104 protein-coding genes, 1 tRNA gene and 1 pseudogene (2 of these 106 cut by a window edge) are annotated in these 111837 nt (G+C 68.4%); 54 read left to right on the top strand and 52 right to left on the bottom strand.

Annotation, left to right across the window (positions count from 1 at the left end):
* Positions 1 to 601 carry the 5' portion of an NAD kinase gene (locus tag AC4GY7_RS01545; protein ID WP_491111648.1) on the bottom strand. 179 nt of this gene lie to the left of the window's left edge, so 601 of the gene's 780 nt are visible here — the first part of the coding sequence; its start codon is at positions 599 to 601; its stop codon lies beyond the left edge, outside the window.
* Positions 598 to 1608, bottom strand: coding sequence for a GTP 3',8-cyclase MoaA (gene moaA, locus AC4GY7_RS01540; protein ID WP_491111647.1), 1011 nt, complete (start codon positions 1606 to 1608; stop codon positions 598 to 600). Before moaA ends, AC4GY7_RS01545 begins: the two co-directional genes overlap by 4 nt.
* Before the next feature lie 108 nt (positions 1609 to 1716).
* Between moaA and AC4GY7_RS01535 the strand changes: the two genes are divergently transcribed.
* A complete protein-coding gene (locus AC4GY7_RS01535; protein ID WP_491111646.1) occupies positions 1717 to 3372 on the top strand; it encodes an EAL domain-containing protein in 1656 nt (551 codons plus the stop codon).
* A complete protein-coding gene (locus AC4GY7_RS01530; protein ID WP_491111645.1) occupies positions 3366 to 3788 on the top strand; it encodes a YybH family protein in 423 nt (140 codons plus the stop codon). Before AC4GY7_RS01535 ends, AC4GY7_RS01530 begins: the two co-directional genes overlap by 7 nt.
* Before the next feature lie 12 nt (positions 3789 to 3800).
* Here the strand turns inward: AC4GY7_RS01530 and mfd are convergent, their stop codons facing one another.
* Positions 3801 to 7298 (bottom strand): transcription-repair coupling factor, encoded by a 3498-nt coding sequence (mfd, locus tag AC4GY7_RS01525; RefSeq protein ID WP_491111644.1) that lies wholly within the window; start codon positions 7296 to 7298, stop codon positions 3801 to 3803.
* Between the two features lie 109 nt (positions 7299 to 7407).
* A complete protein-coding gene (locus tag AC4GY7_RS01520) occupies positions 7408 to 7671 on the bottom strand; it encodes an FAD assembly factor SdhE (protein WP_491111643.1) in 264 nt (87 codons plus the stop codon).
* A 78-nt stretch (positions 7672 to 7749) separates the two neighbouring features.
* On the opposite strand from AC4GY7_RS01520, the gene recG reads away from it, so the two are divergent.
* Entirely contained in the window at positions 7750 to 9816 is a 2067-nt protein-coding gene (recG, locus tag AC4GY7_RS01515; RefSeq protein ID WP_491111642.1) for an ATP-dependent DNA helicase RecG, read from the top strand.
* Between the two features lie 255 nt (positions 9817 to 10071).
* Here recG and AC4GY7_RS01510 read toward each other — a convergent pair whose 3' ends face one another.
* Genes AC4GY7_RS01510 through serS form a run of 4 tightly spaced genes read right to left on the bottom strand, consistent with a single transcriptional unit; the run spans position 10072 to position 14098 of the window.
* Positions 10072 to 10422 (bottom strand): PilZ domain-containing protein, encoded by a 351-nt coding sequence (locus tag AC4GY7_RS01510; RefSeq protein ID WP_491111641.1) that lies wholly within the window; start codon positions 10420 to 10422, stop codon positions 10072 to 10074.
* A gap of 31 nt (positions 10423 to 10453) precedes the next feature.
* On the bottom strand, positions 10454 to 11683 hold the full coding sequence (gene tyrS, locus AC4GY7_RS01505; protein WP_491111640.1) for a tyrosine--tRNA ligase: 1230 nt from the start codon (positions 11681 to 11683) through the stop codon (positions 10454 to 10456).
* 22 nt (positions 11684 to 11705) lie between these two features.
* Positions 11706 to 12818 carry a peptidoglycan DD-metalloendopeptidase family protein gene (locus tag AC4GY7_RS01500; RefSeq protein ID WP_491111639.1) on the bottom strand — a complete coding sequence of 371 codons (1113 nt, stop codon included), beginning with the start codon at positions 12816 to 12818 and terminating at the stop codon, positions 11706 to 11708.
* A gap of 5 nt (positions 12819 to 12823) precedes the next feature.
* Positions 12824 to 14098: a serine--tRNA ligase gene (gene serS / locus AC4GY7_RS01495; protein WP_491111638.1), complete on the bottom strand. Its 1275-nt coding sequence runs from the start codon at positions 14096 to 14098 to the stop codon at positions 12824 to 12826.
* A 102-nt stretch (positions 14099 to 14200) separates the two neighbouring features.
* Between serS and AC4GY7_RS01490 the strand changes: the two genes are divergently transcribed.
* Complete coding sequence (locus AC4GY7_RS01490; RefSeq protein WP_491111637.1) at positions 14201 to 14710, top strand: host attachment family protein; 510 nt, start codon at positions 14201 to 14203, stop codon at positions 14708 to 14710.
* A gap of 69 nt (positions 14711 to 14779) precedes the next feature.
* On the opposite strand, the gene AC4GY7_RS01485 is transcribed toward AC4GY7_RS01490, so the two are convergent.
* On the bottom strand, positions 14780 to 15703 hold the full coding sequence (locus tag AC4GY7_RS01485; protein ID WP_491111636.1) for a hypothetical protein: 924 nt from the start codon (positions 15701 to 15703) through the stop codon (positions 14780 to 14782).
* Between the two features lie 390 nt (positions 15704 to 16093).
* Here AC4GY7_RS01485 and dksA point away from each other — a divergent pair, with 390 nt between their 5' ends.
* Positions 16094 to 16570, top strand: coding sequence for an RNA polymerase-binding protein DksA (dksA, locus tag AC4GY7_RS01480; RefSeq protein WP_491111635.1), 477 nt, complete (start codon positions 16094 to 16096; stop codon positions 16568 to 16570).
* 117 nt (positions 16571 to 16687) lie between these two features.
* On the top strand, positions 16688 to 17023 hold the full coding sequence (locus tag AC4GY7_RS01475; RefSeq protein WP_491111634.1) for a PilZ domain-containing protein: 336 nt from the start codon (positions 16688 to 16690) through the stop codon (positions 17021 to 17023).
* Between the two features lie 47 nt (positions 17024 to 17070).
* Here the strand turns inward: AC4GY7_RS01475 and AC4GY7_RS01470 are convergent, their stop codons facing one another.
* Positions 17071 to 17226, bottom strand: coding sequence for a YdcH family protein (locus AC4GY7_RS01470; protein ID WP_491111633.1), 156 nt, complete (start codon positions 17224 to 17226; stop codon positions 17071 to 17073).
* A 190-nt stretch (positions 17227 to 17416) separates the two neighbouring features.
* Between AC4GY7_RS01470 and AC4GY7_RS01465 the strand changes: the two genes are divergently transcribed.
* Positions 17417 to 17614, top strand: a complete 198-nt coding sequence (locus AC4GY7_RS01465; protein WP_491111632.1) for a YdcH family protein — start codon at positions 17417 to 17419, stop codon at positions 17612 to 17614.
* Between the two features lie 117 nt (positions 17615 to 17731).
* Entirely contained in the window at positions 17732 to 18190 is a 459-nt protein-coding gene (locus AC4GY7_RS01460; protein WP_491111631.1) for a DUF1465 family protein, read from the top strand.
* Between the two features lie 27 nt (positions 18191 to 18217).
* On the opposite strand, the gene AC4GY7_RS01455 is transcribed toward AC4GY7_RS01460, so the two are convergent.
* Positions 18218 to 19171, bottom strand: coding sequence for an NAD(P)H-dependent flavin oxidoreductase (locus AC4GY7_RS01455; protein WP_491111630.1), 954 nt, complete (start codon positions 19169 to 19171; stop codon positions 18218 to 18220).
* A 158-nt stretch (positions 19172 to 19329) separates the two neighbouring features.
* On the opposite strand from AC4GY7_RS01455, the gene AC4GY7_RS01450 reads away from it, so the two are divergent.
* The 12 genes from AC4GY7_RS01450 (at position 19330) to AC4GY7_RS01395 (ending at position 35985) form a co-directional block, all read left to right on the top strand.
* A complete protein-coding gene (locus tag AC4GY7_RS01450; protein ID WP_491111629.1) occupies positions 19330 to 21912 on the top strand; it encodes a M1 family metallopeptidase in 2583 nt (860 codons plus the stop codon).
* A 116-nt stretch (positions 21913 to 22028) separates the two neighbouring features.
* A complete protein-coding gene (gene smpB, locus AC4GY7_RS01445; protein ID WP_491111628.1) occupies positions 22029 to 22511 on the top strand; it encodes an SsrA-binding protein SmpB in 483 nt (160 codons plus the stop codon).
* Positions 22511 to 23089, top strand: a complete 579-nt coding sequence (locus tag AC4GY7_RS01440) for a DUF2062 domain-containing protein (RefSeq protein WP_491111627.1) — start codon at positions 22511 to 22513, stop codon at positions 23087 to 23089. Before smpB ends, AC4GY7_RS01440 begins: the two co-directional genes overlap by 1 nt.
* Positions 23090 to 23161: 72 nt before the next feature.
* Complete coding sequence (locus AC4GY7_RS01435) at positions 23162 to 25219, top strand: M13 family metallopeptidase (protein WP_491111626.1); 2058 nt, start codon at positions 23162 to 23164, stop codon at positions 25217 to 25219.
* Between the two features lie 69 nt (positions 25220 to 25288).
* Positions 25289 to 27307 carry a M13 family metallopeptidase gene (locus AC4GY7_RS01430; protein ID WP_491111625.1) on the top strand — a complete coding sequence of 673 codons (2019 nt, stop codon included), beginning with the start codon at positions 25289 to 25291 and terminating at the stop codon, positions 27305 to 27307.
* Positions 27308 to 27396: 89 nt separating this feature from the next.
* Positions 27397 to 29778, top strand: a complete 2382-nt coding sequence (locus tag AC4GY7_RS01425; protein ID WP_491111624.1) for a hybrid sensor histidine kinase/response regulator — start codon at positions 27397 to 27399, stop codon at positions 29776 to 29778.
* 74 nt (positions 29779 to 29852) lie between these two features.
* Complete coding sequence (locus AC4GY7_RS01420) at positions 29853 to 30203, top strand: response regulator (RefSeq protein WP_491111623.1); 351 nt, start codon at positions 29853 to 29855, stop codon at positions 30201 to 30203.
* 85 nt (positions 30204 to 30288) lie between these two features.
* Positions 30289 to 31260 carry a glycosidase gene (locus AC4GY7_RS01415; RefSeq protein ID WP_491111622.1) on the top strand — a complete coding sequence of 324 codons (972 nt, stop codon included), beginning with the start codon at positions 30289 to 30291 and terminating at the stop codon, positions 31258 to 31260.
* A 43-nt stretch (positions 31261 to 31303) separates the two neighbouring features.
* A complete protein-coding gene (gene ilvD, locus AC4GY7_RS01410; protein WP_491111621.1) occupies positions 31304 to 33022 on the top strand; it encodes a dihydroxy-acid dehydratase in 1719 nt (572 codons plus the stop codon).
* Complete coding sequence (locus tag AC4GY7_RS01405; RefSeq protein WP_491111620.1) at positions 33009 to 33413, top strand: hypothetical protein; 405 nt, start codon at positions 33009 to 33011, stop codon at positions 33411 to 33413. Before ilvD ends, AC4GY7_RS01405 begins: the two co-directional genes overlap by 14 nt.
* Complete coding sequence (locus tag AC4GY7_RS01400) at positions 33410 to 34801, top strand: NAD(P)H-hydrate dehydratase (RefSeq protein ID WP_491111619.1); 1392 nt, start codon at positions 33410 to 33412, stop codon at positions 34799 to 34801. The genes AC4GY7_RS01405 and AC4GY7_RS01400 overlap by 4 nt, the downstream gene beginning before the upstream one ends.
* Positions 34798 to 35985 carry a class I SAM-dependent RNA methyltransferase gene (locus tag AC4GY7_RS01395; RefSeq protein ID WP_491111618.1) on the top strand — a complete coding sequence of 396 codons (1188 nt, stop codon included), beginning with the start codon at positions 34798 to 34800 and terminating at the stop codon, positions 35983 to 35985. The genes AC4GY7_RS01400 and AC4GY7_RS01395 overlap by 4 nt, the downstream gene beginning before the upstream one ends.
* On the opposite strand, the pseudogene truA reads toward AC4GY7_RS01395, so the two are convergent.
* Positions 35966 to 36726 (bottom strand): annotated as a pseudogene (gene truA / locus AC4GY7_RS01390) (tRNA pseudouridine(38-40) synthase TruA); the annotation flags it as partial. The gene AC4GY7_RS01395 and the pseudogene truA overlap by 20 nt on opposite strands.
* A complete protein-coding gene (gene fmt / locus AC4GY7_RS01385) occupies positions 36723 to 37634 on the bottom strand; it encodes a methionyl-tRNA formyltransferase (protein ID WP_491111617.1) in 912 nt (303 codons plus the stop codon). The pseudogene truA and the gene fmt, both read right to left, overlap by 4 nt.
* Before the next feature lie 55 nt (positions 37635 to 37689).
* Between fmt and recR the strand changes: the two genes are divergently transcribed.
* From recR to AC4GY7_RS01365, 4 genes are all read left to right on the top strand, one after another.
* Positions 37690 to 38286 carry a recombination mediator RecR gene (recR, locus tag AC4GY7_RS01380; protein WP_491111616.1) on the top strand — a complete coding sequence of 199 codons (597 nt, stop codon included), beginning with the start codon at positions 37690 to 37692 and terminating at the stop codon, positions 38284 to 38286.
* A gap of 49 nt (positions 38287 to 38335) precedes the next feature.
* On the top strand, positions 38336 to 38854 hold the full coding sequence (gene def / locus AC4GY7_RS01375) for a peptide deformylase (protein WP_491111615.1): 519 nt from the start codon (positions 38336 to 38338) through the stop codon (positions 38852 to 38854).
* Between the two features lie 136 nt (positions 38855 to 38990).
* Complete coding sequence (locus AC4GY7_RS01370) at positions 38991 to 40436, top strand: DNA recombination protein RmuC (protein ID WP_491111614.1); 1446 nt, start codon at positions 38991 to 38993, stop codon at positions 40434 to 40436.
* A gap of 1 nt (position 40437) precedes the next feature.
* Positions 40438 to 41202 (top strand): AAA family ATPase, encoded by a 765-nt coding sequence (locus AC4GY7_RS01365; RefSeq protein WP_491111613.1) that lies wholly within the window; start codon positions 40438 to 40440, stop codon positions 41200 to 41202.
* Between the two features lie 19 nt (positions 41203 to 41221).
* On the opposite strand, the gene AC4GY7_RS01360 is transcribed toward AC4GY7_RS01365, so the two are convergent.
* The 7 genes from AC4GY7_RS01360 to AC4GY7_RS01330 all read right to left on the bottom strand — a co-directional run bounded on the left by AC4GY7_RS01360 (position 41222) and on the right by AC4GY7_RS01330 (position 46390).
* A complete protein-coding gene (locus AC4GY7_RS01360) occupies positions 41222 to 42019 on the bottom strand; it encodes a TrmH family RNA methyltransferase (RefSeq protein ID WP_491111612.1) in 798 nt (265 codons plus the stop codon).
* A 73-nt stretch (positions 42020 to 42092) separates the two neighbouring features.
* Complete coding sequence (locus AC4GY7_RS01355; protein ID WP_491111611.1) at positions 42093 to 42365, bottom strand: HPr family phosphocarrier protein; 273 nt, start codon at positions 42363 to 42365, stop codon at positions 42093 to 42095.
* Positions 42362 to 42769, bottom strand: coding sequence for a PTS sugar transporter subunit IIA (locus AC4GY7_RS01350; protein ID WP_491111610.1), 408 nt, complete (start codon positions 42767 to 42769; stop codon positions 42362 to 42364). The genes AC4GY7_RS01355 and AC4GY7_RS01350 overlap by 4 nt, the downstream gene beginning before the upstream one ends.
* Before the next feature lie 14 nt (positions 42770 to 42783).
* On the bottom strand, positions 42784 to 43689 hold the full coding sequence (gene rapZ, locus AC4GY7_RS01345; protein ID WP_491111609.1) for an RNase adapter RapZ: 906 nt from the start codon (positions 43687 to 43689) through the stop codon (positions 42784 to 42786).
* A complete protein-coding gene (locus AC4GY7_RS01340; RefSeq protein WP_491111608.1) occupies positions 43686 to 44120 on the bottom strand; it encodes an HPr kinase/phosphorylase in 435 nt (144 codons plus the stop codon). The genes rapZ and AC4GY7_RS01340 overlap by 4 nt, the downstream gene beginning before the upstream one ends.
* Before the next feature lie 19 nt (positions 44121 to 44139).
* The gene (locus AC4GY7_RS01335) at positions 44140 to 45714 is read right to left on the bottom strand and encodes a sensor histidine kinase (protein ID WP_491111607.1); all 1575 of its coding nucleotides are present in this window, start codon (positions 45712 to 45714) and stop codon (positions 44140 to 44142) included.
* Positions 45683 to 46390 carry a response regulator gene (locus AC4GY7_RS01330; RefSeq protein ID WP_491111606.1) on the bottom strand — a complete coding sequence of 236 codons (708 nt, stop codon included), beginning with the start codon at positions 46388 to 46390 and terminating at the stop codon, positions 45683 to 45685. Before AC4GY7_RS01330 ends, AC4GY7_RS01335 begins: the two co-directional genes overlap by 32 nt.
* A 172-nt stretch (positions 46391 to 46562) precedes the next feature.
* On the opposite strand from AC4GY7_RS01330, the gene AC4GY7_RS01325 reads away from it, so the two are divergent.
* Positions 46563 to 48182 (top strand): phosphoenolpyruvate carboxykinase, encoded by a 1620-nt coding sequence (locus AC4GY7_RS01325; protein ID WP_491111605.1) that lies wholly within the window; start codon positions 46563 to 46565, stop codon positions 48180 to 48182.
* Positions 48183 to 48348: 166 nt separating this feature from the next.
* Here the strand turns inward: AC4GY7_RS01325 and AC4GY7_RS01320 are convergent, their stop codons facing one another.
* Genes AC4GY7_RS01320 through AC4GY7_RS01310 form a run of 3 tightly spaced genes read right to left on the bottom strand, consistent with a single transcriptional unit; the run spans position 48349 to position 50302 of the window.
* Positions 48349 to 48789 (bottom strand): acyl-CoA thioesterase, encoded by a 441-nt coding sequence (locus AC4GY7_RS01320; RefSeq protein WP_491111604.1) that lies wholly within the window; start codon positions 48787 to 48789, stop codon positions 48349 to 48351.
* 60 nt (positions 48790 to 48849) lie between these two features.
* Positions 48850 to 49314: an NfeD family protein gene (locus AC4GY7_RS01315; protein WP_491111603.1), complete on the bottom strand. Its 465-nt coding sequence runs from the start codon at positions 49312 to 49314 to the stop codon at positions 48850 to 48852.
* Between the two features lie 10 nt (positions 49315 to 49324).
* Positions 49325 to 50302: an SPFH domain-containing protein gene (locus AC4GY7_RS01310; RefSeq protein ID WP_491111602.1), complete on the bottom strand. Its 978-nt coding sequence runs from the start codon at positions 50300 to 50302 to the stop codon at positions 49325 to 49327.
* Positions 50303 to 50373: 71 nt separating this feature from the next.
* Between AC4GY7_RS01310 and AC4GY7_RS01305 the strand changes: the two genes are divergently transcribed.
* The 4 genes from AC4GY7_RS01305 to AC4GY7_RS01290 all read left to right on the top strand — a co-directional run bounded on the left by AC4GY7_RS01305 (position 50374) and on the right by AC4GY7_RS01290 (position 54339).
* Positions 50374 to 51111, top strand: a complete 738-nt coding sequence (locus AC4GY7_RS01305; protein ID WP_491111601.1) for an ATP-grasp domain-containing protein — start codon at positions 50374 to 50376, stop codon at positions 51109 to 51111.
* A gap of 62 nt (positions 51112 to 51173) precedes the next feature.
* The gene (guaB, locus tag AC4GY7_RS01300; protein ID WP_491111600.1) at positions 51174 to 52631 is read left to right on the top strand and encodes an IMP dehydrogenase; all 1458 of its coding nucleotides are present in this window, start codon (positions 51174 to 51176) and stop codon (positions 52629 to 52631) included.
* A gap of 3 nt (positions 52632 to 52634) precedes the next feature.
* On the top strand, positions 52635 to 53807 hold the full coding sequence (locus tag AC4GY7_RS01295; RefSeq protein ID WP_491111599.1) for an RsmB/NOP family class I SAM-dependent RNA methyltransferase: 1173 nt from the start codon (positions 52635 to 52637) through the stop codon (positions 53805 to 53807).
* A 31-nt stretch (positions 53808 to 53838) separates the two neighbouring features.
* The gene (locus AC4GY7_RS01290) at positions 53839 to 54339 is read left to right on the top strand and encodes a tetratricopeptide repeat protein (RefSeq protein ID WP_491111598.1); all 501 of its coding nucleotides are present in this window, start codon (positions 53839 to 53841) and stop codon (positions 54337 to 54339) included.
* Between the two features lie 19 nt (positions 54340 to 54358).
* On the opposite strand, the gene rsmA is transcribed toward AC4GY7_RS01290, so the two are convergent.
* From rsmA to AC4GY7_RS01270, 4 genes are all read right to left on the bottom strand, one after another.
* On the bottom strand, positions 54359 to 55204 hold the full coding sequence (gene rsmA, locus AC4GY7_RS01285; RefSeq protein WP_491111597.1) for a 16S rRNA (adenine(1518)-N(6)/adenine(1519)-N(6))-dimethyltransferase RsmA: 846 nt from the start codon (positions 55202 to 55204) through the stop codon (positions 54359 to 54361).
* Positions 55201 to 56193: a 4-hydroxythreonine-4-phosphate dehydrogenase PdxA gene (gene pdxA, locus AC4GY7_RS01280; protein ID WP_491111596.1), complete on the bottom strand. Its 993-nt coding sequence runs from the start codon at positions 56191 to 56193 to the stop codon at positions 55201 to 55203. The genes rsmA and pdxA overlap by 4 nt, the downstream gene beginning before the upstream one ends.
* Before the next feature lies 1 nt (position 56194).
* Positions 56195 to 57556: a peptidylprolyl isomerase gene (locus tag AC4GY7_RS01275; protein WP_491111595.1), complete on the bottom strand. Its 1362-nt coding sequence runs from the start codon at positions 57554 to 57556 to the stop codon at positions 56195 to 56197.
* Between the two features lie 92 nt (positions 57557 to 57648).
* Positions 57649 to 59889 (bottom strand): LPS-assembly protein LptD, encoded by a 2241-nt coding sequence (locus tag AC4GY7_RS01270; protein ID WP_491111594.1) that lies wholly within the window; start codon positions 59887 to 59889, stop codon positions 57649 to 57651.
* Between the two features lie 160 nt (positions 59890 to 60049).
* On the opposite strand from AC4GY7_RS01270, the gene AC4GY7_RS01265 reads away from it, so the two are divergent.
* From AC4GY7_RS01265 to AC4GY7_RS01250, 4 genes are all read left to right on the top strand, one after another.
* A complete protein-coding gene (locus AC4GY7_RS01265; RefSeq protein ID WP_491111593.1) occupies positions 60050 to 61522 on the top strand; it encodes a leucyl aminopeptidase in 1473 nt (490 codons plus the stop codon).
* A gap of 34 nt (positions 61523 to 61556) precedes the next feature.
* The gene (locus AC4GY7_RS01260) at positions 61557 to 61997 is read left to right on the top strand and encodes a DNA polymerase III subunit chi (protein WP_491111592.1); all 441 of its coding nucleotides are present in this window, start codon (positions 61557 to 61559) and stop codon (positions 61995 to 61997) included.
* A 106-nt stretch (positions 61998 to 62103) separates the two neighbouring features.
* A complete protein-coding gene (ndk, locus tag AC4GY7_RS01255) occupies positions 62104 to 62526 on the top strand; it encodes a nucleoside-diphosphate kinase (RefSeq protein ID WP_491112069.1) in 423 nt (140 codons plus the stop codon).
* Complete coding sequence (locus AC4GY7_RS01250; protein ID WP_491111591.1) at positions 62519 to 63058, top strand: GNAT family N-acetyltransferase; 540 nt, start codon at positions 62519 to 62521, stop codon at positions 63056 to 63058. The genes ndk and AC4GY7_RS01250 overlap by 8 nt, the downstream gene beginning before the upstream one ends.
* A 6-nt stretch (positions 63059 to 63064) precedes the next feature.
* Here the strand turns inward: AC4GY7_RS01250 and AC4GY7_RS01245 are convergent, their stop codons facing one another.
* Positions 63065 to 63694, bottom strand: a complete 630-nt coding sequence (locus tag AC4GY7_RS01245) for a carbonic anhydrase (protein WP_491111590.1) — start codon at positions 63692 to 63694, stop codon at positions 63065 to 63067.
* 143 nt (positions 63695 to 63837) lie between these two features.
* Between AC4GY7_RS01245 and lipA the strand changes: the two genes are divergently transcribed.
* Positions 63838 to 64761: a lipoyl synthase gene (lipA, locus tag AC4GY7_RS01240; RefSeq protein WP_491111589.1), complete on the top strand. Its 924-nt coding sequence runs from the start codon at positions 63838 to 63840 to the stop codon at positions 64759 to 64761.
* A complete protein-coding gene (locus AC4GY7_RS01235; protein ID WP_491111588.1) occupies positions 64754 to 65212 on the top strand; it encodes a type II toxin-antitoxin system RatA family toxin in 459 nt (152 codons plus the stop codon). The genes lipA and AC4GY7_RS01235 overlap by 8 nt, the downstream gene beginning before the upstream one ends.
* Here AC4GY7_RS01235 and AC4GY7_RS01230 read toward each other — a convergent pair.
* The 3 genes from AC4GY7_RS01230 to AC4GY7_RS01220 are packed head-to-tail and all read right to left on the bottom strand — an operon-like array spanning position 65173 to position 67315.
* Entirely contained in the window at positions 65173 to 65676 is a 504-nt protein-coding gene (locus AC4GY7_RS01230; protein ID WP_491111587.1) for a CinA family protein, read from the bottom strand. The genes AC4GY7_RS01235 and AC4GY7_RS01230 overlap by 40 nt on opposite strands.
* On the bottom strand, positions 65673 to 66194 hold the full coding sequence (locus AC4GY7_RS01225; protein WP_491111586.1) for a hypothetical protein: 522 nt from the start codon (positions 66192 to 66194) through the stop codon (positions 65673 to 65675). Before AC4GY7_RS01225 ends, AC4GY7_RS01230 begins: the two co-directional genes overlap by 4 nt.
* Complete coding sequence (locus AC4GY7_RS01220) at positions 66191 to 67315, bottom strand: bifunctional 2-C-methyl-D-erythritol 4-phosphate cytidylyltransferase/2-C-methyl-D-erythritol 2,4-cyclodiphosphate synthase (protein WP_491111585.1); 1125 nt, start codon at positions 67313 to 67315, stop codon at positions 66191 to 66193. The genes AC4GY7_RS01225 and AC4GY7_RS01220 overlap by 4 nt, the downstream gene beginning before the upstream one ends.
* Positions 67316 to 67397: 82 nt before the next feature.
* On the opposite strand from AC4GY7_RS01220, the gene dusB reads away from it, so the two are divergent.
* From dusB to hflX, 7 genes are all read left to right on the top strand, one after another.
* Positions 67398 to 68408, top strand: coding sequence for a tRNA dihydrouridine synthase DusB (gene dusB / locus AC4GY7_RS01215; protein ID WP_491111584.1), 1011 nt, complete (start codon positions 67398 to 67400; stop codon positions 68406 to 68408).
* 8 nt (positions 68409 to 68416) lie between these two features.
* Positions 68417 to 69454 (top strand): two-component system sensor histidine kinase NtrB, encoded by a 1038-nt coding sequence (locus AC4GY7_RS01210; protein WP_491111583.1) that lies wholly within the window; start codon positions 68417 to 68419, stop codon positions 69452 to 69454.
* Entirely contained in the window at positions 69451 to 70869 is a 1419-nt protein-coding gene (gene ntrC / locus AC4GY7_RS01205) for a nitrogen regulation protein NR(I) (protein ID WP_491111582.1), read from the top strand. The genes AC4GY7_RS01210 and ntrC overlap by 4 nt, the downstream gene beginning before the upstream one ends.
* Before the next feature lie 92 nt (positions 70870 to 70961).
* Positions 70962 to 73187 (top strand): sensor histidine kinase, encoded by a 2226-nt coding sequence (locus AC4GY7_RS01200; RefSeq protein ID WP_491111581.1) that lies wholly within the window; start codon positions 70962 to 70964, stop codon positions 73185 to 73187.
* Positions 73188 to 73190: 3 nt separating this feature from the next.
* Entirely contained in the window at positions 73191 to 74567 is a 1377-nt protein-coding gene (gene ntrX / locus AC4GY7_RS01195; protein ID WP_491111580.1) for a nitrogen assimilation response regulator NtrX, read from the top strand.
* Positions 74568 to 74705: 138 nt separating this feature from the next.
* The gene (gene hfq / locus AC4GY7_RS01190) at positions 74706 to 75191 is read left to right on the top strand and encodes an RNA chaperone Hfq (RefSeq protein ID WP_491111579.1); all 486 of its coding nucleotides are present in this window, start codon (positions 74706 to 74708) and stop codon (positions 75189 to 75191) included.
* Positions 75192 to 75194: 3 nt separating this feature from the next.
* On the top strand, positions 75195 to 76481 hold the full coding sequence (gene hflX, locus AC4GY7_RS01185; protein WP_491111578.1) for a GTPase HflX: 1287 nt from the start codon (positions 75195 to 75197) through the stop codon (positions 76479 to 76481).
* Positions 76482 to 76496: 15 nt separating this feature from the next.
* On the opposite strand, the gene mazG is transcribed toward hflX, so the two are convergent.
* From mazG to AC4GY7_RS01145, 8 genes are all read right to left on the bottom strand, one after another.
* Positions 76497 to 77225, bottom strand: coding sequence for a nucleoside triphosphate pyrophosphohydrolase (gene mazG, locus AC4GY7_RS01180; RefSeq protein WP_491111577.1), 729 nt, complete (start codon positions 77223 to 77225; stop codon positions 76497 to 76499).
* 43 nt (positions 77226 to 77268) lie between these two features.
* The gene (locus AC4GY7_RS01175; protein ID WP_491111576.1) at positions 77269 to 77886 is read right to left on the bottom strand and encodes a retropepsin-like aspartic protease family protein; all 618 of its coding nucleotides are present in this window, start codon (positions 77884 to 77886) and stop codon (positions 77269 to 77271) included.
* Positions 77883 to 78647: an MBL fold metallo-hydrolase gene (locus AC4GY7_RS01170; protein WP_491111575.1), complete on the bottom strand. Its 765-nt coding sequence runs from the start codon at positions 78645 to 78647 to the stop codon at positions 77883 to 77885. Before AC4GY7_RS01170 ends, AC4GY7_RS01175 begins: the two co-directional genes overlap by 4 nt.
* On the bottom strand, positions 78644 to 79444 hold the full coding sequence (locus AC4GY7_RS01165; RefSeq protein ID WP_491111574.1) for a TatD family hydrolase: 801 nt from the start codon (positions 79442 to 79444) through the stop codon (positions 78644 to 78646). The genes AC4GY7_RS01170 and AC4GY7_RS01165 overlap by 4 nt, the downstream gene beginning before the upstream one ends.
* Positions 79444 to 80997 (bottom strand): methionine--tRNA ligase, encoded by a 1554-nt coding sequence (gene metG / locus AC4GY7_RS01160; RefSeq protein ID WP_491111573.1) that lies wholly within the window; start codon positions 80995 to 80997, stop codon positions 79444 to 79446. The genes AC4GY7_RS01165 and metG overlap by 1 nt, the downstream gene beginning before the upstream one ends.
* 40 nt (positions 80998 to 81037) lie before the next feature.
* Positions 81038 to 82012, bottom strand: coding sequence for a DNA polymerase III delta subunit-related protein (locus tag AC4GY7_RS01155; protein WP_491111572.1), 975 nt, complete (start codon positions 82010 to 82012; stop codon positions 81038 to 81040).
* A gap of 13 nt (positions 82013 to 82025) precedes the next feature.
* Complete coding sequence (locus AC4GY7_RS01150) at positions 82026 to 83192, bottom strand: D-alanyl-D-alanine carboxypeptidase family protein (protein ID WP_491111571.1); 1167 nt, start codon at positions 83190 to 83192, stop codon at positions 82026 to 82028.
* A 79-nt stretch (positions 83193 to 83271) separates the two neighbouring features.
* Positions 83272 to 84300, bottom strand: a complete 1029-nt coding sequence (locus AC4GY7_RS01145) for a lytic murein transglycosylase (RefSeq protein ID WP_491111570.1) — start codon at positions 84298 to 84300, stop codon at positions 83272 to 83274.
* Between the two features lie 113 nt (positions 84301 to 84413).
* On the opposite strand from AC4GY7_RS01145, the gene AC4GY7_RS01140 reads away from it, so the two are divergent.
* Positions 84414 to 84503: transfer RNA gene (locus AC4GY7_RS01140), tRNA-Ser, on the top strand.
* A 36-nt stretch (positions 84504 to 84539) separates the two neighbouring features.
* Here AC4GY7_RS01140 and AC4GY7_RS01135 read toward each other — a convergent pair.
* The 4 genes from AC4GY7_RS01135 to AC4GY7_RS01120 all read right to left on the bottom strand — a co-directional run bounded on the left by AC4GY7_RS01135 (position 84540) and on the right by AC4GY7_RS01120 (position 90049).
* Complete coding sequence (locus tag AC4GY7_RS01135; protein ID WP_491111569.1) at positions 84540 to 86684, bottom strand: prolyl oligopeptidase family serine peptidase; 2145 nt, start codon at positions 86682 to 86684, stop codon at positions 84540 to 84542.
* A 242-nt stretch (positions 86685 to 86926) separates the two neighbouring features.
* Entirely contained in the window at positions 86927 to 87454 is a 528-nt protein-coding gene (locus AC4GY7_RS01130) for a ferritin-like domain-containing protein (RefSeq protein ID WP_491111568.1), read from the bottom strand.
* Positions 87455 to 87537: 83 nt separating this feature from the next.
* Positions 87538 to 88914 (bottom strand): ArnT family glycosyltransferase, encoded by a 1377-nt coding sequence (locus tag AC4GY7_RS01125; RefSeq protein WP_491111567.1) that lies wholly within the window; start codon positions 88912 to 88914, stop codon positions 87538 to 87540.
* A 55-nt stretch (positions 88915 to 88969) separates the two neighbouring features.
* Positions 88970 to 90049, bottom strand: a complete 1080-nt coding sequence (locus AC4GY7_RS01120) for a PA0069 family radical SAM protein (protein ID WP_491111566.1) — start codon at positions 90047 to 90049, stop codon at positions 88970 to 88972.
* Positions 90050 to 90107: 58 nt separating this feature from the next.
* Here AC4GY7_RS01120 and AC4GY7_RS01115 point away from each other — a divergent pair, with 58 nt between their 5' ends.
* Positions 90108 to 90443, top strand: a complete 336-nt coding sequence (locus AC4GY7_RS01115) for a VOC family protein (protein WP_491112068.1) — start codon at positions 90108 to 90110, stop codon at positions 90441 to 90443.
* 5 nt (positions 90444 to 90448) lie between these two features.
* Here AC4GY7_RS01115 and moaB read toward each other — a convergent pair whose 3' ends face one another.
* Both moaB and dnaE read right to left on the bottom strand, forming a co-directional pair.
* Positions 90449 to 90976 (bottom strand): molybdenum cofactor biosynthesis protein B, encoded by a 528-nt coding sequence (moaB, locus tag AC4GY7_RS01110; protein ID WP_491111565.1) that lies wholly within the window; start codon positions 90974 to 90976, stop codon positions 90449 to 90451.
* Between the two features lie 4 nt (positions 90977 to 90980).
* Positions 90981 to 94478 carry a DNA polymerase III subunit alpha gene (gene dnaE / locus AC4GY7_RS01105; RefSeq protein ID WP_491111564.1) on the bottom strand — a complete coding sequence of 1166 codons (3498 nt, stop codon included), beginning with the start codon at positions 94476 to 94478 and terminating at the stop codon, positions 90981 to 90983.
* A gap of 97 nt (positions 94479 to 94575) precedes the next feature.
* Between dnaE and AC4GY7_RS01100 the strand changes: the two genes are divergently transcribed.
* Positions 94576 to 95157 (top strand): HdeD family acid-resistance protein, encoded by a 582-nt coding sequence (locus AC4GY7_RS01100; protein WP_491111563.1) that lies wholly within the window; start codon positions 94576 to 94578, stop codon positions 95155 to 95157.
* Positions 95158 to 95244: 87 nt separating this feature from the next.
* On the opposite strand, the gene AC4GY7_RS01095 is transcribed toward AC4GY7_RS01100, so the two are convergent.
* The 5 genes from AC4GY7_RS01095 to AC4GY7_RS01075 form a co-directional block, all read right to left on the bottom strand.
* Positions 95245 to 95724, bottom strand: a complete 480-nt coding sequence (locus AC4GY7_RS01095; protein ID WP_491111562.1) for a glutathione peroxidase — start codon at positions 95722 to 95724, stop codon at positions 95245 to 95247.
* A complete protein-coding gene (locus tag AC4GY7_RS01090; protein ID WP_491111561.1) occupies positions 95721 to 96311 on the bottom strand; it encodes a GNAT family N-acetyltransferase in 591 nt (196 codons plus the stop codon). Before AC4GY7_RS01090 ends, AC4GY7_RS01095 begins: the two co-directional genes overlap by 4 nt.
* A complete protein-coding gene (locus tag AC4GY7_RS01085; protein ID WP_491111560.1) occupies positions 96308 to 96979 on the bottom strand; it encodes an ABC transporter ATP-binding protein in 672 nt (223 codons plus the stop codon). Before AC4GY7_RS01085 ends, AC4GY7_RS01090 begins: the two co-directional genes overlap by 4 nt.
* Positions 96972 to 98216 carry a lipoprotein-releasing ABC transporter permease subunit gene (locus tag AC4GY7_RS01080; protein WP_491111559.1) on the bottom strand — a complete coding sequence of 415 codons (1245 nt, stop codon included), beginning with the start codon at positions 98214 to 98216 and terminating at the stop codon, positions 96972 to 96974. Before AC4GY7_RS01080 ends, AC4GY7_RS01085 begins: the two co-directional genes overlap by 8 nt.
* Positions 98217 to 98699: 483 nt before the next feature.
* Positions 98700 to 101174, bottom strand: coding sequence for a TonB-dependent receptor (locus tag AC4GY7_RS01075; RefSeq protein ID WP_491111558.1), 2475 nt, complete (start codon positions 101172 to 101174; stop codon positions 98700 to 98702).
* Between the two features lie 231 nt (positions 101175 to 101405).
* Between AC4GY7_RS01075 and AC4GY7_RS01070 the strand changes: the two genes are divergently transcribed.
* Positions 101406 to 101873: an Hsp20 family protein gene (locus AC4GY7_RS01070; RefSeq protein ID WP_491111557.1), complete on the top strand. Its 468-nt coding sequence runs from the start codon at positions 101406 to 101408 to the stop codon at positions 101871 to 101873.
* A gap of 175 nt (positions 101874 to 102048) precedes the next feature.
* On the opposite strand, the gene pyrG is transcribed toward AC4GY7_RS01070, so the two are convergent.
* Entirely contained in the window at positions 102049 to 103683 is a 1635-nt protein-coding gene (gene pyrG, locus AC4GY7_RS01065; RefSeq protein ID WP_491111556.1) for a CTP synthase, read from the bottom strand.
* Between the two features lie 88 nt (positions 103684 to 103771).
* Entirely contained in the window at positions 103772 to 104122 is a 351-nt protein-coding gene (secG, locus tag AC4GY7_RS01060) for a preprotein translocase subunit SecG (protein WP_491111555.1), read from the bottom strand.
* Positions 104123 to 104369: 247 nt separating this feature from the next.
* Here secG and AC4GY7_RS01055 point away from each other — a divergent pair, with 247 nt between their 5' ends.
* The 8 genes from AC4GY7_RS01055 to eda all read left to right on the top strand — a co-directional run.
* On the top strand, positions 104370 to 104690 hold the full coding sequence (locus tag AC4GY7_RS01055) for a MarR family transcriptional regulator (RefSeq protein ID WP_491111554.1): 321 nt from the start codon (positions 104370 to 104372) through the stop codon (positions 104688 to 104690).
* On the top strand, positions 104626 to 105018 hold the full coding sequence (locus AC4GY7_RS01050) for an SH3 domain-containing protein (protein ID WP_491111553.1): 393 nt from the start codon (positions 104626 to 104628) through the stop codon (positions 105016 to 105018). Before AC4GY7_RS01055 ends, AC4GY7_RS01050 begins: the two co-directional genes overlap by 65 nt.
* Positions 105015 to 105944 carry an N-acetyl-gamma-glutamyl-phosphate reductase gene (gene argC, locus AC4GY7_RS01045; protein ID WP_491111552.1) on the top strand — a complete coding sequence of 310 codons (930 nt, stop codon included), beginning with the start codon at positions 105015 to 105017 and terminating at the stop codon, positions 105942 to 105944. Before AC4GY7_RS01050 ends, argC begins: the two co-directional genes overlap by 4 nt.
* A gap of 15 nt (positions 105945 to 105959) precedes the next feature.
* Positions 105960 to 107423 carry a glucose-6-phosphate dehydrogenase gene (gene zwf / locus AC4GY7_RS01040; protein ID WP_491111551.1) on the top strand — a complete coding sequence of 488 codons (1464 nt, stop codon included), beginning with the start codon at positions 105960 to 105962 and terminating at the stop codon, positions 107421 to 107423.
* Between the two features lie 165 nt (positions 107424 to 107588).
* The gene (gene pgl, locus AC4GY7_RS01035; RefSeq protein WP_491111550.1) at positions 107589 to 108293 is read left to right on the top strand and encodes a 6-phosphogluconolactonase; all 705 of its coding nucleotides are present in this window, start codon (positions 107589 to 107591) and stop codon (positions 108291 to 108293) included.
* 106 nt (positions 108294 to 108399) lie between these two features.
* The gene (gene edd / locus AC4GY7_RS01030; protein WP_491111549.1) at positions 108400 to 110211 is read left to right on the top strand and encodes a phosphogluconate dehydratase; all 1812 of its coding nucleotides are present in this window, start codon (positions 108400 to 108402) and stop codon (positions 110209 to 110211) included.
* A gap of 106 nt (positions 110212 to 110317) precedes the next feature.
* Complete coding sequence (glk, locus tag AC4GY7_RS01025; RefSeq protein WP_491111548.1) at positions 110318 to 111283, top strand: glucokinase; 966 nt, start codon at positions 110318 to 110320, stop codon at positions 111281 to 111283.
* A gap of 13 nt (positions 111284 to 111296) precedes the next feature.
* Positions 111297 to 111837 carry the 5' portion of a bifunctional 4-hydroxy-2-oxoglutarate aldolase/2-dehydro-3-deoxy-phosphogluconate aldolase gene (eda, locus tag AC4GY7_RS01020; RefSeq protein WP_491111547.1) on the top strand. Its footprint extends 89 nt past the window's final position, so the window shows 541 of its 630 coding nt (coding positions 1-541); it begins with the start codon at positions 111297 to 111299; its stop codon lies off the right edge, out of view.

Here is a 111837-nt window from a genome sequence, read left to right as displayed (position 1 = left end):
TGCGCGCCTTGTCGGGCAGGATCGCACCACGCCAGCGGCGCGGGCGGAACGGGCTGATCGGGGTCAGCGCCAGCATGTTCGACCCCAGCGGCAGGATCGGCCCTTGCGCCGACAGATTGTAGGCGGTGGAGCCGGCGGGCGTCGCCACCAGGATGCCGTCGCAGGCGAGTTCGGGCAGGACGATGCGGTCGTTCACCGTCACTTCCAGTTTCGCGGTCTGCCGGGTTTCGCGCAGCAGCGACACTTCGTTGATCGCCGGCGCCTGATGCACCCGGCCGTCGACGCCGGTCACCGTGGCGATCAGCGGCGTGACCTTGAACGATTTCGCCCGCTCCAGCCGTTCGGCGATGCCATGGCGACGCCATTCGTTCATCATGAAGCCGACGGTGCCGAGATTCATGCCGAACACCGGGACGCCCGGCCGGCGACGATCGAGCAGGCCATGGAGCGTTTGCAGCATGAAGCCGTCGCCGCCGAGCGCGATGATGACGTCCGCCTCGGCGGGATCGACCCAGTCCGCCGCATCGGCCAGTTCGGCAGCGGCGGCTTGCGCGGGGGCAGTGGGCGAGGCGACCAGCGCCCGCCGCTCATACTGGCTCATCCGCCGGTGACGCTCATGTGCCGCGCCACCGCCGGTGCGGCGGCATCGATGCGGAAATCGTGGCGCGCGGGCTTGCGGGCGAGGCCGTGGTCGATCGCCGCGTCGAGACCGGCGATCCCGCCGTCGCGCAATGCCGCCTTCAGGTCGACCTGATCCTCATGCCCCAAGCACATGTAGAGGCGCCCCTCCGTCGTCAGGCGGACGCGGTTGCAGCCGTCGCAGAAATTGGCGGTGAGCGGAGAGATGAGGCCGAGCCGCGTATCCGTGCCCTCCACCCGCCAATAGCGCGCCGGTCCGCCGGTACGGTGCGTGTCGCGGTGCAGCGCGAAGCGTTCGCCGAGCCGGTCGAAGACGCGGGTGAGCGGCACGAACCGGTCGGTGCGATCCTCGTCGATCGCGCCGAGCGGCATGGTTTCGATCAGCGACAGGTCGTGGCCCTCGTCCACGCACCATTGCAGCATCGCCGGGATCTCGTCCTCGTTGAGGCCGGCGAGTGCCACCATGTTGATCTTCACCGCGACCCCGGCCGCCCGCGCGGCGGCGATGCCGCGCTGTACCTGATCGAGGTCGCCGTGGCGGGTGATGTAGCGGAAGCGTTCGGGATCGAGGCTGTCGAGGCTGACGTTGATCCGCCGGATGCCGGCCGCGGCGAGATCGGACGCATAGCGATCCAGCCGCGTCGCATTGGTGGTGAGCGTCAATTCGTCCAGCCCGGCGCCGACATGGCGCCCGAGCCGCCGGACGAGGTCGCCGACGTCGCGCCGCACCAGCGGCTCGCCGCCCGACAGCCGGATCTTGGTGACGCCGCGCGCGATGAAGCGTTCGGCGATGATCGCGATCTCGTCGAGGCTGAGCAGCTTGGCGCGCGGCAGGAAGGTCATCTGCTCGGCCATGCAGTAGCGGCAGCGCAGATCGCAGCGATCGGTCACCGAGATGCGAAGGTAGCGGATGACGCGACCCAGCGGGTCGACCAGCGGCTGATCGGAAGGGGGAAGGGCGCTGGTCATGACAGGGAGCTAAGGGCTGAACGACGCGGGGACAAGGCGGTTCCCGCAGCGCGCGGCGGCGAAGCGTCTCCATTGCCGGTTAACCGACGCTATTCTAGGCAGATGGCGATGGGGATCGACGCAGACCTTCCGGCCATATTCCTGATCTCCGCCGATCGTCGCGCGGCGCTGGCCGATGCACTGCGCGGTGAGGGGTGGAGCATCGTGACCGATACCGGCGGCAGCAACGTCGCCGCGCGCGCGCTGGCATCGGGCGCGGGATTGCTGCTGGTCGATGCACGCGATGCGGCCGCCTCGGGGCTACGCGAGGTGCAGGCGCTCGGCGGGCTGGTGGCGGCGACCGGCAGCGCGCTGCTGGTGCTGACCGACGATGCCGCACCGCTCGATACGATGCGGGCGGCGGGCGCGACGCATTTCCTCATTGATCGCGATGACGCGGCGGAATTGCGGCAGGCGCTGCTGTTCGCGGCAGGCGGCGCACTACGTGGCACGGGCGAGCGGCGCGGCCAGGGGTTCGGCATGCGGGCGGATGCCGCGCCGGTGCTCGCCTGGGTGGCGGAGCGGCTGGGGGCGGGGGCGCATGTCGGCGTGTTCATCATCGCGCTGTCGCGGCTCGATATCCTCAACGCCGCCCGCGGACGAGCCGCCGGCGACGCGCTGATCGCGGAGGCGCGCACCCATGTCGAGGTGGTCACCGCCGCCCTGCTCGGCCGCGCCGGGCTGGTGAGCGCATCGGCGGGCGGCGAGCTGGTGGTGGCGGCGGCGGCCGCACCGGAGACGCTGGCGCGACTCGCCGCAGCGCTGGATGCGGCACTCGCACGGCCGTTCGTGGCGGACGGCCGGCAGGCCGTGCTCGGCAGCCGCTGGGGGATGGCGGAAAGCGGGCCGGACGACGATGCACCGCGGCTGCTGCGGCGAGCGGGCGAGGCGCTGGTCGCGGCCAAGGCGAGCGACGGCGCGATGATCCGCGTCGCCGGCCCCGAAGGCGCGGCGCCGCTGGACGCGCTGGCGATCGACTTGCATCATGCCATCGAGCGCGACGAGATCGATCTGCTCTTCCAGCCGCAGGCGACGATCGGCGACGGACGCATCGTCGGGGTCGAGGCGCTGGCCCGCTGGCGGCATGGCCGGCTGGGGCCGCTCGGCGCGGGCGCGCTGTTCGCGGCGGCGGATCGTGCCGATCTGGGGGTGGCGCTGTCCGACCATATCCAGGCGCTGGTGCTGCGGCGGATCGCCGCCTGGCCGGAGCGGCTCGGCGGCCTGCGCGTGTCGCTCAACCTCACCGCCGGCGATCTCGGCCGGCCGGGCTTCGCCGCGCTGTTCCTCGATCGGGTCGCGGCGAGCGGCGTGCCGTTCCATCGGCTGACGGTGGAGATCACCGAGACGGGAGCGATCCGCGACCTCGATACCGCTGCGGCGGTGCTGGCCGCCCTGCGCGCGGCGGGCGTGCGCGTCGCGCTCGACGATTTCGGCACCGGCTATTCCAGTCTCGCCTATCTCACCGCACTGCCGCTCGATTACCTGAAGCTCGACAAGGCGCTGGCGGTCGGCATCGAGGGGGCGGCGCGGCATCGCGGCGTGGTGCGTGCGGTGATGACGCTGGCGCGGTCGCTCGGCCTGGCGGTGATCGCCGAGGGGATCGAGACGGAGGCGCAGCGCCTGCTGCTGGCGGGCGAGGGCTGTGCGCTCTATCAGGGCTATCTGCTCGCCGAGCCGCTGGACGATCGCGAGCTTGCCGCCTTGCTGGAGCGTGAGAAATGCTGATCCTGCCGATGCTGTTGCTGCCGACCCTGGCCGTGGCGCCGACCCCGCGCGATGCGGCGGTTGCTGCCGTGGACGCCGCGATGGCGGACAGCGCGGCGGGCTGGAATGCGGGCGATATGCGCCGCTTCCTCGCCATCTACGCCGACGATGCCGTGTTCGTGACCAAAGACGGTCTGGTGCGCGGCAAGGCGGCGATCGCCGCGCGCTACGACAAGAGCTACGGCCGCGATGCCGCCAGGCGGGGGCGGCTGTCGTTCCGGATGCTCGGCCAGCGCGCCATCGATCCGACGCACCGGATGCTGTGGGCGCGTTGGCGGCTCGACCATGCCGGCGGCAAGGTGGACAGCGGCATGACCTCGCTGCTGTTCGAGCGCCGGCAGGGCAGCTGGAAGATCGTGTCCGACCACAGCAGCTGATGCCGCGGCGGGCTACCCCGCCGCCTTGGCCAGCCCCTTCGACAATTGCAGGGCACCGTGCAGGCGCGACTTGGCGTCGGGCCAGGCGCGTTGCAGCACCAGCTTGCTGTCGGGACGCAGCTTGGCGACGCCGTTGAGGCGATCGACATAGGCGAGCAGGCCGGCGACATTGGGCGGCGTGTCGTCGTGGAACGACACCAGCACCCCGCGCGGACCGACATCCATCTTGGCGATGCACGCCCGCCGCGCGTTTAGCTTGATCTCGATGACGCGGATCAGATTCTCGGTCGCGTCTGGCAGTGGGCCGAAACGGTCGATCAGTTCCGCGGCGAACGCCTCGATCTCCCGGCCCTCCTCCAGTTCGTTGAGGCGGCGGTAGAGGCCCATGCGCAGGTCGAGGTCCGGCACGTAATCGTCCGGGATCAGGATCGGCGCATCCACGGTGATCTGTGGGCTGAAGTCGCGCGGGCGATCGGTCTTGAGGCCGCCTGCCTTGGCATCCATGATCGCCTCTTCCAGCATCGACTGGTAGAGTTCGTAGCCGACCTCCTTGATATGGCCCGATTGCTCATCGCCGAGCAGGTTGCCCGCACCGCGGATATCGAGATCGTGGCTGGCGAGCTGGAATCCCGCACCCAGCGAATCGAGGTCGGACAGGACCTTCAGCCGCTTTTCCGCCGTGTCGGTCATCATCCGTTCGGGGGGCGTGACCAGATAGGCATAGGCGCGCGTCTTCGACCGGCCGACGCGGCCGCGCAGCTGGTAGAGCTGGGCGAGGCCGAAGCGGTCGGCGCGGTTGACGATCATCGTGTTGGCCGAGGCGATGTCGATGCCGCTTTCGATGATTGTGGTGGAGACCAGCACCTCGAACTTCTTGTCGTAGAAGGCGCTCATCCGCTCCTCGACCTCGGTCGCGCTCATCTGGCCGTGGGCGATGACGTAGCGGACCTCCGGCACCTCGTTGCGTAGATACTCTTCGAGGTCGGGCAGGTCGGCGACGCGCGGCGTGACGATGAAGCTCTGCCCGCCGCGATAATGTTCGCGCAGCAACGCCTCGCGCAGCACGACCGGGTCCCACGGGATGACATAGGTGCGCACCGCCAGGCGATCGACCGGCGGGGTCTGGATCACCGACAATTCGCGGATGCCGCTCATCGCCATCTGCAGCGTGCGCGGGATCGGCGTCGCGGTCAGCGTCAGCATATGCACATCGGCACGCAGCGCCTTCAGCCGCTCCTTGTGGGTGACGCCGAAGCGCTGTTCCTCGTCGACGATGACGAGGCCGAGCCGCTTGAAGTCGATGGCTTTCGCCAGCAGCGCATGCGTGCCGATCACCACGTCGATGCTGCCGTCGGCCAGCCCTTCCTTGTTCGCCTTCGCCTCGGCGGTGCCGACGAGACGCGACAGCCGCCCGATCTTCATCGGAAAGCCTTCGAAGCGCGCGCTGAAATTATTGAAATGCTGGCGCGCGAGCAGGGTCGTCGGGCAGACGACAGCGACCTGCTTGCCCGCCATCGCCGCGACGAAGGCGGCGCGCAGCGCGATTTCGGTCTTGCCGAAGCCGACATCGCCGACGATCAGCCGGTCCATCGGCCTGCCGGCAGACAGGTCGCCGAGCACGTCGTCGATGGCGCGGTCCTGATCGTCCGTCTCGGCATAAGGGAAGCGATCGACGAAGCTGGGGTAGCCGCTGGCGTCCGGTTCCATGACGTCGCCGGGGTGGAGCGCGCGTTCGGCGGCGGTCTTGATGAGTTCGCCCGCGATCTCGCGGATCCGCTCCTTCATCCGCGACTTGCGGCGCTGCCATGCCTCCCCGCCGAGGCGATCGAGCGAGGCGCCTTCCTCGCTGGAGCCGTAGCGCGACAGCACTTCCAGATTCTCGACCGGCACGAACAATTTGTCGCCGCCGGCATATTCGACCGCGACGCAATCGTGCGGGCTCTTGCCGACGGGGATCGAGGTGAGGCCGAGATATTTGCCGATGCCATGGTCGGAATGGACGACGAGATCGCCGGGGGTCAGCGTCGCCAGCTCGGCAAGGAAGGCATCGGCGGACTTCTTGCGCTTGGCCCGCCGCACCAGCCGGTCGCCGAGCATGTCCTGTTCGGTCAGCACCGCCACATCGGGTGCGGTGAAGCCATGGTCGAGCGGCAGCACCACCAGCGCCACGCCCACGCTCTTGCCCGTATCGGCGATCCCCAGCGCGTCCTGCCAGCTGTCTGCCGCCTTGCCGCCGGCAAGGCCGTGATCCTTCAGCAGGTTGCCGAGCCGTTCGCGCGCGCCGACCGAATAGCTCGCCAGCACCGGCTTCCGACCCTGCTTGCGCAGCGCCTTGAGGTGATCGACGACGGCTTCGTAGATGTTGGTGCCCGCCGATCGCTCAGGCCCGAAATCGCGGGCGCCATCGACGCCGAAGTCCAGCACGCTGGCGCTCTCCGGCTCGTGGAACGGCGTGGTGAGGTGCGCATGCGCCGCCTCCAGTCCGGCCGCCCATTCCTTGGTGTCGAGGTACAGGGTCTTGGCGGCGAGGGGACGGTAGCTGCCCGGCTGCGCCGCCTCGGCGCGCTGGCGGTTCTCGTAATAATCGGCGATCGATTCCATCCGCGCTTCGGCCGCGCCGGTGACGCCGAAATCGCGGACGATCACGTCATCGGCAGACAGATGCTCGAACAGCGTCGCCAGCTTCTCCTCGAACAAAGGCAGCCAATGCTCCATGCCGGCGAGCCGGCGGCCGTCGCTGATCGCCTGGTACAGCGGGTCGCCGGTCGCGGTCGCGCCGAACTTGTCGCGATAGCGGGTGCGGAAACGCTTGATCGATTCCTCGTCGAGCAAGGCTTCGGACGCGGGCAGCAGGGTGAAGCCGTCGATCCGCCCGGTGGTGCGCTGGTCCTCGGGGCTGAAGGTGCGGACCGTCTCGATCTCGTCGCCGAAGAAGTCGAGGCGCAATGCCTGTTCCTCGCCGCTCGGGAACAGGTCGACGATGCCGCCGCGCACGGCATATTCGCCCTGGTCGTGCACCGTTTCTGTCCGGACGTAACCGTTCGCCTGGAGCAGGCGGGCGAGGTCGTCACGGTCGATGCGCGCGCCGGGTTCCAGCGTCGCGACCAGCTGGCGGATGCGGAACGGCGTCAGCACGCGCTGGGTCGCGGCATTGGCCGTGGTGAGCAGCAACTGCGGCGTCTTGATCGGGCGTTGCAGACGGTAAAGTGCCGCGATCCGCTCCGCCATGATCCGCAAGGTCGGGCTGGCGCGGTCGTAGGGCAGGCAGTCCCAGGCGGGGAAGCTGACGACCTCCAGCTCGGGCGCGAAGAACGGCGCGGTGGCGGCGACCGCGCGCATCGCGGCATCGTCCGGCGCGACGAACACCGCGCGGCCGCTCTTGCTGCCCCCCCGCCCGCTATGCGCCGCGGCGCGGGCGATGTCGGCGAGCAGCGAGGGCTGGAAACCGGTCGGTACGCCCGACAGGGTCAGCGGGGTCTTGGCGGCGAGGATCGTCTTGAGGTCGGGCATGTCCACTCTTCTCCCCTCCCGTTTACGGGAGGGGCCGGGGGGAGGGCAGGGACGGCAGGCAGCAGGGGGAGGCTCCACTCCCCGCACCCCTCCCGCAAGCGGGACGGGCTTAGAACGTCGGCACGTAGTTCAGCGACCGCATCGTCCGCATCATCGCCCCGTCCCATTGCGGCGGGCAGGGAAGCGATCCGATCGCCCAGCCCATGATGTCGACGTCCTGCTCCTCCAGCAGCGCCTCGAACCAGGCGAGCTGTTCGGGCGTCCACGACGCGCCATGGGCGTCGAAGAAGCCGCCGATCATCAGGTCGGCCTCCTTCGTGCCGCGGTGCCAGGCGCGAAATTTCAGGCGCTTCAATCGGGTGGCGTGATCCATGCGGCATCCCAGAGCAATAGGAATAGCCCGGCAGACGCTGGAAGCGCGTGCCGGGTAGGCTATAGCGGCCATGTAGTCATGCGCCCCGATATCCTCAATCCGCTGTTCGCCGAGGTCACCGCCCTGAAGGGCGTCGGCCCGGGCCTCGCCAAGCCGCTCGACCGCCTCGGCCTCGAGCGGGTGGTCGACGTCGCCTTCCACCTGCCGAGCGGGTGGATCGACCGCTTGCCGCGCGAGGCGCTGGACGTCGCAGACGCCGGTCGGGTGATCGCCATCACGCTGACCCCGCGCGATTATCGCGTCAGCACCGGCCGCGGCCCGACTCGCGTGCAGGCCACCGACGCGCACGGCAATGCCGTCAGCCTCGTCTATTTCGGCGGTTCGTCGGGCTGGGTGAAGAAGCTGCTGCCCCTCGACGAACCGCGCCGTGTGTCGGGCAAGCTCGAAAGCTATGGCGAGACATTGCAGATCGTCCACCCCGACGTTGCTGGTGGTGCGGGGGGCGAGCCGGACGAACCGTTCCGCGAACGCGAGGCGATCTATCCGCTGTCGGAGGGGCTGACCTCGCGCCGCCTCGCCGGCTTCGCTGCACAGGCGATCGAGCGGGCGCCCGACCTCGCCGAATGGATCGAGCCGGGGTTGAAGGTGAAGCGCGGCTGGCCGGACTGGCGCGAGGCGTTGCAGCGCATCCACGCCGACCCCGCCGACAAGGTGGCGCGCGAACGGCTCGCCTATGACGAGATCTTCGCCAACCAGCTGGCGATGACGCTGGTGCGGGCGGACACGCGCAAGCGCAAGGGGCGGGCGCTGGTCGGCGATGGCCGCCTGCGCGATCAGCTGCGGCTGCCCTATACGCCGACCGGGGCGCAATCGCGTTCCGTGGCGGAGATCGAGGGCGACATGGCGCAGACCGCGCCGATGCTGCGTCTGCTGCAGGGCGATGTCGGATCGGGCAAGACTTTGGTCGCCGCGATGGCGCTGCTGATCGCGGTCGAGGCGGGGGCGCAGGGCGCGATGCTGGCGCCGACCGAAATTCTCGCCCGCCAGCATTACGAAACGCTGCGCAAGACGCTGTCAGGCGTCGACGTGCGGATCGCGGTGCTGACCGGGCGCGACAAAGGCAAGGCCCGTGAAGCGACGCTAATGGCGCTGGCGAGTGGCGAGATCGATATCCTCGTCGGCACCCACGCGATCTTCCAGGAGGCGGTCGGCTACAAGGACCTCGGGCTCGTCATCGTCGACGAACAGCATCGCTTCGGCGTCGCGCAGCGGATGATGCTCCAGGCCAAGGGCAAGGCGCCGCCGCACCTGCTCGCGATGACCGCGACGCCGATCCCGCGCACGCTGACGCTGGCGCAATATGGCGAGATGGACGTCAGCCGGCTCGACGAAATGCCGCCCGGCCGCGAACCGATCGAGACGCGGGTGGTCAGCGAAGACCGGCTGGACGAGGTGGTGAACGCCATCGGCCGCCACATATCCGATGGCGGCCAGGCCTATTGGGTGTGCCCGCTGGTCGAGGAAAGCGAGAAGAGCGACCTTGCCGCTGCCGAGATGCGCGCCGATTCGCTGCGCCAGCGCTTCGGGGAGCGGATTGGCGTGGTCCACGGCCGCATGAAGCCGGTCGAGAAGGACGCAGTGATGGAGGCGTTCGCCGGCAACCGGCTGAGCGTGCTAGTCGCGACGACGGTGATCGAGGTCGGCGTCGACGTGCCCAATGCAACGCTGATCGTGATCGAGCATGCCGACCGCTTCGGCCTTGCCCAGCTGCACCAGCTGCGCGGCCGGGTCGGCCGGGGTGGCGGCCTGTCGCGCTGCCTGCTGCTGCGCGGCAGCGCGCTCAGCGAGACGTCGCGGGCGCGGCTCGCCTTGATGCGGGAAAGCAACGACGGCTTCCGCATCGCCGAGGAGGATCTGCGCCTGCGCGGCGGTGGCGAATTGCTCGGCACGCGGCAGTCGGGCGAGGTGGCGTTCCGCCTCGCCCTGCCGGAGATGCTCGCCGACCTGCTGCAATGCGCGCAGGACGATGCCCGGCTGCTGATCGATCGCGATGGCGGGCTGGAGGGGCCGCGCGGCGCGGCGGCGCGCGTGGCGTTGTACCTGTTCGATCGCGACGCGGGCGTGGCGCTGCTGCGGTCGGGCTAGTCCATGCCTTCCCTGCCGGAGCAGGGCCGTCGTATATGGCTCGGGTAGCTGCTGGCTTCAGGTGAAGGGGCATGGCCTCCCGATATTCCCCGTCACCCCGGACTTGGTCCGGGGTCCACCGTGCCGCGCAACCGATAGCGTGTTGGTGTGCGGCACGGTGGATGCCGGACCAAGTCCGGCACGACGGAGGATTGAAGAACACCGCCGCGGATCAGACAGCCCAGAGGCGATAGCCTCCCGGCCGGAAGGCATGGGTCAGGCCATCGCGCCGAGCACCGCATGGTAGCGATTCGCCGGGATCGGGCGTTCGAGCTGGCAGCCGATCCGACCGCCCAGCGCCCAGCGGACCGCCGCCTGCACCTCGCCGACCACGGGCAATTGGATGCGGATCCACTCGCCGACGCTGACCGCCGCGTCGCTGCGGATCATCAGTCCGCCGGGAGACATGTTGACGACCAGCACGGGCACGCTGCGCCGGTCGGCCAGGGTCACGCGGGTGCGGTGATGCACCTCGTCGCGCGGCTCGGCACGCACCTCCGTATAGGCATCCAACACGCTACCCGCCACGCTCATATCCCCCGGCCCGCGCCGGACCGTTTCGGACATGAGGGATAAAGACCGATCCGTTTACAGAGGCTTACTTACCCAAAATGAGCAGGCCGTGGTTCTTCTTGCCCGCCGAGAGACGAACCGGCTCGGTGCCGACGGCAATCACCTGCGCCTCGTCGACGACCTTGTCGGCGCCAATGCGGGCGCCGCCGCCGGCGATCAGCCGCCGCGCCTCTCCCTTGGACTTGGCGAAGCCCAGCGCGATCAGCGCATCGACGATCCCGATGCCGCCGCCCGTCACGACGGCGGTCGGCAGGGCGGTGCCGCTCGCGCCTTCCTCGAACGTGCGGCGGGCGGTGTCGGCGGCTTCGTCGGCGGCGGCGCGGCCGCGGCACAGGGCGGTCGCCTCGTTCGCCAGGATCTTCTTGGCCTCGTTGATCTCGGCGCCCGCCAGCGCCTCCAGCCGCGCGATCTCGTCCAGCGGCAGGTCGGTGAAGAGGCGAAGGCGGACGCCGACATCGGCATCGGCGGTGTTGCGCCAGAACTGCCAGTAATCGAACGCGGGCAGCTGATCCTCGTTCAGCCAGACGGCGCCGCCGACGGTCTTGCCCATCTTGGTGCCGTCGGCATTGGTCAGCAGCGGGGTGGTGAGGCCGAACACCTGCGTGCCGTCGACCCGCCGGGCGAGTTCGACGCCGTTGACGATATTACCCCATTGATCCGATCCGCCCATCTGCAACCGGCACGCCGACCGCCTGGAGAGTTCCAGGAAGTCATAGGCTTGCAGGATCATGTAGTTGAATTCGAGGAAGCTCAGCGACTGTTCCCGGTCGAGCCGCAGCTTGACCGAATCGAAGCTCAGCATGCGGTTCACCGAGAAATGCTGGCCGATGTCGCGCAGGAACGGGATATATTCCAGCCGGTCGAGCCATTCGGCATTGTCCAGCATGATCGCGTCGGTCGGCCCGTCGCCGAAGGTCAGGAAGCGTTCGAACACCCGCTTGATCGAGGCGACGTTGCCGGCGATCGTGTCGTCGGTCAGCAGCTTGCGCGCCTCGTCCTTGAAGCTGGGGTCGCCGATCTTGCCGGTGCCGCCGCCCATCAGCACGATCGGCTTGTGGCCGGCGCGCTGCAACCGGCGCAGCATCATGATCGAGACGAGGTGCCCGACATGCAGCGACGGCGCGGTCGGATCGAAGCCGATATAGCCCGGCACGACCTGTTGCGCCGCCAGGGCGTCCAGCGCCGCGGCGTCGGTCAGCTGGTGGATGTAGCCGCGCGTGGCGAGCGTGTTCAGCAGGTCGGACTGGTAGGTCATGGCCCGCGGGGTTAGCGGCAGGTCACTGCCTCGGCAACTGGCCCTGCGGATCGACGGGCGTGCGGCCCTTGCGCAGTTCGAAATGCAGCTCCGGCCGGTCGGCGAAGCCGGTGTCGCCCGACAGCGCGATCGTCTGCCCGCGCTTCACGCTCTGCCCGCGCTGGACGAGCAGCTTGCTGGCGTGGCCGTAGACGCTGGTCCAGCCACCGCCGTGACGGATGATGATGAGCCCGCCCAGCGCCGCGATGCCGTCGCCGGCATAGGCGACGACGCCGTCTGCGGTGGCGCGGATCGGCGTGGAGACGGGCACCGCGACCTTGATGCCGTCGTTGCGTTCGCCGCTCTTGCCCGGGCCGAAACGGCGGACGACGGTGCCGTCGACCGGCCAGATGAAGCCGCCCTCCAGCCGCGCCGGTGCCGTGACGACGGCGGTCGGCGGCAGCACGCGGCGCGGGCTCGCCGCCGGCTTGGCGGGGGCCTGGCGGGGTGCGGGGGCGGGTTCGCCGCCGGTCAGGATGTCGTCGATGTCGAGGCGGAACGCGGCGGCGCGATCGGCGCGACTCGGCGGCCGGCGCGGATCGCCGGGGATCAGGATGCGCTGGCCGGCGCGCAGGATGTAGGGCTCCTCCAGGGCGTTGGCGGCAACGATCCGCGACCATTCGACGCCATAGGCGCGGGCGATGGCGATCCCCGTCTCGCCCGAGCGGACCAGATGATAGCGGCCGCCGGGGATGGTCAGCACCTGCCCGACACGCACGGTGAACGGCGGGGCGAGGCCGTTGGCGCGAGCGATCGCCTCCGATCCCGCGCCGGTCCGCTCGGCGATGCGGCGCAGCGAATCACCGGGTGCGACCGTATAGGTGCGCTCCTCGACCAATGTCGCATCGGGTGCGACCGGCCGTGCCTCCCACGCCGGACGCGCGGTGCGCGGCATCGCCACCTCGCCGCGCGCCGGCGATGCGCGACCGGGAAGGTCGTCGTCGCGGACATCGGGAACGGGCTGCACCGTCTCGACCGCCGGGGCGCCCTGCGGGGGCGGGGGAGGCGATCCGCCCGGTGCATCGACGCTGGGGATGCAGGCGGACAGCGTCAGCGCCGCCAGCCCGACCCCTGCGGCGATCCGCCCCCGCACCATCGCGCTCAGGCTTTGGGTGCGAGGCGGTCGAGGCCGCCGACATAGGGGCGCAGCACGTCCGGGATCGCCACCGATCCGTCGGCCTGCTGGTAGTTCTCTAGCACCGCGACCAGCGTCCTCCCCACCGCGAGGCCCGAGCCGTTGAGCGTGTGCACGAAGCGCGTGCCCTTCTCGCCAGCCGGACGGTAGCGGGCATTCATGCGCCGCGCCTGGAAATCGCCGGTGGTCGAGCAGGACGAGATCTCGCGCCACGCATCCTGTCCCGGCAGCCAGACCTCCAGATCGAACGTCCGGCGCGCGCCGAAGCCCATGTCGCCCGTGCACAGCAGCAGCCGGCGATAGGGCAGGTCGAGCGCCTCCAGGATCCCTTCCGCACAGCGCGTCATCCGCTCATGCTCGGCATCGCTGTCCTCGGGGCGGCACACGCTGACGAGCTCGACCTTCTCGAACTGATGCTGGCGGATGAAGCCGCGCGTATCGCGACCGGCGGCGCCCGCTTCGCTGCGGAAGCACAAGGTGTGCGCGGTCATGCGCAGCGGCTCGGCCAGATCGCCGAGGATGCGGTCGGCGACCGAGGCGGTCAGGCTGACCTCCGACGTCGGGATCAGCCAGCGGCCATCGGTGGTGCGGAACGAATCGTCGGCGAATTTCGGCAGCTTGTCGGTGCCGTACATCGCGGCATCGCCGACCAGCACCGGCGGGTTGCATTCGGTATAGCCGTTCTCGTTCGTCTGCCGGTCGAGCATGAACTGCGCGAGCGCGCGATGCAGCCGGGCGATGCCGCCACGCAGGAACGTGAAGCGCGCACCCGACAGGCGCGTGCCGGTTTCGAAATCCAGCCCGAGCGGCGGTCCGAGATCGGCATGCTCCTTGGGCGCGAAGTCGAAGCTGCGCGGGCTGCCCCAGCGCTTCACTTCGACGTTGCCTGCTTCGTCCACCCCGTGCGGAACGTCGGCGGCGGGCAGGTTGGGAATGGCGGCCAGCCGGTCCGTCAGCTCGGCTGCTACCGCCTTCTGCTCCGCTTCGAGTTGCGGCAGCCGTTCCTTCAGCTCGGCCACCTCGGCCATCAGGTCGGTCGGGTCGTCGCGGCGCGCCTTGGCGGCGCCGATCGCCTTGGACGCCTCGTTGCGCCGCGCGAGAGTCGCCTGCACCTCGGTGGTGAGCGCCCGCGCGCGCTCGTCAATCGCGAGCAGCTCGGCCGACACGCGCGGCAGGCCGCGACGGGCAAGGGCGGTGTCGAAGGCGGCGGGATCGTCCCGGATGGCGCGGATGTCGTGCATAGGCGCGTGGCTATGCCGGGGTGCCCCGATGCGCGCAAGCCGGCAACCCACATGCGGGCCGCTGCGTTGACTGCTCGATTGCAACGATCAGGAGATGCGACGATGCAGGTCCCCCATAACGCCTTCGTGCTGGTTGCCGACGGGCGCAAGGCCTTGTTCTTCCGCAACGAGGGCGACGCGGAATACCCCAATCTCAAGGTCGAACATGCCGAGGAGCATGTGAACCCCGCCGATCGCGACCAGAAGACGGATGCCGCCGGCGCTGCCCGATCGACCCAGAGCGGGGCAGGCGCACCACCGGCGGCGCAGGGCGGCAGCAACCATGCGAGCGGCGGCGGCGCGCAGTTCGCGCCCTCACGCGGATCAATGGGCGAAACCGACTATCACCAGCAGGAGGAGGATCGCTTCGCCGCGGACACCGCCGACATGCTGAAGCGGCGGGCGCTCGCCAACGAATTCGAGACGCTCATCATCGTCGCGCCGCCCAAGACGCTGGGCGAATTGCGCAAGCATTACCATAAGGAGGTCAGCGACCGGCTGGCCGGCGAACTCGCCAAGGACCTGACGGGGCATCCCGTCCCCGATATCGAGCAGGCGCTCCGCTCCGCCTGACCGGCACACAAAAAGGGGCCGCCCGGCGATCGCCGGCGGCCCCTTTGCTTTCTTTACGGGGTCAGCCCGTCAAGCCGCCTGGGCTTTGGCGAACCGCTTGCGTGCGGCGAGTGCGGCGGCAGCGGCACCGAACAGCAGCACCATCGGCGGTGCCGGCACCGGTGCGGGCGGGCCGCCCGACGATCCCGGCGGGCCGGGGGGCGGGCCACCATGATGGCCGCTCGAGGTCCAGCCACCGTTCGACGACCAGCCGCCGCTGGTGCTCCAGCCCTTGGAACTGGAGCCGTAGTTCGTCTGCCCCTGTCCTTGGCCCTGACCCTGACCCTGACCTTGGCCCTGGTTCTGGCCTTGTCCCTGGTTTTGACCCTGGCCCTGATCCTGCCCCTGGTTCTGGCTCTGCTGGTTGGTGTTCGTGTTGGTATTGGTGTTCGTGCTGGTGTTCGTATTGTTGTTGTTGTTGGCGTTTGAGTTGGAATTGGAGTTGGCGGTGTTCTGGCTGTTGTTCTGATTGTTGTTCTGGTTGTTCACGTCGACATAGGCGCCGCCGGTCGAGGTCGACGACGATGTCGAGCCGCCGCTGGACGTCGACGAGATCACGATGCTGCCGCTCGATCCCGACGATCCGCCGCCGAAGAAGCCACCGCCGAAGAAGCCGCCACCGCCGCCGCCCCAGCCACCGCTGCCGCCGACCACCACCGGGACGCCGCCACCGCCGCCGCCGACGAAGCCTTGCGGGGCGGGCAGCGGCACCGGCGCCGCCTGGCTTGCCACGGTCACCACGGCGGGTGCGCAGCTGGTCGTCGTGGTGGTGACGACGCGGTGGCGCACCCGCTGGGTCGAGGCGACCTGACGGCGGGCGACCACGCGCTTCTTGACCTGCTTGACATAGGCGGGGCGGCTCGGCCGCTCGGCGACATGCACGGCGCCGCCGCCGATCAATGCGCCACCGCAAGCGCATGCGCACAATTTCGCCAATGCCATCCGTACGGACATGATGTCTCTCTTTCGTTGCCGGCGCGGCCAAGTCCGGCTTCCCGAACCCGGCACAACATCGCCGATATGCGACCAAGTGCAAAACAAAGGATTAAGTGCAAGATCGTTAACCATGATCTTGACCGCTCCCGCGGCTTTTCTTCGCAGGGCGCCGGCGCGATCGACGTTAACGTGCCAGATCGGAACAGAAGACGAGCGAAACGTTAACGGCCGGCCGGCTCTACCGACAATAGAGGCGGTGATGCAGAAATGACGCTAATCGCAATATTCGAACACGTTGTGGTTCGATTCGGCAATGGTCGTCGCTTGTGGTTCCGTTCGCGCACGATTATAGGCGCGATTACATTGGGGGCGGTCCCGAGGTCAATCAGGGGCCGGAGGGAGAGTGGCATGGCAACGCAAGTCAGTCGCGTACACGACGTAAGTTCCAGTCCCTTGCCGGCGAACGATGCCGACGACCGGGCCGACGACGGCTATCGACCCAGCGCGGACGAGCCGTTCATGAGCCTGCGGCAGCAGGCGTATTTCCGTAACAAGCTGCTCAAGTGGAAGGACGCGATTCTGCAGGACGCGGCCGGCACGCTCAACCAGCTGCAGCTCGACTCGCTGCGGGAATCCGATCTCACCGATCGCGCGTCGAGCGAGACGGACTGGTCGATCGAACTGCGCACCCGCGATCGCCAGCGCAAGCTGGTGTCCAAGATCGAAGCGGCGGTCCGCCGGATCGACGAGGGCGAATACGGCTATTGCGAGGTGACCGGCGAGCCGATCAGCCTCGGCCGGCTCGAAGCGCGCCCGATCGCCACGATGACGCTGGAGGCCCAGGAGCGGCACGAGCGCAACGAAAAGATCTCGCGCGAGGATTGATCCCGCCTGCCGCGCGACGGCGGGGCATGGCTCCAGGGCGGGTTAAGGCTTTGGCTACGGTTGCGCCGGTACGCGCAACCGTAGCCGCCGCCCGCCAACCACGAGACGCATCGACCCATGGACAGCTTCTCCCGCGATCCCTTCGCTCCCGCCGACCTCACCGGCGGCGCGCAACGGAGCCGCACGCGCGACAGCCTGTTCCTGATGGCGCGGCTGCGCTTCGAGGGAGAGGCACGCGAGCGCGAGGTGCGGGTGCGCAACCTCTCCGAAGGCGGGCTGATGGTGGATTGCACGCGGGTGATGGAGCCCGGCACGGCGGTGATGCTGGACGTGCGTGGGATCGGCGAAGTCGGCGGCAAGGTCGCCTGGTGCACCGAAGGCCGGATCGGCATCGCGCTCGATCGGCCGATCGATCCCAAGAAGGCGCGCAAGCCGGTCGCCACGCGCGACTGATACGGCTGATACAAAAAGCCCCTCCGCTGGGGAGGGGCTGGCTGGGCCTAGAGGCCGTTCAGCTCTTCCTTGAGCCTCAGCTTCTGACGTTTCAGGTCGGTGATGATCGCGGAGTCGGGCATCGGGCGATGGGTTTCGGCGGCGATGCGGCGGTCGAGCGCGGCATGCTTGGTTTCCAGTGCCTGTTGATGCGTCGTCTGCATTTCGGTGTACCTCCTGATGCATGCGGTTGGGGGAAGGATTAAACCATCGAAGCCGCCAAAAGTCGTCAACGAAAATGGTTGAACGCGATTAGCCGAGTGGTTGCGCGCGACGACCGGCGGGCACGCGCCGGCTTGGTGGCGGACACGGATTGGGGTAGGGGAGCGCGACCGATCGCTTGGGGGCGTTGCCATGGACGAAGCGCAGATCATCGCCCGGCTCGACCTGCTGCGCACCGAGCATCGCGACCTCGACGCGGCGATCGATGCGCTGGCGTTCACCGGCCTGCCCGACCAGCTGCAACTCGCCCGGCTGAAGAAGCGCAAGCTGCGGCTGCGCGACGAGATCGCCGCGTGCGAGGACCAACTGATCCCCGACATCATCGCCTGATCCATGGGGCGGGATCGATGGGCGGGGCGCCCGGAACGCCCTGTCCTGGGACACTCCCGGCCGATCTGCGCTCAACGCGTGCTGTGCAGGACAATGCCGCTGTGTCAGAGACATGGCATGACCGGCCGCAGCACCGAATCGCGCATCCACCGCCGTCTGATCGATGCGCTCTATACCGAGGCGATGCTGCTCGCCGATGAGGCGCGATCCTATTTCGACGAGGATGGCCGGGCGGAGCGGGAGGCGCTGGACCCGCTGATTCGCGTCGGCTTCTCCTGCGAATCGTTGAAGGTGACGACCCGGCTGATGCACGTCATCGCCTGGCTCTTGACCCAGCGCGCCGTGGATGCAGGCGAACTCAAGCCGCGCGAGGCGCTCGATAGCACGCGCCGGCTGGGCCACGCGCCGCAGTTCGATGCCGAACTGGTCGCCGCCCTGCCGCAGCGTGCCCGCATGCTGGTCGAGGCGAGCGCCAACCTGCACCGCCGCGTCGGCCTGCTCGATGTCGCGCTGGAAGGCGAGCTGACGCCCAGCCCGGTCCACCGCCTGCACGATCGGCTCGCCCTGGCGTTCTGAACGCCGCGATGCCCCTGAGGACGCGCCTCAGCCGAGCCGCGCCTTCGCCGCCGCATATTCGGCCTTGAGCCGCCCGACGCGATCGGCGACGCTCTCCACGCGATCCACCGCGCCGATGCCCTGGCCCGATCCCCAGATGTCGCGCCACGCCTTGGCCTTCGACCCGTTGCCACCGCCGAAGTTCATGGTCTTGAGGTCGCCTTCGGGCAGATTGTCTGGGTCGAGCCCCGACGCCTCGATCGAGCTGCGCAGGTAATTGCCGTGCACGCCGGTGAACAGGTTGGAATAGACGATGTCGGCGGCACGGCTGGCGACGATCGAATCCTTGTACTCCGGCGCGGCATTCGCCTCGTGCGTGGCGATGAAGGGCGATCCGATATAGGCGAAGTCCGCCCCCATCGCCTGTGCCGCGAGCACCGCGCCACCGGTCGCGATCGATCCGGACAGCGCCAGCGGCCCGTCGAACCATTGGCGGATTTCCTGCACGATCGCGAAGGGCGAAAGCCGCCCGGCATGACCGCCGGCCCCCGCCGCGACCGCGATCAGGCCGTCAGCGCCCTTTTCGATCGCCTTGCGCGCGAAGCGGTCGTCGATGACGTCGTGCAGGGTGATACCACCCCAGCCATGCACCGCGGTGTTGAGATCCTCGCGCGCGCCCAGCGAGGTGATGACGATCGGCACCTGCCACTTGGCGCAGGTGGCAAGGTCGGCCTCCAGCCGGTCGTTGGACTTGTGGACGATCTGGTTGACCGCGAACGGCGCGGCGGGCGAACCGGGATGGTCGCGATTGTGCGCGGCCAGTTCCTCGGTGATCCGGTGCAGCCATTCGTCGAGCAGCGACTGCGGCCGCGCGTTTAGCGCCGGAAAGGAGCCGACGATCCCCGCCTTGCATTGCGCGATCACCAGATCGGGGCCGGAGATGATGAACAGCGGCGAACCGATGACGGGCAGGGCCAGGCGGTCGAAGATCGTGGGGGTCATGGGGCTCCTCTCGAACAGGTTGTTGACCGAAACCGATCCGGCTGTCCAGCGAGCCGCGCCCCGCCGTGCAGGAGCCGCATAGGACAAGCCCCGACTTGCCGTCGCGCGGCAAAGGCGTATGGCCACCGTCATACACCCATGCCGGAGTCGTACCACCCATGAAGCTTGCCGCCGCAGCCATCCTGGCGCTGTCCGTATCCACGCCCGCGCTTGCCGCCGGCAGCCTGCCGACCAATGTCGTTCCGCTGGTCTACGACATTTCCGTCACCCCCGACGCGCAGGCGCTCACCTTCTCGGGCAGCGAGACGGTGACGGTCGACGTCAAGGCGGCAACGCCGACGATCACGCTCAACGCCGCCGACCTCGCGATCACGGCGGCGACCTTCGACGGCAAGCCGGTGCGCTACACGCTCGACAAGGCCAAGCAGCAACTCACCCTGACGCTGCCCGCCGCGGCCAAGGTCGGGCAGCACACCGTCGGCTTCCGCTGGACCGGCAAGATCGGCCAGTCCGCCGCCGGCCTGTTCGCCATCGATTACACCAACAACGACGGGTCGAAGGCGCGGATGCTGGCGACCCAGTTCGAGGCGCCGGACGCACGCCGCTTCGCGCCGATGTGGGACGAGCCTGCGTTCAAGGCGAAGTTCCGGCTGAAGGCGGTGGCGCCGGCGGGACAGCTCGCCATTTCGAACATGCCCGGCACGATCACCAAACAGGCGAACGGCACGCAGCTCTACAGCTTCGCCGAAACGCCGGTGATGTCGAGCTACCTGCTCTACCTCGGCATGGGCGACCTCGAGCGCAAGACGGTGCAGGCCGGCAATGTCGAAATCGGCGTGGTCACCCGCCGCGGCGTCTCCGATCAGGGCGATTACGCGCTGGCCGAGGCCAAGCGGCTGCTGCCCTATTACAACAGCTATTTCGGTCAGCCCTATCCGCTGCCGAAGATGGACATGATCGCCGGGCCGGGCTCCAGCCAGTTCTTCGGCGCGATGGAGAATTGGGGCGCGATCTTCTATTTCGAGCCCGAATTGCTGTTCGACCCCAAGCGTTCGACCGAAAGCGCGCGGCAGCGCATCTTCACCGTCGTCGCGCACGAGATGGCGCACCAGTGGTTCGGCGACCTCGTCACCATGAAATGGTGGGACGACCTGTGGCTCAACGAAGGCTTCGCCTCGTGGATGGAGAACAAGTCGGCGCAGGACCTCAACCCCGCCTGGCAGGCCGAGGCCGCCGCGGTGATGACCGATCGCGAACGCGCCATGGCGATCGACGCCACGTCCGCCACCCACCCGATCATCCGCAAGATCGAAACGGTCGACCAGATCGGCGAAGCCTTCGACGGCATCACCTACATGAAGGGTCAGGCGGTCATCGAGATGCTCGAATCGACGCTCGGCCCGGATAAGTTCCGCGACGGCATCCGCCGCTACATGGCCAAGTACAAATACGGCAACACCGTCACCGATCAACTGTGGGCGGAGCTGTCCGCCGCGGCCGGCCAGCCGGTGGCGGAGATCGCGCATGGCTTCACCCTGCAGGGCGGCGTGCCGCTGGTGACGCTCAGCCAGGCGCAGTGCAGCGGCGGCACGACCACCGCCACGCTCGTGCAGGGGCGCTTCGGCCTGGATGCCGCCTCCAAGACGCCGCAGACGTGGAGGGTGCCGATGGTCGTCGGCACGCTGGGCGGCGGCGAGACGCGCACGATCGTCTCGGGTCCCAGCACCAGCGTGTCGGTGAAGGGCTGCGGCACGCTGGTGCTGAACCAGGGCAAGGGCAGCTACACGCGGGTGATGTACGATGCCGCGGCGCATGACGCGCTGGTCCGCGACTATACGCGGCTTAGCCTCAAGGACCGGCTGGGCACGCTCGGCGACGATTATGCGCTGGCGGCCGGCGGTTACCAGGACCTGTCGCGCTTCTTCGCGCTGATGGGGCAGGTCGGCGCGAACGCCGATCCGCTGGAATGGGGGCTGGTGTCGGGCCGACTGGGCAGCCTTGCCGGGCTGTTCGACGGCACGCCGCTGGAGGCGCCGCTGAAGGCGCGCACCGTGGCGCTGCTCGGGCCGGTGCTGCAACGCATCGGCCTCACCGCCAAGCCCGGCGAATCGCCGCTGGTCAGCAACCTGCGCGAGACGCTGGTCGGCCGGCTGGGGCAGAGCGGCAGCCCCGAACTGCTGCAACAGGCGCGCGGCTATGTATCCCGCCTCGCCGACGATCCGACCGCCATCCCGCCGGCGATCCGCCTGCCGATCCTGTCGACCTTCGCCAGCAATGCGACGCCGGCCGATTGGGACCTGCTGCTGCGCCTGACCAAGGCGGAAACCAATCCGGTCGCCAAGAACACCTTCGTCTCGCTGCTCGGCGAGGCGGAGGACGAGGCGCTGGCCAAACGGGCGCTGGACCTGCTGAAGACCGATACGCTCACCGCGCCGCAAAAGGCGGAGCTGCTGAGCTCGGTCGGCGGCGCGCATCCCGACCTCGCCTTCGACTGGGCGGTCGCGAACCGCGCGTTGGTCGAGGGCTTCCTCGAGGAAAGCAGCCGGTCGAGCTTCATCGTCGGCCTCGGCGGCGGATCGACCGATCCCGCCATGCCCGGCAAGATCGAGGCGTTCGCGCAGACGCTGCCCGAAACCTCGCGCAGCCCGGCCAGGCGCGTGCTGTCGGGCATCGCGGTGCGCAAGGCGGCGGCCGACCGCCTGCGTCCGGCGGTGCAGACCTGGCTCGGCAAGGGGGCGTAAGCGGCGTTTCCCCCCGGTCATCCCGCCTGCGGGCCGGGATGACCGGGGGGGGGATCGCGGACGGGCGGCGCCACCCGCTTCCCTCCGCGGCCAACACCGCCTACATCGCACGTCCCATGTCGCGTCCCAAACCCGCCACCTTCGACAAGAAGAAGATCGTCGCCGAGAACCGCAAGGCCCGGTTCGAGTACAGCATCGACACCGTCTACGAGGCGGGGATCGCGCTGACCGGCACGGAGGTCAAATCGCTGCGCTTCGGCGAAGGCAGCATCGGCGAAAGCTATGCCGAAGTGCGCGACGGCCAGGTCTGGCTGGTCAACGCCAACGTCCCGGAATTCAGCCACGGCAACCGCTTCAACCACGAGGCGAAGCGGCCGCGTAAATTGCTGCTTCACGAACGCGAGATAAACAAGCTCCATGGCGCGGTGGCGCGCGAGGGCATGACCCTCGTGCCGCTCAGCGTCTATTTCAACGGACGCGGCCGCGCGAAGGTGGAACTGGCGCTCGCCAAGGGGCGCAAGGATCACGACAAGCGCGCGGCGATCAAGGAGCGGGAATGGAAGCGGGAAGCCGGACGCATCATGCGCGAACGGGGCTGATGACTGACCGGCCGGGGAAGCCCGGCATGTGGCGCCGCACCGTCGACTGGTGCCGCCGCAGCATGCCGACGCGCGAATCGATGGAGTCGAACCGGCTGCTCCGTCCGGTCGCGCATCGCGTGCTGGAGCCGGGGTTGTGGCGCTTCACCCGCCGCTCGGTGCCGCGGGGCGTCGCGCTGGGCATGGTCGCCGGCTTCCTGTTCCCCGTCGCGCAGATCGCCATCGCGGCGCTGTTCGCGCTGCCGTTCCGGGCCAACGTGCCGGTGGCGGCGCTCACCACCTTCATCACCAATCCCCTGACCACGCCCTTCCTGTGGTTCGTCGCCTACAAGATCGGCGCCTGGATCCTGCACAGCGACGCGCCCGCCATCGCGCAGCCCGCCGCGGAGGCGACCGGGTGGCTGCAATGGCTGACCGGCGCCTTTCACTGGCTATGGGCGCAAGGGCCGGCGTTCGGGCTCGGTTTGATCGTCCTCACCTCCGTCTGTGCCGCGCTGGGCTATGCCGCATCGGCGCTCGGCTGGCGGCTGTGGATCGCGCGCAAGTGGCGTCACCGCCATGCCACAAACCCTGTTTGACGAAGCGTTTTAACCGGTTAGAACACCGCGCATCCTGAGTCTTGATTATCCAATCTTTTTTAGGGACCAACGATGCGCAAACAGGTTCTTGCCGCCCTTCTGCTCGCCTCCGCCGCGTCCGGCGTCGTCTACGCCCAGAGCAGCACCCCGTCGACCGCGCCGGCGCGCGCCGGCAAGCCGCAGCTCGGCGATTTCGGCGTCGATCTGACCGCGATGGACAAGGCGGTCGCTCCGGGTGACGACTTCTACAACTACGTCAACGGCGCCTGGATGGCCCGCACCGAGATCCCGGCCGACCGGTCGAGCTGGGGCGGCTTCGCGATCCTGCGCAACCTGTCCGACGAGCGCACCCGTGCGGTGATCGAGGGCGCGGCGGCGACGCCGGGCACCGATCCGGTGGCGACCAAGATCGGCGACACCTATGCGACGTTCATGGACGCGCCCGCCATCGAGGCCGCCGGCGCCGCGCCGCTCAAGCCCTATCTTGCCAAGATCGCCGCGATCAAATCGCAGAGCGACCTCGCCAAGGCGTTCGGCGAGGCGACCAAGCACGGCATCGACGTGCCGATCGGTGCGGGCGTGCAGCAGGACCTCAAGGACAACACCGTCTATGCGGTGTACCTCGGCCAGGGCGGCCTCGGCCTGCCCGACAAGGACTATTACCTCAAAGACGATCCCAAGTTCGCCGAGGCGCGCACCAAATACGTGACCTATATCGCCGACATGCTGCGCATGGCCGGCCAGCCCGATCCGCAAGGCTCGGCGCAGCGCATCTACGACCTCGAGAAGAGCATCGCGCAGCAGCATTGGGACCGCGCCGAACTGCGTCAGGTCGAAAAGAGCTACAACCCGATGCCGGTGGCGCAGCTCGCCACCGCCATGCCCGGCTTCGACTGGCAGGCGATGCTGGCCGAGCAGGGCCTGGGCAGCCAGACGCGCGTGATCGTCGGCCAGCCGTCGGCGCTGACCGGCACCGCCAAGATCGTCGCCGCCACGCCGCTGTCGACGTGGAAGGAATATCTGGCGTTCCACACCATCTCCAACGCCGCGCCGCTGCTCTCGTCGAACTTCGTCAACACGCAGTTCGCCTTCTACGGCACGACGTTGAACGGCACGCCGCAGCTGAAGGAGCGCTGGAAGCGCGGCGTGGACCTCGTCAACGGCAGCCTCGGCGAGGCGGTCGGCCAGATCTACGTCCAGAAGTATTTCCCGCCCGAGGCCAAGGCCAAGGCCGACGAGCTGGTCCGCAACCTGATCGCGGCGATGGACATCCGCCTGTCCAAGCTCACCTGGATGGCGCCGGAAACCAAGGTGAAGGCGCGCGCCAAGCTTGCCGCCTTCACCCCGAAGATCGGCTATCCCGACAAATTCCGCGATTACACCAGCCTGCGCGTGGTGAAGGGCGACGTGCTGGGCAACGCCGATCGCGTCGCCGAGTTCGAATACAACCGCCAGCTGAACAAGATCGGCAAGCCGGTCGACCGCAGCGAATGGTTCATGACTCCGCAGACGGTCAACGCCTATGCCAATCCGCTGATGAACGAGGTCGTCTTCCCGGCCGCGATCCTGCAGCCGCCGTTCTTCGATCCGAACGCCGATCCGGCGGTGAACTATGGCGCGATTGGCGCCGTGATCGGCCACGAGCTGAGCCACCATTTCGACGACCAGGGTCGCAAGTTCGATCCCAAGGGCAATTTCGCCGACTGGTGGACGCCCGCCGACGTCGAACGGTTCAACGCGCTGACCGACAAGGTTGTCGCGCAATATGGCGCCTACGAGCCGATCCCGGGCAGCCACGTCAACGGCAAGCTGACGCTCGGCGAGAACATGGCCGATCTCGCCGGCATCAACGTCGCCTATGACGCCTACAAGCTGTCGCTGAAGGGCAAGAAGGCACCGGTGATCGACGGCTTCGACGGCGACCAGCGCTTCTTCATGGGCTTCGGCCAGGTCTGGCAGACCAAGGCGCGCGAGGCGTCGATCAAGAACCAGCTGACCACCGATCCGCATACGCCGGGCCAGTGGCGCGCCTATGTGGTCCGCAACCTCGACGCCTGGTATCCAGCGTTCAAAGTGAAGCCCGGCCAGAAATATTATCTGGCTCCGGCCGATCGCATCAAGATCTGGTAAGTCCTTCGGTTTTTCTGCGCCGCCCGCCACCATCGTGGCGGGCGGCTTTTTCGTTTCAGCGGAGCATCTATGAAGACCATCATTCTCGCTAGCCTGCTCGGCGCGTCGGCGATCGCCGGCATCGGCGCCACGATCGGCTATGCGCAATCCACCACCGGCACGCCGCAGATCGGCGCATTCGGCTTCGATGAAGCCGGCATGGACCGCGCGGTCGCACCGGGCGACGATTTCTACGGCTATGCCAACGGCACCTGGGCGAAGACCACGGCGATCCCGGCCGACAAGGCGAGCTTCGGCGCATTCGATACGCTTGCCGACCTGTCGCGCGACCGCACGCGCGGCATCCTCGAAGCGGCGGCGAAAACGCGCGGGTCGAAGATTGGCACCGCCTATGCGACCTATCTCGACACCGCGACGATCGAGAAGCAGGGGCTCGGCCCGATCAAGCCGTGGCTTGCCGAGATCAAGGCAACGACCAAGGCGACCTATCCCGCCATCGTCGCCAAGGCGGCGCGTCAGGGCGTCGGCACGCCGTTCGGCACCGGCGTCGGCCAGGATGCCAAGCATCCCGAAGTCTATATCGTCGGCATCCGCCAATCGGGGCTCGGCCTGCCCGACCGCGATTACTACCTCGAGCCCAAGAACGCCAAGGAGAAGGCGGCGTACGAGGCGCATATCGCCCGCATGTTCGAGCTCGCCGGCGAGCCCGATGCCGCCGCCCGCGCCAAGGCAGTGGTCGATTTCGAAACCGCCATTGCGCAGGTCAGCTGGACCCGCGTCGACAGCCGCGACGCCAACAAGACCTACAACAAGACCACGGTGGCCGACCTGTCAGCGAACGCCCCCGGCTTCGACTTCGTCACCTATCTGCAGGGGCTCGGCACGCCGGTCGACAGCCTCAACGTCAGCCAGCCATCGGCGGTGCAGGGGATCGCCAGGCTGATCGGCGCCGCGCCCATCGCGGTGCTGCGCGACCAGCTGCTGATCCGCAGCCTCGACAATTACGCCGACGTGCTACCGGCCGCGTTCGACAAGGAACAGTTCGCCTTCTACGGCACGACCCTGTCCGGCACGCCGCAGCAGGAAGAGCGCTGGAAGCGCGCGGTCAGCTTCACCAGCGGCGCGCTGTCCGACGATGTCAGCAAGCTGTATGTCGCGCGCTATTTCCCGCCGGCGACCAAGGCGGCGGCGGATGCGCTGGTCCGCAACGTGCTGTCGGCGATGGGCACGCGGATCGACAATCTGGACTGGATGGCGCCCGAAACCAAGGTGAAGGCGCATGCCAAGCTCGCCGCCTTCACGCCCAAGATCGGCTACCCCTCGCGCTGGCGTGATTATGCCGGCCTGCGCATCGTGCCCGGCGACGCGCTCGGCAACGAACGCCGTGCGGCCGAATGGCGCTACGACTATAACGTCGGCCATCTCGGCAAGCCGCTCCAGCGCTGGGAGTGGGGGATGACGCCGATGACGGTCAATGCCTATGCCAATTTCGGCATGGTCGAGATCGTGTTCCCGGCCGCGATCCTGCAACCGCCGTTCTTCGATCCGCATGCGGACCCGGCGGTGAACTATGGCGGGATCGGCGCGGTGATCGGCCACGAACTCAGCCACCATTTCGACGATCAGGGCTCGAAATACGACGCCAAGGGGCAGCTCACCGACTGGTGGACGCCGCAGGACGTCGCGCGGTTCAAGGCGCTGACCGGCAAGCTGGTCGCCCAATATGACGCCTATGAGCCGTTGCCGGGCATGCACGTGAAGGGCGCGCTGACGCTCGGCGAGAACACCGCCGACCTTGCCGGCCTCGCCGTCGCCTACGATGCCTATCGCGCGTCGCTGAACGGCCGCGAGGCGCCGGTGATCGACGGCCTGACCGGCGACCAGCGCTTCTATCTCGGCTGGGCGCAGGTGTGGCGTCGCAATTATCGCGAGGCGAACCTGAAGCAGCGGCTGATGACCGATCCGCACAGCCCCTCGCAGCAGCGGACCTGGGTCGTCCGCAATCTTGATCCCTGGTACGCCGCCTACAAGCCGGCGCCTACCGGCAAGCTGGTGCTGACCCCGGACCAGCGCGTCCGCATCTGGTGAGGGCCGCCCGTCCTCCGGCCTCGCCGGGGGACGGGAGATGGCACCAATCGCTTGACGCGGCCGGTGCGATCCCGCGATGACGGGGTGACATGGCGACGCTTCCGATCTCCACGGGTTTCACGCCCACGCGCATGGCGGCGCTGGTCGCCGGGGGCGCGACCGTCGCCGCGGCGGCGTTGGTACTGCTGCTCATCGGCAGCGTCGCCGCGGCGGCAGGCTTCGTTGCGCTGGGCATCATCGCGGCCGGCGCGGTGATCGCCTGGCGCCTGCTCGCGCCACAGGCGACGACGGACGCGCGCGCGATCGACTGGTCCTTCACCCGCGCCGTGGCGCAGGCGAGCACCGATGCGATCGCCATCACCGATCGCGCCGGCCGGCTGGTCTGCGCCAACGACGCCTATGAGGCGCTGTTCGCCGGTTTCCCGACCCCGCCCGGCCTGCCGCTTGCCGGGGACGGCGTCGCCTTGCTCGGCAATGCCGGCCGCATCGCCTGGCGCGATGGGGAGGGCGAGGTCAGCGGCCTCCACGTCGGCGCGCGGCAGGTGACAGCGCGGATCGCGCGCTCGGGCGACGAAGGCGACATGCTGGTGTGGCGCTTCACCGTCATCGCCCGGCAGGACCTCGCCGCCTCGACCGAGACGCTGATCGCCGGCGCGACCGGCGACCGGCTCGGCGGCGCGGGCGTGATGGCGGCGCTGATCGGATCGGACGGTCGCGTACGCGCCTGCAACCGGGTGCTCGCCCGCCGCGCGCTGGGCGGCGAGGGGACGCTGGAGGGACGCGACTTTGCGCGGCTGCTCATCACCGACAGCCGCGGCCTCGTCCGCTTCGAGCGCGAAGGCCTCGACGGCACGCCGCTACGCGTGCTCCAGATTCCGTTCATGGACGGCGAGCGGGCACCGGTGCTCGTCGCCCTGCTCGACGGCGAGGATACCGCGCCGGCGATCGGCGCCAGCGCCTCGGCGCATGTGCGCAGCCTCGTCAGCTTGATGCCGTTCGGCATGGCGCTGGTCGATCGGGAGGGCCGGTTCCTCCAGATGAACGATGCCTTTCTGCGCGCGGCCGGCGTCGACCCGCGCAGCCCGCCGCTCTATCCCGGCGATCTGGTGGTGCGCGAGGACAAGGCGGCGGTGGCCGACGCGATCCGCCGCTTCGCCGGCGGCGCGACCCATTCCTCCGATATGGCGGTGCGGCTGAAGGATCATCCCGACGAGCCGGTCGCGCTGACCATTGCCGGCGCGCGCGGACTGGGCGATGCCGCGGTGCTGCTCAGCCTCAAGGACAATAGCGAGGAAAGCCGGCTGAAGCGCGAGGTGGCGCAGGCGACCAAGATGCAGGCGGTCGGCCAGCTGGCGGGCGGCGTCGCGCATGATTTCAACAACATCCTGACCGCGATCATCGGTCATTGCGACCTGATGATGATGCGCCATTCGCCCGGCGACAGCGATTACGACGATATCCAGCAGATCCGCACCAATTCGAACCGCGCGGCCAGCCTGACGCGCCAGCTGCTCGCCTTCAGCCGTCAGCAGACGCTGCGGCCGCAGACGCTGCAACTGCCCGATGTGGTGGCGGAGGTATCCAACCTGTTGAAGCGACTGATGGGCGAACAGATCCGCCTCGACGTCAGCCACGGGCGCAACCTGGGCGCGGTGCGCGCCGATCCGGGGCAGCTCGAACAGGTGGTGGTGAATCTCGCGGTCAACGCACGCGACGCCATGCTCTCGCACAATCCGCGCGGCGGCGGCACGCTCACCATCCAGACCAAGGCGGTCACCGCCGCCGAGGTGCGGGCGATGGCATCCGACATCCTGCCCGTCGCCGATTACACCGCGCTGGTCGTCAGCGACACCGGCAGCGGCATCGCGCCCGAAATCCTGCCCAAGATCTTCGAACCCTTCTTCACCACCAAGGAAGTGGGCAAGGGCACGGGCCTCGGCCTCTCCACCGTCTACGGCATCGTCAAACAGTCGGGCGGCTGGATCTTCGCCGATTCGAAGCCGGGGCAGGGCGCGACCTTCACCATGTACCTGCCCGTGCATGCCGCGGGCACCGTCACCCGCACGGCACCGGCGCGCGCGCCGGCCAAGCCGGTCGAGATGTGGGGCACCGGCACCATCCTGCTGGTCGAGGACGAGGACATGGTCCGCGCCGTCGCCGAACGCGCGCTGACGCGGCAGGGCTATACGGTGATGACCGCCGAGAATGGCGAGGCGGCGCTGGACCTGCTCGACCGCAACGGCCGCCCGGACCTGCTCATCAGCGACGTGGTGATGCCGACGATGGACGGGCCGACGATGGTCCGCCACGTTCGCGAACGCTACCCGGACCTGCCGATCATCTTCATGTCGGGCTATGCCGAGGAACAGCTGCGCAAGTCGATCGACATCGATCACGTCGCCTTCCTGCCCAAGCCGTTCAGCGTCCAGCAGCTCGCCGAGGCGGCGCGCGACGTGCTGGTCGGGCGATAGCGCTCGGGTGCCCAGCGTACCGTGTGCGCAACAACCGCTTGGCATCCTCCGCCAAGCGCGGTTAAGGGCATCGCATGCAGTCTCCCACGCAAATCCTCATCGTCGAGGATGAACCGCTGATCGCGATGATGCTCGAGGATTTCCTCGAGGTGCTGGACAAGACCCCCGTCGGCACCGTCGACAGCGTGGCGGCGGCGCTGGAGCGCGTCGGCACCGGCGGCATCGACGCGGCGATCCTCGACGTCAATTTGCGCGGCGGCGAGAAGAGCACGCCCGTCGCCGAAGCGCTGGCGGCGCAGGGCATCCCCTTCATCTTCGCCACCGGCGGCAGCGATGACAGCGTCGACGCGCAGTTCCGCGATCGCCCCGTCCTGCAAAAGCCGTTCACCATGGATGGCGTCGCCAAGGCCCTCGACGCGCTGTAATAGCGCCGCCGGGCGCACGCCCGGCTGTCCCGCCTCCTCGCGCCTTTGCAGGGCGCCGCCGCGTGACGCTTTTGTCACCGGAACGATGACGATCCGGCCGCATTATTCCGCAGACGAAACGGAAGAAGAGGATGCCGGACTGATGCCGACCTATGCCGTCGAGGCGCTTGATGCCGTCACCATCGCGCCCGGCTCGCCGCTCGATGGCATGGACTTGATGAGCCCCTATGTCTGGAAGGAGGGCAACCGCTACCGCATGATGGTGCGCGGCGTGCCGGATCCCCTGGGTCCGGGCGATCCGACCGGCCTGATCGCCAGCGGCTGGAGCGACGACGGCCTCGCATTCACGCTCGATCCGCAACTCGCCATCCGGCCGGGCAGCGACCCGGCGGATGCCGATGCCGGCGGATGCGAGGACCCGACGGTCGTGCCCGATGGCAACGGCGGCTACATCGTCTTCTACACCGGCGTCGACGCCGCGCGGAAACAGGGCGTGATGGTCGCCGCGGACGGGCCGACGCTCGACGCGCTCGAAAAGCGCAAGGTGATCCTCGCCGCACCGGCCGGCGAGGGCAATATCAAGGAGGCGACCGTCGTCCGCACGCCGGCGGGCGACTGGCGGATCTTCTACGAATATGCCGCCGCCGAGGAGGGCGGGGTCGGCGCGTCGCGGGTCGGGATCGCCCGCGCCGACGCGCTGGGGCAGGGGTGGACGTCGCTCGCCGATCCCTTCCCGATCCGCGCCGAATCGTGGGACAATTGGCATCTGTCGACCGGGCCGATCTGCCAGCTGCCCGGGGCCGACCCGGTGATGTTCTACAATGGCGCGACGCTGGACGCGCGCTGGCGGATCGGCTGGATCAGCTTCACCGCCGAGTATGACGCGGTCACCGGGCGCGGGCTGGAACCCGTCATCCTTCCGCCCCCGCCCGAGGATCGCGAAAAGACCGATATCGCCTTCGCCGCCTCCACGGTCGTCGAGAATGGCTCGATATCCCTCTACTTTTCCCTGGAGGATCGCATTCTCCGGCGCGCGACGATCCGCCATTACGCGTAACAAGCTTGCGTCGCAGGGGGCTTTGGCGACATAGGGCGTCGCCATGACCCAGTTCGACAAGACCCGCCTGCCGAGCCGCCACGTCTCGGTCGGCCCCGAGCGCGCCCCGCACCGCAGCTATTACTACGCCATGGGGCTGAGCGAAGAGGAGATCGCCCGGCCGTTCGTCGCGCTCGCCAGCGCGGGCAACAATTCGGCGCCCTGCAACACCACGCTCGATGCGCAGGCGGATGCCGCGCAGGGCGGCGTGATCCAGGGCGGCGGCATGCCGCGCCGGTTCAACACCATCACCGTCACCGACGGCATCGCCATGGGCCACCAGGGCATGAAGGCCTCGCTGGTCAGCCGTGAAGTGATCGCCGATTCGGTCGAGCTGTCGGTGCGCGGCCATTGCTATGACGCGCTGGTCGGCTTTGCCGGTTGCGACAAGTCGCTGCCCGGCATGATGATGGCGATGCTGCGACTCAACATCCCCTCGATCTTCGTCTACGGCGGATCGATCCTGCCCGGCCGCTTCCACGACCGCGACGTGACGGTGGTCGACGTGTTCGAGGTGGTCGGCAAATATGCCGCCGGCGCCTGCCCGCTGTCGGAGGTGCACGAGCTCGAAAAGGTCGCCTGCCCCGGCCATGGCGCATGCGGCGGCCAGTTCACCGCCAACACCATGGCCTGCGTCGGCGAGGCGATCGGACTCAGCCTGCCCAACAGCAACATGGTGCCGGCGCCGTACACGACGCGCGAACAGATCGCGGTCGCCGCCGGCGCGCAGGTGATGGACCTGGTGGCGCGGCAGCTGCGCCCGCGCGACATCTGCACGCGCGCCGCCTTCATCAACGCCGCACGCGTCGTCGCGGCGACCGGCGGCTCGACCAACGCGGCCCTGCACCTGCCGGCGATGGCCAATGAGGCGGGCATCGATTTCGACCTGTTCGACGTCGCCGAAGCGTTCAAGTCGACGCCCTATATCGCCGACCTCAAGCCGGGCGGCCGCTACGTCGCCAAGGACATGTACGAAGCAGGCGGCGTCTACATGCTGATGAAGACGATGCTGGCCGGCGACCTGCTCGACGGCGACTGCATGACCGTCACCGGCCGCACGCTGGGCGAAAATATCGACCAGGTGACGTGGAACCCCGATCAGAAGGTCATCTACGACGTCGCGACGCCGATCAGCCCGACCGGCGGCGTCGTCGGCCTGCGCGGCAGCCTGGCGCCGGAAGGAGCGATCGTGAAGGTCGCCGGCATGCACCGCCTGCAATTCGAAGGGCCGGCGCGCGTTTTCGACTGCGAAGAGGATTGCTTCGCCGCCGTCGAGGCGCGGGCGATCGTCGAGGGCGAGGTGCTGGTGATCCGCTACGAGGGGCCGAAGGGCGGGCCGGGCATGCGCGAGATGCTGTCGACCACTGCCGCGCTCTATGGCCTTGGCATGGGCGAAAAGGTGGCGCTCATCACCGACGGCCGCTTCTCGGGCGCGACGCGCGGTTTCTGCATCGGCCATGTCGGGCCGGAGGCAGCGGATGGCGGGCCGATCGGGCTGGTCGAGAATGGCGACACGATCCGCATCGATGCCGAGGCGGGAACGATCGACCTGCTGGTCGATGCGGACACGCTCGCCACGCGCCGCGCCGCCTGGCAGGGGCGGGTGAACGATTACGGCTCGGGCGCATTGTGGCGCTATGCCCAGAACGTCGGCCCCGCCTATAAAGGCGCCGTCACCCATCCCGGTGCCAAGGCCGAACGCCACGTCTATGCGGATATCTGATCGCGGTCTTGCGGCCGGAGCCGTGCTGCTCCTCGCCGCATGCAGCGATCCGACCGGCCAGACCGCGAACACGCAGGTGCTGGCCGATGTCGAGGCGACGCAGCGCCGGGACGCGGCGGACGACGGTCGCATCCTGTGCGCGCACGGCGCGGCGGCTTTGCGCCGGGCCTGCACCGTCGAACAGGCGGCGGGTCCACGCGGCTTGGTGCTGACCGTGCGCCACGACGACGACGGCAGCTTCCACCGGCTGCTCGTGACCCGCGACGGGCGCGGCGTGGTGGCTGCCGACGGCGCCGACCTCGCGCGGGTGACCATCACCGATCCGCAGTCGATCGACGTCGCGATCGGCGAGGATCGCTACCGCCTGCCCGCGACGATCAAGCCGCGATGATCGGCATCGCCGGGCGCCCGATCCTCTCCACGGCCGCGATGCGCGCGGCGGAGAATGCGGCGGTCGCCGCCGGCACGTCGGTCGACGCGCTGATGCGAACGGCGGGCGAGGGGATCGCCGCTGCGACCCGCCGTCTGGCCGCGGGAGCCGAGGTGCTGGTGGTCTGCGGGCCGGGCAACAATGGCGGCGACGGCTATGTCGCCGCGGCGGCACTGGCGCAGGCGGGGCATGCCGTTCGCCTCGCCGCCGATGCGGCCCCGCGTACCGATGCGGCGCGGCGAGCCGCCGCTAGCTGGAGCGGCACGATCGAAAGCCTTGCCGATGCTGCACCGGCGCCGGTGCTGGTCGATTGCCTGCTCGGCACGGGCGTGACCCGCGCGCTGGCTGTCGACCTCGATGCAGCGCTCGCGCGGCTTGCCGGCGCCGCCCGCCTCGTCATCGCCGCCGACCTGCCGAGCGGGGTCCATGCCGATACCGGCGAAGTCCCCGACTGGGCGAAGGCGCATCCGGCGACGCTGACGCTCGCATTGGGCGCAGTCAAACCCGCGCACGTCCTTCAGCCGGCCGCCCGCGCCTGCGGGACGGTCCGGCTGATCGACTTGCATCTTGGCGAGCATCGCACTCAACCGACGGTCGCCGCGCCGCCCGTGCTGCCTGAACCGGGACCGGAATCGCACAAATATACCCGCGGGATGGTCGCGATCGTTTCCGGAGCGATGGAGGGGGCGGCACGGCTCGCCGCCATCGCAGCGCTACGCAGCGGTGCAGGCTATGTCGCGCTCTACGGCGGCAGCGGGCACGGCGGAGCCGATGCCATCGTCCACCGCCCCTATGACGTGGAGGTGCTCGCTGAGGCGCGGATCGGCGCCATCCTGATCGGCCCCGGCCTTGGGCGGGATGCTAAGGCACGCGAACGGCTCGACGCGCTGCTCGCTGCCGACGCGCATCCGATCGTCGTCGATGGCGACGCGCTCCACCTGCTCGATCCCGATGCCTGGACGAAGCGGCGCCACCCGATCGTCCTGACGCCCCACGCCGGTGAGTTCCGCGCCCTGTTCGGCGATATCGACGGTTCACCAATCGACCAGGCGCAGGCCGCCGCGCGGCGCAGCGGCGCGGTGGTGGTGCTGAAGGGGCCGACGACGGTCGTGGCGGGCGCCGCGGGAACGCGCGTCCACCCCGGCGGCAATCCGTGGCTGTCGACCGCCGGCACCGGTGACGTGCTCGCCGGCACGATCGCGGCGCAGCTCGCGCATCCCGGCGCCGATCGGCTCGACGCGGCCACTGCCGGCGTGTGGCTGCACGCCGAGGCGGCGCGGAGCGCGGGGCGCAGCTTCATCGCCGACGACTTGGCAAATGCGCTGACCCCGGCCAGAGCCGGCGCATGACCTCTTCCGATACGATCCAGCGCGTCGCCGCCCGCGGCGACGGCGTCACCGCGGACGGCCGCCACGCCGCCTTCGCCGCGCCGGGCGACACGCTCAACGCCGACGGCACGCTGACCCCCGGCCCGCATCACCAGACGCCGCCGTGCCGCCATTTCCCGGAATGCGGCGGCTGCCAGCTCCAGCATCTCGACGATGCGGCCTATGCAGGCTTCGTCACCGATCGCGTCGCCAGCGCGCTTGATGCGCAGGGGCTTGCCGCCACGCTGCGGCCGCCCGAGGTGTCGCCGCCCAACACCCGCCGCCGCGCGACGCTGCATGCCGAGGGGAAGGGCGGGCGTGTCATGCTCGGCTTCACCGCCGAAAAGAGCCATGCGATCGTCGACATGCGCGAATGCCACATCCTCGCACCGGCGCTGTTCGCGCTGGTCGGGCCGCTGCGCGCGCTGCTCCAGCAACTGGGCTTCAAGCGGCGGGGCGACGTCAACCTGACGCTGTCCGACCAGGGACCGGACGTGTTCGTCACCAACCTCAAGGCAGACGGCCTCGCCGCGGCCGAGGCGATCACCGCCTTTTGCGAGCGCCACGGCGTCGCCCGCTTCACCCTGGATGCCGGTGACGGCCCGGAAACCCGCTGGGAGCCGCAGCCGGTGACGATCACGCTCGGCGGCCATCCCACGCCCCTGCCGCCCGCCTCGTTCCTGCAGGCGACGCAGGAGGGCGAGGATGCGCTGGTCGCGGCGATGCGCGAGGCGACGGCGGGCGCCGCGACGGTCGCCGATCTGTTCGCGGGCCTCGGCACCTTCAGCCTGGCGCTGCCCGCGCGCGTCTATGCCGCGGAGGGCGCGCGCGATGCGCTCTTCTCGCTCAAGGCCGCGGCCGCGCGGGCGCAGCTGCCGGTCTTCACCGAGCATCGCGATCTCTACCGCCGCCCGCTGACCGTCACGGAACTCGATCGCTTCGACGCGATCGTCATCGATCCCCCCCGCGCCGGTGCACGCGATCAGGCAGAGGCGCTCGCCGCCTGCCAGGCCAAGGTGATCGGCTACGTCTCGTGCAACCCGTCCAGCTTCGCGCGCGATGCCCGCATGCTGGTCGACGGCGGCTGGCGGATCGACTGGATCCGGCCGGTCGGCCAGTTCCGCTGGTCGACCCATGTCGAACTCGCCGCGCGGTTCGTCCGCTAGGGATCAGTAGCGCGCCGCCATGAAGAACAGCCCGTCGGGCGGCGCGTTCAGGCCCAGCCGGGCGCGATCCCGCGCCGCCAGCGCGTCGGCGACGTCATCCGCCGACCAACGGCCCATACCGACCAGCGCCAGGCAGCCGACCATCGAGCGCACCTGATGGTGCAGGAAGGATCGGGCGGCCGCGCGGATCGCGATGCGCTCGCCCGTCCGCTCTACCGCCAGCACGTCCAGCGTCCGCAGCGGGCTGTCCGCCTGGCAATGCGCCGAACGGAACGTCGTGAAATCGTGCCGCCCGACCAGCATCGCCGCCGCCGCCGCCATCGCCGCGCTGTCGAGCGGCTGCGGCACCTGCCACGCCAGCCCGGCTTCCCAGGTCAGCGGCGCCCGCCGATTGACGATACGATATTCGTAAGACCGGCGGATGCACGAAAAGCGCGCATGCCAATCGTCGTCGACCTGCTCGCACGCCAGCACCGCCACCGGTGAGGGGCGCACGCGCGCGTTCAGCGCCTCCATCAGCCGGAACGGCGCGATCGGCTTGGCGATATCGACATGCGCCCGCATGCCCAGCCCGTGTACCCCGGCATCGGTGCGCCCCGCGGCATGCACCGCCGTGCGTTCGCCGGTAACGGCGAACACCGCCTCCTCCAGCGCCGCCTGCACGCTCGGCCCGTGCTTCTGCCGCTGCCAGCCCATGAACGGCCGGCCGTCATATTCCACCGTCAACGCAAAGCGCGTCACACCGCGGTTCCCGACTTCACCGCAAAGCCGCGCAGCAACTCGGTCGCGCTGGTCACGCCGCGGCCGGCGCGCTGCACCAGCGTCGGCCGGATCGCGCCGTCGCCGCAGGCGATGGTGAGCGCGTCGTCCACCGTCTCCCCCGCTCCGCCGGGGAAGGTGAAGGGCAGCACGTCCGCCGCCAGGATCTTCACCCGTTCGCCGGCGATCTCGCACCAGGCGCCCGGTGCCGGGTTCATCGCCCGCACCAGCCGCTCCACCTCCACCGCGCTGCGCGTGAAGTCGATGCGCGCCTCCGCCTTGTCGATCTTGGCGGCATAGGTGACGCCGTCCTCCGGCTGCGCCACGGCGGGATGCGCGGCAAGGTCCGCCAGCACCGTCACCATCAGCTGCGCACCCATCGTCGCCAGTTCCTCGGTCAGCGCGCCTGCCGTCTTGCCGTCGATCGCCGTGCGGCCCTCCAGACGCACCGGGCCGGTGTCCAGCCCCGCCTCCATCTGCATGATGCCGACGCCCGTCTCGGTGTCGCCCGCCAGGATCGCACGCTGCACCGGCGCCGCGCCGCGCCAGCGCGGCAGCAGCGAGCCATGGACGTTGAGGCAGCCGTGCCGCGGCGCCGCCAGCACCGCCTTGGGCAGGATCAGGCCATAAGCGGCGACCACCGCCACGTCGGCCTCCAGCGCGGCGAACGCGGCCTGCTCGTCTGCGCCCTTCAGGCTGACGGGGTGGCGCACGGTTATGCCCAGTGCCTCCGCCCGCTGCTGCACCGGCGAGGGCACCAATTCGCGCCCGCGCCGCCCGCCCGGCCGCGGTGGCTGGCTATAGGCTGCGACGACGCTGTGCCCGGCCGCCACCAGTGCATCCAGCGTCGGCACCGCGAAGGCGGGAGTTCCCATGAAGATGATCCGCATGCCTCGCCTTCAACGCGCTGGCGGGCGGGCGCGCAACCCCCTATCTGTTCCTGCTATGGCGTCTCCCGAAATCGAAGCCCTGACCCAGGCGCTGGCGCGTCTTCCCGGCCTGGGGCCGCGCTCGGCCCGTCGCGCCGTGCTGCACCTCCTCAAGAAGCGCGAGGCGGCGCTCGGGCCGCTGCGCGCGGCGCTGGAGGCGGTGGACGAGCGGCTGGAGACCTGCTCCGTCTGCGGCAACGTCGATACCGCCAATCCGTGCGCGATCTGCGCCGATCCCCGCCGCGACCAGCGGGCGCTGTGCGTGGTGGAGGAGGTCGCCGATCTGTGGGCGCTGGAGCGCTCGCGCCTGTTCCCCGGCCGCTTCCACGTGCTGGGCGGGCGGCTGTCCGCGCTCGAGGGCGTGCGTCCGGAGGACCTCGCGATCGATGCGCTCGTCGGCCGGATCGAGGCCGGCGGCATCGACGAGGTCGTACTGGCGATGAATGCGACGCTGGAGGGGCAGACCACTGCGCACTACCTCGCCGACCGGATCGAGCGGTTTCCCGTTCGCCTGACGCAGCTCGCCCATGGCCTGCCGGTCGGCGGCGAGCTCGACTATCTCGACGAAGGCACGCTCGCCCAGGCGCTGCGCGCGCGGCGGCCGGTCGGCTGATCCGCCGCGATGCTTGACGCCATCCCGCCCGCCCCCTAGCTCCCGGGCCATGGCCGTCCTTCCTATCGTCGAAGTCCCCGATCCGCGTCTGCGCGTCATCTCCAAGCCGGTCGATGCGATCACCGACGCGACCCGTGCGTTCGTCGCCGATATGTACGACACGATGTATGCGGCACATGGCATCGGCCTCGCCGCGATCCAGGTCGGCGTCGACCAGCGCATCCTGGTGATCGACCTGCAGGAGGAAAAGGACGCGGAGGACAAGCCGATCAAGGCCCCGCGCGCCTATATCAACCCCGAGATCCTGTCGGTCAGCGACGAGACCAGCACCTATAACGAAGGCTGCTTGTCGATCCCTGAACAATATGCCGACGTGCAGCGCCCCACCGCCTGCCGCGTCCGCTGGCAGGACGAGACGGGCGCGCACCACGAGGACGAGCTGACCGGCCTGCTCGCGACCTGCATGCAGCATGAGATCGATCATCTGAACGGCGTGCTGTTCATCGACCATATCAGCCGCCTGAAGCGCGACATGGTGATGAAGAAGCTGGCCAAGGCCCGCCGCTGACCCTCAGGGATCGCCCTATATATTAAGGGGCTGTCCTACACGCCGCGTTCGATCTATGTTCCCCTGATGATGCGGGATCGTCCCAAAAGAACACCGTCGTCGGTGTGACTTTTGTGACCTTTCGAAGGGTAGAAGTGTGGATCAGTCGTCGTTCGTTATCGCCATTCTGGCGCTCGCCGCAGGCCTGCTGATCGGCTGGCTGCTGGCGAGCCGCCGCGCAGGATCGCTCGCCGCCGACCTTGCCGTCGCGCAGAGCAAGGCCGCCGATGCCGACCTCGCCACCCGCGCCCGGGACGCGGTGGAACAGGAGCGTAACGAGGCGATGCGCAACCTTGCCGCGCTGCGTGCGCAGGCCGAGGACCGGGCCGGCGCGGTCGAGGCCCTGCGTGGCGAACTCGTGGCGATCCGCACCGACCGCGACGCGGCCCGTACCGAGCTTGCCGCAGCCCATGCGCAGAGCGAAGCCTTCGAGGCGCGGCTTGCCGATATGCGCGAGGCGAAGGAGCTGATGGCGACGCAGTTCAACGAGCTTGCCAACCGCGCGCTGACCGACGCCCAGAAGGCCTTCCTCGATCGGGCCGAGGCGCGCTTCCGCCAGTCGGAGGAGCTGGCCGGCCAGAACCTCAAGTCGCTGCTCCAACCGGTCAACGATCGCCTCGCCCGCTACGAGGAGGGCGTCGCGCGGGTCGAGGCGGAACGCCGCGACGCATTCGGCGACCTCAAGGGCCAGATCGAGCAGATGCGCCTTGGCCAGGAGCGTGTGTCGGGCGAGGCGGCAAAGCTGGTCAACGCGCTGCGCAACGCCCCCAAGGCGCGCGGCCGCTGGGGCGAGCAGCAGCTGCGCAACGTGCTGGAAAGCTGCGGGCTGGCCGAACATACTGATTTTAAAATGGAAGTTAGCGTCGCCGACGGGGAAGGGGGGCGACTGCGCCCTGACGCGATCGTGCGCGTCCCCGGCGGCAAATCGCTCATCATCGATGCCAAGGTGTCGCTCAACGCCTATCAGGATGCGTTCGGCGCGGTGGACGAGGCCGAGCGCCAGATCGGCCTCACCGCGCACGCCGCCTCGATGCGCGCGCACGTCAACGGCCTCAGCGCCAAGGCCTATTGGGCGCAGTTCGACGACACCCCCGAATATGTCGTAATGTTCGTCCCCGGCGAACATTTCCTGTCGGCCGCGCTGGAGCATGACGCCGGCCTGTGGGACTATGCCTTCGACAAACGCGTGCTGCTCGCGACCCCGACCAACCTGATCGCCATCGCACGCACCGTCGCGGCGGTGTGGCGGCAGGAGAAGCTCGCCAGCGAGGCGCGGGCGATCGGCACCTTGGGCAAGGAATTGTACCAGCGGTTGGCGGTGATGGGCGGCCATGTCGCGCGGCTGGGCAAGAACCTCGATACCGCGATGGGCGCCTACAATGCCTTCGTCGGCAGTCTCGAAAGCCAGGTGCTGACCAGCGCCAAGCGGTTCGAGGCGCTGAACGTCGATACCGGCGGCAAGGCGATCGAGCCGCTACCGGTCGGCGAGCAAAGCGCCAGGCCGCTCACCAAGCTGGTGGCGGCACTACCGGAAGAGGTGTGAGGTGCCCGCCTACCGGCCGACTCGGTTGCCGCCGCCCTATCTGCGGCGGATCGCCTTCAAGCCGGATGCGGTCTTTTCCCGCAAACATTACCCTTTCTCGCTACCCTTCCTGCGCGACGACGATTTCGAGCTGACCTTCGACCGCGCCGTCACGATCATCGTCGGCGAGAATGGGGTCGGCAAATCGACCCTGCTGGAGGCGATCGGCGCCCTCGCCGGGTTCGACCAGGCGGGCGGCGGCCCCGGCTATCGGCCGATGGATCACGGCGGTGCCGTGGAGCGCAACGGGGATGTGCTCGCCAATGCGCTGCGGGCCAGCTGGCTGACCAAGGTCGGGCAGGGCTGGTTCTTCCGCGCCGAGAGCTTCTTTTCCGTCGCCCGCTACCTCGATCAGGCGGCACTCGAAGGCGGGGCGGCACCGCCCGATTTCCTGTCCCATTCGCACGGCGAAGGGTTCCTGCGCTTCTTCGAGGAACGTTGCGGGCGGCCCGGCATCTTCATCTTCGACGAGCCCGAATCGGCTCTGTCGCCGACGCGTCAGTTCGCGTTCCTGAAATTGCTGCGCGCCATGCAAGCAGGCGGCCAGAGCCAGGTGGTGATGGCGACCCACTCGCCGCTACTGATGGCGCTGCCCGACGCCACCCTGCTCGGCATGACCCGCGGCGGCCTTGCGCCCGTCACACTGGAAGATACGGCCCATTACCGCCTGACGCGGGATTTCGCTTTCGATCCGCATGGAACGGTGGCGGCGATGCTGGACGATTGAACCGTCGGGGCGGCGGCCCTCAGCGCTGCTGCGCCAGGACCTCATAGGCCATGACCGCGGTCGCCACCGCAGCGTTGAGGCTGTCCGCCTTGCCCAGCATCGGGATCTTGACCAGCAGGTCGCAGGCATCGGCATAGTCCGCCGGCATGCCCTGCGCCTCGTTGCCGGTCAGGAGGAATGTCGGCGCTGCATAGGTCGCGGCCCGATAATCGTGCTCGGTGTCGAGGCTCAGGCCGACCAGCTGCCCCGGCCCCTGCCGTAGCCAGGCGAGGAAGTCGTCCCAGCCGCTCCTGACCACCGGCACGGTGAACAGCGCGCCCATGCTCGCGCGCACCGCCTCCACCGAAAAGGGATCGACGCACTCGCCGATCAGGATCAGGCCACCCGCGCCGACGGCATCGGCGGTGCGCAGGATCGTGCCGAGGTTGCCCGGATCGCGCAGCCGCTCGGCGACCAGCCAGATGCCCGCCGCCGACCGGTCGAGGTCCGTCAGCTGCCGGTCGAACTCGTCGAAGACGCCGACGACCGCCTGCGGGTTATCCTTGCCCGACAGCTTCGAAAGGATGTCGGGCGTGGTCTGGATCGATTCGCCGCCGGCAAGCTCGACATCGATCGACAGTGCATGGACCAACGGGTGGTCGGCATTGGCCGCGGCATAGAACAGGATGCGCGGCAGGCGACCGGTGTCGCGCGCCTCCGTCAGGATGCGCAGGCCCTCGGCCATGAACTGGCGCGCGCCGCGCCGATGCTTCTTGTCGCGCAACTCGCGCGCATATTTGACGAGCGGGTTGGAAAAGGCGGTGATCTCACGGGGCATCGTACTTCGGCCTTCGCGCCGACCACGGACCGGCGCAAGGTGAAAACGACGCGCCCGGCGCTACCCGCCGGCGTCAGTCTTCGCCGAACTTCGCCTCGACCAGGTCGCAGAGCGCTCCCACCGCGGCCTCGGCGCCGTCGCCCGCCGCGCTGATCGTGATCGAATCGCCCTTGGCGGCGCCCAGCATCATCAGCCCCATGATCGAGGTGCCGGTGACCGCGCCGTCATCCTTGCGCACCTTCACCTCGACCGGCTGCGCCGAGGCGAGCGTCACGAATTTGGCGCTGGCGCGGGCGTGGAGGCCGCGCTTGTTGGTGATGAGGACGGTGCGCTCGATCTCGCTCATGCCGCCGCTTCGCCCAGCACTTCGGAGGCGACCGAGATATACTTGCGCCCGGCCTCGCGCGCCGCGGCTACCGCCTCGACCACCTTCATCGCCTTGCGCGCCGATCCCAGCCGGATCAGCATGGGGAGGTTCATGCCCGCGATTACCTCCACCCGCCCGCGTTCCATCAGCGAGATGGCGAGGTTCGACGGCGTGCCGCCGAACAGGTCGGTCAGCACGATCACGCCGCGGCCGGTATCCACATCCGCGATCGCCGCCGCGATGTCGGCGCGACGCGTCTCCATATCGTCGTCGGGGCCGATCGAGATCGTCGCGATCCGCTCCTGCGGACCGACGACATGCACCATCGCCGTCACGAATTCCTCGGCGAGCCGCCCGTGCGTCACCAGAACGAGGCCAATCATCTCAGATACGTTACTCATTTGCTGGCCGGCGGCCCTTCGAGCGAGTCCTGGGGTGCGGCCCCCAGGTCGCGATGCGCGATGGTGGGCGAAAAACCCGCCGCGCGCAACCGGTCAGCGAGGTGCTCGGCGACATGGACCGACCGGTGTCTCCCTCCGGTACAGCCGATCGCGACGCTGACATAGGATTTTCCTTCCGCCCGATAGCGCGGGATCAGCAGTTCGAGCAGGTCGCCGATCTGGCGCATCGCGGCGGGATAGGCGGGGTCGTCGGCGACATAAGCGGCGACGTCGGCATCCAGTCCGGTGCCGGGCCGCAGCCCCGGCACCCAGTGCGGATTGCGCAGGAAGCGCATGTCGAACACCAGGTCGGCGTTGCGCGGCACTCCCCGGGCGAAGCCGAACGACTGGATCGAGAGCACGGGTGCATCGCGGCCATCGGCGAAGGCCGCGCGCACCTGCTGCGCGAGCCCGTTGGCGGACAGGTCGGTGGTATCGATCAGGCGGTTGGCCCAGTCGCGCAACGGGCGCAGCAGTTCGCGCTCGCGGGCGATGCCGTCCCGCGCCGGGCGGTCGGGAGCAAGGGGGTGGCGACGCCGCGTCTCGGAATAGCGCCGCTCCAGTTCGGCGCCCGAACAGTCGAGGAACAGCATGCCGATGTCGAGATCGTGGTCGTCGCGCAGCGAGCGGATGCGCTCGACGATCCGCTCGGGATCAAAATCGCGGGTGCGTGCGCCGAGGCCGATCGCCAGCGGCTGCGCATCGTCGGCACTGCTCTTGGCGAGCGGCGCCTCCAGCAGACGGTCGAGCAGCACAAGCGGCAAATTGTCGACCACCTCCCAGCCGATATCCTCCAGCGTCTTGAGGACGGTGGACTTGCCAGCGCCCGACAGGCCGGTGACGAGCAGGATCTCCTTGGTCATGCGGGAGTCGCTTCAGGCTGGCGCAACGCCCATTCGATCTTCACCGGCGTCGAGGCATGGAACGCCTCGAACGCGATCTCGCGCACGACGATCCCGGCGAGCCGCCGCTGGCGCCGCTCGGGCATGCGCATCGGCTCGGTGCCGAGGCGGACGATCAGGGCCACCGGCACGTCATCGATGCTCGGCAGGGTCACGATCCCGAGGCCGCGGACCTCGATCTGCCCGCGAATGGTGCCGGGCGCGCGGGCAAGCAACGCTGTGCCCTGCCGCATCAGCAGCGTCTGGTCGTCGCTGATGAGAGTCGCGCCGCGATCGATCAGCCGCAGGGCAAGATCCGATTTGCCCGTGCCCGATACGCCTTCGAGCAACACGGCCTTGCCGTCGATCGCGACGCTGGTCGCGTGCAGGGTTTCCGAGGAAAGGGTGGTCATGGCTCCGCCGGCTGGTCTGTCATGGCTCTCCGGCGAGCGGCAGGCGAACCACGAACCGGGCGCCGCCCAGCCGATCCTCGCGCGACTCGACGGCGATGCTGCCCTGATGCGCCTCGACGATGGTTCGCGCAATGGCGAGGCCCAGGCCGGAATGCTGGCCGAACTCCTCCGCCTCCGGCCGGATCGACTGGAAGCGGCGGAAGATCGCCTCGCGCGCTTCTTCCGGCACGCCGGGTCCTTCGTCCTCGACGCGGATGATGCCGTCACCGCCCTGCCGCACCGCCGCGATGGCGATCAGGCCGCCATCGGGCGAGAAGGAGAGGGCATTGTCGATCAGATTCTCGAACACCCGCTCCAGCCGCGCGCCTTCGCCTAGCGTTACCAGGGTGCCACCACCGTGATCGAAGCGCAGGCGGATGCCGCGCTCCACGCCGCGGGCGAGACGCTGGTCGACAAGCGCGCCGATCATCGCCGCGACATCGATCGGCTCGAACTTGGCGCGGCTGAGCTGCGCGTCGAGGCGCGATGCCTCAGAGATGTCGGTGATGAGCCGGTCGAGGCGATGCACGTCGTCACGGACGATCTCCAGCAGCCGCGCCCGCAGCTCCGGGTCCTTCACCGCCCCCAGTCCCTCCACCGCGGATCGCAGCGAGGCGAGCGGGTTCTTCATCTCGTGCGTTACATCGGCGGCGAAGGCCTCGGTGGCGTCGATCCGCGCGCGCAGGGCGAGGCTCATGTCGGACAGGGCGCGGGCGAGGCTGCCGATCTCGTCACGGCGCGAGGGCAGGCGAGGAACGACCACTTCGCGCGCGCGCCCCAGCCGCACACGCACCGCCGCCCGCGCCAGCCGGCGCAGCGGCCGCACGATCGTGCGGGCGAGGAACAGCGAGAGGAGGACGGAGACGATCGTCACCAGCAGCAGCACTAGGCTGAGGCGGAAGCGCTCGATGCGCACCGTCTGCGTGATGTCGCGCGCGTTGACCGTGGTCATCACCACCGCGCCGCCGGGCAAGGGAGCGGCTGCGGTGATGACCGGCGTCCGGTCCGGGGCGCGCCACACGCTGGCGGAAACGTGCCGGGCGCGGGCGGCGCGGACATCCGGCCACAGGCCACCGTCGGCCCGCTCACGGTACAGCGGCGGGCGCGATGCTCCGACCACGGTGTCGATGCCGGCGTCGAGGAAGCGCGCGACCGTCTGGTCCCAGGCCTGCTTGTCGGGATCGAGCAGGATGGCGTTGCGCGAGCCCAGCGCGCGGCTGTCCGCCACCGTCCGCCCGTCGGCGGCGAAGATGCGCAGCCGCACGCCGGTATCCTTGGCCAGCCGCGCGAGCAGCGCGTCGCGATCGGCCGGCGATGCCATCGCCAGGGCCTCGCCGATCAGCCGCGCCTCGCGCACCGCCTGCGCGACGCGGCTGTCGACGATGCGGCTGCGGTACGAATCGAGATAGAAGAAGCCGCCCGCCAGTAGCAGCAGCGCGAAGATGTTGACCGCGAGGATGCGCCGGGTGAGCGAGATCTGCCCCGACCAGCGCAGCGCAAGGTCGCGCCCCTCCGGGCCGCCCTCACTCCTCGGAAAAACGGTATCCGGCGCCATACAGTGTCTCGATCGCGTCGAAGGTCGGGTCGACCTGGCGGAACTTGCGGCGCAGGCGCTTGATGTGGCTGTCGATGGTGCGGTCGTCGACGTAGATGTCGTCCTGATAGGCGGCGTCCATCAGCTGGTTGCGCGTCTTGACGATGCCCGGCCGCTGGGCGAGCGTTTCGAGGATCATGAATTCGGTCACAGTCAGCGTCACCGGCTCGTCGCCCCAGGTGGTGCGGTGCCGCGCCGGGTCCATCGACAGGCGGCCGCGGACCAGCGGCCCGGCGCCTGCAACCTCGCTGTCGCCGGCCGGTGCCGCCGCCAGCTCCGTCCGGCGCAGGATCGCGCGGATGCGGGCGATCAGCAGGCGCTGGCTGAACGGCTTGGCGATGTAATCGTCCGCGCCCATCGCGAGGCCCAGCGCCTCGTCCAGTTCGTCGTCCTTGCTGGTGAGGAAGATCACCGGGATCTGGCTGCGTTCGCGCAGGCGGCGCAGCAGCTCCAGCCCGTCCATTCGCGGCATCTTGATATCGAAGATGGCGAGGTCGGGCGGATTGTCGGTCAGCGCCTTCAGCGCCGTCTCCCCATCCGAATAGACGCGGGTGAGGAAGCCTTCGGTCTGGAGGGCGATCGATACCGACGTCAGGATGTTGCGGTCGTCGTCGACCAGCGCGATCGTGGCGGTCATGCTGTGAGGGGCCTCGGCATCATGATGTGTCCCGCGGTAGGGCAAAGCGGGGCTGCGCTCAACCTGTGCCGTTTGACGATCCCTCGGCCGCCGCCTATGCCCGTCGTCATCACGCCGGCGCCCGTGCAGACCCTCCCCAGGATGCGTGCGTCGGCCAAAGGACATTGGGAGGATGTTAGTGAACGAGCGTATTCCGCACGCCGGCCTTGCCGCGCAGGGCATCGAGACCCGCGCCGATCTGCACTGGAACCTGGTCACCGCCCGGCTGGTCGAGGCCGCGGTCGCGCGCGGAGAGGGCAAGCTGTCCGCCGACGGCCCGCTGGTGGTCGAAACCGGGCAGCACACCGGCCGATCGGCGCAGGACAAGTTCATCGTCCGCGATGCCGAGACGGACGACACCGTCTGGTGGGGCAAGTCCAACAAGGCGATGAGTCCGGAGCATTTCGCCGCGCTCAAGGCCGATTTCCTGCAAGCGCTGCGCGACAAGGAGCATCTGTTCGTCCAGGACCTGTACGGCGGATCGCAGCCCGAGAACCGGGTGCGGGTGCGCGTGGTCAACGAGCTCGCCTGGCACAACCTGTTCATCCGCACGATGCTGGTCCGGCCGGAGGAGCGTGAGCTGCAGGGGTTTGAGGCGGACTATACGATCATCGACCTGCCGAGCTTCCGTGCAGACCCGGCGCGGCATGGCACGCGCAGCGAGACGGTGATCGCGGTCAACTTCACCGACCGGCTGATCCTGATCGGCGGCACGCGCTATGCCGGCGAGATGAAGAAGTCGGTGTTCGGGCTGCTCAACTACCTGTTGCCGACGACGGGCGTGATGCCGATGCATTGTTCGGCCAACATGGGAGCGGACGGCTCCACGGCGGTGTTCTTCGGCCTCTCCGGCACCGGCAAGACGACGCTCAGCGCCGATGCCAGCCGCACGCTGATCGGCGACGACGAGCATGGCTGGTCGGATACCGCGGTCTTCAATTTCGAGGGCGGCTGCTATGCCAAGATGATCCGCCTGTCGCCCGATGCCGAGCCCGAGATCTTCGCCACCACCAAGCGCTTCGGCACGGTGCTGGAGAATGTGGTGATGGACCCGGTGACGCGGCAGCTCGATCTCGACGACAACAGCCTCGCCGAGAACAGCCGCGGCGCCTATCCGATCGACTTCATCCCCAATGCCTCCGCCGACAACATGGGCGGGGTGCCCCGGAACATCGTGATGCTGACCGCAGACGCCTATGGCGTGCTGCCGCCGATCGCGAAGCTGACGCCGGACCAGGCGATGTACCATTTCCTGTCCGGCTATACCGCGCGGGTCGCGGGGACGGAGATCGGGGTGACCGAGCCCGACGCGACCTTCTCCACCTGCTTCGGCGCGCCGTTCATGCCGCGTCATCCCTCCGTCTACGGCAACCTGCTGAAGGAGCGGATCGCGCGGGGCGGGGTCGATTGCTGGCTGGTCAACACCGGCTGGACCGGCGGCAAGTACGGCACCGGCAGCCGCATGCCGATCAAGGCGACGCGCGCGCTGCTCAATGCCGCGCTGGACGGAAGCCTGAGGGACGCTGCGTTCCGCACCGACGCCAATTTCGGCTTCCAGGTGCCGGTGGCGGTGCCGGGCGTGGACGCGGCGATCCTCGATCCCCGTTCGACCTGGGCGGACACCGCGGACTATGACGCGACCGCAGCCAAGCTGGTCGACCTGTTCGTGGAGAATTTCGCGCAGTTCGCCGAGCATGTCGATGAAGGCGTGCGGCAGTCGGCGCCGCAGGTGAAGGCGACCGAGGCGGCCTGAATCGAAGCGCAAAAGTCACGCCCGCGCGTGCCGTGATTCACCCGGCATTCGCGGCGTGACTATGCAGTAAGTCATTGAAGTATTGCGATAAATTCGGCCGGTTCTTGTGACGGGGCGATGATGCGAGGTGTGACTTTCGGGGCCCGTCCCCCGACAGCAGTTTCGCCTACCGCCGCTCGACCAGACCGGTCGCCGGCAGGGGACCATCGCCGCGCTGGAAGAACTGTTCGACGATGTCGCGCGCCAGCCGCGCAGGCTTCAGCGTTTCGGCGTCGAGGCAGCACCAGCTCGACTTGACCTCGGCGAGCACTTCCTCGCCGCGACGGATCACCGTGTCGTAGAAGGCGCGGGCGCCCTGCACCTTTTCGAGCAGCACGGTCGCGATCACGTCATCGCCGAGGAAGGTCGGCTTGCGATAGGTGATCTCATGCTTGAGCGCGACCCAGAGGTGCGCGGCGACGGCATCGGCCGGCGCCAGCTTCTGCCAGTGGCTGACCACCGCATCCTGCACCCACTTCAGGTAGCTCGCGTTGTTGACGTGGCCCATGAAGTCGATGTCGGCCGGATCGATGCCGATCGGGAAGGCGTGGGGGATACTCTCGGTCACGCCACCGATATAGCACGCCCGCCGGCCGCCGTCAGGGGCGAAGCGCCGCACGGCACGATTTTAGCTGTCGATCGGCTCGACGATCACGACACCGTCGCGGATCGCCGCGATGCGCAGCCGCTCGCCCGCGGCGGCGACGACCCCGCGGGCCGGCCAGGAGCCGTCGCCGACGCGCACGCGGCCGCTATCCGGGCCGCCGTCGGGGCCGATCGGCACCTCGACGACCACGGTGGCGCCGATCAGTCGTGCGGCGCGGTCGTTGAGCCCCGGATCGCTGCTCTCGATCGGGAAATCGACGTACCAGCGTTTGCCGACCAGCACGGTGACCACGCTCCAGACGGCGAAGGCGGCGATCTGCGCCTCGACCGGCAGGCCGGGCATCACCAGCGTCGCCACCCCGACGATCCCCGCCGCGATGGCGAGGAAGATCGCGAAGACGCCGGGAATCAGCAGTTCGGCGATGCCGAGCGCCAGCGCCGCGACCAGCCACGCGCCGCCCGCACCACCGATCGAATCGAGTGTCACGATGCCGCCGTCACGCGCGCGGCAGCTCGAACGGCGAGCGCTTCGCCTCCGCCCTGGCGGCGGGGGCGGCGGGCGGGGAAGCCTTGCCCAGCGCATCCTTGGCCAGTTCGCCGATGCCGCCCAGCGTTCCGATCAGCTGCGTCGCCTCGACGGGGAACAGGATCGTCTTGGCATTGGGGCTGGTCGCGAACTTGCCGACCGCCTCGACATATTTCTGCGCGATGAAATAGTTGATCGCCTGCGTGCCGCCCTGCTCGATCGCCTCCGACACGACGCGGGTCGCCTTGGCCTCCGCCTCGGCGGCGCGCTCGCGCGCCTCCGAGTCGCGATAGGCCGATTCGCGGCGGCCTTCGGCTTCGAGGATGCGCGCCTGCTTCTGGCCCTCGGCGCGCAGGATCTCGGAGGCGCGGGTGCCCTCCGCCTCAAGGATGTTCGCGCGCTTTTCGCGCTCCGCCTTCATCTGGCGGCCCATGGCGGTGACGATATCGGCGGGCGGGCGGATATCCTTGATCTCGACGCGGGTGATCTTGACGCCCCACGGCACCGTCGCGTGATCGACCACCGACAGCAGCCGCGCGTTGATCTCGTCGCGCTTCGACAGCGTCTCGTCGAGGTCCATCGACCCCATCACGGTGCGCAGGTTGGTCGTCGTCAGCTGCAGCAGCGCGACGTACAGGTCGGACACCTCATAGGCGGCCTTGGCCGCGTCGAGCACCTGGAAGAAGACGACGCCGTCGGTCGAGACGATGGCATTGTCCTTGGTGATGATCTCCTGACCCGGAATGTCGATCACCTGCTCCATCATGTTCACTCGCCGGCCGACGCGGTAGAAGAAGGCGGGGTAGAAATTGAAGCCGGGTGAGGCGGTGGTGGTGTATCGGCCGAAATGTTCGATGGTGTATTGATAGCCCTGGCGGACGATCTTGATGCTCGTCATCAGGTAGAACAGCACCAGCACCAGTGCGAACGCCGCGATCGTGATACCCATAGGCCCTCCAGCGGCGCGACTTCCCACCGGCGCCGTAGCGTCCTCATAGCACACCCCAACCGAAGGCCACCATGTACCGCATCCTTTTCGGCCATCACCCGACGCAGATGCCGGCGATCGCCCGCCACATCGATTATCATCGATTCGAGGCGAGCTTCGCGCCCTTCGACGCGGTGGATCTCAGCCGCTTCGACCTCGTGGTGCCGCTGCGCGTCGAACAGATCGAAGGCGCGCGGGGCGGGCGGGCGGTGCTGCCGTCGCGCGAACGCGTGGCGCTGTGCGACGACAAGCTCGCGCTCAACCACTGGCTGATCGATCATGGCTTCGGCGACACGGTGCCCGACCTGCTCGGACGCGCGCCCGACAGCTTTCCCTACATCCGCAAGACGCGGCGCGGCGACTATGGCATGGGCTGTCGCATGATCCGCGGTCCCGGCGAGGACGACGGCAGCGACGATCCGGAGGTGTTTCGCCAACGCGCGGTCGCCGGGCCGCTGGAATATGTCCTCCACCTGCTGCGCGTCGACGGCCGCATCCGCTTCCACGTCGCCTATGTCTACGACATGGGCCAGCCGCTCGGCGTGCGCGGCGAGGTGGATCGGCCCGCGACGATCGCACCGGCCGATCCGGGGCCGGTGCTGGATCGCTGCGCCGCGATCCTCGATGCGATGGGCTATGAGGGGACCTGCTGCTTCAACTACAAGCTGGAGGAGGGCGGCTTGCGCATCCTCGAGCTCAACCCGCGCTTCGGCGGCTCGCTGGTCGGCGTGGTCAGCGATTACCTCAAGGCGCATCTCGCCGCCCTCTAGCGCTTGTGCCGCACTGCGGTTACATGGCCCGCCACTTCTCCCCTCCCGCGAGGAACGGCATTTTGGATATCCGGCTCGGCCTCACTTTCGACGACGTCCTGCTCGTACCCGGCGAGTCGGACATCCTGCCGAGCACCGCCGACACCCGCACGCAGCTGACGCGCGGCATCGCGCTCAACATCCCGATCCTGTCGTCCGCCATGGATACCGTCACCGAGGCGGACATGGCGATCGTCATGGCGCAGCTGGGCGGCATGGGCGTGCTCCACCGCAACCTGTCGATCGAGGAACAGGTCGCCGCGGTGCGCCAGGTCAAGCGCTTCGAATCGGGCATGGTGGTCAATCCGATCACCATCGCGCCGACCGCGACGCTCGCCGAAGCGCAGGCGCTGATGGCGCATAACCGGATCAGCGGCATCCCCGTCGTCGAGCGCGACGGCAAGCTGGTCGGCATCCTCACCAACCGCGACGTGCGCTTCGCCGGCAACCCGAACCAGCCGGTCGCCGAGCTGATGACGCACGAGAATCTCGCCACCGTCACCACCGACGTCGGGCAGGACGAGGCGCGCCGCCTGCTCCACCAGCGGCGGATCGAGAAGCTGCTGGTGGTCGACGAGGCCTATCGCTGCGTCGGCCTCATCACGGTGAAGGACATCGAAAAGGCGGTGACCTATCCCTCGGCGACCAAGGATGCCGCCGGCCGCCTGCGCGTCGCATCGGCGACCACGGTCGGCGACAAGGGCTTCGCCCGCACCGAGGCGCTGGTCGATGCCGAATGCGACCTGATCGTCATCGACACCGCGCACGGCCACAATCGCGACGTCGCGCGTGCGGTGGAGCGGGTGAAGAAGCTGAGCAATTCGGTGCAGGTCGTCGCCGGCAACGTCGCGACGGGCGAGGCGACGCGCGCGCTGATCGATGCGGGGGCGGACGGGATCAAGGTCGGCATCGGGCCGGGTTCGATCTGCACCACCCGCGTCGTCGCGGGCGTCGGCGTGCCGCAGCTGACCGCGGTGATGGACTGCGCCGAAGCCGCCGCAAAGGCCGGCGTGCCGGTCATCGCCGACGGCGGCCTGCGCACCTCCGGCGACCTCGCCAAGGCGCTGGCGGCCGGTGCCTCGACCTGCATGGTCGGATCGCTGCTCGCCGGCACCGAAGAGGCGCCGGGCGAGACGTTCCTGTACCAGGGGCGGGCCTACAAATCGTATCGCGGCATGGGATCGGTCGGCGCGATGGGCCGCGGTTCGGCGGATCGCTATTTCCAGGGCGACATCAAGGACCAGATGAAGCTGGTGCCGGAGGGGATCGAGGGGCAGGTCGCCTATAAGGGGCCGGCGCGCGACGTGATCCACCAGCTGGTCGGCGGCATCAAGGCGGCGATGGGCTATACCGGCTCGGCGACGATCCCCGACCTGCAACACCGGGCGCAGTTCGTCCAGATCACCGGTGCGGGCCTCAAGGAAAGCCACGTCCACGATGTCACCATCACGCGGGAAGCGCCCAATTATCCGACCCGCTGAGGCATGACGCCCGCCGCCCGCACCCAGGCCGCGATCGAACTGCTCGATGCGGTGATCGCCGCTGCCCGCACCAACGGCGCCGCCGCCGATACGCTGATCGCGCGCTATTTCGCGACGCGCCGCTACGCCGGATCGAAGGACCGGCGGGCGGTGCGCGATCTGGTTTATGCGGCGATCCGGCGCGCGGGCGAGGTGCCGGCGTCGGGGCGTGCCGCCATGCTGGGGGTGGCCGCGGAGGATGCGGCAGTGGCAGCGACCTTCGATGGTTCGCCGCACGGCCCCGCGCCGATCGCCGCCGGCGAGGCACCGGCGCAGGCGGGCACGATGCCGGCGTGGCTGTCGGCAGCGCTGTCCAATTCCGGCGTCACGGACGAGGAGCAGGCGGCGCTGGTCGGGCGCGCGCCGCTCGACATCCGGGTCAATCGCCTGACTGCGGACGTGGCGGCGATCGCCGGGCAACTGGCGGGCACGCCGATCGCGGGGCTTGCCGAGGGACTGCGGCTGCCCGCCGGGACCAACGTCGACGCGCTGGCCGGGCAGGTCGAGGTGCAGGACGCCGGTAGCCAGATGGTCAGCCTCGCCGCGCAGGCCGCGCCCGATCAGGCGATCGTCGACCTGTGCGCCGGCGGCGGCGGCAAGACGCTGGCGCTCGCGGCGGCGATGGCGAACCGCGGCCGCATCCTGGCGACCGACGTCGATCGCGCCCGCCTGTCACGGCTGGCCCCCCGGGCCGCGCGCGCCGGTGTCGCCATCGTCGAGACGCGGTTGCTCGATCCGGGCCGCGAGGCGGAGGCGCTGGCCGACTGGCAGGATGCCGCCGATTGCGTGCTGATCGACGCGCCCTGTTCGGGCACCGGCACCTGGCGGCGCAATCCGGAAGCGCGCTGGCGGCTGACCCCGGAGCGGCTGGCGCGCTTCACGGCGCAGCAGGCGCATGTGCTGGCGGTCGGCGCGCCGCTGGTGCGGCCGGGCGGTGCGCTCGTCTATATCGTCTGCTCGCTGCTCGATGGCGAGGGCGCGGCGCAGGTCGATGCGTTCCTGGCCGCGCATGCCGGCTGGCGGGCCGATCGGCCGGCGCTGCCTGCCGGGCGTCCGCGCGGGCAGGGCCTCAGGCTCGATCCGGCGAGCGATGGCACCGACGGCTTTTTTGTCGCGCGGCTGATCCGCCCCTGCTAATCCTGCCGCCGTGCCCCCCGTGGAGACCTTCATGCGCGTTACGTCCGTCGCCATCGCCGCAGCGCTGACCCTGGTGTGCGTGTCGACCTCGCTCAACGGGCAGCGGCCCGACGACCAGATCGATGCGCGTTCGCTGCAACTGCTGGCGCAGGGGCGCAGCGCCCTGGTGGCGGGGAACCTGGATGGCGCCACCGACTTCCTCGAAACCGCGGTCGCGGTCGATCCGCGCAATCGGCAGGCGTTCATCGTGCTGGCCGAGGTCGCCGAACGGCGCGACCTGCCGGGCAAGGCGATCCGGCTGTACCGGGAAGCGCTGACGCTGGAACCCAATGACGTCGCCGCGCTGAAGGGGCAGGGCGAGGCGCTGGTCGCCAAGGGCGCGGTGGCGGTCGCCAAGGGCAATCTCGCCAAGATCCGCACGCTCTGCAAGGCAGGCTGTCCCGAGGCGAATCAGCTGGCGGCGGTGATCGCCAAGGGGCCGCCGATCACGACGGCGCAGGTCGAGACGAAGGCGACCGCGGCGAAGGAATAAGCGCGGGGCGCCCCGCGAATCAGCTGCCCGATCCTACCTCGCGGGCCAGCGCCACGAAGTCCGCGACGCTCACCGTCTCGGCGCGCCGGGTGGCATCCAGGCCGAGCCGATCAAGCGCCTCCAGCGCGCCGGGCACGCCCTTCAGGCTCTGGCGCAGCATCTTGCGGCGCTGGCCAAAGGCAGCGGCGGTGAGCCGTTCCAGCACCTTGACCGCCACGCCCTTCGGCGCCTCGATTGGGGTGAGGTGCACCACCGCCGACATCACCTTGGGCGGCGGCGTGAAGGCGGAACGGTGGACGGGCATCGCGATCCGGGCGGTGGAGCGCCATTGGCTGAGCACCGCCAGCCGGCCATAGGCATCGCTGCCGGGCGCGGCGACGATCCGCTCGGCGACTTCCTTCTGGAACATCAGGGTAAGCGACTGCCACCATGGCTGCCACTCCGCGGTCAGCCAGCCGACGAGCAGCGCGGTGCCGACATTATAGGGCAGGTTGGAGACGATGTGCGGCCGCCCCGCGAACAGTGCCGGCGCGTCCACCGCCAGCGCATCGCCCTCGATCACGCGCAGCTTGCCGGGATAGGCCTCGGCGAGTTCCGCCAGCGCGGGGATGCAGCGGCGGTCGCGCTCGATGGCGGTGACGGTGCCGCCGGCCGCCAGCAGCGCGCGGGTCAGGCCGCCGGGGCCGGGACCGACCTCCAGCACCTCCTGCCCGGCGAGATCGCCGGGTACCGCGGCGATGCGGGCGAGCAGCTGACCGTCGAACAGGAAGTTCTGGCCGAGCGCCTTGCTGGCATTGAGGCCGTAGCGCGCGATCACCTCACGCAAAGGCGGCAGCGCCACGGCGCCCGACTGCGGTGCGCTCATGCGCGGGCGCGGCGCGCTGCCGCCTGTCCTGCCATGGCGATGGCGGCGATCATCGCGCCGGGGTGCGCCCGGTCCTTGCCGGCGATGCCGAAGGCGGTGCCGTGATCGGGCGAAGTGCGCACGATCGGCAGGCCGAGCGTGATGTTCACACCCTCGTCGAAGTGCAGCGTCTTGATCGGCACCAGCGCCTGGTCGTGGTAGCAGCACAGCACCGCGTCATAGGCGGCGCGCGCACGGGCGTGGAACAGCGTGTCCGCGGCGAACGGCCCGGTGGCGTCGATCCCCTCGGCGCGCAGCTGCGCGATCGCGGGTTCGAGGATGTCGATCTCCTCGCGCCCGATCGTGCCGCTCTCGCCGGCATGCGGGTTGAAGCCGGCGAAGGCGAGGCGGGGGGCGGCGATGCCGAAGTCGCGCGTCAGGCCGCGCGCGGTCACCCGCGCCTTGGCGACGATCAGCTCGATCGACAGCAGCGAAGCGACCTGCGCCAGCGGCACGTGCGCGGTCATCGGCACGACGCGCAGGCTGGGACCCGCCAGCATCATCACCGCATCGTCGGGCGAGACGCCGCAGCGTTCGGCGACGAATTCGGTCTGCCCGGGCTGGTTGAAGCCGATGCCGTAGAGCTGCGCCTTGGACACCGGGCCGGTGACCAGCGCACCCGCCTCGCCCGAGCGGGCGAGGGCGACGGAGCGTTCCAGCGCGGCGAGTGCCGCCCGCGCGCCGGCGGTGTCGGGCTCGCCCGGCGCGATCGGTCCTGCTTCCAACGCCGGCAGCACGGGCAGGGCACGGCCGAACACCGCGCCGGCTTCGCCCAGCGTCCCGATCGGTTCGACCGGGCCGCTCCACACGCGCCGCACGGCGGCAGCATCGCCGACGAGGGCGAACGGCGGCAGGCTGCGCAGGTCGCGAACCGCCCAGCTCTTGGCGATGATCTCCGGCCCGACGCCGGCGGGATCGCCCATCGGCACCGCGAGCGGCGCGGCGGTCACCTCAGCGATACTCGATCACCGCGTCACGCCGCAGATCGCGCAGCTTGCTCTGCGCGCGCAGGTTGACGCGCTGCTGCTCCAGCTGGCCCTGGATCTGCGCGGCGCCCGGCACCACCGATTGCTGCGGATCGTCGCGGCCGCACAGCACCAGCGCGCGCACGCCCTCGGTCGGCGAGCCGAACGGCGGCGTCGCCTGGCCGACCTGCAGCTTGAGCATGATCTCCTGCAACGGTGCCGGCAGATCGCGGATGCGGATCGAATCGTTGTCGACGACCTCGGCGTTGATCGAGGCGGCGATCTTTTCCACCGTGCCGCAGCCCTGGATCGACTGCACCGTCTTGGCGAAGGTGGCGGCGCGCGTCTGCGCCTGGGCCTGCGTGGTGCCGGCGGGGAAGGCGACGGTCAGCTGCTTCAGGCTGAGCCGGGCATCGCGCGGGTCGGCCGCGCCGATCGTGCGCTTGTCGGTGAGATAGAGGATCGAGAAGCCGCCGGGCGTCTCGATCGGTCCGGCGACCTGGCCGACCTGCATCTGCTGCGCCGCATCGGCGAGCTGCTGGGGCAGCGTCACCAGCCGGATCCAGCCGAGATCGCCGCCGACGCCGCGCGTCGAGGCTTCGGAATAGTTGCGCGCGAAGAGTTCGAAGGGCTGCTGCGCCTTCTGGATCTCGGCGATGATCTGCTTGGCCTTGGCGTATACCTCGTTGCGGTTGCCGTCGTTGGCGCTGAGATAGATTTCGTGGAGGTTGTATTCCTCCGTGCCGCGCGATGCCTCGATCCGCTTCTGGATCGCGGTCACCTCTTCGTCGCCGACGTTGACGAACGGTTCGATCTTGCGGCGCAGGTAGCGGCTCCAGGCGAGTTCGCCCTCGATCGCGCGGCGCAGCGTCCGCTCGGACGAGCCCGCCTTGCGCAGCGCGACGCGCAGCTGCGGCACCGTCATGTTGAAGCGCTTGGCAAGGCCCGCCTCGCTCTGGTCGAGTTCCGCCGCGGTGACGGTGATCTCGGCCGACTTGGCTTCCTGGATCTCCAGCGTCTCGTCGATCAGCTGGCGCAGGATCTGAAGCTTGAATTCGTCGACCTGTTCGGGCGCCGGACCGCGACCGCCGTTGTTGAAGACGGTGAGCGCCAGGCGCTGGTCGACGTCGGTGCCGGTGATGACCGTGTCGTTGACGATCGCGGTCGGCTTGCGGACGTTGGGGTCGAGCTTGCCGAAAATCTGGAGGTTGGCCGGGATGTTGAGGTTGGTTTCCGGCACCTGGTTGTCCTGCACCGTCTGCGCCACCGCGCCGGTGCCGAATGCCGCCAGCGCCGCCCAGCCCATCATGCGACCGATCCGGGCGCTGCGTCGAATATCGTGCGTCACGTCGTTCCGTTACCCCAAAAGCGCGTGCCTCGGGCAGAGGCCTGCCGCGATGCGAATGTGCCGGCCTTGCCCCGATCCAGCTGAACTTCGGCTTAGCGGCCGAGGTTGGTCAACGCCAGCGTCAACAGGAAGCTGTTGCCCGAGCGGGCATCGCCGGTGTCCTGGTAATCGCGCCGCCACGTCGCGCCCAGCCGGATGCAATCGTCCTCATATTGCACGCCCAGCCGGTGCCGGATCGGATCGAAGCCGTCGGCAAGCGACAGCGGATCCTCGCGCCGGTCGGTCAGGTCGATGACGGTCGAGCCGAACACGGACCAGAAGCGCTTGAACTGCACCCGCCCGGCGAGCCGCACCTCCTCGTGGTCCTGCAGATCCTCCAGCGCGGGCGTGATGTCGCGGTTGAGCTGGAGATAGCCGACGAGGATGTAGGTCGATCGCGACCCGACCGTCGCGTCGATCTCGTTGCGGCGGACCTTGAGGTTATTCTTGTCGAGGCGATAGCGATGGGTGATCCCGACGAAATCCCGGACCCGCAGCGTCGTGCGGCCGACGATGTCGGAGAAGCGATCGCTGAGCCCGGTGCCGACCGGGAAGATCGATGGACGGTCCGACAGGCGATAGCTCTGGCCGATCACCGCATCCAGCGTCACGCCCGGCAGGGCCACCGCCCATTCGGCGCCATAGGTCGCCCGGCTGCTGTCCTCCCACCGGTCGTAGCCGGCGAAGCGGTTGAGCGCGAACAGGTTCGAATCCTCGAGGTCGACGGCGCGCGCATCCTCGTTCGGGACGTTGAGGTTGGCGATCTTCGGCGAGGCGACGATCTGGAGCCGCGGGGTCAGCCGCTGCGTGCCGCCCATGAACGATCCCACGAAGGGCCATTGCATGTCCGCGGCGAGCGCGCCGATCGCACGGGTCTGGAACCCGTCGATGCCGCGATAGCTGACCACGGCCGTCGCGGCGGTGTCGGCGGTATGATAGACGTCGGCGCGGGCGTAGGCGGTGAGCGTCAGCACCTGCCCCCAGTCGGTGATCCGCCTGAGGTCCCATTGCCCGCCGACGAACGCACGCTGCGTATCCTGGCCCGCGGTACGGGTCAGCGCCAGCGTATTGGCCTGCAATTGCAGTTTGCCGCCGGCGAGGTCGAAGCGCTGGCGATAGTCGATCTCGGGCAGGGCGATCGGCTGGTTGCCCTGTGGATCGTTGACGCGCAGCGACTGCACGTACCAGCCGGTCAGCGCGAAATAGCTGTCGGGCGTGATCCGCTCGATCGTGCCGGTGCTGCGCAACCGGTCGTCGCGCGAAATGTCGTAGCGGCGCAGGAAGGTGCGGTCGCTGGCGATGCGCGCCGACCCGCTGACGCTCCAGTTGGGCGACAGCTGGTAGCGGGCGACGCCGTCGATATAGCCGCGCAGCGCGCGTTCCGTGTCGGTCGGGGTCAGCGTGTTGAGATCGTCGCTGCGCCGGCTTTCGGTGACATAGCCGGTCAGGCGGAAGGCGCCGTTGGTGCCCAGCGCCTCATATTGCGCCTGCATCATCGGCAGCACCGCGGTGAACACGTGCGGCGTCAGCGTCAGGCCCTTGTTCGGCGCGAGCCGGAAATAATAGGGCGCGACGAATTCGAGGCCGTTGACCCGATCGAGCTGGACGTCGGGGGTGAGCAGGCCGCTCTCCGAACCCGCGCCGATCGGCATCGAGAACGCCGGGAGCGGCAGCGCGGGCAGGCCGAACAGGTGGAACTGCCCGCCGCCGAAATAGACGCGCTCGCGATCGGGCCGGTAGGTGATGCGCACCGCCGTGATCTTCCACGACGGCTCCTTGGGGCAGCCGGCCGAGGTGGTGACGGCGCACGGCGTGTAGGCCGCCTTGTCGAGCTGCATCGTGCCATCGGCCTGGCGGGTGCCGCGCTCGGCCGCCATGCGGCCGCCCTGCTCCAGCACGACGAGCATGTTCTGGACCACGCCGTCCTTCAGCGAATCGGTCAGCTCGATCGAATCGCCATAGGCGACGTCGCCCTCCGGATTGGTGACGGCGATGTTGCCGGTCGCCACCACCTTGCCCGTCTTGCGGTTCCACACGACCTTATCGGCGCGCAGGCGGTCGCCTTCGCGGAACATCCTGACCTCGGTCAGCGCGGTGACCACGTCGGTGTCGGTGTCATATTCCAGGCTGCCGGCGCTGAACTGCACCTGGTCGTCGGCGGCCGGCGTGGCGAGGGCGGGGTCGCTCGCAGGCGGCGGCGCCACCGGGCGGTCCTGCAGGTCCTGCGCCGCCGCCGGCGCGGCCAGCAGCAGGGCGACGACGGCACAGCCGGCCAGAAGGTCGAAACGCAACACGATGATCCGGACACCCCTTTGGCGCGGGCGGCGCCGCCCTGAACGGCGCCTTACTCCGCTTCGCCTATCGCATCACCGGCGCAAGCCTGCAATCGTTGTGCTTCACGCCGCGCCACCCTAGATCGGGGGCATCCTGTTCAAGCCCAGAAAGCCTCGTTTCATGCAGATCGCCTTTGCGCCCGCCGTTTCCGCCGATGCCTCGATCGTCGCGTTGCCGGTCGAGAAGGACCTTGCCGGCCGGACCAATTGGCCCGGCCTCGGCGATGCGCACCAGGCGCTGGGCAGCGCCGCCGCGGCGGCCGCGCGGTTCGACGGCGAAGCGGGTGCGATGGTCGAGCTGTTCGTCGCGGACGGCGGATCGACCCGGCGGCTGCTGATGGTCGGCGTCGGCGCCGGCGGCGAGGCGGATTGGGAGAAGGCGGGCGGCGCGCTGGTCGCCAAGCTGCTGACCTCCGGCGCGACCGAGGTCGTCGCCGATCTTTCGGCCGTGCAGCCGACCGCCAAGGCGGTGGCGCGCTTCGCCGGTGCCGCGGCGCAGCGGGCCTGGCGGTTCGACCAGTACCGCACCAAGCTGCCCGAAAAGCAGAAGCCGACACTCGACCGGCTCGTCATCGCCGGCGCGCCGGAGGGTGTCGACGCGGCATGGGCGGCGCAGGACGCGGTGACGCAGGGGCTGGAACTGACCCGCAACCTCGTCGCGGCGCCGCCGAACGTCCTCTATCCGGAAAGCTTCGTCGAGCAGGTCCGCAAGGACGTGGAGGGGCTGGGTCTCGAAATCATCGTCGTCGACGAGGCGGAGATGGCCCGCCACGGCATGGGCGCGCTGCTCGGCGTCAGCCAGGGTTCGGTGCGCGAGGCGCGCATCCTGGCACTGAAGTGGAACGGCGCGGGGGAAGGCGATCCGGTGCTGGCGCTCGTCGGCAAGGGCGTCACCTTCGACACCGGCGGCATTTCGCTGAAGCCGGGCGCCGGCATGGAGGACATGAAGTGGGACATGGGCGGCGCCGGTGCCGTCGCCGGCACGATGAAGGCACTCGCCGCGCGCAAGGCGAAGGCGAACGTCGTCGGCGTCATGGGGCTGGTCGAGAACATGCCCGACGGTAATGCGCAGCGCCCCGGTGACGTCGTCACCTCCATGTCCGGCCAGACGATCGAGATCCTCAACACCGATGCCGAGGGGCGGCTGGTGCTCGCCGATGCGATCACCTGGACGCAGGCGACCTTCCACCCCAAGACGATCGTGGACCTCGCCACGCTGACCGGTGCGATGATCGTCAGCCTGGGCAACGAATATGGCGGCCTGTTCGCCAACGACGATGCGCTGGCCGACAAGCTGCTGGCCGCGGGCCTTTCCACCGGCGACAAACTGTGGCGCTTCCCGCTGTCCGACACCTACAACAAGCTGATCGATTCGCCGATCGCCGACATGAAGAACGTCGGGCCGCGCGGTGCCGGATCGATCACCGCGGCGCAGTTCATCCAGCGCTTCGTCGACGATGGCGTCACCTGGGCACATCTCGACATCGCCGGCATGGTGTGGAGCGACAAGGCGGCCGCGACCTATGACAAGGGCGCGACCGGCTATGGCGTCAAGCTGCTCGACCGGCTGGTGGCCGAGCATTTCGAGGGCTGACCGGCGGGGCGGGGCACGCTAGGTCGGGGCGGCCATGCAGGTCGACTTCTACCATCTCACCATGACTCCGCTCGACCGCGCGCTGCCGCAGATCGCCGCCAAGGTGGTGGAAAGCGGCGCGCGGCTGCTGATCGTCTCCGCGCGCGACGATCAGCGGGTCGATCTCGACCGGCTGCTGTGGACCTATCGGCCGGACAGCTTCCTGCCGCATGCACAGGCCGGCGCGGGCGATGATGCCAACCAGCCGGTGCTGATCGCGGCGGAGGTCGGCACCACCAACGGCGCCCGCCACGTCGCGCTGGTCGACGGCGAATGGCGCGACGCTGCACTGGCCTTCGACCGCGCGTTCCACTTCTTCGAAGACACCCATATCGCGGCCGCGCGGAACGCCTGGCGCGAACTGGCCGGGCGCGAGGGGGTCGAGCGCCGCTATTGGAAACAGAACGACGCCGGTCGCTGGGAACAGGCAGCCTAGCCAGGGCCCGGTAGACGGCTGCGAGCCGAACCGGTTGCAAAGCACCGGACCCTTCGACTAGGGCGGCGCCACTTCGAACAGCCCATCACAGGAGCCCGTGACCATCATGGCCGCGAACCGTACCTTTTCGATCATCAAGCCCGATGCCACCCGCCGCAACCTGACCGGTGCGGTCACCAAGATGCTCGAGGATGCCGGCCTGCGCGTCGTCGCCTCCAAGCGCATTCAGATGACCCGCCAGCAGGCCGAGGGCTTCTATGACGTGCACCGCGAGCGCCCGTTCTTCAACGACCTGGTCGAATTCATGATCTCGGGTCCGGTGGTCGTGCAGGTGCTGGAAGGCGAGAACGCCATGCAGCGCAACCGCGACATCATGGGCGCGACCAACCCCGCCAACGCCGAGCCCGGCACGATCCGCAAGGAACTGGCGGAATCGATCGAGGCGAACACCGTGCACGGGTCGGATTCCGATGAGAATGCCGAGATCGAGATCGCCTATTTCTTCCAGCCCGAAGAGATCGTTGGCTGATCCTCAGCCAGTGACGGACTGGCGGCTGCGGCGCGCGTCGATCGACGATGCGCCCGCGGTCGCCCTGGTCGCGGGGGCGACGTTCCTCGCGACCTTCGCCGGCCTGTTGGACGGCGCCGACATCGTCGCACACGTCGCGCGCAACAGCTCGGCCGAGCGTTTCGCCGGCTGGTCGCGCGATCCGGCCAGCATCGTCGTGCTCGCCGAACATCCCGACGGCGGTGCGCCGGTCGGCTATACGCTGCTCACCGCGCCGGACTTTCCCATCCCAACGGGCGAGGGCGATATCGAGCTGCGTCGTATCTATACCCTGCCGCTGGCGAACGGCACCGGCCTCGGCGGCCGGTTGATGGATCGCGCTATCGCCGACGCCCGATCGCTGGGGATGAGCCGCCTGCTCTTGGGCGTACTCGGCAGGAACGCACATGCCCGCGCCTTTTATGAGCGCAAGGGGTTCACCGTGTGCGGCAGACGGCAGTATCAGGTCGGCAGCGCGTTGTGCGACGATTACATCTACGCGCTGCCGCTCTGAACCGGTTTACGCCGGAGCGAAGACCCCGTCGTCGTCCATGACGTGCAGCACGCCGTCCATGATCGCGAAATAGGCGCCGCGCAGCTTCAGCGAGCCGTTCTGCACACGCTCCGCGACGAAGGGGAAGGTCATCAGGTTGGCGAGGCTGACGCGCACCGCCTCATGCTCCATCTCGGTCTTGGCCTCGGGGCCATCGCCGAACTTCGCCTTCACCTTGTCGCGCGCGCCGTCGAGCAGGCCGACCCAGTCGGAGATGAAGCCACCCGCGCCATGTTCGGCATTCGCGAACCCGCCCGACAGTGCCGCCGCGCAGCCGCCGCACGAGCCGTGACCCAGCACGACGACTTCCGGCACGTTGAGCTGCGTCACCGCGAACTCGATCGCCGCGGAGACGCCGTGATACCCCTTGGTCGTTTCATAGGGCGGCACCAGATTGGCGACGTTGCGCACCGCGAAGATTTCGCCCGGCGCCACGTCGAAGATCTGCATGGGATCGACGCGACTGTCGGAACAGGCGATCACCATGACCTTCGGGCTTTGTCCGCGTCCGAGCTCTTCCCACCGCTCACGCTGGTCAATCCAGCCATGCTCGCGGAACCGGCCGTAGCCCTTCACCATGTCAGAAAAGTCGGTCATTCTACCTCCGTTATGTCTTGCATCCATTTCGGTGTGGCGAACGCGCGGGTCAAGCACTGGTGCCCCTTCGGACCGGTCCAGCAAAGCAACGTCACAGTCGAGTGACGGTTGTTCCCAACAGCCAAGATCGCTATCTCGCGCCCATGAACGAGATGACTCCGCTCGCCCGTCCCGAACGCCTGCGCAAGCCCGACTGGATCCGCGTCAAGGCGCCGACCAGCGCCGGGTTCGCCGCGACGCGCGAGCTGATGCGCTCGAAGAGCCTCACCACCGTGTGCGAAGAGGCGGCCTGCCCGAACATCGGCGAATGCTGGTCGAAGAAGCATGCGACGGTGATGATCCTGGGCGACACCTGCACGCGCGCCTGTGCCTTCTGCAACGTCAAGACGGGCATGCCGCGTGCCGTCGATCCGATGGAGCCCAACAACGTCGCCGACGCCGCGGCGCAGATGGGGCTGGAGCATATCGTCGTCACCTCGGTCGACCGTGACGACCTGCCCGACGGCGGCGCCAAGCAGTTCGTCAAGGTGATCGAGGCGATCCGCCGCGCCAATCCCCGCACGACGATCGAGATCCTGACCCCCGATTTCCGCAACAAGCACGAAGCGGCGGTGGAGGCGATCGTCGCGGCTCGGCCCGACGTCTACAACCACAATCTCGAAACCGTGCCGAGGCTCTATCCGACGATCCGTCCCGGCGCGCGCTATTATGCGTCGATCCGGCTGCTGGAGAGCGTCAAGAAGCTCGATCCGTCCATCTTCACCAAGTCGGGCGTCATGCTCGGCCTAGGCGAGGAGCGGCTGGAGGTCCATCAGGTGATGGACGACATGCGATCGGCCGACATCGATTTCCTGACCATGGGCCAGTACCTGCAGCCGACCCCGCGCCATGCGAAGGTCGCCGAGTTCGTCACGCCCAAGGCGTTCGACAGCTATGCGGCGATCGCGCGGGCCAAGGGCTTCCTGCTCGTCGCATCCTCGCCGCTGACCCGGTCGAGCTACCATGCCGGCGACGATTTCGCGAAGATGCGCGCGGCCCGCGAGGCGAAGCTCGGCGTTCATGCCTAAGCATTCCGAAACGCGCCATCTGCCGTACACGCCCGAACAGATGTTCGACATGGTCGCCGACGTGAAGCGCTACCCGGAGTTCCTGCCCTGGGTCAGCGCGATGCGCGTGCGGCAGGATAGCGACACGGCAACGCTCGCCGACATGATCGTCGGCTTCAAGGGGCTGCGCGAAACCTTCACGTCGAAGGTCGAGAAGACGCGCCCGGACAGCATCCATGTCGAATATGTCGACGGCCCGCTGAAATACCTCCACAACGACTGGCGGTTCCGCAGCGAGCCCGGCGGCTGTGCGGTCGATTTCAGCGTCGATTTCCAGTTCAAGAACCGGATGTTCGAGATGCTGGCGGGGCAGGTGTTCGGCGTCGCCCTGCGCCGGATGATCGGCGCGTTCGAGGACCGGGCCAAGGTCCTCTACGGCAGCAGCAGTTCCAGCGCGACCAGCGCTGCCTGAAGGCGGATGCCGCCGCGGCCGAGGTCGCCGAATTCCTTGCGATCGGCATGGACGTCGGCGGGATCGCCGCCTTTTTCCGCGCGGGCGAAGACGACGGTGCCGACCGGCTTCTTGGCGGAGCCGCCGCCCGGCCCGGCGATGCCGGTGATCGCCACCGCCACATCGGCGCCGCTCCGTTCCAGCGCGCCCTGCGCCATGCTCCAGGCGACGGCGATCGATACCGCGCCGAAGGTTTCCAGCACGTCCGAATTGACCTTGAGCGAGCGCATCTTGGCGTCGTTCGAATAGGTGACATAGCCCGCGCCGAACACGTCGGACGAGCCGGGGATCTCGGTGATTGCCGCGGCGACCAGCCCGCCGGTGCAGCTTTCCGCCAGTGCGATCGTCCGCCCTGCGGCGCGATTGGCCTCGACCACGCGCGTCGCGGCGGCGATCAGTTCCGGGGGCAACAGCGTGTCGGTCACCGCGCCGTCTCCGGGCAGAGCGGCAGGTCGGGCACGCTGATCGCCTTGCCCTTCGCCTTTTCCGCCTTGAAGTAGCGCAGGGTCGTGACGATCACCCCGGCGGTGTTCTGCGGCGGCAGCGGCGCGAGTTGCGTCACGAACCGGTCGATCGTGCCGCAATCGGCGGGATTGATCCGCCCGACGAGCACCGGTGCGAGCGCCGCGGTGAGCAGCGGGCGGGCGAATTCGGATTGCAGCAGCGAATCGATCATCGGGTCGCTGAGCTTGACGATGGCGGCGCGCGCATTCGGCCAGGCACGGTCCGCCGCCGCCTGGTATCGCGCCAGAAAATCGCTGTCGGTCCGGCGCAGCAGGCTGGAGGCGGGCAGACGCGTCGTGCAGATGATGCCGGTCTGCTGGATGATGTCGGGCAGCGCGACCAGCGTCATCGCCTCTGCCTCCGGCGTGGTGATGCACCGGGACTGCGCCTCTGCGGTGGAGGCGGAGAGGAGCGCGGCGAGGGCGAGCAGCGCCTTCATCGCGACAGGCTCACGGTTGCCACCGCTTGTGCGGCGATCCCTTCGCCGCGACCGGTGAAGCCCAGCCGCTCGGTCGTCGTCGCCTTGATGCTGACGCGATCGGCGGCCAGCCCGAGCAGCGCGCCGATGCGGGCGCGCATCGCTTCGCGGTGCGGGCCGATCTTGGGCGCTTCGCAGATGAGGGTGAGGTCGACGAAGTCGATCCGGCCGCCCTTGTCGGCGATCAGTTGTGCGGCATGCTGAAGGAAGCGAGCCGAATCGGCGCCCTTCCACTGCGGATCGCTGGGCGGGAAGTGCGTGCCGATATCACCCGCCGCGATCGTGCCGAGCAGCGCGTCGGTGAGCGCGTGGAGCGCCACGTCGGCGTCGCTGTGGCCCGACAATCCCTTGTCGTGCGGGATCAGCACGCCGCCGAGCCAGAGTTCCTCGCCCGCCTCCAGCCGGTGGACGTCGAAGCCGGAGGCGCTGCGCGTTTCCCAGGTGATCCGCGCTTGGGCGGCGGCAAAATCTTCAGGATGCGTCACTTTGTCGAGCATGATGTCGCCCTGCACCAAAGCGACGCTGCCGCCAAGTCGCCGCACCATCTGGGCGTCGTCGGTCGCCTCGGCATCCTGCGGCCAGGCGGCATGGGCCGCCCGCAGCGCCGCAGTGCGGAAGCCCTGCGGGGTCTGAACGCGGGACAGGCCGTCGCGCGGGACGACCGCGCCGTCGCGCACCAGCGTATCGGCGACCGCGAGCACGGGCATGGCGCCGTCCTGCGTTTCCAGCGCGACGAGCACCCGGTCGATGACCGCCGCGGGAACGAAGGGGCGGGCGGCATCGTGTACCAGCACGTGGTCGGCGTGGATCGCCGCCAGCCCGCGCGCCACCGAGTCGCGCCGGGTGGCGCCGCCCTCGACGGTGCGCACGGCGCCCAGCCCCGCGGCGGCGAGCGGCTCGGCCCCCGGCGCGATCACCACCACCACCTCGTCGATCGCCGGGTGGTGCCGGAAGGCGTCATAGGCGTGGGCGATCAGTGCCTTGCCGCCGAGCTGCACATATTGTTTGGGAATGGCGCCGCCTGCGCGCGAACCGCTGCCGCCCGCGACGATCAGCGCCACCGTCCGTGGTCGATCCGTCATCGCAGTCGCCTAGCCGACCCTTAGCGTCCTTGCCAGCGGCAGCCGAAACGCCTAAGTGACTGCCCGATTTTCAGGCAGATTTATGGTTCAACTCGCCCCCATCCAGGTCGGCCCGGTGCGGATCGACACCCCCGTCGTGCTGGCGCCGATGACCGGCGTCACCGACATGCCGTTCCGTACCCTGGTGCGCCGCTACGGCTCAGGCCTCAACGTCACCGAGATGATCGCCAGCCAGGCCGCGATCCGCGAGACGCGGCAGTCGATCCAGAAGGCGGCATGGCACCTGTCGGAGGAACCGGTGTCGATGCAGCTCGTCGGCTGCACGCCGTATGAAATGGCGGAGGCGGCGAAACTGGCCGAGGATCGCGGCGCTGCGATCATCGACATCAACATGGGCTGTCCGGTGCGCAAGGTGACCAATGGCGATGCCGGTTCGGCGCTGATGCGCGACCTCAAGCTGGCGGCGCAGCTGGTCGATGCGGTGGTGAAGGCAGTGAAGGCGCCGGTGACGCTGAAGATGCGGATGGGCTGGTGCCACGACAGCCTCAATGCACCCGAACTGTCGCGGATCGCGGAGGGTCTGGGCGTGCAGCTCATCACCGTTCACGGCCGCACCCGCAACCAGATGTACAAGGGCCATGCCGACTGGCGCTTCATCCGTTCGGTGAAGGATGCGGTCAATATTCCGGTGATCGCCAACGGCGACATCTGCACCATCGGCGATGCGGTCGCGGCGCTGGACCAGTCCGGTGCGGACGGCATCATGATCGGCCGCGGCGCCTATGGCCGGCCGTGGGTGCTGGGGCAGGTGATGGCCTATCTCGCCACGGGCGAGCGCCGTCCGGACCCCTCGCTGGACGAACAATATCGCGTCATCGTCGAGCATTACGATGCGATGCTGGAGCATTACGGCAGCGTCACCGGGGTCAACATGGCGCGCAAGCACATCGGCTGGTACATCAAGGGGCTGACCGGATCGGCCGAGTTCCGCAATGCAGTGAACCAGCAGCCCGATGCGGCGACGGTGAAGCGCATGCTCGCCGAGTTCTACGCGCCGCATCGCGACCGGCCGCCCGTCCAGCAGGCCGCCTGACGCGCATCATGGCCGGCCGCCCGGGGTTTGCCGAACTGTTTGCCGCGCTGCCCGTCGCGGTGCTGGTGATCGATCCCGACGATCGCATCGCGCACGCCAATGCCTTCGCCGAGCAGCTGCTCAACCTGTCCGAACGGGTGATGCGCGGACAACCGCTCGCCGCGATCCTGCCGCCGCCCGCCGGCGAACGGCGCGAGGGGCAGGGGATGGCGTTCTACGATACCGAGATCGCGACGCCGCACGGGCCGCGCATCCGGGTCGATTTCGTCGAGGCGATGATCGCCGACCATCCCGGCTGGCGCGCCATCACGCTGCACACCGCGGCCAGCAGCAAGGCGCTGGGTCCGAGCGCGCGCGGCGCCAGCGCCCGGGCAGCGAGCGGCGCGGCGGGGATGCTGGCGCATGAGATCAAGAACCCGCTGTCCGGCATCCGGGGGGCGGCACAGTTGATCGGTGCGGGCGAACTGACCACGCTGATCGTCACCGAGGTGGATCGCATCGCCGCGCTGATCGACCGGATGCAGGATTTCAGCGACACCCGGCCGCTGCCGACCGCGCCGGAGAATATCTATCCGCTGATCGGCCATGCCCGGCGGGTGGCACTGGCCGGCTTTGCACGGGGGCTGACCATCGAGGAACGGTTCGACCCCTCGCTTCCGCCCGCCGCGATCAACCGCGATGCCCTGCTCCAGATCCTCATCAACCTGCTGAAGAATGCGGGCGAGGCGACCAGGGCGGTGCGGGTGCCGCGGATCGCGATCACCACCGCCTATCGCCACGGCATGTCGGTGGCGGCCGCGCCCGGCAAGCCCCGCGTGCCGCTGCCGATCGAGATCTGCGTGATCGACAACGGTCCCGGCGCGCCTGCCGATATCGTCGATCACCTGTTCGATCCGTTCGTCTCCGGCCGGCCGGAGGGGCAGGGCCTCGGCCTGGCGCTGGTCGACAAGCTGATGCGCGACATGGGCGGGATCGTCCAATATGCCCGTGAAGGAAGCCCCGCAATGACGACGCTCCGCCTCCTGCTGCCGCGCGGGCTTGCATGACGCGCATCCTGGTCGTCGACGACGATGCCGCGATCCGCACCGTCGTCGCGCAGGCGCTGCGCCGCGCCGGGCACGACGTGCAGACCGCCGAGACGCTGGCGCAGGCGGACCGGCTGCTGGCGACGCGAGTGCCGGACGTGCTGGTCACCGATGTGGTGCTGCCCGACGGCGACGGTATCGCCCGCGCGAAGGAGATCGGCGAGCGGCTGCCGCAGCTGCCGGTCATCATCCTGTCGGCGCAGAACACGCTGACCACCGCGGTGCGCGCGGCGGAGGTCGGCGCCTACGAATATCTCCCCAAGCCGTTCGACCTCGACGATCTCACCCGTGCCGTCACCGGCGCATTGGCGCGCAACGCCGCGATGCCGCCGAGCGAAGCGGGCGAGGACCCCGCGCTGCCGCTGATCGGCCGGTCGCCGGCGATGCAGGACGTCTACCGGATCATCGCGCGGGTGCTGTCGAACGACCTTACCGTGCTCATCTCCGGCGAATCGGGAACGGGCAAGGAGCTGGTCGCGCGGGCGATCCACGACCTTGGCCGCCGTCGTGCGGCGCCGTTCGTCGCGCTCAACATGGCGGCGATCCCCCGCGAGCTGATCGAGGCGGAGCTGTTCGGCCACGAACGCGGCGCCTTCACCGGCGCGGCGGTGCGCAATGCCGGCCGTTTCGAGCAGGCGGCGGGCGGCACCCTGTTCCTCGATGAGATCGGCGACATGCCGATGGAGGCGCAGACCCGGCTGCTGCGTGTGCTGCAATCGGGCGAGTTCACCACCGTCGGCGGCGCCCGCGCGCTGCGCGCCGACGTGCGCGTCGTCGCCGCCACCAACCGCGATCTCACCCAGCAGGTCGCCTCCGGCCAGTTCCGCGAGGATTTGTTCTATCGCCTCAACGTCGTGCCGATCGCGCTGCCGGCGCTGCGCGACCGGCGGCAGGACATTCCGCTGCTCGCGCGGCATTTCCTCGAAAGCGCGGTGGCGCAGGGGCTGCCGCGCCGCCAGCTGAGCGACGAGGCGCAGGCCGCGCTGGCCGCGCACGATTGGCCGGGCAATGTCCGCGAGCTAGAAAATCTGATGCGCCGCCTCGCCGTGCTCGCGCGCGACGAACTGGTCGACGCCGCCACGATCCGCGGCCTGATCGGCGCGCCCGGAGGCGCCGTCGATCAGGCTGCCGACCCCGGTATCGCGATGGCCGTCCGCCACCTCGTCGAGCGAATCGCGCGTGAGCGGCCGGATGCGCTGGATGACGGCTCGCTCTACGAACGCGTCATCGGCGAGGTCGAGCGCCCGCTGATCGAGACGATGCTGGCGCGCCACGGCGGCAACCAGCTGCGCGCGGCGCGGGCGCTGGGCCTCAACCGCAACACGCTGCGCAAGCGGCTGGACACGCTGGGGATCAGCGTGAGGGGCGGCGACTGATTGCGATTATTGCCGGGGTGTAACCCTCAGACCATCGTTGATCGTAAATTATGTGGTTTCCGTGCAACAATCCACGTTGTACGTAGGACGTAATGAACGCGGCCCCGACGCCCGATCTGCTGCCACCGATTCCGCCCCGCCGGTTGCGTATCACGCCTGCGGTCGAGGCGCTGGTGTTCGCGCTGGCTCTCGCCGTCGCGACCGCCACGTATTTCGTCATCGCTGGAACTAGCAAGCCACAGGTCCCGCTCTCACCCCCCGTGGTGGCCGCGCTGCTGGTCGCCAATCTCGTACCGGGTATCGCATTGCTGATGCTGGTTGGGCGCCGGATCGCCCGGCGACGGGCGGCAGCCTCACTCGTCGGCGGCGAAGGCGTGCTGCATGTCCGGCTCGTCGCAATCTTCTCGATCATCGCGGCGGTGCCGGCCCTGCTCGTCACCATCTTCGCATCGTTGCTCTTCCAGATCGGGGTGGAATTCTGGTCGTCCGACCGGGCGAGCGGGATGCTGGCCAATGCGCGGACACTGGTCGGGGAAAATTACCGGCGCGAGGTGGATCAGGTCATCGGCCAGGCGCAGGCGATGAGCGGCGATCTAGGTAAGGAACTCCAGGTGCATGATGTCGACAGCACCTATTTCCAGAAACTGTTGTTATTTCAGACATATAGTCGAGAACAATCGGAGGCGATGATCATCCGGCGTGGCGAAGGCGATCCCGCCATCGTCCTCAATCCCTATGATCGGCCCCTCCAGAACATCATCACCCCGGCGATGGAGCGCGAGCTTGATGCGGGTCGCGGCGCCATCGTGGTGCGCAGCGACGACCGAATCGGCGTGGTGGTGCCGCTGAGCTATGGGAAGGGCGCGTACCTCTACACGGCACGGATCTTCGATCCGCAACTCGCCGGCCAGATTCGTCGCGGCGATGCGATCGTACGGGATTACCAGTCGCTACAGAGCCGGTCACGCTCGTTGCAGCTGAAGTTCAACGCCGCATTGTTGCTGGTGTCGCTGTTGATCGTCGCCATCGCCGTTTGGGCCGCGCTGGCCGTCGCGGATCGCCTGGTGCGTCCGGTCGCGGAACTGGTCGGTGCGGCGCGGAAAGTCGCGGGCGGTGACCTGACGGCGCGGGTTGCCGATCCGCGGCGCAAGGACGAAGTCGGCACGCTAGCCAATGCATTCAACCAGATGACCGGCCGGCTTCAAGAACAGAACACCGCGCTTGTCACGGCGAACGATCAGCTTGAAAACCGGCGCGCGCTCATCGAAGCGGTGATGGCCGGGGTATCAGCAGGCGTCATTGCGACCGCTGGCGATGATACCATCCGCATCGCCAACCGCTCGGCGAACGAGCTGATCGGTGTCGAAGGCGACGGTCTGGTCGGGCGGTCCCTCGCGACGGTGGCGCCCGAACTCGCCGATCTGGTTGCGGGTCACGAGCGCGAGGCGATCGTGCAGGTCGCGCGGGGCGGCGAGCCGCGGACGCTGGCGGTGCGGATCGCGCGGACCGATTCGGGGCCGATCCTGACCTTCGACGATATCACCCAGCAGCTGCTCGACCAGCGCCGGGCTGCCTGGTCCGACGTCGCGCGGCGGATCGCGCATGAGATCAAGAACCCGCTGACGCCGATCCAGCTGGCTGCCGAGCGACTCCAGCGGCGCTACGGCAGCAAGGTCGATCCGGACGACAGCACCTTCGCGCGGCTGACCGAGACGATCGTGCGGCAGGTCGGCGATCTCCGGCGGATGGTGGACGAATTTTCCTCCTTCGCGCGCATGCCGAAGCCCGTCTTCCGCGAGGAATCCCTGGTCGACATCGCCCGCCAGGCGCTGTTCCTGCACGAGGTCGCGCACCCCGGCGTCCGCTTCGCGCTCGACCATAGCGTGCCGCCGCCGATGCTGGTGTGCGACCGGCGGCAGCTGAGTCAGGCGTTCACCAACATCGTCAAGAATGCGGTGGAGGCGATCGAAAGCAAGGGCGAGGGGCAGGGCAGCGTCGCGATGGACGTGCGGCTGGAGGGCGACACCGCGATCGTCGAAGTCGCCGACAGCGGCATCGGCCTGCCGCCCGACCGCGACCGGATCGTCGAACCCTATATGACGACGCGGGCGCGGGGCACCGGCCTTGGCCTCGCCATCGTCAAGAAGATCGTCGAGGAGCATCACGGCGTGATGACCTTTGCCGACCGCGACGGCGGGGGCACCGTCGTCCGCATGACCTTCGATACCGCGGCGCTCGCCGCACTGGATCAGGGGGCTGCCGCGCCCGAGCCGGCTGGGGAGGGCCAGCTCGCCGCACTCACACGCAATCGGAATTAGGATATGGCTCTCGACATCCTCGTCGTCGACGACGAACACGACATCCGCGAACTGGTCGCCGGCGTTCTGGAAGACGAAGGCTATGACACGCGTGCCGCGGCGGACAGCACCGCGGCGCTGGAGGCGATCGCGACCCGGCGCCCGTCACTGGTGCTGCTCGACGTCTGGTTGCAGGGATCGCGCCTGGACGGGCTGGAGCTGCTCGATGAGATCAAGCGGCGCGATCCGTCGATCCCGGTGCTGGTCATCTCGGGCCACGGCAACCTCGACACCGCGGTGGCGGCGATCCGGCGCGGGGCGAGCGATTTCATCGAGAAGCCGTTCGAGGCGGAGCGGCTGCTGCTGCTCGTCGCCCGCGCGACCGAGACCGAGCGCCTGCGCCGCGAGGTCGCCAGCCTGCGCGTCTCCGCGGGGCGCGAAACCGATCTGACGGGCAGCTCGGGCGCGATCAACGGCGTTCGCGCGACGTTGAAGCGGGTGGCGGCGACCGGCAGCCGCGTGCTCATCATGGGGCCGGCCGGCGTCGGCAAGGAGGTGGCGGCGCGGCTGCTCCACGGCTGGAGCAACCGGGCGCAGGCGCCGTTCGTCATCGTCAGCGCGGCGCGGATGACGCCCGAGCGGGTCGAGGAGGAATTGTTCGGAGTGGAGGAGGGGGGCGATCTTGTCCGGCCCGGCCTGCTCGAACAGGCACATGGCGGCACCCTGTTCCTCGACGAGATCGCCGACATGCCGGTGGCGACGCAGGCGCGCATCCTGCGCGTGCTCACCGACCAGAGCTTCAGCCGGATCGGCGGCACCCGCACGGTGAAGGTCGACGTGCGAGTCGTGTCCGCGACGTCGCGCGACCTGACGCACGAGATCGCCGAGGGCCGGTTCCGCGAGGACCTGTATTATCGCCTCAACGTGGTGCCGGTGGTGCTGCCCGCGCTGGCCGACCGGCGGGAGGATATCCCGGCGCTGGTCGAGCATTTCATGGCGCATTATGCCGCCGACCGCCGCGTGCCGACGCCGGAGATCGCGGCGGATGCGATGGTGGCGCTGCAATCCTATGATTGGCCGGGCAACGTCCGCCAGCTGCGCAACGTCGTCGAGCGCACGATCATCCTGGCGCCCGGCGATCGCATCGGCCGCATCGATCTCGACCTGCTGCCGGCCGAGGTGCTGGGCGACCAGGGCGATCTGGGTGGCGGCGGTGGCGGCGCGATCATGGGGGCGCCGCTGCGCGAGGCGCGCGAGACGTTCGAGCGCGAATATCTCCGCGTCCAGATCCGGCGCTTCTCGGGCAACATCAGCCGTACGGCGAGCTTCATCGGCATGGAGCGATCGGCGCTGCATCGCAAACTGAAGCTGCTCGGCATCACCGACATGCGCGACGACTGAATTCGCGCGGATTGACCGCTGGACGTTGGGGGCGATCGTACATAGATGGTGGCCGCCGCCCGGTCCGGGCGGCGATCCGACGCCGGGAAACGGCGCCACAGCGGGCTAACGGCCCGCCAATAAGATGAAAGGCTCATCATGGCCGACAAGCAAGGTTCGCTGCAGGACCTGTTCCTCAATGCGCTGCGGCGCTCTAAGACGCCGGTCACCATGTTCCTGGTGAAGGGCGTCAAACTCCAGGGCATCGTCACCTGGTTCGACAATTTTTCCGTCCTGCTGCGCCGCGATGGCCAGTCGCAGCTGATCTACAAGCATGCGATCTCGACGATCATGCCGTCGGGGCCGATGGACATCGCCGCGATCGTGGAGTCGGTCGGCGAGGCGCAGCGCAAGCAGCCGCTGCTGCAAGAGATTTTTCTGAACGCGGTGAAGAAGTCCGAGGATTCGGTCACCATGTTCCTCATCAACGGCGTGATGCTGCAAGGGCAGATCGCCGGGTTCGACCTGTTCTGTATGCTGCTGCAACGCGAGGGCATGGCGCAGCTGGTCTACAAGCATGCGGTGTCGACGATCCAGCCGGCGCGGGCGCTGAACCTCGCCGATGAAGGCGAGACGGACGACTGAGGCGTGAGCACCGGTTTCAATCGCGATCGCGATGAATTCGCCCGCGGCGGGCGCGCCCTGATCGTCCTGCCGGACCAGGGCGACGCCCACCGCGATGCGGAAGCCCGGCTGGACGAAACGGCGGGCCTCGCCGCGGCGATCGGCCTCGTCGTCACCGACAAGGTGGCGGTACGCGTTCGCCAGCCCAAGCCGGCCACGCTGATCGGCAGCGGGCAGGTGGAGCAACTGGCGGTGCAGGTGCGGCAGGACGAGGCCGATCTGGTCGTCTTCGATGCCAGCCTGACACCGGTGCAGCAGCGCAATCTGGAGACTGCGCTGGAAGCCAAGGTGATCGACCGGACCGGGCTGATCCTGGAGATTTTCGGCGAACGGGCCGCCACCGCCGAAGGGCGCTTGCAGGTCGAACTCGCCCATCTCGACTATCAGGCGGGGCGGCTGGTGCGCAGCTGGACCCACCTCGAGCGGCAGCGCGGCGGCTTCGGCTTCCTCGGCGGTCCGGGCGAAACGCAGATCGAGGCGGATCGCCGCCTGATCCGCGACCGGATGGCGCGGCTGCGGCGCGAGCTCGAACAGGTCAGCCGCACCCGTGGCCTGCACCGCGAGCGGCGCCAGCGGGCGCCATGGCCGGTGATCGCGCTGGTCGGCTATACCAATGCGGGCAAGTCGACGCTGTTCAACCGGCTGACCGGTGCGCACGTCATGGCGGAAAATCTGCTGTTCGCGACGCTCGATCCAACGCTGCGGCAGATTTCGCTGCCGGGGATCGACAAGGCGATCCTGTCCGACACCGTCGGCTTCGTCTCCGACCTGCCGACGCAACTCGTCGCGGCGTTCAAGGCGACGCTGGAGGAAGTGGTATCGGCGGACCTCCTCATCCACGTCCGCGATATCGCGCACCCCGATACCGAGGCGCAGCGTGCCGACGTGGAGGCGGTGCTGGCTGAGATCGGCGTGTCAGAGGCGACGCCCCGGTTCGAAGCGTGGAACAAGCTCGATCTGCTCGACGGCGAACGGCATGACGCGACCATTGCCGAGGCGGAGCGGCGCGACGATGTGGTCGCGATCTCGGCGCTCGACGGGGAGGGGATCGATACCCTGGTCGAGCAGGTCGCCGCCAAGCTGACGGCCGGCCATCGCCGCTATTGGATCACGCTCGATGCCGGCGATGGCGCGGGCGCGGCCTGGCTGCATGCGCATGGCGAGGTGCTGAGCCAGGCAAGCGAGGGGCTGGAGACGCAATATGAAGTGCGCCTGGCGGAGCGCGATTACGAGCGCTTCCTCCAGCGCTGACGCCGGTTCCCGCGCTCAGCCGCGCTTGACCTTCTGCCACAATGCCTCTTTCTCGGGCAAGTCCAGTGCTGGGAAGGCTTCGCCGGCGATGGCTTCCATCGCCCGGAAGCGATGTTCGAACTTGGCATTGCCGGCGCGCAGGGCGGCTTCGGGGTCGATGCCGAGATGGCGGGCCCAGTTGACCACCGAAAACAACAGGTCGCCGACCTCTTCCTCCAGCGTGTCCGGCGTTGCCGTCGCGACTTCGTCGACCTCTTCGGCGATCTTCGCCTTGGAGCCATCCGCGTCAGGCCAGTCGAAGCCGACGCGCGCCGCCCGTTTTTGCAGCTTCACCGCGCGCATCAGGGCCGGCAGACCCGCCGCGACGCCAGCGAGTGCGCTGGCGTCGGCGCGGTCGCGTCGTTCGGCGGCCTTCAATTCCTCCCAACCGGGGCTTTGGGCCGCGTCGCCGAAGATGTGGGGATGGCGGCGTTCCATCTTGTCGCTGATCGCGGTGACCACATCGGCGAGCGTGAAGGCGCCGGCTTCCTCGGCGATGCGGCTGTGGAAGACGACCTGCAGCAGGAGGTCGCCGAGTTCGTCCTTCAGGTCCGCGTCGTCGTTGCGCGCGATGGCGTCGGCGACCTCATAGGCTTCCTCGATCGTATAGGGTGCGATCGTCGCCCAGGTTTGCGCGACATCCCATTCGCAGCCATGCCGGGGATCGCGCAGGCGGGCCATGATCGCCACGAGCCGATCGATCACCGCACGCCCCCTGCCGTTCGATCCATCGGTTCGATAATAGACATTATGTTAAATCCTGCGGATGATGCGGTTCGAGGATCAGCGTATTGCCCTCCACCCGCCACGACTTCAGCTTGGACAGGAAGTTCATGCCCAGCACGTCGGTATCGCCGAATGCCGGCGACACCACGACCCCCAGGTCGCGTGCGACGATGTCACCGAGCTTCAGCTCGCGCACCGTCGCGGTCTTGGCGCTGATCTGGCCGTTGGCGGTGTTGAGGACCATCGGGAACATGCTCTGCCGCACGTCGAGCGCCGCGGCCTGCGCGGTCGGCACCGACAAGGCGGTGACGGTCGCGCCGCTGTCGACGAGCATCCGGCGCGTCACGCCATCCACGCTCACCCGCGCCCAGAAATGTCCGTCCGGGGCCATGCGGATGCGGGTTTCCCTGCCGACGACGTTCTGGTCCTCCAGATGGAGGGCGCGGGCGACGCGTTGCAGGTAGGGATCGAACATCTCGCGCTGGCCGATCACCAGCAGCAGCAAGCCGGCGAGCACCGCCCAGCTGGCCAGCGACAGCAGGATTCGGACGATCGGCACGCGCCGCGCGATCAAGGCCGACAGCGGCAGGATGAGGAGCAGGAGATAGAGAAGCGCGTGGCCGCCCGTATCCATATTCATGGGGTGAATTCTAGTCCGTCATAGCCAGGCTCGACGCCCGGCGGCAACGCCTGGATCAGCGTCGCATAATCCATACTGTGATCCATATGTACGAAGGCTGACCGCCGCGGTCGCAGCTCTTCGATCCAGCCGAGGACGGTCGGCACGGCGGGATGCGTCGGGTGCGGTGCATAGCGCAACGCATCGACGATCCAGACGTCGAGGCCGGTATACAGCGCCCGCATCGCAGGCGTCAGTTCATGGAAATCGGTAGCGTAGCCGATCCGCCGGCCGCCTGCGGAGAAGCGCAGGCCCGCCGAGGTGATCCGGCCGTGCGGCTGATCGACCACGTCGACGGTGATGCCGCCGATGGTCAGGCTGTCCGGCAGGTCCGACGCCTCTATCGTCGGAGGATAGCCCTGCCGCCCGGCGAAGACGTAGGTGAAGCGTTCGCGCAGGGCGGTGAGCGTCTGTGGGCGGGCATAGCCGTTGACCGGGCGACCGAGCGCATGGAAGATCTGCCGGACATCGTCGATGCCGTGGCAATGGTCGGCGTGATCGTGCGTCCAGATGATCGCGTCCACGGCCGCGACATCAGCGGCGAGCAATTGTTCGCGCATGTCGGGGCCGGTGTCGACCAGGATGCGGGTGCCGTCATGCTCGACCAGCAGGGATGCGCGGGTGCGGCGGTTGCGCGGCTCGGCGGGATCGCACGTGCCCCAGTCGTTGCCGATCCGCGGCACGCCCGACGACGTGCCGCTGCCGAGGATGCGGGCCTTCACGCCGGCGCACCGTCGGTGGGCCGAACGGCGGCCTTGTCGAAGAGCGTGAAGAAGTTATCCACAGTCCGCGCCGCGAGCTCTTCCACCGGCTCGCCGCGGAGTTTGGCGAGGAAGGCGGCGGTGTCGGCAACGAACGCCGGTTCGCCCGGCTTGCCGCGGTTGGGCACCGGCGCCAGGAACGGTGCGTCGGTTTCGATCAGCAGCCGCTCGATCGGCAGCCGCGCGGCGGTTTCCTGCAAATCGCGCGCGTTCTTGAAGGTAACGATGCCGGAAATGGAGATGTAGAAACCGAGGTCGAGCGCCGCATCGGCGAAGGCACCGCTGGCGGTGAAACAGTGGATGACGCCCTTATAGGCCCCCTGCTCCATCTCGTCGCGCAGGATGGCCAAGGTATCGGCCTCGGCGTCGCGGGTGTGGACGATCAGCGGCAGGCCGGTGTCACGGCAGGCGGCGATATGGGTGCGGAAGCTCGCCTGCTGGCGCGCGCGATCCGAATGGTCGTAGTAATAATCGAGGCCGGATTCGCCGATGCCGACGATGCGCGGATGCGCCGCGCGGGACACGAGCTTGGCGGTGTCGATGTCGGGATGCTGGTCCGCCTCGTGCGGGTGGATGCCGATCGAGGCCCAGACGTCGGGCTCGCGCTCGGCGGTCGCCACCACGGCGTCCCACTCGCTTTCCCGTGTCGAGATGTTGAGCATCGCCCCCACCCCGCGCGCGCGTGCACGGGCGAGAACGTCCGCCTGCTGCTCGAACACCCCCTTGTAATTGAGGTGGCAATGGCTGTCGGCGAACATCACGCCGCCACGGCCGGCATGTCGAGGCGGGGGAAGACCGGCGCAGGCGGCGCGATCACGAAGCCGGCAGCCGCCTGGCGCGCATACCAGCCGTCATCGTCGATCGCGGCATGATCGCGCTCGGCGGCGCCGAGCTGGTCGAGCACCTTGCCCGCGGATACCGGCACCACCGGCAGGATGGCGATCGCCAGCATGCGGATCGCCCGCACCAAGGTGCCGAGCACGGCGTGCATCCGTTCGGGATCGCTCTTGCGCAACGCCCAGGGCGCCTGCGCGTCGATATATTGGTTGCAGGCGAAGACGCCGCGCATCCACGCCTCGATACCCTGGTTGAGCATCAGATCCCCGAATGCGGCCTTCAGTCCGGCGCAGGCGACGACGACCTCCTCGATGAGCATCGCGTCCGCGGGGTCTGCCCTCCCCGCCTCCGGCAGGGCACCGCCCAGGTTCTTGGCGATGAACGACAAGGTGCGCTGGGCGAGGTTGCCGAAGCTGTTGGCGAGTTCCGCATTCACCCGCGTCACGATCGCTTCGGCGGAATAGCTGCCGTCCTGTCCGAAGCTCACCTCACGCAGCAGGAAGTAGCGGACCGCGTCGACACCGAAGGCCTGGGTGAGTTCGTCGGGGCTGACGACGTTGCCGACCGATTTTGACATCTTTTCGCCGCGGTGCAGGACGAAGCCGTGCGCAAACACCTGCCTGGGCAGCGGCAGATCGGCGGACATCAGGAACGCCGGCCAATAGACGGTGTGGAAACGCGTGATGTCCTTGCCGATCAGGTGCAGGTCGGCGGGCCAGAATTTCGCCAGCGTCGCTGCGTCGTCGGGATAACCGGCGCCGGTCAGGTAGTTGGTCAGCGCATCGACCCACACGTACATGACATGCCCCGGGCTGTCGGGCACCGGCACGCCCCAGTCGAAGCTGGTGCGCGAGACGGACAGGTCCGACAGCCCGCCCTCGACGAAGCGCATCACCTCGTTACGGCGCGCTTCCGGGCGGATGAAGTCCGGATTGGCGGCATAGAGGTCGAGCAAGGGCTGCTGATATTTGGACAGGCGAAAGAACCAGGTTTCCTCCGCGGTCCATTCGACGGGGGTGCCCTGCGGCGAGAGGCGCTGCCCCCCTTCCCCCTCGACCAGTTCCTTTTCGTCGTAGAAGGCTTCGTCGCGGACCGAATACCAGCCTTCGTAGCGGTCGAGGTACAGGTCGCCCTTGTCGCGCATCGCGCGCCAGATCGCCTGGCTGGCGGCGTAATGATCGGGTTCGACGGTGCGGATGAAGCGATCGTAAGAGATGTTAAGGTCATCAGCCATGCCGCTAAAATGCGATGACATTTCGTCGGCGAACGCGCGCACGTCCATGTCGCGCGTCCGTGCCGTCTGGGCCATCTTGAGGCCATGTTCGTCGGTGCCGGTCTGGAAGCGGACGTCGCGGCCTGCCTGGCGCTGGAAACGGGCGATCGCGTCGGCCGCGATCATCTCATAGGCGTGGCCGATATGCGGGCGGCCGTTCGGGTAATGGATTGCGGTGGTGATGTAATAGGGATCGGCCATGGCGGTTCCCTAGTGCATCGATCCGGCGAGGTGAAGCCGCTCAGCGCAGGGCGGCGACGATCGCGGCCATCTCGAACACCGTCGCCTGGGCATCGAGCGACAGGCCGCGCGCCGCGCCGGCAAGGTCGCGCGCCGCCGCCTGCGCATCGAGCGCGGTCTTCAGCCGCGCGCCCGAGCGTTCGCGCGCCTCGCGCGCGATGATCGTCGGGACGCGATCGAGGAATATCTCATAGCGGGCGGCATTGCCCTTCCCCGCCAGCGCCTTGGCCAAAGTAGCGCGACGGGCGTTGCCCGGATCGCCATCGCGCGCGATGCCCGCGATCGCCTCGTCCAGGCCGTCGATATCCAGCCCGGCGTAGCGGATCGCCCGGCCGGGCGCCCCCTCCCCCGTGCGGACCAGCGCCGCGATCTCACTCTCTTCGGCCTCCGGCAGTGCGGCATGTAGCGCGCGGCGCATGTCGCCGTCGTCGAGCGGTCCGAAGCGCAGCACGCGGCAGCGCGACCGGATCGTCGGCAGCAACCGGCCGGGCGCATGACTGACCAGCAGGAAGACGGTGCCGACCGGCGGTTCCTCCAGGTTCTTGAGCAGCGCGTTGGCACCGTTGCGCTCGAGATCGTCGGCCGCGTCGATGATGACGACACGGCGCGCGCCCATCGACGGCGTGGTCGCGAACATCGGCTGGAGCGAGCGGACCTGCGCGATGGTGATGCTGCGGGCGAGGTCCTGGTCCGGTTTCTCCGCATCCTTGGGCAGGCGGTGGAGGATGCGCAGATCGGGATGCGAGCCGGCATCGACCAGCGCACGGGTGGGATGCGCCTCCGGCACGAACAGTTCGGGTGCGGACACGCCGGTGGCGCTCGCCTCCGCCAGCATCCGCAACGCCGCCTGACCCGCGAAGCGCGCCTTGCCGACCCCTTCCGGCCCGACCAGCAGCCAGGCATGGTGCAACGCGCCGCCGCGCAGCGCCGCGGCGAATGCGGCGTGCGCGTCGGCGTTGCCGAACACCTCGGTCATGCGGGCGCCGCGATCAGCCGAACAGCGAGGTGAAGCCCGCCCAGGCGCGCCCGAAGAAGCCGGCTTCGCCGACATCCGCCGCCGCGACCAGCGGCAGGCGCTGTTCGGGAAGATTGCGCGCGGTAACGACGAGGTCGGCGATGTGCTGGCCAGCCTTGATCGGTGCGCGGATCGGGCCTTCGTAGACGACCTTGGCATTCATCTGCGGGACGGCACCCGACGGCAGGGTGACGGTCAACTGCTTGGGCGCGACGAGGCCGACACGGCTCGCGCTGCCCATCTGCACCTCCGCCTCGGACACCTGCTTGCCCGCGGCGACGATCGGCTTGGCCTGCCACGCGCGGAAGCCCCAGTTCATGAAGCTGACCGATTCCTCGGCGCGGCCGTTGAACGTCGGCAGGCCGGCGACGACCATCACCAGGCGGCGGCCGTTCTGTTCGGCCGATCCGGTGAAGCCGTATCCCGCCTCTTCGGTGTGCCCCGTCTTGAGGCCATCCGCGCCTGCGACCCGGCCGAGCAGCGGATCGCGGTTCGCCTGGGTGATGTCGGCCCCTGCCCCCAGCGTCTTGCCCCAGGTGAAGCTGGGCAGCGAATAGAAGCGCTTGTAGAGATCGGGGAAATCACGGATCGTCGCGGCGGCGAGATGCGCGAGATCTCGGGCGGTGACATAGGTGACGCCATTGTCCGGCCAGCCGTTCGACGTGCCGAAATGGCTGTTGGTCAGGCCGAGCTTCTTCGCCTGTTCGTTCATCCGGTCGGTGAACGCCTGTTCGGTCCCCGAAATCCCTTCGGCCAGCACGACGCAGGCGTCGTTGCCGGACAGCGTGACGATGCCCTTCAACAGGTTCTCGACGCTGACGTTCTCGTTCACCGACAGGAACATCGTCGAGCCCGCCTGCGGCCCGTGCCAGCGCCGCCACGTTTCCGGCGCGACGGTGAAGGTCTTGTCGAGCTTCAGCTCGCCGCGCTTTATCATGTCGAAGGCGACGTAGACCGTCATCATCTTGGCCATCGATGCCGGCGGCATGCGGCGATCGGCATCACGCTGGTAGAGGATCGCGCCCGACGACAGATCCTCCATATAGGCGATCGGCGCGCTGCCCTGGAACTGCGGCGCCGCGGCGACGGAGGGAACGGCGAGCGCGAGAATCGCGAGCGGCGCGGCGATCAGCTTGGTCATGGCGTCGGCGTGGCTTTCCGGAACTTGGATGGTGACGGGAACGGAGAATGAAGCGGCATAGCGCCGTGGCGGCGCGCCGTCAGCCCTCAACCGCATCGGCGAGCAGGCCGACCGACAAAGCGTAGAAATTCGAGCAGTTATAGTCGAGGATCACGCGGTAGTTTCCGGTCAGCAGATAGGCGGTGGCGCCCGGACCGTCGGGCTCGATCAGCGTCGCCTGCACAGTGTCCGCCGGCCATGCCCGCCCCTGCGGCACCAGTCCCAGTGCGCGCCATTCCGCCATCGTCCGCCAGCGGCTGTGCCGTTCGAACACGCGCGGACAGCGCGGCGAGACGAGGCGCGTGGCAAGGTCGGCACGGTTCAGCCCCGCCGGCACGGTGACCGCGATGCCCCAGGGCTGGCCGGGCCGCCAGCCGGCATTGGCGAAATAATTGCCGATCGACGCCAGCGTGTCGGCCGGGCTACTCCAGATATCGGCACGGCCGTCGCCATCGCCATCGCGGGCGAGCCGGAGGTAGACCGAGGGCAGGAATTGCGGATTGCCGGTGGCGCCCGCCCAGCTGCCCTTCAGCTGTTCGCGTGGGATGCCGCGATCGAGGATCTTGAGCCCGGCGATGAATTCGCCCGCGAACAGTTCGCGCCGCCGCCCTTCGTAGGCGAGGCTGGCGAGACTGCGCAGCAGGTCGAAGCCGCCGGTATAGGCGCCGTAGTTCGTCTCATGGCCCCAAATGGCGACCATGATCGATTCGGGCACGCCCGTCTCGCGTTCGACGCGGGCGAGCCGGGCGCGCTGCGCCTGATAGGTCGAACGCCCGCGGCCGATCCGCGCCGCATCGACATGCGACGTGCGATAGGGTGCGAAGGGCGGCGTCGCGCTGCTGCCGGGATTGCCGGGTTGCGCCCGGTCGAGCTCGATGGTCCGCTGGCTGAGGGTCAGCGTCGGGAACACTGCATCCATCGTCCGCTGCGTCACGCCGGCGGCTGTCGCCTGCTGCCGCAAGGTGCCGAGATAGGCCTGGAAACCCTCCTCGTCCTGCGCCGCCGCGGGCGCGGCAGGCGCCAGCGTCAACGTCGCCACCAGGATGCCGGCCCGCAGCCGGCGCGTCATTTGTCGCCCCCACATGGCGATCGTCGTGCCACACGCGATTGACTGCGTGAACCTCCTGTCGTCGCGGGGCTTGCACGGGCAGCCGTGGAGCGACTATCCGGGGCCGCGCACGCGGAGAGATGGCCGAGTGGTTTAAGGCAGCGGTCTTGAAAACCGCCGTAGGTGGAAGCCTACCGTGGGTTCGAATCCCACTCTCTCCGCCACGCCGGCCCAGCCGGCGTGGCGGGATCGTCGACGGCTTACTTCGCCGCCGTTGCCGTGTTGGCCGAACCCATCAGCTTCTGCGCGAAATAGGTCATCTGCAGGGCCTGCAGGCGAGCGCCCTGTTCGATATCGGCATCGCCCGAATGGCCGCCGGCGGTATCCTCGTAGAAGAGGTAGGGCAGGCCATATTCCTTCAGCCGCGCCGCGAACTTGCGGGCATGCTGCGGGCCGACGCGATCGTCCTTGGTCGTGGTCCAGATATAGGGTTCGGGGTAGGCCACGCCCTTCTTGATGTTCTGATAGGGCGAGATCGTCTCCAGGAACGCCTTTTCGGCAGGTACGCTCACCGATCCATATTCGTCCACCCAGGAGGCGCCGGCGGCGATCTGTTCGTAGCGGATCATGTCGAGCAGCGGCACCTGGATGGTCACCGCCTTCCACAGGTCGGGATGCTGGTTGAATTCCACGCCCATCAGCAGCCCGCCGTTCGATCCGCCGTAGATGCCGAGTTCCTGCGGGCTGGTGATGCGGCGCGCGAACAGGTCCTTGGCGACGCTGGCGAAGTCGTCGTAGATCACCTGCCGCTTCGTCTTGCGGCCGGCATCGTGCCACGCCGGCCCGAATTCGCCGCCGCCGCGGATGTTGGCGAGCACATAGGCGCCGCCCCGCTCCAGCCACAGCTTGCCGGTGACCGCCGAATAGCCGGGCAGCATCGGGAGTTCGAACCCGCCATAGGCGGTCATGATCGTCGGCGTGCTGCCGTCGAGCGCCAGGCCGCGGCGGTGGACGACGAAATAGGGCACCTTGGTGCCGTCGGTCGAGGTCGCCTCATGCTGTTCGACGACGAGATTGGCGGCATCGAACTTGGGCGGCAGCGTCTTCACCGCGGCGCCGACCGAGGCGGTGGCGGCATCGAGCGGCAGGAGGCTCGTCGGCGTCAGGAAGCCGGTGACCGTCAGGTAGCCGCGATCGCTCTTGTCATCGGCGCTGGCGACACCGAGCGAGACGTTGTCGGGCAGTGCGATGGCCCGCGAGGTCCAGCCAGCCTTGCCCGGCGTATAGACGGCGGCGCGCCCGCGCACGTTGTCGTTGTAGACGAGGACGACCTGATCCTTGGTGGTCACCACCTCGTCCACCGACTGGCGCGGGTTCGGTGCGAACACCACCACCGGCTTGATCGCGTTCGCCTGCACCTCGGCGAGCGGCGCGGCGGCGACCGCACCCGCGGGCACCGCGCCCCAGGGATCGCTGGTCTGGAACAGCACCTGGCCGTGGACCATGCCGGTCGGCGAGGTGCGCGCGGGGATATCGAGCTTCTTCGTCCCGGTCGGCGTCCAGACGTGCGTTTCGCCGCCGAAGAAGGTCGTTCGCCGCATGATCGTCACCAGCCGGTTGCCCTGGCCATCGGTGATCGTCGATGCGTAGGTGCCGAGCTGGTCGGTGGCGGCACCCCGGAACACCTCCTGCGCGGCGGCGAGCGGCTGGCCGCGCTTCACCATCTTGACGACGAAAGGATAGCTGGAGGCGGTCATGGTCCCCTGCCCCCAGTCGCGGCTGACGAGCAGCGTATCCTTGTCGAGCCAGGTCGCGCCTTGCTTCGACTTGGGCAAGGCGAAGCCGCCCTCGACGAAGCGGCCGGCGGCGAGATCGAATTCGCGATAGGAGATCGCGTCCTCGCCACCTTCCGACAAGGCGACGAGGCAGAGCCGCTCATCGGGTTGCAGGCACGAGGCGCCCTTCCACACCCACTTCTTGCCTTCCGCCTTGGACAAAGCGTCGAGGTCGAGCACCGTCGTCCATTGCGGGGCGGGCGCGGCATAGCCGGCAGGCGTCGTCCAGCGCCAGATGCCCTGCGGATGATCGGCGTCGCGCCAGAAATTGTAGATGCGCCCGAACAGCTGGTTCGGCATCGGGATGCGGTCCTTGGCGCTCGCGATCGCCAGCGCCTCGGCGTAGAAAGTGTTGTAGCGCGGGTCGTTCTGCAGGCGCGGCAGCGTCCGCGCATTCTCGGCCTCCACCCAGGCGAGCGGCTTGGCGCCGTCCTTGTCTTCCAGCCAGATGTACGGATCGGTGTCGGTCATCGGCTTGCTCTGCGCGAAGGCGGGCGCAGCGGCAAGCGTGGCGGCGGCAAGGATCGACGCGGTCAGCAGCGTCCGGAGGGCGTTCGGTTTAAGGCTCATGGGGCTCGCATCTCCTGTGATGCCGCCCTTGTGCCGACCGGATCGTGATGGTGCAACATGACCTTGGCTTTCATGGAAAAAGGGGACGGTGTTGCCGTCCCCTTCCACCTAAGCGTCAGTCCGTTTCGTCGGGCTCCGGCTCGTCGCCGCCATGATTGCCATAGCCGGCGCCGGATTCCTCCTCTGCCTGCGGCGGCTGTTCGATATCCTGGGGATCGGGGTCGGTCATCGTCCTCTCCTTGTCAGTGGCTCGCGGTCTCGCCGGCGGCACGCAGCCCGGCATATTTGCGGGTCAGTTCCGGCAGACTGTCGATAACCCAGGTGGCCATGCGCTGTTCCTCCGACAGCGACTGGCGCAGCAGGCCCTGCTGGCTAGAGAAGCCGCCGAGGTCGGCGAGCGTCAGCAGGCCGGTGTAGCTCGCGATCTCGAAATTCTCGAAGGCGTAGTTGGCGAACGAGTTCTTGAGGATCTCGTCCGGCGCGAAGACGTGCGCGAGCGCCGCCATGTTCCCCGAGATGCTGAGGCCCAGATCCTTCAGCGCCGACGGCTTGGCGTCGAAACCGGACAGGATTTCGTCGATGCGGGTGATCTGCTGCTCGGTCTCCGTGCGGTGCATGCGTAGCTGTTCGGCGACTTCGGGATAATTGGCAAGATGGTCGAGCTGGCGGTCGATGAGTGCGAGCGCCTGGTGCTCGACGCCGTGCGCGTTCTTGAGGCCGGTGACGAACAGTTCCTGGACGACGTCGCTGGTCGGCGCGGTGGTGGCCATGATCGGTGCTCCTCGTAACGTGGAAATCGCCGGATCAACGGCTTATGCCGCGTAAGGGATGCGAGAAAACGTGCTGATCCTGGTTAGTCGGCCCGCGCGTAGACGGTGACGCCGAGGTCGCGCCGGACGGGACGGTAGTGGCGCGCGACGACCCGATCGACCATCGCGATGATGCGGCGGTCGACATCGCCGCCCGGCGACCCGACGACGATCACCGGCGGGCGAGCGCGGAGGATACGCGCCACCTCCACCACCGGATCGACGCCGATCGCGCCGCTTTCGCTGCGCTGCACGAGATGCGGGGGAAAGGGGTAGCGCGTCGGCAGGCAGGCGTGGCTGGCGGTGTAGAGCGCGGGCGGTGCCTGGAAGACGAAGGGGCAGCCCGGTCCGCTCAGCCGCTCCATCATCGCCGCCATCGCCGTCAGTCGCCGCCGGGTATCGGCGGTGTCACCGGCATGCGGGTAGCCGCTCATCAGCAGCAATCCCGCGCCCACGACGCCCGCAAGGATCCGCATCGGCGCACGATCGAGTGCCAGTCCCGCCGCTACCGCCAGCGGCGCCAGCAAGGGCAAGGCGTAATGGTTGAAGTAGGGCGGCACGAGCAACCAGCCGAGCGCCGCCGACGCCAGCCACCCGGCGACGAACCCCCGACGGGTCAACCACAATCCCCGGACCGCGACGATGATCGGCACCATCAGCACGACGGCCAGCCCGGTCAGCCGCGCGGCGATGGGATCGCCGCTGGTGACGCGGCGGAGGAAGATCGATTCGACGTTGGCGAACCACCAGGCATCGGCATGGCCGATCGCGGCATACGCACCCCAGGCAACCAGCGTCGGCGCCAGCGCCATGAGCGCGTACCATGCAGCCCGCGCAGCGATCCGGTTAGGCGCGGGATCATGCCGCCACGCCGCGACCAGCAGCACAATGCCGAGGAACGCGCCCTCGAACACGCAGGTCGGCTTGATCTGCAACGCCAGCCCGACCAGCATCATCGCCGCCGTGCCGCTACGCCGCCGGTCGTGCAGCGCCTGCCAGACGAGCAGCGCAGCTGCGACGATCGGCAGGTTGTAGAAGACCGGCGATTGCCCCCCGCGCCCGCCGACCAGCTCCAGCCAGACGAGGTAGAGCATTCCGGCGGGCAGCGCGCCGCGCGGCTGGCCCAGCTGGCCAACGAAGCGCGCGATCAGCGCGGCCGTGGCGATCGCTGCGGCCAGGGCGACGAGGTGATAGGCGACGATGGGGTCGCCGGGCAGCATCTGGCTGGCGGCGTAGATCAGGAACAGGCCGATCGGCTTGCGATCCCAAATGTCGACATAGGGGATCGCGCCATGCCACATGCGTTGGCCGATCAGCAGGTACATCTGCTCGTCGATATCGACCAAAGGATTGCCGATATCGGGCAGGCGCAGCGCGAGCGCGAACAGTACGAGGATCAGCCAGGTGAGACGCCGGTTCATGTGCCCGCCGTCATGCCGCATCGCGGTTAGCGGCGCGCTAACGATCTGTCGCCGATCAGAACAATTCGCCCTGCGGCCCGGCCGGCGGGCGGAACAGGTCGGTTCGCAGCGGATCGCCGCGCCGCACCAGCCCGTGCTTGCGACAGGCGATGGCGAAGCGCGTGGCGATCAACTCCGCCCATGGCCCTGCGCCCCGCATGCGGGTGAAGAACTGCGGATCATTGTCCCGGCCCGCCCGCAGCGAGCGGATGATGCTCATCACCTTGCCGGCGCGATCGGGATGATGCGCGTCGAGCCACGCCTTGAACAGCGGCGCGACCTCATGCGGCAGGCGCACCGGAATGAAGAAGCACCCGCGCGCACCGGCCTGCGCGGTGCGTTCCACCAGATGTTCGATCTCGTGGTCGGTCACCGCCGGGATGACCGGCGCGATCGATACATAGACGGGGACGCCGGCCTCGCTCAGCCGCTTCACCGCCAGCAGTCGACGTTCGGGATGCGGCGCGCGGGGCTCCAGCGTCGCGGCCGTGCCCGGATTGAGCGAGGTGATCGACAGCGCCACCGCTGCCAGCCCCTGCGCCGCCATGGGCGCGAGCAGATCCACGTCGCGTACAACCCGATCGGACTTGGTGGTGATCGTCAGCGGATGGCGCGTTTCCGCCAGCACCTCCAGGATGCCGCGCGTGATCCGCCAGTCTGCCTCGATCGGCTGATAGGGATCGGTATTGGTGCCCAATGCGACCGGTGCCGGCGTATAGCCGGGTTTCGTCAGCTCGGCGCGCAGCAGGGCGGCGGCGTCCGGCTTGGCGAACAGGCGGCTTTCGAAATCCAGCCCCGGCGACAGATCGTGGAACGCGTGGGTCGGTCGCGCGAAGCAATAGATGCAGCCATGTTCGCAGCCGCGATACGGATTGATCGAGCGATCGAAGCCGATGTCCGGCGACGCATTGCGGCTGACGATGGTGCGCGGCCGCTCGACCGTGACGGTGGTGCGCAGGCGCGGCGGCGTGCCGTCCACAGTCTCGCGGGCATCCAGCCAGTCGCCGTCCGCCTCGGTCTGCGGCAGGTTGAAGCGCGTGCTCTCCGCGTTCAGCGTCGCGCCGCGCACCGGACGTTTGACGGAAGGCGGGGTCATTGCGCGATCGTAGATATATGCATAGAACATAGCAAGAACGATGAAGCAGGAGGACGTGATGGGGCGATTGAACTATCTGGAATTGCCGGTGACGGACACGCGCCGGGCCGCGGCCTTCTATGGCGCGGCGTTCGGGTGGTCGTTCAGCGACTTCGGGCCGACCTATGCCGCCACGACCAGCGGCGATACCGATATCGGCTTCCAGGCCGACCCCGAGCAGAAGACCGCCCGCGCGCTTCCGGTGATCGAGGTCGCGGATATCGACGCCGCGCTGGCGGCGGTGACGGCCGCAGGCGGACGGGTGACGCTGGCGACGTTCGCCTTTCCCGGCGGGCGGCGCTTCCACTTCGCCGATCCGGACGGGCACGAACTGGCGGTGATGCAGCCGGGTTGACCCGCTCAGGCTTCGTTGAGGCGCGGCATCAGCTCGACGAAGTTGCACGGGCGGTGACGGCTGTCGAGCTGGTCGCGCAGGATACCGTCCCACCCGTCCTTCACCGCGCCGGTCGAGCCGGGCAGCGCAAAGATATAGGTGCCCCGCGCCACGCAGGCGCAGGCGCGCGACTGGATGGTGGAAGTGCCGATCTTGGCGAAGCTGAGGTAGCGGAACAACTCGCCGAAACCGGGGATCATCTTGGTCGCGACGCGCTCCACGGCTTCCGGCGTCACGTCGCGACCGGTGACCCCGGTCCCGCCGGTGGAGACGATGCAGTCAATCGCCGGATCGCCGATCCAGCGTTCGAACTGCGCGACGATCGCGTCGGCATCGTCGCGCAGGATCACGCGGTCGGCGACGGCATGGCCCGCAGCCGCGATGCGCGCCACCAGCGTGTCGCCGGAGCGGTCCTCCGCCAGCCCGCGCGTGTCGGACACGGTGAGCACCGCGATGGAGACGGCGCGGAACGGCAGGTCCGTATCGATCGGCATCGGCTCAGCCGACCGATCGCAACTGCGAGGCGACGCGGTCCAGCGCGACCTCGCTGATCCCGGGGATCGCCTCGATCGTCTGGACGAGTTCCAGATCGAGCAGGAAGTCGCGGCCGAGCAGCACCACCGCCTCGCCCTCTTCCGCCGGAATCCGCGCGCGTACCTCGCCGCGCGCGCCGCGGTGATGATTGAGCAGCGTCGACAGCGCCGCAAAGGCCGCAGCATCCGCAACCTTCGCCGCGATGGTGAAGCGGGCGATCGAGGCCAGCCCCTCGAACGGCTGGATGCGCTTCACGGACACGCGCGGCGTTTCCTCGCCCGGCCGCCGATCGAGTTCGACGGTGATAAGCCCGCAGCCGCCGCATCGCGCCGCCTCCTCCAGATCGGCGGCGACGCCGTCGTCGAAGCAGGTGGCGATGAACTGGCCGCTGGCATCGGACAGGGTCGCCATCATGTAGCGCTTGCCGCGCGCCGAGGTGCGCCAGCGCGCCTCCTCGACCAGCACCGCCATCGTCGCGCCGGCGCGGGTGCCGTCCTCCGGGATGCGCAGTTCGGTGAGCGCCACATATTGCCGCGCGCCGTGCATCTTCGCGAGGTGCGCGTGGCGGTCGACCGGATGCGCGGAGAAGTAGAAGCCGAACGCCTCCTTCTCCTGCTCCATCGCCTGCGCCATGTTCCAACGGAGGCCAGTGGGCAGCTTGATCGTGTCGCCGGCGACGTCGTCGGCGCCGAACAGGCCGCCCTGCCCGCTGGTCCGGCCGGCATGGGTATGCGCGGCAAGGCCGAGGATCGTCTCGGCCACCGCATGCACCGCGGCGCGATTGGGCTCGATCCCGTCGAATGCGCCCGCCGCCGCCAGCGTTTCGAGCTGCCGTTTGTTGATGAGGCGCGGATCGACGCGATTGGCGAGATCGTCGAGGCTCTTGAAGGGTCCGGCGGCGGTACGCTCGGCGACCAGTTTCTCCATCGCGCCTTCGCCGACCGACTTCAGCGCGCCCAAAGCGTAGCGGACGGCGAGTCCGTCCTCCGTTTCCTGCACGTCGAATTCGGCATCGCTGCGGTTGATGTCCGGCCCGGCGATACCGACGCCCAGCCGCCGCATGTCGTCGACGAAGATGCAGAGCTTGTCGGTCTGCGCCATGTCGTAGCACATCGAGGCGGCGAAGAATTCGTGCGGATGGTGCGCCTTCAGCCACGCGGTCTGATAGGCGAGCAGCGCGTAGGCCGCGGCGTGGCTCTTGTTGAAGCCATAGCCGGCGAATTTGTCGATCAAGTCGAACAGCTGGTTGGCATAATCCTTCTTGATGCCGTTATGCTCGGCGCAGCCCGCGACGAAGGTGGCGCGCTGTGCATCCATCTCCGCCTTGATCTTCTTGCCCATCGCGCGGCGCAGCAGGTCGGCGCCGCCGAGGCTGTAGCCGGCGAGAATCTGCGCCGCCTGCATCACCTGTTCCTGATAGACGAAGATCCCGTAGGTCTCCTTCAGGATCGGTTCGAGCAGCGGGTGCGGATAGAGGATCTCCTCGGTGCCCTGCTTGCGGCGGCCGAAGCTCGGGATGTTGTCCATCGGGCCCGGCCGATAGAGCGAGACGAGCGCGACGATGTCGCCGAAATTGGTCGGGCGAACGGCGCTGAGCGTCCGGCGCATGCCCTCCGATTCGAGCTGGAACACGCCGACCGTGTCGCCCTTCTGGAGCAGTTTGTAGACGCCCTCATCGTTCCACGCGAGTGCGTCGAGGTCGATAGAAACGCCACGTTTTTTAAGGAGTTGCACCGCCTTCTTCAGAACGGATAGCGTCTTCAGACCGAGGAAGTCGAACTTCACCAGCCCCGCGCCCTCGACATATTTCATGTCGAACTGGGTGACCGGCATGTCCGAGCGCGGATCGCGGTACAGCGGAACGAGTTGCGCCAGCGGCCGGTCGCCGATCACCACGCCGGCGGCGTGCGTGGAGGAATGGCGCGGCAATCCCTCCAGCTTGGTCGCCAGATCGAGCAGGCGACGGACCTGATTGTCGTTGGCATATTCCTTGGCGAGCTCGGGCACGCCGTTCAGCGCGCGCTTGAGGTCCCAGGGGTCGGTCGGGTGGTTGGGCACCAGCTTGGCAAGCCGGTCGACCTGGCCATAGCTCATCTGGAGGACGCGGCCGGTATCCTTGAGCACCGCGCGCGCCTTCAGCTTTCCGAAGGTGATGATCTGGGCGACCTGATCGCGGCCGTATTTCTCCTGCACGTAGCGGATCACTTCGCCGCGCCGGGTTTCGCAGAAGTCGATGTCGAAATCGGGCATCGACACGCGTTCCGGGTTGAGGAAGCGTTCGAACAGCAGGCCGAGCTTCATCGGGTCGAGGTCGGTGATCGTCAGCGCCCAGGCGACCACCGATCCCGCGCCCGATCCGCGCCCCGGCCCGACCGGAATGTCGTGATCCTTCGCCCATTTGATGAAGTCGCCGACGATCAGGAAATAGCCGGGGAAGCCCATCTGGACGATGACATCCACCTCGAAGGCAAGGCGTTCCCGATAGGCATCGCGCCAGTTGGGGTCGTCGGCGGGCTGCATGCCCAATGCCTCGATCCGGTCGAGTCGCGCCTCAAGCCCGGCGGCGGCCTCGGCGCGCAGCATCGCCGCCTCGCCCTCGCGGTCGCCGGCGAGGCTGGGCAGGATCGGCTTGCGGTACGGCGCCATCACTGCGCAGCGCTGCGCGACGACCATCGTGTTGTCGATCGCCTCCGGCAAGTCCGCGAACAATTGCTTCATCGCGTCGGCGGGCTTCAGCCATGCATCGGGGCAGCTGCGCACGCGGTCGTCGCTTTCGACATAGGTCGAATGCGCGATGCACAGCATGGCGTCATGCGCGTCGAGAAACCCGCTGTCGGCGAAGCAGCACGGGTTGACCGCGACGAGCGGCAGGTCGCGATCATAAGCGAGGTCGATCAGCGCCTGTTCCGCGGCCTCTTCCACCGCATCGCCGCGCCGGGCGATCTCGACGTACAGGCGATCGCCGAACAGCGCCTGCAACCGGTCGCAATAGGCCAGCGCACGCGCCGGCTGGTCCTCGTGGAACAGGCGGGCGAGCGCCCCCTCCCCGCCAGCGGTCAGCGCGATCAGTCCGTCGGTGCGGCCCTCCAGCGCGGCGAAGTCGACGTGCGCGGCGAGTTCGATCGGCCGTTCGAGATGCGCGAGGCTGACGAGCGCACACAGATTGTCGTAGCCGGTCGCATCCTGCGCGTAGAGCGCGATCCAGTCGAGCGGCGCGGCGACACCGTCGGGCATTTCCGGCCGTGCGACGCACAGCATCGTGCCGATCACCGGCTGCACGCCGTCCTTCTTGGCCGCATCGGAAAAGGCCATGGCGGCATAGAGGCCGTTGCGGTCGGTAAGACCAGCGGCGGGGAATTTCAGTGCCTTGGCCTGTTTGGCGATCGCCTTGGGATCGATCGCCCCGTCGAGCATCGTGTAGGACGAGAAGATGCGGAGCGGCACGAAACCCGAATGAGCCATTCCCATGCCTTAGCCGAGCATGGACGATTCGAACAGGCGCGGTGCGGAACCGCCGGTGGATAACTCCGTTACGGCTGCTCAACGAGGGAGCTTTGCCATGACCGACAGCCGCGCCGCGACCGATCCGCTACGCCCCGCCGCGGCGGGCGCCGGATGGGCCTGGATCCTCGCCTATGGCGTGCTGTCAGTGGTGCTCGGCATCTTCGCCTTCCTCAATCCCTTCGCCGCGACCTATGCGGCGACGCTGGTGATCGGTGCCTTCTTCATCGCCGCCGGGCTGGTGTCGATCGTGGCCGGGTTTGCCGGCAAGGGCCATGAGGGGCGCGGCTATGCGATCGGCTTCGGCATCCTGTCGCTGCTCGTCGGGTTGTTGATGGCGTTCAATCCGGTCACCGGTGCGGTGTCGCTGACGTTGATGGTGGCGGTGTGGCTCGGCCTGCGCGGGACGCTGGAGATCGGCCTCGGCGCGCGGTTCCGGCGCGGGCGCGGGCTGATGATCGCGCTGGGCGTGGTGAACATCCTGCTCGCGATCTATGTACTGGTGACATTGCCCTGGTCGGCGCTGACGCTGCCGGGCTTCATCCTCGGCATCAGCTTCGTCTTCGGCGGCGTCGCGTCGATCGCCTCGGCGTTGAACCACAAGAAGGGTGCAGCGGCCTTTGCGGCGCCGGCGCTCTGAACCCGTCACGCCAGCGGAAGCCGGGGTCTCCTGCGGCGACTGCCCACTTATAGATCGAGATCCCAGCGTTCGCTGGGATGACGCGGCTTACAGCAGCGCGTCGATATCCGCGGCAATCTGTTCGGGCTTGGTCGTCGGTGCATAGCGATGCACGACCTTGCCCGAGCGATTGACGAGGAACTTGGTGAAGTTCCACTTGATCGCCTTCGACCCGAGCAAGCCCGGTGCGTCCGCCTTCAGGCGCGTGAACAGTGGATCGGCGCCATCACCGTTGACGTCGATCTTGGCGAAGACCGGGAACGTCACGTCATAGGTCAGCGAGCAGAAGTTCGCGATCTCCGCCGCGTCCCCCGGCTCCTGCGCCCCGAACTGGTTGCAGGGAAAGCCAAGGACAGCAAAGCCGCGGGGCCCGAAGCGTCGGTGCAGTGCCTCCAGCCCCTCATATTGCGGGGTGAAGCCGCATTTCGACGCGGTGTTGACGATCAGCAGCACCTGCCCCGCCCGGCAGTCCAGCGACACCGAAGCGCCATCTGCGCCCGTAACGGCGAAATCGGTGATCGTGGTCATGCGTGCCTTTCCAGCAGATAACGTAGGTTCTGCCGAACCCCCGGCCATTCGCGATCGAGGATCGAATAGACCACGCTGTCGCGTAAACGGCCGTCAACGATCTGGTGGCCGCGCAGCACGCCGTCCTTCCTCGCCCCGAGCCGCTCGATCGCTACCTGGCTGCGCTGGTTGAGCGCATCGGTGCGGATCTGCACGCACTGGCAATCGAGCGTTTCGAATGCGTGCGTCAGCAGCAGCAGCTTCGCCTCGGTATTGACGCCGGTGCGCTGCACCCGGGTCGCGTAGAAGGTGCCGCCGATCTCGAGCCGGCGATGTCCCTCGTTCATCCGCATCAACCGCGTCGTGCCGACCACCTCGCCATCCGGCAGGCAGACCGCGAACACGCGGGCGCGGCCGGCATCCTGTTGGGCGAAAGACCCGGCGAACCAGCGATCGGCCTGCTTCAGCTGCGACACGCTGGCGTAGAAGATGTCCCACAGATCGTCGGCCGCCGCGGCGGCGACCAGCGCATCCTTGTCGGCGAGCACCAGCGGCCGGAGCGTCACATGATGCCCGGTCAGCGTCGGCGTCTCCAGCCACAGGCTCACGACAGCACGCCCTCGTGCAGCCGCACCACCCGGTCCATGCGCTGTGCCAGCCGCTCGTTGTGGGTGGCGATCAGCGCCGCCGAACCCTCGCCGCGCACCAGCCGCAGGAACTCCGCCAGCACGATGTCGGCGGTATGTTCGTCGAGATTGCCGGTCGGCTCGTCCGCCAGCACCAGCGCCGGCCGGTTGGCGAGCGCGCGGGCGACGGCGACACGCTGTTGCTCGCCGCCCGACAGCTGGCTCGGCCGGTGCGTCAGGCGATGGCCGAGGCCGAGCGCGGTCAGCAGCGCCACCGCGCGCGCATCCGACGTCTTGCGCTCGGCGCCCTGCACCAGCTGCGGCAGGACGACGTTCTCGGTCGCGTTGAAATCGGGCAGCAGGTGGTGGAACTGATAGACGAAGCCCAGCCGATCGCGGCGCATGATCGTGCGGCCATGCGCGTCGAGCTTCGCCGCTTCTTCCCCGGCGATGCGGATCGAGCCTTCGAAGCCGCCTTCGAGCAATCCGACCGCCTGGAGCAAGGTCGACTTGCCCGAACCCGATGGCCCGAGCAGCGCGACGATTTCGCCCGGCGCGACGGCGAGGTCGACGCCGCGCAGCACGTGGATCGTCTCGCCGCCTTGGGTGAAGCTGCGGGTCAGCCCCTGGGTCTGCAACACGCTATTCATAACGCAGTACCTGTACCGGATCGGTGCTCGCCGCCTTCCACGCGGGGTAGAGGGTGGCGAGGAAGCTGAACACCAGCGCCATCACCGCGATCACCACGATCTCGACCGGATCGGGCTTTGACGGCAGCTCGGTGAGATAGCGGATCGACGGGTCCCAAAGGTTCTGCCCCGTCACCAGCTGGACGAGGTTCACCACCGCCTGGCGATAGAAGAGGAAGATGAAGCCGAGGATCAGCCCCGCCACGGTGCCAAGCGCGCCGATCGTGGTGCCGACGACCATGAAGATGCGCATCAGGCCGCCGCGCGTCGCCCCCATCGTTCGCAGGATCGCGATGTCGCGCGTCTTGGCGCGGACCAGCATGATGAGGCTGGAGAGGATGTTGAACACCGCCACCAGGATGATGATCGACAGCACGGTGAACATCGCGATCCGCTCCACCTCCAGCGCCTGGAACAGCTGCGCGTTCATGCTGCGCCAGTCGGCGATGATCGCACCGGGCGGCAGCGTATCGGCGAGCGGCGCCAGGATCGGCCCGACCTTGTCGGCATCGGCGGTCTGGATCTCGATCATGCCGACGCTGTCGCCGAGCAGCAGCAGCGTCTGCGCATCCTCGATCGGCATGATGACATATTGCTTGTCGTAATCGTACAGCCCGATCTCGAAGATCGCGCCGACCTTGTAGCTGACGATGCGCGGCACAGTGCCGAACGGCGTCGTCTGCCCCTGCGGGCTGAACAGCGAGATGTCGCTGCCCACGGTCGCGCCCAACGCTTCGGCGAGGCGGCTGCCGATGGCGATGCGGCCGCTGCCCGGCGTGATGCTGGCGAGCGACCCCATCAGCACCTTGTTGCCGATCACCGGCCGGATATCCTTCATCCGCACCCCGCGCACCAGCACCGCCTCCGCGCGCCCGTTGTAGGTCGCGGCCAGCGGCTGTTCGACCAGCGGCACCGCGGACGTGACGCCCGGCGTCTTCTGCGCCTGCGCCACGATCTCGCGCCAGTCGGGCAGGCGGCCGCCGACACCCTGGATGACGGCATGGCCGTTCAGCCCGACGATCTTGTCGAACAGTTCGGCGCGAAAGCCGTTCATCACGCTCATCACGATGACGAGCGCGGCGACGCCGAGCATCACCGCGACGAGGCTGATCGAGGCGACGAGGAAGATGAACGCCTCTCCCTTGCCCGGTAGCAGGTAGCGCCGGGCGATCATCCGTTCATAGGTCGAGAGAAGCATGGGCCGATGCTCTAGGGCGCGTGCGAACGACAAGCAACAAATGTTGCGGATTCGACACAGGGTAGACGCAATCGAAATGCCGCCTGCATATAGCCGGTGACAAAGGCCGCTGGTCTGCTTAGCAAAAACTCATCTGAGACACAGGCAACGGCCGTGGTTCGGGGAATAGCGGACCGGCAGCGCAGCGAAATACGCGCGAAGTGCCGGGAAGCGACCTAAGGGGGCTGACGGGTTTCTCGTCACGCAGGCGCCCGGATCGGCAACGGTCCGGGCGTTTGCCGTTGTAGCGCCGGGCAGAGGGAGGGAGCTTCCAATTCGCGCCCCCTGTCCGGCAGCGCCGCTTATCGCAAATCAATCCTGAACCGGATCATAACGCGGGACCCGCTGGCGCCCCTTGCGTTGGCGTCGAGCCTGTCGGGGGCAAGCGGCGTGCTTGCCCCCCCCCCGATAGTCCACAGGCGAACGGGATGGATGAGGCGGGTTTTAGAACCGCGTCGACAACGTGACGCCATAGGTGCGGGGATCGCCCGGCTGGCCGACGATCAGCCCGGTGCTGCCCGACTGGGTTGAGAGCAGCTCGAAATAATTCTGGTCGAACACGTTGCGCACCCAGCCGAAGACGTTGATCCCGCCCTCACGGTAGCCGGCGCGGACGTTGGACAGCGAATAGCCCTCCACCCAGGTATAGGCCGATGGCGACGGGTTCGACGAGAAGCGCGAACGGTAGTTGCCGTCATAGCCGACATAGGCCTCGCCGCCCTTGCCGCCGACCGGCAGGTTATATTCGCCGCCGTAGGAGAAGGACCATTTTGAAATCCCCGGCAGGCGCTGGCCGGAGATATCGCAGAATGCCGGGCTGCGGCCCCCCGCCGTACCGGCAGGGTCCGTCACCCCGCCCGGCGCAGTGGCCGTGCCGCCAGACAGTTCGGGCGGACACGGCGCGTTGGTGAAACGGACGTATTTCGCGTCGGTGAAGGCGCCGCTGACGTACAGATTGAGCCGCTTGCTGGCCTGGTAGCGCGAGTCGAATTCGAACCCCCGTGACCGCACCTGCCCGGCATTGGCGAGGTAGCCGCGGATCACGTTGATCGCATTGTTGTTCACCGTCGCCTGATAATCGAACACGTCCGTCCAATAGCCGGCCAGGTTGAAGGTCACCCGGCGGTCGAACAGCTGCGTCTTCAGCCCGATCTCGTAGTTGTTGACCTTCTCCGGCTTCACGGTCTGTGTCGACAGGTCGACACCGGTGCTGGTGGAGTTGAGCGGCAGGCCGGAGAGGTTGATGCCGCCCGATTTGAAGCTGCGGGAATAGGTCGCATAGGCGTGGATGTCGGCACTCGCGTCGTAGGAGACGGTGATGTCGCCCGACGTGTTCCAGGCGCTGAATCGCGGGCTGTAGCGCTGCGGCGCGAGCGTGTTGATCTGGTTCTGGAAAGTCGTGCGGGCGGCGCCGACGGGGCGGGCCGCGAGCAGTGCGGCGACGTTATCGGCCGTCGCCACGAAATTATACTGGCTGTTGGCGATGCTGACGACCGATTCGTAGAAGCCGGATTTGCGATCGTAATTGACGCGCAATCCGGGCTGGATGTGCAGCGCATCGGTCAGCGCCCAGTTGAGCTTGCCGAACACGGCGAAGCTGGTGTTGTCGAAGCTGATCGTGTTGGTCGAGGTGAGCCCGTTCAGCACGTTGAGATTGCCGGCGTCGGTGCCCGACAGCAGGAACCGGCTGGCCGCCGGCCCCTGCACCTGCGAGCCCTGCGTATCGATCGTCTGGTGGAAGACGAAGGCGCCGACCGTATAGTCCAGCCGGTTGGTGCCGTTGGAGGCGAGCCGCAGTTCCTGCGAGACCTGGCGTTGCTGCGACGGGTTTTGTGACACGGTGGTGGTCGGCAGGCCGATGAAGTCGCGATCGTTCTGCGGCTGCCAGTCCCAATAGCGCCACGCGCTGACCGACGTCAGGGTCGCCGGCCCGAGGTCCCAATTGCCGACCAGCGACACGCCGCCGATCTCCTGCCGTGAGTTGATCGGCGCATCGAGGTCGGTGACGCGATCGAACGGATCGGTGCTCGGCGGGCGATAGCCGAATGCCCCGGCCAGCGCGGCATATTGCCGCGCGACCGGCCGCTGCGTGGCGCCGACCCGGGCATAATATTGCACGCAGCACAGCGGGTTCTGAACATTGTAGTCGCCCGACAGCGTGAAGTTCAGCGAGCCCGTCGCGTTCCACAGCAGCTGGCCACGCACGCCGGTATTATCCTGGCGGTGCAGGTCCTGCCCGGATGTGACGTTGTAGACCGTCCCCTTGCGCTGGGTCGACGAAGCGGAGAGCCGCAGCGCGAGCGTATCGGTCAGCGGCCCGGACACCGAAGTCTTCGCCTGGATGAAGCGGTAGTTGCCCGCGCTCAGTTCGACCCGTGCTTCGGGGGTGAAGCTCGGCGGCCGCGTCGTGATGTTCAGCGCGCCTGCGGTCGTGTTCTTGCCATACAGAGTACCCTGCGGACCGCGCAGTACCTCGACGCGCTCGACATCGACGAAGTCGAAGGTCGAGGCGCCGATCCGGCCGATGTAGACGCCGTCGACATAGAAGCCGACGCCCTGCTCGATCCCGTCGTTGGTCAGGCCGAAGGGCGCCCCCAGCCCGCGAATGTTGATCGCGGAATTGCGCGGGTTGCTGGAGTAGAATTGCAGAGCGGGCTGCTGTTGCTGCAGCCGGTTGACGTTGAAGGCGCCGGTTTTGTCGATCTCCGCGCCGCCGATCACCGACATGGCGATCGGCACGCGCTGCACCGATTCGGCTCGGCGGCGTGCGGTGACCAGGATGTCGCCGCCGACCGGGGACGCCGCCCCTTCCCCCTGCGCTTCCTGTGGGGCGGGAGCGGGCGCCGCCTCCTGCGGGTCGGCGCCGGTCGCGGGCGCGGCGATCTGGCCGGCGAGAAGGAAGGCAAGCGTCAGCGACATGAAAGTCCCCCGATTTTCGTTCTGGGCGCGAAACTCCACCGGATCGGGGGATGTTGAAAGATGGAGATGCTTGGCCGCGACAAAGCCGTGCTTGGCCGATGGCTACCCCCTCTTGAAACCCCGTTCGGTCGCACCAAAATCGGCGCTGCACGGTGCCGCTGACGGGCCGTGCACCGGCATCGCACGCCTGTGGATGCCGTCGTTCAACTCGCTTCATTCGGAGGATTTGACATGCGACTCGATCTGACCCCCTATCGCCGTTCCACCATCGGCTTCGACCGGCTCTTCGATATGCTCGAGAGCAATGCGCGCGCCGCGACGGCCGAGAATTACCCGCCCTTCAACCTCGAACGCCTTGCCGAGGATCGCTATCGCATCACGCTCGCGGTCGCCGGTTTCGCGCGCGACGAGATCGAGATCACCGCTCAGCAGAACCTGCTGCTGGTGGCGGGCAAGAAGGACGACAAGGCCGGCAACGCCAACTTCCTGCACATCGGCATCGCCAACCGCAGCTTCGAGCGGCGGTTCGAGCTCGCCGATTTCGTGTTCGTGGAGGATGCGCGGCTGAACGACGGCCTGCTCGTCATCGACCTGGTCCGCGAGGTGCCCGAGGCGATGAAGCCCAAGAGCATCGCGATCAAGACCGGCGCGCCGCTCGCCGCGGTCGAGAACAGCGCCGACGAGGTGAAAGCCGCGTAAGCGATAGCGTTCATCACGGAACGCCGGGGGCGTCCGGACCGCAGGGTCCGGGCGCCCTTTTCGTTCCTCCCGGCACAAGGGAGCAACTCGCGACCGTCGGACTTGCGGAGAGGCTCCCTCCAACCCGCCCTGCGGGCGCGGTCCCCTTCGCCCGCTAAAGCGAGGGAGGACTTGGTTACACCAGCCGGCTTTGTTTCACCGCGGCGGCGATGAAGCTGGCGAACAGCGGGTGCGGGTCGAACGGCTTGCTCTTGAGTTCCGGGTGGAACTGGACGCCGACGAACCAGGGGTGATCCGGCCGCTCGACGATCTCGGGCAGCGTGCCGTCGGGCGACATGCCGCTGAACACCAGCCCGCCCTTCTCCAGCGCATCCTTATACCCGGTGTTCACCTCGTAGCGGTGGCGATGGCGCTCGTGGATCGTCGTGCCGCCGTAGATCGAGGCGACGACGCTGTTGCCAGCGAGCGCCGCTTCATAGGCGCCGAGCCGCATCGTGCCGCCGAGGTCGCCCTGCTCCTCGCGCTTTTCGAGGCCGTCGCGGCCCATCCATTCGGTGATGAGGCCGACCACCGGTTCCTCGGTCGGCCCGAACTCGGTCGACGAGGCGTGGGCGATGCCGGCAGTGTCCCGCGCGCCCTCGACGCACGCCATCTGCATGCCGAAGCAGATGCCGAAATAGGGAATCTCGCGCTCGCGGGCGAACCGGACCGACTTGATCTTGCCCTCCGCACCGCGTTCGCCGAACGCGCCGGGGACGAGGATCGCGTCGCACGGCTCGAGCTGGCTGACGATCTCGCTGTCGTCGTTCTCGAACAGTTCGGCATCGATCCAGCGGACGTTGACCTTCACCCGGTTGGCGATGCCGCCATGGACCAGCGCCTCGTTGAGCGACTTGTACGCATCCTGCAGGCCGACATATTTGCCGACGACGCCGACGGTCACCTCACCTTCGGGATTGGTCAGCCGGTCCATGATGTCGGACCAGCGCGACAGGTCCGGCGCCGAGGACGGCGTGATGCCGAAGGCGCGCAGCACCTCCGAATCGAGGCCTTCGCCGTGATATTGCAACGGCACCGCATAGATCGACTTGGCGTCGAGCGCCGGGATCACGGCGGTTTCGGGCACGTTGCAGAACAGGGCGATCTTGGCCCGCTCCGACGGCGGCAGCGGCTGTTCGCAGCGGCACACGAGCACGTCGGGCTGCACGCCGAGGGCGGCCAGTTCGCGCACCGAATGCTGGGTCGGCTTGGTCTTCAGCTCGCCCGCCGCGGCGATATACGGCACCAGCGTCACGTGGATGCTGATCGCGTTGCCGCGCCCGACCTCGTTCTTCAGCTGGCGGATCGCCTCGATGAAGGGGAGTGATTCGATATCGCCGACGGTGCCGCCGATCTCGCAGAGCACGAAGTCGAGGTCATCGGTTTCAGCGCGTGCGAAGGCCTTGATCGCATCGGTGACGTGCGGGATCACCTGCACGGTCGCGCCCAGGTAATCGCCGCGCCGCTCGCGCTCGATGATCGTCTTGTAGATGCGGCCGGAGGTGATGTTGTCCGACTGGCGCGAGGCGACGCCGGTGAACCGCTCGTAATGGCCGAGATCGAGGTCCGTCTCGGCACCGTCGTCGGTCACATAGACCTCGCCGTGCTGATAGGGACTCATCGTCCCCGGATCGACGTTCAGATAGGGATCGAACTTCCGGATCCGGACGCGATAGCCACGCGCCTGGAGCAGAGCTGCGAGAGAGGCCGCCATGAGGCCCTTGCCGAGCGACGAAACCACGCCGCCGGTGATGAAGATGTACCGCGCCATGGGAGAAATCGCCTAGCGTGTTGTGGGGTCGAACGACAAGAGCGCGCAGGGGTGCCCTGCGCGCGATTTGCGATGGAATGCGTCGGGCTTAGCGCGCGAGCGGGACCGCGCCGTTGTCGGCGGGGGCGTTCGGCACCGCGTCCTGCGCCGGCGCGAGCGGCTGCGCCGCGGGTGCCGGGGGCGTCCGGGCGAGCGAGGTGTCGATCGTCTGCGTCTGCCGGTGCGCGGCGATGAACGCGAGCGCGATCGACATGCAGACGAACACCGTCGCCAGGATCGACGTCATGCGGGTGAGGAAATCGGCCGCGCCGCGTGCGGACATCAGCCCCGAAGGGCTGCCGCCCATGCCGAGGCCACCACCCTCCGACCGCTGCATCAGGATCACCGTCACAAGGCTGGCGGCGATGATGGCATGAACGACGAGGAGGAAGGTGAACATCTAGGGTCCCGGGAAACGCGTATGAAGGCGCGCACATAGGCCAGGGTTGGCGGCCGATCAACCGCCGGACGAACGCGGCCGCCGCCGCTACGGATCGGAACGGTGCCGCACCTTAATACCGGGCGACGTTCATTTGCCGGAAACCTCGGGCAGCCGGGGGCGTTATGACCGCGAAACAAAGCCCCGAAAACGGCGCAGAAACGGATATTTGATCGTGGGAACAGCCGCGCAATCCCTGGCGACCTGGATGACCGCTCTCGTCGATTACGTGCGCTCGGGCGAGCCCGATCTCACCAACCGGCAGATGGCCCTGCTGTTGCTCGTCTATCTCAATCCCGGCCCGCACACCGTGCGCGGCCTGGCGCGGGCGCTGAACGTATCGAAGCCCGTCGTCACGCGCGCCTTGAACAGGCTGGGTGCGCTCGGCTATCTGCGCCGCCAACGCGACGACAGCGACAAGCGCAACATCTTCGTCGCACGCACATCCGAAGGGGCAGAGTTTCTTGAAGAGTTCGGGCAATTCCTCGGCGAAGGCGACTCCAGAGCGCTCCAGCCGGCCCTCGCGTAAGGCGTTCGCGCTCACCGGCCGGTCGGTCGCGCTCGACCCGGCGACGCATGCCGTGCGTGGCGACCTGGCCGACGTGCGGCTGGCGGAACAGGTCTTCGCTCCGCATTATGCCGCCCCGATGATCGCCAGCGTCGTACACGCCACGGCGCTGTTCGCCGACCGCGCCCTTACCGACCGGCGCGGTGATCTGAAGCCCGGCGACACGTTCGAAGTGCTCGAACTCGCCGGCGGGCATGCCTGGGGCTCGGCACCCGGCCTTGCGCTGGTCGGCTATGTCGACCGTGCCATGCTGGACCGTGCGGGCGAGGACGGGACGATCGCGGCATGAGCGTCACGGTCTTCATTGACGGTGCGGTCGGCACCACCGGCATCGACATCCGCGAACGGCTGAGCGGCCGTACCGATCTGACCGTGGTGACGCTGGACGAAGTGCGGCGCAAGGAGGCGGCGGCGCGGGAAGAGGCGCTGAACGATGCTGACATCGCGATCCTCTGCCTGCCGGACGATGCAGCACGCGAGGCGGTGGCGCTGGTGAGCAGCGGCACGACGCGGATCATCGACGCCTCGTCGGCGCATCGCGTGGCGCCGGGCTGGACCTATGGGTTCCCGGAGCTCGACAAGGGCCAGGCCGATCGGATCGCGCAGGCCCGCTTCGTCTCCAATCCCGGCTGCTACCCCACGGCTTTTCTCGCGCTGATCGCACCGCTGGTGCGCGCCGGGCTGGTGCCGGCCGATTGGCCGCTGACCTATAACGCCACCTCCGGCTATTCGGGCGGTGGCAAGGCGATGATCGCGGAGTTCGAGGAGGGCACGGCCGACACCGCCTTCCGCGCCTATGCGCTCGGCCTGTCGCACAAGCATTTGCCGGAGATGCGGACGCACGCCGGCCTTGCGCATCCGCCGATCTTCGCGCCGGCCGTCGCGCGTCTCAACCGTGGGATGCTCGGCGAAGTGCCGCTGCCGCTGAAGCAGCTGCCCGGTGCGCCGGGCGTCGCGGCGGTCGAGGAGGCGCTGGCCGCCGCCTATACCGGCAGCGCGCTGATATCGGTGGTGCCCGGCGATGCCGCGGCGATCGTCATCGAAGAGAACAGCGGCACCGACCGCATGACCCTGCGCGTCTGCGGCAATGCCGACAGCGGCCATGTCCGCCTGGTCGCGACGCTCGACAACTTGGGCAAGGGCGCCGGCGGCGCCGCGGTGCAGAACCTCAACATCATGGCCGGGCTCGACCCGCTCGCCGGCCTCATCCTCTAACCCCAAAGGATCGTCATGCAGCGCAACCCCGTCGGCAAGCTGCTCCTGTTCGGAGCCACCGGTGACCTCGCGCAGCGCATGCTGCTGCCCTCGCTCTACGGCCTGCACGCCGACGGCCTGCTGCCCGAAGGCCTGACGATCACCGGTTCGGCGCGCAGCGACCTGGACGATGCCGGGTTCCGCGACTTCACCAAGAAGGCGCTGGACGAATTCCTGCCCGCCGACCGCAAGGACGAAAGTGCGCTCGGCACGTTCCTCGACCGGATCTTCTACCAGTCGGTCGACCTGTCCGACCAGGGGACGTACCGGGCGCTCGCCGACAAGATCGGCGATGTGTCGGGCGGCCTCGCCATCTATCTTTCCACCGCACCCTCGCTGTTCGAACCCGCCGTCAAGGGGCTGGAAAGCGTCGGTCTGGCCGGCAGCACGGTACGGATCGGGCTGGAAAAGCCGCTCGGCTACGACCTCGGATCGAGCAAGGAGATCAACGACACCGTCGCCTCGGTCTTCCCCGAAGAGCGCATCTTCCGCATCGACCATTATCTCGGCAAGGAGACGGTGCAGAATATTCTGGCGCTGCGCTTCGGCAATTCGATGTTCGAGCCGATCTGGAATGCGCAAGGCATCGACAACGTCCAGATCACGATCGCCGAAACCGTCGGCCTGGAGGATCGCGCCGGCTATTACGAGGGCGCGGGTGCGTTGCGCGACATGGTCGCCAATCACATGCTCCAGCTCGTCGCGCTGATCGCGATGGAGCCGCCCGCGCTCTACGACGGCACCGCGATCCGCGATGAAAAGGCCAAGGTCTTCCGCTCGATGCGCCGCATCGCGCCCGAGGCGGTGCAGCAATGCACCGTTACCGGTCAGTATGAGGAGGGCGCCGTCTCCGGCAAGGTCGTGAAGGGCTATGACGACGAGCTGGGCTATGACAGCAACGTCGAGACCTTTGTTGCGATCAAGGCGCATATCGACAATTGGCGCTGGCAGGGCGTGCCCTTCTACCTGCGTACCGGCAAGCGCATGGCCAAGCGCCGCAGCGAGATCGCGATCCAGTTCAAGCCGGTGCCGCACTCGATGTTCTCGGGCCGCGGCGGCCTGCTGCAGCCCAACACCCTGGTGATCCGCCTGCAGCCCGAGGAATACATCCAGCTGCTGGTGATGACCAAGGAGCCGGGTCTGGATCGCGACGGCCTGCGCCTGCGCGAGGTGCCGCTCAATCTCAGCCTCGATGCCGAGTTTGCCGGCACCCGCCGCCGCATCGCCTACGAACGGCTGCTGCTCGACCTGATCGAGGGCGACCAGACCCTGTTCGTCCGCCGCGACGAGGTGGAAGCGCAGTGGACGTGGATCGATGCGATCCGCGCCGGCTGGGACGCCAACCAGACCAAGCCCAAACATTATGCCGCCGGCACCTGGGGCCCGGCAGGCGCGATCGCGCTGACCGAGCGCGACGGCGTGACCTGGCAGGACGATTGATCCGCGCGGCTCCGTCATCCCTGCACGGGAGATGACGGATAGACGAAGCGCGTCCGCCGATTGGCCGCGAAAGACCGAATCTGTCCCCCATACGTATGCGGGGCTACTTACCTTGCGCGTCGCTCCGGGCTATCGGGGCCGCGCCGACCACGAAAAGGCTGAGCGATGACCGAGATCGAATGGTGGGAATATGACGACGCGGGCGAACTCGCCGACGCGATCGCCGGCGACATCCAGTTCGTCATCGAAAGCGCCCTGGACGCACGCGGCTCGGCCGTGATCGCCTTGGCGGGCGGCAAGACCCCCTTCCCCGCCTATGAAAAGCTCGCCAAGGCAAAGCTCGACTGGAAGCGCGTGACGATCGTGCCGGGCGACGAGCGGATCGTGCCGCTCGGCGACGCGCTCTCCAACGTCACGCAACTCGGCAAGCTGTTCATTCCCAAGGGCGCGCGGGTGATCCCGATCGTTCCCAAGCAGACCGACGACTACAAGGCCGCGGGCCGTTCCGCCGACGCGCTGATGCAGGACCTGCACTGGCCGCTCGACCTCTGCCTGCTCGGCATAGGCGGTGACGGGCATACCGCCTCGATCTTCCCCGGTCCCGATTTCGACGAGGCGCTGAACGGCCCCAAGGAACGCCGGATGCTCGGCGTCCTGCCCGATCCACTGCCGCCCGAGGCGCCCGTCGCCCGCGTCACCCTGTCGCGGCAGGGCATCGTGACCGCCCGCGCGCTGATGATCGCGCTCACCGGCCAGGACAAGCGGCAGGTGCTGGAACAGGCGATCGAACAGGGGCCGTCCTCGCCCTACCCGATCGGCCGCGTGCTGGCAGACGCCGAGTTGCCGGTCGACATCCACTGGGCACCGTGATCCGGTGAGGTCCCTCCCCGTCCGCCCGTGCTTCGACAGACCCGGCACGGACGGGTAGAGGGACCATCCTCGGCCGCCGCCCCATCCCTCCCCAGGATCCAGCGCCATGAACCCCGAAGTCTCCGCCGTCACCGACCGCATCATCGAGCGGTCGCGCGCGAGCCGTGCCGCGTATTTCGCCCTGATCGAGCGCGAACGCGACAACGGTGCCCGCCGCCCGCAACTCGGCTGCGCCAACCTCGCCCACGCCTATGCCGGGACCGAGGAAGACCGCGACACGATGCGGGCGGGGCAAGCGATGAACATCGGGATCGTCACCGCCTATAACGACATGCTGTCGGCGCATGCCGTCTATTACCGTTATCCCGAACTGATGAAGGTCTGGGCGCGAGAGGCCGGCGCGACGGCGCAGGTCGCGGGCGGCGTGCCGGCAATGTGCGACGGCGTGACGCAGGGCTATCCCGGCATGGAGCTGTCGCTGTTCAGCCGCGACACGATCGCGCTGTCGACCGCCATCGCGCTCAGCCATGGCACGTTCGAGGGCGCGGCGCTGCTCGGCATCTGCGACAAGATCGTGCCGGGGCTGCTGATGGGTGCACTGCGCTTCGGCCACCTGCCGATGGTGCTGATCCCCGGCGGCCCGATGCCGTCGGGTCTGCCCAACAAGGCGAAGGCCGCCGTGCGCGAGGCCTATGCGGAGGGCAAGGCCGGTCGCGAGGAACTGCTCGATGCCGAGATCCAGGCCTATCACGGCAAGGGCACCTGCACCTTCTACGGCACCGCCAACACCAATCAGATGATGATGGAGGTGATGGGCCTGCACATGCCCGGCGCCGCCTTCGTCAATCCCGGCACCAAGCTGCGCCAGGAGCTGACCCGCGCCGCGGTGCATCGCCTGGCGCAGATCGGCTGGCGCGGCGACGATTACCGGCCGCTCGGCCAGTGTGTCGACGAGCGCGCGATCGTCAACGCGGCGGTCGGCCTGCTCGCCACCGGCGGCTCGACCAACCACCTGCTCCACGTCCCCGCTATCGCGCGGGCTGCGGGGATCATCATCGACTGGGAGGACTTCGATCGCCTCTCTGCCGCCGTGCCGCTGATCGCGCGCGTCTATCCCAACGGGTCGGCCGACGTGAACGCCTTCGAGGCGGCAGGCGGCATGCCCTTCGTCGTGCGCGAGCTGCTGGCGGCGGGCCTGCTGCACGGCGACATCACCACCGTCAGCGGCGACAGCCTCGCCGCCTATGCGGACAAGCCGGTGATCGTCGACGACGCACTGACCTGGCAGCCGGTCGGCGACAGCGGCGACACCAGCATCCTGCGTCCCGCCGCCGATCCCTTCTCGCCCGATGGCGGCATGCGAATCCTGGCCGGCAACATCGGCCGCGCGTGCATCAAGGTGTCGGCGGTCGACCGCGCCCGCTGGGTGGTCGAGGCGCCGGCGCGCGTCTTCCACGACCAGCTCGACGTGCTGGAGGCGTTCAAGCGCGGCGAGCTGGAGCAGGACGTCGTCGTCGTCGTCCGCTTCCAGGGCCCGCGTGCCAACGGCATGCCCGAATTGCACAAGCTGACCCCGCCCCTCGGCGTCCTCCAGAACCGGGGCTTCAAGGTGGCGCTCGTCACCGACGGCCGCATGTCGGGTGCGAGCGGCAAGGTGCCGTGCGCGATCCATTGCTCGCCCGAGGCGCTGGGCAACGGCCCGATCGGCAAGATCCGCGATGGCGACATCATCCGCGTCGACGCGGTGAACGGCACGCTCGACGCGCTGGTCGACCCCGCCGAATGGCTGGAGCGGCCGCTATGCGACGCGCCGGGCGCGGCGACCGGAATGGGCCGCGAACTGTTCGGCATGTTCCGCGGGCTGGCCGACGAGGCGGAGCGCGGCGCATCGGGGATGCTGGCGGCAGCGGGGTTGTAATCAACCGTCACGCCAGCGCAGGCTAGGGTCTCGTTTCACGAGCGCATCGCTTGCGAGCAAAGATCCCAGCTTTCGCTGGGATGACGCGATCAGGGAGAGGACACATATGCAACTCGTCAGCGTCGATATCGGCGGCACCCATGCCCGCTTCGCCATCGCAAAGGTGGAGGGTGGCCGCGTCGTCTCGCTCGGCGAACCGGTGACGCTGAAGACCGCCGAACATGCCAGCCTCCAGACCGCCTGGCAGGCGTTCGCCGCCCGCCACGGCGGCACGCTGCCACGGGCGGCGGCGATCTCCGTCGCCTCGCCGATCACCGGTGACATCATCCGCCTCACCAACAATCCCTGGGTGATCCGCCCGTCGCTGATCCCCGAGCGGCTGGGTGCGGACGTCTATACCGTCATCAACGATTTCGGTGCGGTCGGCCATGCCGTCGCGCAATTGCCTCCGCAAGATTTCGAGCATCTGTGCGGTCCCGACACCCCGTTGCCGGCACAGGGCGTCACCACCGTCTGCGGCCCGGGCACCGGCCTCGGCGTCGCGCAGGTCTTCAAGACCGACAGCCGTTACCATGTGCTGGCGACCGAGGGGGGGCATGTCGATTATGCGCCGCTCGACGGGATCGAGGATGCTTTCGTCAAGCGGCTGCGCCGGACCTTCACGCGCGTGTCCGCCGAGCGCATCTGTTCGGGGCCGGGGATCGTCGCCATCTACGAAACGCTTGCCGAACTGGAAGGGCGCGCCGTTCCCAGCCGCGACGACAAGACGATCTGGACCGAAGCGCTCGACGGCACCGATTCGATCGCACTCGCGGCGCTCGACCGTTTCTGCCTGGCGCTCGGCGCGGTCGCCGGTGACCTCGCGCTGGCCCATGGTGCCAAGGCCGTCGTCATCGCCGGCGGCCTCGGCCTGCGGATCAAGGACAAGCTGATCCGCTCCGGCTTTGACCAGCGGTTCGTCGCCAAGGGGCGCTTCCAGACGATGATGGCCGGCCTGCCGGTCAAGCTCATCACCCATCCGCAGCCCGGCCTGTTCGGCGCCGCGGCCGCCTTCGCCCAAGAACACGCATAGGGGTTTCACCACCATGACCGATCCGAATGCCGCACGGCATGACATCGCCACCATCATGCAGACCAGCGCCGTCATCCCGGTGCTGGTGATCGACGATGCCGCCACCGCCAAGCCGCTTGCCGAGGCGCTGGTCGCCGGCGGCCTGAAGGTGCTGGAGGTGACGCTGCGTACGCCCGCCGCGATGGAAGCGATCGCCGAGATGAAGACCGTACCCGGCGCGATCGTTGGTGCCGGCACCGTCGTCAGCGAGGCGCAGGCACGCGACGTGATCGATGCCGGCGTCGAGTTCATCGTCTCCCCCGGCCTCACCGAGCGGCTGGCCAGGCCGATCCTCGACGCGGGCGTCGCCTATCTGCCGGGCACCGCCACCGCCGGCGACATCATGCGCGGCCTCGACCTCGGCCTTACCCATTTCAAGTTCTTCCCGGCCGAGACGAGCGGCGGCCTGAAGGCGCTGAAGGCGCTTGCCGCTCCCTTCTACCAATGCCGCTTCTGCCCGACGGGCGGCATCACCGAGGCGTCGGCGCCCGACTGGCTCGCCTTTGCCCCGGTAT

Source organism: Sphingomonas sp. SP5, from assembly GCF_058313455.1.
The sequence above is the reverse complement of the archived record's forward strand: the minus strand, read 5'-3'. Positions and strand labels throughout refer to the sequence as shown.

Bases quoted from the DNA above. Each gene is read 5' to 3' on its own strand.
- moaA (WP_491111647.1), bottom strand. From the start codon at position 1,608: ATGACCAGCGCCCTTCCCCCTTCCGATCAGCCGCTGGTCGACCCGCTG.
- AC4GY7_RS01535 (WP_491111646.1), top strand. From the start codon at position 1,717: ATGGGGATCGACGCAGACCTTCCGGCCATATTCCTGATCTCCGCCGAT.
- AC4GY7_RS01530 (WP_491111645.1), top strand. From the start codon at position 3,366: ATGCTGATCCTGCCGATGCTGTTGCTGCCGACCCTGGCCGTGGCGCCG.
- mfd (WP_491111644.1), bottom strand. From the start codon at position 7,298: ATGCCCGACCTCAAGACGATCCTCGCCGCCAAGACCCCGCTGACCCTG.
- AC4GY7_RS01520 (WP_491111643.1), bottom strand. From the start codon at position 7,671: ATGGATCACGCCACCCGATTGAAGCGCCTGAAATTTCGCGCCTGGCAC.
- recG (WP_491111642.1), top strand. From the start codon at position 7,750: ATGCGCCCCGATATCCTCAATCCGCTGTTCGCCGAGGTCACCGCCCTG.
- AC4GY7_RS01510 (WP_491111641.1), bottom strand. From the start codon at position 10,422: ATGTCCGAAACGGTCCGGCGCGGGCCGGGGGATATGAGCGTGGCGGGT.
- tyrS (WP_491111640.1), bottom strand. From the start codon at position 11,683: ATGACCTACCAGTCCGACCTGCTGAACACGCTCGCCACGCGCGGCTAC.
- AC4GY7_RS01500 (WP_491111639.1), bottom strand. From the start codon at position 12,818: ATGGTGCGGGGGCGGATCGCCGCAGGGGTCGGGCTGGCGGCGCTGACG.
- serS (WP_491111638.1), bottom strand. From the start codon at position 14,098: ATGCACGACATCCGCGCCATCCGGGACGATCCCGCCGCCTTCGACACC.
- AC4GY7_RS01490 (WP_491111637.1), top strand. From the start codon at position 14,201: ATGCAGGTCCCCCATAACGCCTTCGTGCTGGTTGCCGACGGGCGCAAG.
- AC4GY7_RS01485 (WP_491111636.1), bottom strand. From the start codon at position 15,703: ATGTCCGTACGGATGGCATTGGCGAAATTGTGCGCATGCGCTTGCGGT.
- dksA (WP_491111635.1), top strand. From the start codon at position 16,094: ATGGCAACGCAAGTCAGTCGCGTACACGACGTAAGTTCCAGTCCCTTG.
- AC4GY7_RS01475 (WP_491111634.1), top strand. From the start codon at position 16,688: ATGGACAGCTTCTCCCGCGATCCCTTCGCTCCCGCCGACCTCACCGGC.
- AC4GY7_RS01470 (WP_491111633.1), bottom strand. From the start codon at position 17,226: ATGCAGACGACGCATCAACAGGCACTGGAAACCAAGCATGCCGCGCTC.
- AC4GY7_RS01465 (WP_491111632.1), top strand. From the start codon at position 17,417: ATGGACGAAGCGCAGATCATCGCCCGGCTCGACCTGCTGCGCACCGAG.
- AC4GY7_RS01460 (WP_491111631.1), top strand. From the start codon at position 17,732: ATGACCGGCCGCAGCACCGAATCGCGCATCCACCGCCGTCTGATCGAT.
- AC4GY7_RS01455 (WP_491111630.1), bottom strand. From the start codon at position 19,171: ATGACCCCCACGATCTTCGACCGCCTGGCCCTGCCCGTCATCGGTTCG.
- AC4GY7_RS01450 (WP_491111629.1), top strand. From the start codon at position 19,330: ATGAAGCTTGCCGCCGCAGCCATCCTGGCGCTGTCCGTATCCACGCCC.
- smpB (WP_491111628.1), top strand. From the start codon at position 22,029: ATGTCGCGTCCCAAACCCGCCACCTTCGACAAGAAGAAGATCGTCGCC.
- AC4GY7_RS01440 (WP_491111627.1), top strand. From the start codon at position 22,511: ATGACTGACCGGCCGGGGAAGCCCGGCATGTGGCGCCGCACCGTCGAC.
- AC4GY7_RS01435 (WP_491111626.1), top strand. From the start codon at position 23,162: ATGCGCAAACAGGTTCTTGCCGCCCTTCTGCTCGCCTCCGCCGCGTCC.
- AC4GY7_RS01430 (WP_491111625.1), top strand. From the start codon at position 25,289: ATGAAGACCATCATTCTCGCTAGCCTGCTCGGCGCGTCGGCGATCGCC.
- AC4GY7_RS01425 (WP_491111624.1), top strand. From the start codon at position 27,397: ATGGCGACGCTTCCGATCTCCACGGGTTTCACGCCCACGCGCATGGCG.
- AC4GY7_RS01420 (WP_491111623.1), top strand. From the start codon at position 29,853: ATGCAGTCTCCCACGCAAATCCTCATCGTCGAGGATGAACCGCTGATC.
- AC4GY7_RS01415 (WP_491111622.1), top strand. From the start codon at position 30,289: ATGACGATCCGGCCGCATTATTCCGCAGACGAAACGGAAGAAGAGGAT.
- ilvD (WP_491111621.1), top strand. From the start codon at position 31,304: ATGACCCAGTTCGACAAGACCCGCCTGCCGAGCCGCCACGTCTCGGTC.
- AC4GY7_RS01405 (WP_491111620.1), top strand. From the start codon at position 33,009: ATGCGGATATCTGATCGCGGTCTTGCGGCCGGAGCCGTGCTGCTCCTC.
- AC4GY7_RS01400 (WP_491111619.1), top strand. From the start codon at position 33,410: ATGATCGGCATCGCCGGGCGCCCGATCCTCTCCACGGCCGCGATGCGC.
- AC4GY7_RS01395 (WP_491111618.1), top strand. From the start codon at position 34,798: ATGACCTCTTCCGATACGATCCAGCGCGTCGCCGCCCGCGGCGACGGC.
- fmt (WP_491111617.1), bottom strand. From the start codon at position 37,634: ATGCGGATCATCTTCATGGGAACTCCCGCCTTCGCGGTGCCGACGCTG.
- recR (WP_491111616.1), top strand. From the start codon at position 37,690: ATGGCGTCTCCCGAAATCGAAGCCCTGACCCAGGCGCTGGCGCGTCTT.
- def (WP_491111615.1), top strand. From the start codon at position 38,336: ATGGCCGTCCTTCCTATCGTCGAAGTCCCCGATCCGCGTCTGCGCGTC.
- AC4GY7_RS01360 (WP_491111612.1), bottom strand. From the start codon at position 42,019: ATGCCCCGTGAGATCACCGCCTTTTCCAACCCGCTCGTCAAATATGCG.
- AC4GY7_RS01355 (WP_491111611.1), bottom strand. From the start codon at position 42,365: ATGAGCGAGATCGAGCGCACCGTCCTCATCACCAACAAGCGCGGCCTC.
- AC4GY7_RS01350 (WP_491111610.1), bottom strand. From the start codon at position 42,769: ATGATTGGCCTCGTTCTGGTGACGCACGGGCGGCTCGCCGAGGAATTC.
- rapZ (WP_491111609.1), bottom strand. From the start codon at position 43,689: ATGACCAAGGAGATCCTGCTCGTCACCGGCCTGTCGGGCGCTGGCAAG.
- AC4GY7_RS01340 (WP_491111608.1), bottom strand. From the start codon at position 44,120: ATGACCACCCTTTCCTCGGAAACCCTGCACGCGACCAGCGTCGCGATC.
- AC4GY7_RS01335 (WP_491111607.1), bottom strand. From the start codon at position 45,714: ATGGCGCCGGATACCGTTTTTCCGAGGAGTGAGGGCGGCCCGGAGGGG.
- AC4GY7_RS01330 (WP_491111606.1), bottom strand. From the start codon at position 46,390: ATGACCGCCACGATCGCGCTGGTCGACGACGACCGCAACATCCTGACG.
- AC4GY7_RS01325 (WP_491111605.1), top strand. From the start codon at position 46,563: ATGTTAGTGAACGAGCGTATTCCGCACGCCGGCCTTGCCGCGCAGGGC.
- AC4GY7_RS01310 (WP_491111602.1), bottom strand. From the start codon at position 50,302: ATGGGTATCACGATCGCGGCGTTCGCACTGGTGCTGGTGCTGTTCTAC.
- AC4GY7_RS01305 (WP_491111601.1), top strand. From the start codon at position 50,374: ATGTACCGCATCCTTTTCGGCCATCACCCGACGCAGATGCCGGCGATC.
- AC4GY7_RS01295 (WP_491111599.1), top strand. From the start codon at position 52,635: ATGACGCCCGCCGCCCGCACCCAGGCCGCGATCGAACTGCTCGATGCG.
- AC4GY7_RS01290 (WP_491111598.1), top strand. From the start codon at position 53,839: ATGCGCGTTACGTCCGTCGCCATCGCCGCAGCGCTGACCCTGGTGTGC.
- rsmA (WP_491111597.1), bottom strand. From the start codon at position 55,204: ATGAGCGCACCGCAGTCGGGCGCCGTGGCGCTGCCGCCTTTGCGTGAG.
- AC4GY7_RS01265 (WP_491111593.1), top strand. From the start codon at position 60,050: ATGCAGATCGCCTTTGCGCCCGCCGTTTCCGCCGATGCCTCGATCGTC.
- AC4GY7_RS01260 (WP_491111592.1), top strand. From the start codon at position 61,557: ATGCAGGTCGACTTCTACCATCTCACCATGACTCCGCTCGACCGCGCG.
- ndk (WP_491112069.1), top strand. From the start codon at position 62,104: ATGGCCGCGAACCGTACCTTTTCGATCATCAAGCCCGATGCCACCCGC.
- AC4GY7_RS01245 (WP_491111590.1), bottom strand. From the start codon at position 63,694: ATGACCGACTTTTCTGACATGGTGAAGGGCTACGGCCGGTTCCGCGAG.
- lipA (WP_491111589.1), top strand. From the start codon at position 63,838: ATGAACGAGATGACTCCGCTCGCCCGTCCCGAACGCCTGCGCAAGCCC.
- AC4GY7_RS01235 (WP_491111588.1), top strand. From the start codon at position 64,754: ATGCCTAAGCATTCCGAAACGCGCCATCTGCCGTACACGCCCGAACAG.
- AC4GY7_RS01225 (WP_491111586.1), bottom strand. From the start codon at position 66,194: ATGAAGGCGCTGCTCGCCCTCGCCGCGCTCCTCTCCGCCTCCACCGCA.
- AC4GY7_RS01220 (WP_491111585.1), bottom strand. From the start codon at position 67,315: ATGACGGATCGACCACGGACGGTGGCGCTGATCGTCGCGGGCGGCAGC.
- dusB (WP_491111584.1), top strand. From the start codon at position 67,398: ATGGTTCAACTCGCCCCCATCCAGGTCGGCCCGGTGCGGATCGACACC.
- AC4GY7_RS01210 (WP_491111583.1), top strand. From the start codon at position 68,417: ATGGCCGGCCGCCCGGGGTTTGCCGAACTGTTTGCCGCGCTGCCCGTC.
- ntrC (WP_491111582.1), top strand. From the start codon at position 69,451: ATGACGCGCATCCTGGTCGTCGACGACGATGCCGCGATCCGCACCGTC.
- AC4GY7_RS01200 (WP_491111581.1), top strand. From the start codon at position 70,962: ATGAACGCGGCCCCGACGCCCGATCTGCTGCCACCGATTCCGCCCCGC.
- ntrX (WP_491111580.1), top strand. From the start codon at position 73,191: ATGGCTCTCGACATCCTCGTCGTCGACGACGAACACGACATCCGCGAA.
- hfq (WP_491111579.1), top strand. From the start codon at position 74,706: ATGGCCGACAAGCAAGGTTCGCTGCAGGACCTGTTCCTCAATGCGCTG.
- AC4GY7_RS01175 (WP_491111576.1), bottom strand. From the start codon at position 77,886: ATGAATATGGATACGGGCGGCCACGCGCTTCTCTATCTCCTGCTCCTC.
- AC4GY7_RS01165 (WP_491111574.1), bottom strand. From the start codon at position 79,444: ATGTTCGCCGACAGCCATTGCCACCTCAATTACAAGGGGGTGTTCGAG.
- metG (WP_491111573.1), bottom strand. From the start codon at position 80,997: ATGGCCGATCCCTATTACATCACCACCGCAATCCATTACCCGAACGGC.
- AC4GY7_RS01155 (WP_491111572.1), bottom strand. From the start codon at position 82,012: ATGACCGAGGTGTTCGGCAACGCCGACGCGCACGCCGCATTCGCCGCG.
- AC4GY7_RS01150 (WP_491111571.1), bottom strand. From the start codon at position 83,192: ATGACCAAGCTGATCGCCGCGCCGCTCGCGATTCTCGCGCTCGCCGTT.
- AC4GY7_RS01145 (WP_491111570.1), bottom strand. From the start codon at position 84,300: ATGACGCGCCGGCTGCGGGCCGGCATCCTGGTGGCGACGTTGACGCTG.
- AC4GY7_RS01135 (WP_491111569.1), bottom strand. From the start codon at position 86,684: ATGAGCCTTAAACCGAACGCCCTCCGGACGCTGCTGACCGCGTCGATC.
- AC4GY7_RS01130 (WP_491111568.1), bottom strand. From the start codon at position 87,454: ATGGCCACCACCGCGCCGACCAGCGACGTCGTCCAGGAACTGTTCGTC.
- AC4GY7_RS01125 (WP_491111567.1), bottom strand. From the start codon at position 88,914: ATGAACCGGCGTCTCACCTGGCTGATCCTCGTACTGTTCGCGCTCGCG.
- AC4GY7_RS01120 (WP_491111566.1), bottom strand. From the start codon at position 90,049: ATGACCCCGCCTTCCGTCAAACGTCCGGTGCGCGGCGCGACGCTGAAC.
- AC4GY7_RS01115 (WP_491112068.1), top strand. From the start codon at position 90,108: ATGGGGCGATTGAACTATCTGGAATTGCCGGTGACGGACACGCGCCGG.
- moaB (WP_491111565.1), bottom strand. From the start codon at position 90,976: ATGCCGATCGATACGGACCTGCCGTTCCGCGCCGTCTCCATCGCGGTG.
- dnaE (WP_491111564.1), bottom strand. From the start codon at position 94,478: ATGGCTCATTCGGGTTTCGTGCCGCTCCGCATCTTCTCGTCCTACACG.
- AC4GY7_RS01100 (WP_491111563.1), top strand. From the start codon at position 94,576: ATGACCGACAGCCGCGCCGCGACCGATCCGCTACGCCCCGCCGCGGCG.
- AC4GY7_RS01095 (WP_491111562.1), bottom strand. From the start codon at position 95,724: ATGACCACGATCACCGATTTCGCCGTTACGGGCGCAGATGGCGCTTCG.
- AC4GY7_RS01085 (WP_491111560.1), bottom strand. From the start codon at position 96,979: ATGAATAGCGTGTTGCAGACCCAGGGGCTGACCCGCAGCTTCACCCAA.
- AC4GY7_RS01080 (WP_491111559.1), bottom strand. From the start codon at position 98,216: ATGCTTCTCTCGACCTATGAACGGATGATCGCCCGGCGCTACCTGCTA.
- AC4GY7_RS01075 (WP_491111558.1), bottom strand. From the start codon at position 101,174: ATGTCGCTGACGCTTGCCTTCCTTCTCGCCGGCCAGATCGCCGCGCCC.
- AC4GY7_RS01070 (WP_491111557.1), top strand. From the start codon at position 101,406: ATGCGACTCGATCTGACCCCCTATCGCCGTTCCACCATCGGCTTCGAC.
- pyrG (WP_491111556.1), bottom strand. From the start codon at position 103,683: ATGGCGCGGTACATCTTCATCACCGGCGGCGTGGTTTCGTCGCTCGGC.
- secG (WP_491111555.1), bottom strand. From the start codon at position 104,122: ATGTTCACCTTCCTCCTCGTCGTTCATGCCATCATCGCCGCCAGCCTT.
- AC4GY7_RS01055 (WP_491111554.1), top strand. From the start codon at position 104,370: ATGACCGCTCTCGTCGATTACGTGCGCTCGGGCGAGCCCGATCTCACC.
- argC (WP_491111552.1), top strand. From the start codon at position 105,015: ATGAGCGTCACGGTCTTCATTGACGGTGCGGTCGGCACCACCGGCATC.
- zwf (WP_491111551.1), top strand. From the start codon at position 105,960: ATGCAGCGCAACCCCGTCGGCAAGCTGCTCCTGTTCGGAGCCACCGGT.
- pgl (WP_491111550.1), top strand. From the start codon at position 107,589: ATGACCGAGATCGAATGGTGGGAATATGACGACGCGGGCGAACTCGCC.
- edd (WP_491111549.1), top strand. From the start codon at position 108,400: ATGAACCCCGAAGTCTCCGCCGTCACCGACCGCATCATCGAGCGGTCG.
- glk (WP_491111548.1), top strand. From the start codon at position 110,318: ATGCAACTCGTCAGCGTCGATATCGGCGGCACCCATGCCCGCTTCGCC.